Origin of the sequence: Pseudomonas sp. WS 5059, from assembly GCF_012985525.1 — a bacterium.
Classification (GTDB): domain Bacteria; phylum Pseudomonadota; class Gammaproteobacteria; order Pseudomonadales; family Pseudomonadaceae; genus Aquipseudomonas.
In genome coordinates, this window is sequence record NZ_JAAQWO010000010.1 from 1 (window position 1) to 112,636 (window position 112,636).

At 59.1% G+C, this 112,636-nt stretch carries 113 protein-coding genes, 3 tRNA genes, 1 other RNA gene and 1 pseudogene (1 of these 118 cut by a window edge); 30 read left to right on the top strand and 88 right to left on the bottom strand.

Features of this window, described 5'->3' with window-relative positions:
• Positions 1–259: pseudogene (locus HBO12_RS28255) on the top strand (hypothetical protein); the annotation flags it as partial.
• 114 nt (positions 260–373) lie between these two features.
• Here HBO12_RS28255 and msrQ read toward each other — a convergent pair.
• The 9 genes from msrQ to mrcB form a co-directional block, all read right to left on the bottom strand.
• Positions 374–994 (bottom strand): protein-methionine-sulfoxide reductase heme-binding subunit MsrQ, encoded by a 621-nt coding sequence (gene msrQ / locus HBO12_RS25155; RefSeq protein WP_170043552.1) that lies wholly within the window; start codon positions 992–994, stop codon positions 374–376.
• Complete coding sequence (gene msrP, locus HBO12_RS25160) at positions 994–2,007, bottom strand: protein-methionine-sulfoxide reductase catalytic subunit MsrP (RefSeq protein WP_170043553.1); 1,014 nt, start codon at positions 2,005–2,007, stop codon at positions 994–996. Before msrP ends, msrQ begins: the two co-directional genes overlap by 1 nt.
• A 63-nt stretch (positions 2,008–2,070) precedes the next feature.
• Positions 2,071–2,928 (bottom strand): CDP-diacylglycerol--serine O-phosphatidyltransferase, encoded by an 858-nt coding sequence (gene pssA / locus HBO12_RS25165; RefSeq protein WP_029298897.1) that lies wholly within the window; start codon positions 2,926–2,928, stop codon positions 2,071–2,073.
• Positions 2,929–3,070: 142 nt separating this feature from the next.
• Positions 3,071–4,087, bottom strand: coding sequence for a ketol-acid reductoisomerase (ilvC, locus tag HBO12_RS25170; protein WP_003176099.1), 1,017 nt, complete (start codon positions 4,085–4,087; stop codon positions 3,071–3,073).
• Between the two features lie 46 nt (positions 4,088–4,133).
• A complete protein-coding gene (ilvN, locus tag HBO12_RS25175) occupies positions 4,134–4,625 on the bottom strand; it encodes an acetolactate synthase small subunit (protein ID WP_003176102.1) in 492 nt (163 codons plus the stop codon).
• A 2-nt stretch (positions 4,626–4,627) separates the two neighbouring features.
• Complete coding sequence (locus HBO12_RS25180) at positions 4,628–6,352, bottom strand: acetolactate synthase 3 large subunit (protein WP_169955054.1); 1,725 nt, start codon at positions 6,350–6,352, stop codon at positions 4,628–4,630.
• Between the two features lie 431 nt (positions 6,353–6,783).
• Positions 6,784–7,113, bottom strand: coding sequence for a YqcC family protein (locus HBO12_RS25185; protein WP_170043554.1), 330 nt, complete (start codon positions 7,111–7,113; stop codon positions 6,784–6,786).
• Positions 7,113–7,844: a tetratricopeptide repeat protein gene (locus HBO12_RS25190; protein WP_057440150.1), complete on the bottom strand. Its 732-nt coding sequence runs from the start codon at positions 7,842–7,844 to the stop codon at positions 7,113–7,115. Before HBO12_RS25190 ends, HBO12_RS25185 begins: the two co-directional genes overlap by 1 nt.
• A gap of 16 nt (positions 7,845–7,860) precedes the next feature.
• Positions 7,861–10,185: a penicillin-binding protein 1B gene (gene mrcB, locus HBO12_RS25195; protein ID WP_170043555.1), complete on the bottom strand. Its 2,325-nt coding sequence runs from the start codon at positions 10,183–10,185 to the stop codon at positions 7,861–7,863.
• 117 nt (positions 10,186–10,302) lie between these two features.
• Here mrcB and HBO12_RS25200 point away from each other — a divergent pair, with 117 nt between their 5' ends.
• The 3 genes from HBO12_RS25200 (at position 10,303) to HBO12_RS25210 (ending at position 12,769) form a co-directional block, all read left to right on the top strand.
• Positions 10,303–11,859: an AAA family ATPase gene (locus tag HBO12_RS25200; protein WP_169955057.1), complete on the top strand. Its 1,557-nt coding sequence runs from the start codon at positions 10,303–10,305 to the stop codon at positions 11,857–11,859.
• Between the two features lie 91 nt (positions 11,860–11,950).
• A complete protein-coding gene (locus HBO12_RS25205) occupies positions 11,951–12,295 on the top strand; it encodes a pentapeptide repeat-containing protein (RefSeq protein WP_170043556.1) in 345 nt (114 codons plus the stop codon).
• Between the two features lie 201 nt (positions 12,296–12,496).
• Complete coding sequence (locus tag HBO12_RS25210; RefSeq protein ID WP_169955059.1) at positions 12,497–12,769, top strand: TfoX/Sxy family protein; 273 nt, start codon at positions 12,497–12,499, stop codon at positions 12,767–12,769.
• Between the two features lie 325 nt (positions 12,770–13,094).
• Here the strand turns inward: HBO12_RS25210 and HBO12_RS25215 are convergent, their stop codons facing one another.
• The 3 genes from HBO12_RS25215 to HBO12_RS25225 are packed head-to-tail and all read right to left on the bottom strand — an operon-like array spanning position 13,095 to position 15,774.
• Entirely contained in the window at positions 13,095–13,862 is a 768-nt protein-coding gene (locus HBO12_RS25215; protein ID WP_170043557.1) for a heme ABC transporter ATP-binding protein, read from the bottom strand.
• Positions 13,862–14,845, bottom strand: a complete 984-nt coding sequence (locus tag HBO12_RS25220; RefSeq protein WP_170043677.1) for an iron chelate uptake ABC transporter family permease subunit — start codon at positions 14,843–14,845, stop codon at positions 13,862–13,864. Before HBO12_RS25220 ends, HBO12_RS25215 begins: the two co-directional genes overlap by 1 nt.
• 50 nt (positions 14,846–14,895) lie before the next feature.
• Entirely contained in the window at positions 14,896–15,774 is an 879-nt protein-coding gene (locus HBO12_RS25225; protein ID WP_170043558.1) for a heme/hemin ABC transporter substrate-binding protein, read from the bottom strand.
• A 172-nt stretch (positions 15,775–15,946) separates the two neighbouring features.
• Here HBO12_RS25225 and HBO12_RS25230 point away from each other — a divergent pair, with 172 nt between their 5' ends.
• Positions 15,947–16,264, top strand: coding sequence for a Rieske (2Fe-2S) protein (locus tag HBO12_RS25230; RefSeq protein WP_169955062.1), 318 nt, complete (start codon positions 15,947–15,949; stop codon positions 16,262–16,264).
• Here HBO12_RS25230 and sfsA read toward each other — a convergent pair.
• A complete protein-coding gene (sfsA, locus tag HBO12_RS25235) occupies positions 16,261–16,974 on the bottom strand; it encodes a DNA/RNA nuclease SfsA (RefSeq protein WP_170043559.1) in 714 nt (237 codons plus the stop codon). The genes HBO12_RS25230 and sfsA overlap by 4 nt on opposite strands.
• Positions 16,974–18,146, bottom strand: a complete 1,173-nt coding sequence (locus HBO12_RS25240; protein WP_170043560.1) for a pyridoxal phosphate-dependent aminotransferase — start codon at positions 18,144–18,146, stop codon at positions 16,974–16,976. Before HBO12_RS25240 ends, sfsA begins: the two co-directional genes overlap by 1 nt.
• Before the next feature lie 319 nt (positions 18,147–18,465).
• Here HBO12_RS25240 and dksA point away from each other — a divergent pair, with 319 nt between their 5' ends.
• The 14 genes from dksA (at position 18,466) to HBO12_RS25310 (ending at position 38,238) form a co-directional block, all read left to right on the top strand.
• Positions 18,466–18,900, top strand: coding sequence for an RNA polymerase-binding protein DksA (dksA, locus tag HBO12_RS25245; protein ID WP_029298940.1), 435 nt, complete (start codon positions 18,466–18,468; stop codon positions 18,898–18,900).
• An 84-nt stretch (positions 18,901–18,984) separates the two neighbouring features.
• Positions 18,985–19,872: a tRNA glutamyl-Q(34) synthetase GluQRS gene (gene gluQRS / locus HBO12_RS25250; RefSeq protein ID WP_170043561.1), complete on the top strand. Its 888-nt coding sequence runs from the start codon at positions 18,985–18,987 to the stop codon at positions 19,870–19,872.
• 62 nt (positions 19,873–19,934) lie between these two features.
• Positions 19,935–20,111: a hypothetical protein gene (locus HBO12_RS25255; protein WP_003176118.1), complete on the top strand. Its 177-nt coding sequence runs from the start codon at positions 19,935–19,937 to the stop codon at positions 20,109–20,111.
• Positions 20,095–23,049 (top strand): sensor histidine kinase, encoded by a 2,955-nt coding sequence (locus tag HBO12_RS25260; RefSeq protein WP_170043562.1) that lies wholly within the window; start codon positions 20,095–20,097, stop codon positions 23,047–23,049. Before HBO12_RS25255 ends, HBO12_RS25260 begins: the two co-directional genes overlap by 17 nt.
• A gap of 22 nt (positions 23,050–23,071) precedes the next feature.
• A complete protein-coding gene (locus tag HBO12_RS25265; RefSeq protein ID WP_029298946.1) occupies positions 23,072–24,499 on the top strand; it encodes a sigma-54-dependent transcriptional regulator in 1,428 nt (475 codons plus the stop codon).
• Positions 24,500–25,211: 712 nt separating this feature from the next.
• On the top strand, positions 25,212–26,609 hold the full coding sequence (locus HBO12_RS25270; protein WP_170043563.1) for a polynucleotide adenylyltransferase PcnB: 1,398 nt from the start codon (positions 25,212–25,214) through the stop codon (positions 26,607–26,609).
• Between the two features lie 5 nt (positions 26,610–26,614).
• Positions 26,615–27,103 carry a 2-amino-4-hydroxy-6-hydroxymethyldihydropteridine diphosphokinase gene (gene folK / locus HBO12_RS25275; protein ID WP_170043564.1) on the top strand — a complete coding sequence of 163 codons (489 nt, stop codon included), beginning with the start codon at positions 26,615–26,617 and terminating at the stop codon, positions 27,101–27,103.
• Positions 27,104–27,453: 350 nt separating this feature from the next.
• Entirely contained in the window at positions 27,454–28,254 is an 801-nt protein-coding gene (panB, locus tag HBO12_RS25280; protein WP_170043565.1) for a 3-methyl-2-oxobutanoate hydroxymethyltransferase, read from the top strand.
• Positions 28,251–29,105: a pantoate--beta-alanine ligase gene (gene panC / locus HBO12_RS25285; RefSeq protein WP_169955071.1), complete on the top strand. Its 855-nt coding sequence runs from the start codon at positions 28,251–28,253 to the stop codon at positions 29,103–29,105. Before panB ends, panC begins: the two co-directional genes overlap by 4 nt.
• A 339-nt stretch (positions 29,106–29,444) precedes the next feature.
• A complete protein-coding gene (gene pgi, locus HBO12_RS25290) occupies positions 29,445–31,109 on the top strand; it encodes a glucose-6-phosphate isomerase (RefSeq protein ID WP_169955072.1) in 1,665 nt (554 codons plus the stop codon).
• A gap of 122 nt (positions 31,110–31,231) precedes the next feature.
• A complete protein-coding gene (gene acs / locus HBO12_RS25295; protein WP_170043566.1) occupies positions 31,232–33,169 on the top strand; it encodes an acetate--CoA ligase in 1,938 nt (645 codons plus the stop codon).
• Positions 33,170–33,184: 15 nt separating this feature from the next.
• A complete protein-coding gene (locus tag HBO12_RS25300) occupies positions 33,185–34,054 on the top strand; it encodes an oxygenase MpaB family protein (RefSeq protein WP_170043567.1) in 870 nt (289 codons plus the stop codon).
• Positions 34,055–34,180: 126 nt separating this feature from the next.
• Positions 34,181–35,197, top strand: coding sequence for a class I SAM-dependent rRNA methyltransferase (locus HBO12_RS25305; protein ID WP_170043568.1), 1,017 nt, complete (start codon positions 34,181–34,183; stop codon positions 35,195–35,197).
• Positions 35,198–35,304: 107 nt separating this feature from the next.
• Positions 35,305–38,238 carry a DUF748 domain-containing protein gene (locus HBO12_RS25310; RefSeq protein WP_169955076.1) on the top strand — a complete coding sequence of 978 codons (2,934 nt, stop codon included), beginning with the start codon at positions 35,305–35,307 and terminating at the stop codon, positions 38,236–38,238.
• Positions 38,239–38,527: 289 nt separating this feature from the next.
• Here HBO12_RS25310 and HBO12_RS25315 read toward each other — a convergent pair whose 3' ends face one another.
• The 16 genes from HBO12_RS25315 to rlmE form a co-directional block, all read right to left on the bottom strand.
• Positions 38,528–39,148 carry a BON domain-containing protein gene (locus HBO12_RS25315; protein WP_029298967.1) on the bottom strand — a complete coding sequence of 207 codons (621 nt, stop codon included), beginning with the start codon at positions 39,146–39,148 and terminating at the stop codon, positions 38,528–38,530.
• Between the two features lie 296 nt (positions 39,149–39,444).
• Positions 39,445–41,550: a polyribonucleotide nucleotidyltransferase gene (gene pnp / locus HBO12_RS25320; protein ID WP_169955077.1), complete on the bottom strand. Its 2,106-nt coding sequence runs from the start codon at positions 41,548–41,550 to the stop codon at positions 39,445–39,447.
• A 194-nt stretch (positions 41,551–41,744) separates the two neighbouring features.
• Positions 41,745–42,014, bottom strand: a complete 270-nt coding sequence (gene rpsO / locus HBO12_RS25325) for a 30S ribosomal protein S15 (RefSeq protein WP_003177875.1) — start codon at positions 42,012–42,014, stop codon at positions 41,745–41,747.
• A gap of 159 nt (positions 42,015–42,173) precedes the next feature.
• A complete protein-coding gene (gene truB / locus HBO12_RS25330; protein ID WP_169955078.1) occupies positions 42,174–43,091 on the bottom strand; it encodes a tRNA pseudouridine(55) synthase TruB in 918 nt (305 codons plus the stop codon).
• Between the two features lie 3 nt (positions 43,092–43,094).
• Positions 43,095–43,490 carry a 30S ribosome-binding factor RbfA gene (rbfA, locus tag HBO12_RS25335; RefSeq protein WP_029298974.1) on the bottom strand — a complete coding sequence of 132 codons (396 nt, stop codon included), beginning with the start codon at positions 43,488–43,490 and terminating at the stop codon, positions 43,095–43,097.
• 159 nt (positions 43,491–43,649) lie between these two features.
• Positions 43,650–46,169: a translation initiation factor IF-2 gene (gene infB / locus HBO12_RS25340; protein WP_169955079.1), complete on the bottom strand. Its 2,520-nt coding sequence runs from the start codon at positions 46,167–46,169 to the stop codon at positions 43,650–43,652.
• 27 nt (positions 46,170–46,196) lie between these two features.
• Positions 46,197–47,678, bottom strand: a complete 1,482-nt coding sequence (nusA, locus tag HBO12_RS25345) for a transcription termination factor NusA (protein WP_038445977.1) — start codon at positions 47,676–47,678, stop codon at positions 46,197–46,199.
• 59 nt (positions 47,679–47,737) lie between these two features.
• The gene (rimP, locus tag HBO12_RS25350) at positions 47,738–48,196 is read right to left on the bottom strand and encodes a ribosome maturation factor RimP (RefSeq protein WP_032867412.1); all 459 of its coding nucleotides are present in this window, start codon (positions 48,194–48,196) and stop codon (positions 47,738–47,740) included.
• A 140-nt stretch (positions 48,197–48,336) separates the two neighbouring features.
• Positions 48,337–48,413 (bottom strand) — tRNA-Met (locus HBO12_RS25355).
• Positions 48,414–48,509: 96 nt separating this feature from the next.
• Positions 48,510–48,595, bottom strand: a tRNA-Leu gene (locus HBO12_RS25360).
• A gap of 21 nt (positions 48,596–48,616) precedes the next feature.
• Positions 48,617–49,000: a preprotein translocase subunit SecG gene (secG, locus tag HBO12_RS25365; protein WP_029298979.1), complete on the bottom strand. Its 384-nt coding sequence runs from the start codon at positions 48,998–49,000 to the stop codon at positions 48,617–48,619.
• A 4-nt stretch (positions 49,001–49,004) separates the two neighbouring features.
• Positions 49,005–49,760: a triose-phosphate isomerase gene (gene tpiA / locus HBO12_RS25370; protein ID WP_070994377.1), complete on the bottom strand. Its 756-nt coding sequence runs from the start codon at positions 49,758–49,760 to the stop codon at positions 49,005–49,007.
• 66 nt (positions 49,761–49,826) lie between these two features.
• Positions 49,827–51,164, bottom strand: a complete 1,338-nt coding sequence (gene glmM, locus HBO12_RS25375; RefSeq protein WP_169955080.1) for a phosphoglucosamine mutase — start codon at positions 51,162–51,164, stop codon at positions 49,827–49,829.
• A 16-nt stretch (positions 51,165–51,180) separates the two neighbouring features.
• A complete protein-coding gene (gene folP, locus HBO12_RS25380) occupies positions 51,181–52,032 on the bottom strand; it encodes a dihydropteroate synthase (protein WP_170043569.1) in 852 nt (283 codons plus the stop codon).
• Positions 52,033–52,040: 8 nt separating this feature from the next.
• Positions 52,041–53,951, bottom strand: coding sequence for an ATP-dependent zinc metalloprotease FtsH (gene ftsH / locus HBO12_RS25385; RefSeq protein ID WP_029298988.1), 1,911 nt, complete (start codon positions 53,949–53,951; stop codon positions 52,041–52,043).
• Between the two features lie 200 nt (positions 53,952–54,151).
• Positions 54,152–54,802 carry a 23S rRNA (uridine(2552)-2'-O)-methyltransferase RlmE gene (gene rlmE / locus HBO12_RS25390; RefSeq protein ID WP_169955082.1) on the bottom strand — a complete coding sequence of 217 codons (651 nt, stop codon included), beginning with the start codon at positions 54,800–54,802 and terminating at the stop codon, positions 54,152–54,154.
• Between the two features lie 105 nt (positions 54,803–54,907).
• Between rlmE and HBO12_RS25395 the strand changes: the two genes are divergently transcribed.
• Entirely contained in the window at positions 54,908–55,216 is a 309-nt protein-coding gene (locus HBO12_RS25395) for a YhbY family RNA-binding protein (RefSeq protein WP_029298992.1), read from the top strand.
• A gap of 8 nt (positions 55,217–55,224) precedes the next feature.
• Here the strand turns inward: HBO12_RS25395 and HBO12_RS25400 are convergent, their stop codons facing one another.
• The 8 genes from HBO12_RS25400 to grpE form a co-directional block, all read right to left on the bottom strand.
• The gene (locus HBO12_RS25400) at positions 55,225–55,629 is read right to left on the bottom strand and encodes an MFS transporter (RefSeq protein WP_170043570.1); all 405 of its coding nucleotides are present in this window, start codon (positions 55,627–55,629) and stop codon (positions 55,225–55,227) included.
• A gap of 28 nt (positions 55,630–55,657) precedes the next feature.
• A complete protein-coding gene (gene greA, locus HBO12_RS25405; protein WP_032862903.1) occupies positions 55,658–56,134 on the bottom strand; it encodes a transcription elongation factor GreA in 477 nt (158 codons plus the stop codon).
• Positions 56,131–59,352, bottom strand: a complete 3,222-nt coding sequence (gene carB, locus HBO12_RS25410; protein WP_169955084.1) for a carbamoyl-phosphate synthase large subunit — start codon at positions 59,350–59,352, stop codon at positions 56,131–56,133. Before carB ends, greA begins: the two co-directional genes overlap by 4 nt.
• Positions 59,353–59,457: 105 nt before the next feature.
• Positions 59,458–60,594 (bottom strand): glutamine-hydrolyzing carbamoyl-phosphate synthase small subunit, encoded by a 1,137-nt coding sequence (gene carA / locus HBO12_RS25415; protein ID WP_169955085.1) that lies wholly within the window; start codon positions 60,592–60,594, stop codon positions 59,458–59,460.
• Between the two features lie 259 nt (positions 60,595–60,853).
• Positions 60,854–61,660 (bottom strand): 4-hydroxy-tetrahydrodipicolinate reductase, encoded by an 807-nt coding sequence (dapB, locus tag HBO12_RS25420; protein ID WP_170043571.1) that lies wholly within the window; start codon positions 61,658–61,660, stop codon positions 60,854–60,856.
• A gap of 10 nt (positions 61,661–61,670) precedes the next feature.
• The gene (gene dnaJ, locus HBO12_RS25425) at positions 61,671–62,795 is read right to left on the bottom strand and encodes a molecular chaperone DnaJ (protein WP_169955087.1); all 1,125 of its coding nucleotides are present in this window, start codon (positions 62,793–62,795) and stop codon (positions 61,671–61,673) included.
• A 316-nt stretch (positions 62,796–63,111) separates the two neighbouring features.
• On the bottom strand, positions 63,112–65,031 hold the full coding sequence (dnaK, locus tag HBO12_RS25430; protein WP_169955088.1) for a molecular chaperone DnaK: 1,920 nt from the start codon (positions 65,029–65,031) through the stop codon (positions 63,112–63,114).
• Positions 65,032–65,134: 103 nt separating this feature from the next.
• The gene (gene grpE / locus HBO12_RS25435; RefSeq protein WP_169955089.1) at positions 65,135–65,704 is read right to left on the bottom strand and encodes a nucleotide exchange factor GrpE; all 570 of its coding nucleotides are present in this window, start codon (positions 65,702–65,704) and stop codon (positions 65,135–65,137) included.
• Between the two features lie 232 nt (positions 65,705–65,936).
• On the opposite strand from grpE, the gene recN reads away from it, so the two are divergent.
• Positions 65,937–67,610, top strand: coding sequence for a DNA repair protein RecN (gene recN / locus HBO12_RS25440; RefSeq protein WP_170043572.1), 1,674 nt, complete (start codon positions 65,937–65,939; stop codon positions 67,608–67,610).
• A gap of 85 nt (positions 67,611–67,695) precedes the next feature.
• On the opposite strand, the gene fur is transcribed toward recN, so the two are convergent.
• A complete protein-coding gene (gene fur, locus HBO12_RS25445; RefSeq protein ID WP_038448157.1) occupies positions 67,696–68,100 on the bottom strand; it encodes a ferric iron uptake transcriptional regulator in 405 nt (134 codons plus the stop codon).
• Positions 68,101–68,198: 98 nt separating this feature from the next.
• Between fur and HBO12_RS25450 the strand changes: the two genes are divergently transcribed.
• On the top strand, positions 68,199–68,726 hold the full coding sequence (locus tag HBO12_RS25450; RefSeq protein WP_169955091.1) for an outer membrane protein assembly factor BamE: 528 nt from the start codon (positions 68,199–68,201) through the stop codon (positions 68,724–68,726).
• Between the two features lie 61 nt (positions 68,727–68,787).
• Here the strand turns inward: HBO12_RS25450 and HBO12_RS25455 are convergent, their stop codons facing one another.
• Both HBO12_RS25455 and HBO12_RS25460 read right to left on the bottom strand, forming a co-directional pair.
• Positions 68,788–69,102: an RnfH family protein gene (locus HBO12_RS25455; protein ID WP_170043573.1), complete on the bottom strand. Its 315-nt coding sequence runs from the start codon at positions 69,100–69,102 to the stop codon at positions 68,788–68,790.
• Complete coding sequence (locus HBO12_RS25460) at positions 69,095–69,529, bottom strand: type II toxin-antitoxin system RatA family toxin (protein WP_032862891.1); 435 nt, start codon at positions 69,527–69,529, stop codon at positions 69,095–69,097. The genes HBO12_RS25455 and HBO12_RS25460 overlap by 8 nt, the downstream gene beginning before the upstream one ends.
• A gap of 168 nt (positions 69,530–69,697) precedes the next feature.
• On the opposite strand from HBO12_RS25460, the gene smpB reads away from it, so the two are divergent.
• The gene (gene smpB / locus HBO12_RS25465; RefSeq protein ID WP_029299012.1) at positions 69,698–70,180 is read left to right on the top strand and encodes an SsrA-binding protein SmpB; all 483 of its coding nucleotides are present in this window, start codon (positions 69,698–69,700) and stop codon (positions 70,178–70,180) included.
• Between the two features lie 66 nt (positions 70,181–70,246).
• Here the strand turns inward: smpB and HBO12_RS25470 are convergent, their stop codons facing one another.
• Complete coding sequence (locus tag HBO12_RS25470; RefSeq protein WP_070994380.1) at positions 70,247–71,014, bottom strand: FCD domain-containing protein; 768 nt, start codon at positions 71,012–71,014, stop codon at positions 70,247–70,249.
• A 260-nt stretch (positions 71,015–71,274) separates the two neighbouring features.
• On the opposite strand from HBO12_RS25470, the gene HBO12_RS25475 reads away from it, so the two are divergent.
• The 5 genes from HBO12_RS25475 (at position 71,275) to HBO12_RS25495 (ending at position 78,053) form a co-directional block, all read left to right on the top strand.
• Positions 71,275–72,969: a lactate permease LctP family transporter gene (locus HBO12_RS25475; RefSeq protein WP_169955093.1), complete on the top strand. Its 1,695-nt coding sequence runs from the start codon at positions 71,275–71,277 to the stop codon at positions 72,967–72,969.
• 126 nt (positions 72,970–73,095) lie between these two features.
• Positions 73,096–75,930 carry an FAD-binding and (Fe-S)-binding domain-containing protein gene (locus HBO12_RS25480; protein ID WP_170043574.1) on the top strand — a complete coding sequence of 945 codons (2,835 nt, stop codon included), beginning with the start codon at positions 73,096–73,098 and terminating at the stop codon, positions 75,928–75,930.
• 101 nt (positions 75,931–76,031) lie between these two features.
• Positions 76,032–76,316, top strand: a complete 285-nt coding sequence (locus tag HBO12_RS25485; protein WP_169955095.1) for a hypothetical protein — start codon at positions 76,032–76,034, stop codon at positions 76,314–76,316.
• Between the two features lie 102 nt (positions 76,317–76,418).
• Positions 76,419–76,812: a transfer-messenger RNA gene (ssrA, locus tag HBO12_RS25490) on the top strand.
• A gap of 1,028 nt (positions 76,813–77,840) precedes the next feature.
• On the top strand, positions 77,841–78,053 hold the full coding sequence (locus tag HBO12_RS25495; protein WP_262377079.1) for a helix-turn-helix domain-containing protein: 213 nt from the start codon (positions 77,841–77,843) through the stop codon (positions 78,051–78,053).
• Between the two features lie 68 nt (positions 78,054–78,121).
• On the opposite strand, the gene HBO12_RS25500 is transcribed toward HBO12_RS25495, so the two are convergent.
• The 45 genes from HBO12_RS25500 to HBO12_RS25720 all read right to left on the bottom strand — a co-directional run bounded on the left by HBO12_RS25500 (position 78,122) and on the right by HBO12_RS25720 (position 110,027).
• Positions 78,122–78,619: a DUF2514 domain-containing protein gene (locus HBO12_RS25500; protein WP_170043575.1), complete on the bottom strand. Its 498-nt coding sequence runs from the start codon at positions 78,617–78,619 to the stop codon at positions 78,122–78,124.
• The gene (locus tag HBO12_RS25505; RefSeq protein WP_170043576.1) at positions 78,619–79,044 is read right to left on the bottom strand and encodes a cell wall hydrolase; all 426 of its coding nucleotides are present in this window, start codon (positions 79,042–79,044) and stop codon (positions 78,619–78,621) included. Before HBO12_RS25505 ends, HBO12_RS25500 begins: the two co-directional genes overlap by 1 nt.
• Before the next feature lie 59 nt (positions 79,045–79,103).
• The gene (locus HBO12_RS25510; RefSeq protein WP_170043577.1) at positions 79,104–79,358 is read right to left on the bottom strand and encodes a hypothetical protein; all 255 of its coding nucleotides are present in this window, start codon (positions 79,356–79,358) and stop codon (positions 79,104–79,106) included.
• Positions 79,355–79,654: a hypothetical protein gene (locus HBO12_RS25515; protein ID WP_170042754.1), complete on the bottom strand. Its 300-nt coding sequence runs from the start codon at positions 79,652–79,654 to the stop codon at positions 79,355–79,357. Before HBO12_RS25515 ends, HBO12_RS25510 begins: the two co-directional genes overlap by 4 nt.
• The gene (locus tag HBO12_RS25520) at positions 79,654–80,193 is read right to left on the bottom strand and encodes a hypothetical protein (protein ID WP_170043578.1); all 540 of its coding nucleotides are present in this window, start codon (positions 80,191–80,193) and stop codon (positions 79,654–79,656) included. The genes HBO12_RS25515 and HBO12_RS25520 overlap by 1 nt, the downstream gene beginning before the upstream one ends.
• Positions 80,194–80,215: 22 nt before the next feature.
• Complete coding sequence (locus HBO12_RS25525; RefSeq protein ID WP_170043579.1) at positions 80,216–80,869, bottom strand: hypothetical protein; 654 nt, start codon at positions 80,867–80,869, stop codon at positions 80,216–80,218.
• A 325-nt stretch (positions 80,870–81,194) separates the two neighbouring features.
• Positions 81,195–84,908, bottom strand: coding sequence for a TipJ family phage tail tip protein (locus tag HBO12_RS25530; protein WP_170043580.1), 3,714 nt, complete (start codon positions 84,906–84,908; stop codon positions 81,195–81,197).
• 9 nt (positions 84,909–84,917) lie between these two features.
• Positions 84,918–85,514, bottom strand: coding sequence for a tail assembly protein (locus HBO12_RS25535; RefSeq protein WP_238353741.1), 597 nt, complete (start codon positions 85,512–85,514; stop codon positions 84,918–84,920).
• On the bottom strand, positions 85,514–86,266 hold the full coding sequence (locus tag HBO12_RS25540) for a C40 family peptidase (protein ID WP_170043581.1): 753 nt from the start codon (positions 86,264–86,266) through the stop codon (positions 85,514–85,516). Before HBO12_RS25540 ends, HBO12_RS25535 begins: the two co-directional genes overlap by 1 nt.
• A gap of 6 nt (positions 86,267–86,272) precedes the next feature.
• Positions 86,273–86,959 (bottom strand): phage minor tail protein L, encoded by a 687-nt coding sequence (locus HBO12_RS25545; RefSeq protein ID WP_170043582.1) that lies wholly within the window; start codon positions 86,957–86,959, stop codon positions 86,273–86,275.
• Positions 86,956–87,294 (bottom strand): phage tail protein, encoded by a 339-nt coding sequence (locus HBO12_RS25550; RefSeq protein ID WP_170043583.1) that lies wholly within the window; start codon positions 87,292–87,294, stop codon positions 86,956–86,958. Before HBO12_RS25550 ends, HBO12_RS25545 begins: the two co-directional genes overlap by 4 nt.
• Positions 87,294–90,671: a tape measure protein gene (locus HBO12_RS25555; RefSeq protein WP_170043584.1), complete on the bottom strand. Its 3,378-nt coding sequence runs from the start codon at positions 90,669–90,671 to the stop codon at positions 87,294–87,296. The genes HBO12_RS25550 and HBO12_RS25555 overlap by 1 nt, the downstream gene beginning before the upstream one ends.
• 60 nt (positions 90,672–90,731) lie before the next feature.
• A complete protein-coding gene (locus HBO12_RS25560; protein WP_170043585.1) occupies positions 90,732–91,241 on the bottom strand; it encodes a hypothetical protein in 510 nt (169 codons plus the stop codon).
• A gap of 68 nt (positions 91,242–91,309) precedes the next feature.
• The gene (locus HBO12_RS25565; RefSeq protein WP_170043678.1) at positions 91,310–91,615 is read right to left on the bottom strand and encodes a phage tail assembly protein T; all 306 of its coding nucleotides are present in this window, start codon (positions 91,613–91,615) and stop codon (positions 91,310–91,312) included.
• A 23-nt stretch (positions 91,616–91,638) separates the two neighbouring features.
• A complete protein-coding gene (locus HBO12_RS25570) occupies positions 91,639–92,109 on the bottom strand; it encodes a phage tail assembly chaperone (protein ID WP_170043586.1) in 471 nt (156 codons plus the stop codon).
• Positions 92,109–92,576, bottom strand: a complete 468-nt coding sequence (locus HBO12_RS25575; protein ID WP_170043587.1) for a phage tail tube protein — start codon at positions 92,574–92,576, stop codon at positions 92,109–92,111. Before HBO12_RS25575 ends, HBO12_RS25570 begins: the two co-directional genes overlap by 1 nt.
• Before the next feature lie 8 nt (positions 92,577–92,584).
• Positions 92,585–92,932, bottom strand: a complete 348-nt coding sequence (gp17, locus tag HBO12_RS25580) for a tail completion protein gp17 (protein ID WP_170043588.1) — start codon at positions 92,930–92,932, stop codon at positions 92,585–92,587.
• A 5-nt stretch (positions 92,933–92,937) separates the two neighbouring features.
• Entirely contained in the window at positions 92,938–93,408 is a 471-nt protein-coding gene (locus tag HBO12_RS25585) for an HK97-gp10 family putative phage morphogenesis protein (RefSeq protein WP_170043589.1), read from the bottom strand.
• Positions 93,405–93,725, bottom strand: a complete 321-nt coding sequence (locus tag HBO12_RS25590) for a phage head closure protein (RefSeq protein ID WP_262377080.1) — start codon at positions 93,723–93,725, stop codon at positions 93,405–93,407. Before HBO12_RS25590 ends, HBO12_RS25585 begins: the two co-directional genes overlap by 4 nt.
• The gene (locus HBO12_RS25595; RefSeq protein ID WP_170043590.1) at positions 93,725–94,066 is read right to left on the bottom strand and encodes a head-tail connector protein; all 342 of its coding nucleotides are present in this window, start codon (positions 94,064–94,066) and stop codon (positions 93,725–93,727) included. Before HBO12_RS25595 ends, HBO12_RS25590 begins: the two co-directional genes overlap by 1 nt.
• A gap of 1 nt (position 94,067) precedes the next feature.
• Positions 94,068–94,301 carry a hypothetical protein gene (locus HBO12_RS25600; protein ID WP_170043591.1) on the bottom strand — a complete coding sequence of 78 codons (234 nt, stop codon included), beginning with the start codon at positions 94,299–94,301 and terminating at the stop codon, positions 94,068–94,070.
• A 40-nt stretch (positions 94,302–94,341) separates the two neighbouring features.
• Positions 94,342–95,562: a phage major capsid protein gene (locus HBO12_RS25605; protein ID WP_170043592.1), complete on the bottom strand. Its 1,221-nt coding sequence runs from the start codon at positions 95,560–95,562 to the stop codon at positions 94,342–94,344.
• The gene (locus HBO12_RS25610; protein WP_170043593.1) at positions 95,559–96,446 is read right to left on the bottom strand and encodes a head maturation protease, ClpP-related; all 888 of its coding nucleotides are present in this window, start codon (positions 96,444–96,446) and stop codon (positions 95,559–95,561) included. The genes HBO12_RS25605 and HBO12_RS25610 overlap by 4 nt, the downstream gene beginning before the upstream one ends.
• Before the next feature lie 14 nt (positions 96,447–96,460).
• Positions 96,461–97,861 carry a phage portal protein gene (locus HBO12_RS25615; RefSeq protein ID WP_170043594.1) on the bottom strand — a complete coding sequence of 467 codons (1,401 nt, stop codon included), beginning with the start codon at positions 97,859–97,861 and terminating at the stop codon, positions 96,461–96,463.
• Complete coding sequence (locus HBO12_RS25620; RefSeq protein ID WP_170043595.1) at positions 97,861–99,552, bottom strand: terminase large subunit; 1,692 nt, start codon at positions 99,550–99,552, stop codon at positions 97,861–97,863. The genes HBO12_RS25615 and HBO12_RS25620 overlap by 1 nt, the downstream gene beginning before the upstream one ends.
• Before the next feature lie 2 nt (positions 99,553–99,554).
• The gene (locus HBO12_RS25625; RefSeq protein WP_170043596.1) at positions 99,555–100,052 is read right to left on the bottom strand and encodes a terminase small subunit; all 498 of its coding nucleotides are present in this window, start codon (positions 100,050–100,052) and stop codon (positions 99,555–99,557) included.
• Positions 100,053–100,215: 163 nt separating this feature from the next.
• Positions 100,216–100,533: an HNH endonuclease gene (locus HBO12_RS25630; protein WP_170043597.1), complete on the bottom strand. Its 318-nt coding sequence runs from the start codon at positions 100,531–100,533 to the stop codon at positions 100,216–100,218.
• The gene (locus HBO12_RS25635) at positions 100,533–100,865 is read right to left on the bottom strand and encodes a phage holin, lambda family (RefSeq protein ID WP_170043598.1); all 333 of its coding nucleotides are present in this window, start codon (positions 100,863–100,865) and stop codon (positions 100,533–100,535) included. The genes HBO12_RS25630 and HBO12_RS25635 overlap by 1 nt, the downstream gene beginning before the upstream one ends.
• 36 nt (positions 100,866–100,901) lie before the next feature.
• Positions 100,902–101,411, bottom strand: a complete 510-nt coding sequence (locus HBO12_RS25640) for a hypothetical protein (protein WP_170043599.1) — start codon at positions 101,409–101,411, stop codon at positions 100,902–100,904.
• 369 nt (positions 101,412–101,780) lie between these two features.
• A tRNA-Ser gene (locus HBO12_RS25645) sits at positions 101,781–101,866 on the bottom strand.
• 106 nt (positions 101,867–101,972) lie between these two features.
• On the bottom strand, positions 101,973–102,347 hold the full coding sequence (locus HBO12_RS25650) for an antiterminator Q family protein (protein WP_170043600.1): 375 nt from the start codon (positions 102,345–102,347) through the stop codon (positions 101,973–101,975).
• Complete coding sequence (locus tag HBO12_RS25655) at positions 102,344–102,628, bottom strand: hypothetical protein (RefSeq protein ID WP_170043601.1); 285 nt, start codon at positions 102,626–102,628, stop codon at positions 102,344–102,346. The genes HBO12_RS25650 and HBO12_RS25655 overlap by 4 nt, the downstream gene beginning before the upstream one ends.
• A complete protein-coding gene (locus tag HBO12_RS25660) occupies positions 102,621–103,187 on the bottom strand; it encodes a hypothetical protein (RefSeq protein WP_170043602.1) in 567 nt (188 codons plus the stop codon). Before HBO12_RS25660 ends, HBO12_RS25655 begins: the two co-directional genes overlap by 8 nt.
• The gene (locus HBO12_RS25665) at positions 103,174–104,577 is read right to left on the bottom strand and encodes a replicative DNA helicase (RefSeq protein ID WP_170043603.1); all 1,404 of its coding nucleotides are present in this window, start codon (positions 104,575–104,577) and stop codon (positions 103,174–103,176) included. The genes HBO12_RS25660 and HBO12_RS25665 overlap by 14 nt, the downstream gene beginning before the upstream one ends.
• On the bottom strand, positions 104,574–105,353 hold the full coding sequence (locus HBO12_RS25670) for an ATP-binding protein (protein WP_170043604.1): 780 nt from the start codon (positions 105,351–105,353) through the stop codon (positions 104,574–104,576). The genes HBO12_RS25665 and HBO12_RS25670 overlap by 4 nt, the downstream gene beginning before the upstream one ends.
• Positions 105,350–106,264, bottom strand: a complete 915-nt coding sequence (locus tag HBO12_RS28510; RefSeq protein WP_262377081.1) for a hypothetical protein — start codon at positions 106,262–106,264, stop codon at positions 105,350–105,352. The genes HBO12_RS25670 and HBO12_RS28510 overlap by 4 nt, the downstream gene beginning before the upstream one ends.
• Positions 106,264–106,491, bottom strand: coding sequence for a hypothetical protein (locus HBO12_RS25680; RefSeq protein WP_170043605.1), 228 nt, complete (start codon positions 106,489–106,491; stop codon positions 106,264–106,266). The genes HBO12_RS28510 and HBO12_RS25680 overlap by 1 nt, the downstream gene beginning before the upstream one ends.
• Positions 106,488–106,916, bottom strand: a complete 429-nt coding sequence (locus tag HBO12_RS25685; RefSeq protein ID WP_170043606.1) for a hypothetical protein — start codon at positions 106,914–106,916, stop codon at positions 106,488–106,490. Before HBO12_RS25685 ends, HBO12_RS25680 begins: the two co-directional genes overlap by 4 nt.
• The gene (locus tag HBO12_RS25690; RefSeq protein ID WP_170043607.1) at positions 106,913–107,512 is read right to left on the bottom strand and encodes a hypothetical protein; all 600 of its coding nucleotides are present in this window, start codon (positions 107,510–107,512) and stop codon (positions 106,913–106,915) included. Before HBO12_RS25690 ends, HBO12_RS25685 begins: the two co-directional genes overlap by 4 nt.
• Positions 107,509–107,823 carry a hypothetical protein gene (locus HBO12_RS25695; RefSeq protein WP_170043608.1) on the bottom strand — a complete coding sequence of 105 codons (315 nt, stop codon included), beginning with the start codon at positions 107,821–107,823 and terminating at the stop codon, positions 107,509–107,511. The genes HBO12_RS25690 and HBO12_RS25695 overlap by 4 nt, the downstream gene beginning before the upstream one ends.
• Entirely contained in the window at positions 107,820–108,671 is an 852-nt protein-coding gene (locus HBO12_RS25700; RefSeq protein WP_170043609.1) for an ORF6N domain-containing protein, read from the bottom strand. The genes HBO12_RS25695 and HBO12_RS25700 overlap by 4 nt, the downstream gene beginning before the upstream one ends.
• A complete protein-coding gene (locus tag HBO12_RS25705; RefSeq protein WP_170043610.1) occupies positions 108,668–109,174 on the bottom strand; it encodes a hypothetical protein in 507 nt (168 codons plus the stop codon). The genes HBO12_RS25700 and HBO12_RS25705 overlap by 4 nt, the downstream gene beginning before the upstream one ends.
• Positions 109,167–109,418 carry a hypothetical protein gene (locus tag HBO12_RS25710; RefSeq protein ID WP_170043611.1) on the bottom strand — a complete coding sequence of 84 codons (252 nt, stop codon included), beginning with the start codon at positions 109,416–109,418 and terminating at the stop codon, positions 109,167–109,169. Before HBO12_RS25710 ends, HBO12_RS25705 begins: the two co-directional genes overlap by 8 nt.
• Positions 109,411–109,707, bottom strand: a complete 297-nt coding sequence (locus HBO12_RS25715; protein ID WP_170043612.1) for a hypothetical protein — start codon at positions 109,705–109,707, stop codon at positions 109,411–109,413. The genes HBO12_RS25710 and HBO12_RS25715 overlap by 8 nt, the downstream gene beginning before the upstream one ends.
• On the bottom strand, positions 109,704–110,027 hold the full coding sequence (locus HBO12_RS25720; RefSeq protein WP_170043613.1) for a hypothetical protein: 324 nt from the start codon (positions 110,025–110,027) through the stop codon (positions 109,704–109,706). The genes HBO12_RS25715 and HBO12_RS25720 overlap by 4 nt, the downstream gene beginning before the upstream one ends.
• A 610-nt stretch (positions 110,028–110,637) precedes the next feature.
• Between HBO12_RS25720 and HBO12_RS25725 the strand changes: the two genes are divergently transcribed.
• The gene (locus tag HBO12_RS25725) at positions 110,638–111,447 is read left to right on the top strand and encodes a S24 family peptidase (protein WP_170043614.1); all 810 of its coding nucleotides are present in this window, start codon (positions 110,638–110,640) and stop codon (positions 111,445–111,447) included.
• Positions 111,448–111,501: 54 nt separating this feature from the next.
• On the top strand, positions 111,502–112,212 hold the full coding sequence (locus HBO12_RS25730; RefSeq protein ID WP_170043615.1) for a DUF3800 domain-containing protein: 711 nt from the start codon (positions 111,502–111,504) through the stop codon (positions 112,210–112,212).
• Between the two features lie 184 nt (positions 112,213–112,396).
• Here HBO12_RS25730 and HBO12_RS25735 read toward each other — a convergent pair whose 3' ends face one another.
• Positions 112,397–112,636, bottom strand: the 3' portion of a protein-coding gene (locus HBO12_RS25735; RefSeq protein ID WP_170043616.1) for a DUF1654 domain-containing protein. 30 nt of this gene lie beyond the right edge of the window; the window shows 240 of its 270 coding nt (coding positions 31–270); its start codon lies beyond the right edge, outside the window — the gene reads right to left on this strand; its stop codon occupies positions 112,397–112,399.

Here is a 112,636-nt window from a genome sequence, read left to right on the forward strand (position 1 = left end):
CTCCACAAGCACCCACACGAATTGCTTGATTCAGTTGTTAAAGAGCGGTTGGTTAAGATCTTTCGTCTCAACCGAGGCGCGCATTCTACAGCAGCCTCATTTGCTGTCAAGTGATTATTTTCAGAAGTTTCGAGATTTTCCTCAACAACTTCAACCACTTGCGCTTTCGATCTCTCGTCAGCGGGAGGCGAATTCTACAGCGTTACACGCTGCTGTCAACACCTCTTTTTTCAACTTCCTTTTGGCTTCGATGAACTGAAGCAACCTGCTGCCGAAAACTACATAACTCTTTGTTTACCAAGGAGTTTTCCGTTTCGACTGCGCCGGAAGTGGGGCGAATTATAGACTTCCAAGATCTGCGGTCAAGCGTTAATTACGCTTTTGTTGCAGAAGGTGCTTTTTTGGCAATAAGGCGAGGGATTCGGCGCATCACAGGCGGAATCCGCAAGAGCAAAAGCAGCGCCCCTACAGAGGCATAGATAGCCCACTCCTTCAGATCGGCACGCACGATCCACAGCATATGCAGCAAACCAAGCCCCAAAATCACATACACCAGGCGATGCAGCTTCTTCCAACGGGCGCCCAGCCGACGCTGGCTATAGCGATTGGATGTCACCGCCAACACCAACAAGCACATAAAACCCAACGCCCCCCCAATAATATAGGGCCGCTTGCGCAGCTCAACGCCCAGTTGCGACCAGTCCAGCCCCAGGATAAATACGCAATAAGCGGCGAGGTGCAAAACCACATACGCAAAGCACCACAACCCCAACTGCCGGCGCACAGCGATCCACCCTGCCCAACCGCTCAATTTTTGCAGTGGCGTCATTCCCAACGTAACCAGCAACAGGATCAGCGTTCCCAGCCCCAACCGATCAACCAGCACTTTTCCGGGATCAGGCCCCAAGGTGAGACTCCACGCCTCATACAACCAGTACAACGGCCACACCGCCGCAGCTATAAAGACGCCAAGGCGCCAGATGGGGTAGCGCATCAGTAGTTCTTCCGCAGATCAAGGCCGGTATAAAGAGAAGCGACCTCATCCGAGTAGCCATTGAACATCTGCGTCTCGCGTACATTCGGGCTGAACAAGCCACTGGGCAGGCGCCGCTCCCGGGCCTGGGTCCAGCGCGGGTGATCGACGGTGGGGTTCACATTCGCATAAAACCCATACTCATCCGCCGCAATGCTCTGCCAGGTGGTTTTCGGTTGCTCGCTCACCAGGCTGATCCGCACGATAGATTTCACGCTCTTGAAGCCATACTTCCACGGCACCACCAAACGCAGCGGCGCGCCATTCTGGTTGGGCAATTCCCGCCCATACATGCCCACAGCCAGGATCGCCAAAGGATTCATCGCTTCATCCAGGCGCAGTCCTTCTATATAAGGCCAATCGATCAGGCCAAAACTTGAGCGCTGGCCCGGCATGCTCTTGGGATCCTGCAGGGTTTCAAAGCGGATGTATTTGGCCTTGGAAGTGGGCTCGACCTGTTTAAGCAAGGCCGATATGGGAAAGCCGATCCATGGAATGACCATCGACCACGCCTCGACACAGCGTAGACGGTAGATCCGCTCTTCCAACTGATAGGGCTTCATGAAGTCTTCCAGCGCATAACGCCCTGGTTTTGCGACTTCACCATCAATCACGACACTCCATGGCTCGGTCTTGAGCGAGCCGGCATTCGCCGCAGGATCGCCCTTGTCCGTACCGAACTCATAGAAGTTGTTGTAATGGGTCGCATCCTTGAACGGCGTGATGGCCTCGTCTTTGACCGTCACCGCCTGCCATTGGGTGCCAGGAAGTTTCTCGGCGAACCAGCCGGGAGCCTTGCCTGGCTCGACATCGGCATAACGCGCAGTGTCAGCTGCACTCACCCAACGCGGCAGGCTGCTGGCAGCAATACCGGCAAGCGCGCCACCGAGCAGACTGCGGCGGGAGAAATAGAGGGATTCTGGGGTGACGTCCGATTCGTGACAATCGGACGCTTTGGGCAACTTGATTAACATGGCAACTCCGCAGCATTGGAGAACTGATGCACCAATAGACTGCGGAGTATGGGGGAAATTACATTAAGGCAATGTTTTGTCCCGGCGCAGATGCAACAGGTACTGAACCGGACCCGAAGCCGCATATACCAGGAACGCCAGCAGCAAGATCCGCGGCGGATCACTGAAGACCACCGCGAACACCAGTACCACCACCAGAATCGCCACGAAAGGCACACGCCCCTTCAGGTCAAATTCCTTGAAGCTGTTGTACTTGATGTTGCTGACCATCAGCATACCGGCCGCCGCAACCATCAAGGCCACGAGGAACGACATCTTCGAACCCTGGATACCGTAGTCACTGAACGCCCAGACAATACCGGCCACCACACCCGCCGCCGCAGGACTGGCAAGACCGATGAAGTAACGCTTGTCGGCAGTGCCCACCTGGGTATTGAAGCGTGCCAGGCGCAACGCAGCGCCCGCGACATAGATGAAGGCCACCATCCAGCCAACCTTGCCCATGTCACCCAGGGCCCAGGCAAACGCCAGCAACGCAGGTGCGACACCAAAGGCCACCATGTCCGACAGCGAGTCGTACTCGGCACCGAAGGCGCTCTGGGTATTGGTCATGCGCGCCACGCGCCCATCAAGGCCATCGAGGACCATGGCCACGAAGATCGCGATGGCAGCAAAACCGAAGTACTTGCTGGCACTCGCCGCATCACCTGCTGCCAGCGCGCTCTGGGCACTCATGGAATTGATGATGGAGTAGAAACCGGCAAACAGGTTCGCCGTGGTGAACAGGTTGGGTAGAAGATAGATGCCACGATGCCGGACCTTGCGGCCTTCCGCGTCATGCCCTTCTTCGACATGCTCATCGATCGGTAGCAGGCTTTCGGCGTCAGAGGCCTGGTTTGGCTCTTCGGGACGTTCGCTCATGGACTTTACCTTGCAACGGTGTGAAAAAATTCGATAGACACTTGCGGCGAGTTTCGCCCGCAAACGATGCAGCTTTATACCAGAACCAGCCCTCAAACGAAAAAACGCGGCCTAGGCCGCGTTTTCCGTAGACACGTGCGACTTAGTTCTTGGCTTTGTCGACGATCTTGTTGGCACCGATCCACGGCATCATGGAGCGCAGTTGCTCGCCGATGACTTCGATACCGTGAGCGGCGTTGTTACGACGCTTGGCGGTCATCGAAGGGTAGCCGGTAGCACCTTCGCTGATGAACATTTTGGCGTATTCGCCGTCCTGAATACGTTTCAGGGCGTTGCGCATGGCCTGACGGGATTCGGCGTTGATGACTTCCGGGCCGGTCACGTACTCGCCGTACTCGGCGTTGTTGGAGATCGAGTAGTTCATGTTGGCGATACCGCCTTCGTACATGAGGTCAACGATCAGCTTCAGTTCGTGCAGGCACTCGAAGTAGGCCATTTCCGGCGCGTAGCCAGCTTCAACCAGGGTTTCGAAACCGGCTTTGACCAGTTCAACGGTACCGCCGCACAGAACGGCTTGTTCGCCGAACAGGTCGGTTTCGGTCTCGTCCTTGAAGGTGGTTTCGATGATGCCGGTACGACCACCACCGACGCCAGCAGCGTAGGACAGTGCAACGTTCTTGGCGTTGCCCGAGGCGTCCTGGTAGATCGCGATCAGGTCAGGAATACCGCCGCCTTTGACGAACTCGGAACGCACGGTGTGGCCCGGTGCTTTCGGCGCGATCATGATCACGTCCAGGTCAGCACGTGGCACAACTTGGTTGTAGTGAATCGCGAAGCCGTGGGAGAAGGCCAGGGTGGCGCCTTTCTTGATGTTCGGCTCGATTTCGTTCTTGTACAGCGCGGATTGGAACTCGTCCGGGGTCAGGATCATGACCAGGTCGGCAGCCGCAACAGCGGAAGCAACGTCAGTCACTTTCAGGCCATGGGCTTCTGCCTTGGCAACAGTGGCCGAGCCCTTGCGCAGGCCAACAGTCACGTCAACGCCGGAATCTTTCAGGTTGCAAGCTTGTGCGTGACCCTGGGAGCCGTAGCCGATGATGGCGACTTTCTTGCCCTGGATGATCGACAGGTCACAATCTTTATCGTAATAAACTTTCATGAGGTTCCTCTATATATCCAGGCCTTAAGGCCATTCGCTAATTGGGTTAGATGCTGAGTACTTTGTCGCCACGGGCAATCCCGGTGACACCACTGCGTACGGTTTCCAGAATCGAGGCCGTCCCGATCGACTGGATGAAGCTGTCCAGTTTGTCGCTGGTACCGGTCAGTTGAACGGTATAAACGCTGGCGCTCACATCGACGATCTGCCCACGATAAATATCGGTAGTACGCTTGATCTCGGCACGTTGGGCACCCGTGGCCTTGACCTTGACCAGCATCAGCTCACGCTCGATGTGGGCGCTTTCCGACAAATCGACCAGCTTGACCACTTCGATCAGCTTGTTGAGGTTCTTGGTGATCTGCTCGATCACCTCATCATGGCCTACGGTGGTCAACGTCAGGCGCGACAGGGTCGGGTCTTCGGTCGGGGCCACGGTCAGGCTTTCGATGTTGTAGTTGCGCTGCGAAAACAGGCCGACCACACGAGACAGAGCGCCCGGTTCGTTCTCCAGAAGCAGGGAGATAATGTGCCGCATGATTAGGTTCGCTCCGTCTTGTTCAGCCACATATCGCGCATTGAGCCGTCTTTGATCTGCATCGGGTAGACGTGCTCGCTGGTGTCGACCTGAATGTCGATGAACACCAGGCGATCCTTCATGGCGAACGCCTCTTCCATCTTCGGCTTGAGATCCTTCAGATCGGTGATGCGCATGCCGACATGGCCATAGGCTTCAACCAACTTGACGAAGTCAGGCAACGATTCCATGTAGGAATGGGAGTGACGACTGTTGTAGCTCATGTCCTGCCATTGGCGAACCATGCCCAACACACCGTTGTTCAGGCAGACGATCTTCACCGGCAGGCCATATTGCAGGCAGGTCGACAGCTCCTGGATGTTCATCTGGATGCTGCCTTCACCGGTAACACAAGCCACGTCGACATCCGGGAAGCTCAGCTTCACACCCATGGCCGCAGGGAAACCAAAGCCCATCGTGCCCAGGCCACCGGAGTTGATCCAGCGGTTAGGCTTGTCGAACTTGTAGTACTGCGCGGCGAACATCTGGTGCTGGCCCACGTCGGAGGTCACAAAGGCGTCGCCCTTGGTCACTTCGCACAGGGTTTCGATCACGGTTTGTGGCTTGATGATGCTGCCGTCGCCCTTGTCGTAAGGGAACAGACCGCGGTCACCGCGCCATTCGTCGATCTGCTTCCACCAACTGGCAACGGACTCCTTGTTCGGCGTCTCGCCAATGTCCTTGAGCGCAGCGACCATTTCGGTCAACACGCTCTCCACGGGACCTACAATCGGCACATCGGCCTTGATGGTCTTGGAGATGGACGCCGGGTCGATGTCGATGTGGATGATCTTGGCATTCGGGCAGAACTTGCTCGCGCCGTTGATCACCCGGTCATCGAACCGCGCGCCCACGGCCAGGATCACGTCGGCGTGGTGCATGGTCAGGTTGGCCGTGTAGCTGCCGTGCATGCCGAGCATGCCGACGAACTGACGGTCCGAACCCGGGAAGGCACCGAGGCCCATCAAGGTGTTGGTCACCGGCAGGTTGAGCATCTTGGCCAATTCGGTCAACGGTGCGGAACCGCCGCCCAGGATCACGCCGCCACCCGAGTAAAGCACTGGGCGCTTGGCCGCCAGGAGCATTTCTGCCGCCTTGCGGATTTGCCCCGAGTGCCCACGCACGGCCGGGCTGTAGGAACGCAGCTTGGCTTTCTTCGGGAAGATGTATTCGAACTTTTCCGCCGGGTTGGTCATGTCTTTCGGGATATCGACCACCACTGGACCCGGGCGACCGGATTGCGCGAGGTAGAACGCCTTCTTCATGACTTCCGGGATTTCCGAGGCATGCTTGATCATGAAGCTGTGTTTCACGATCGGCCGGGAGATACCGATCATGTCGGTTTCCTGGAATGCATCAGTGCCCACCATGGTGCTCGCCACCTGGCCGGAAATGATCACCATCGGAATAGAGTCCATATACGCAGTCGCGATGCCAGTAATGGCATTGGTTGCGCCAGGGCCGGACGTGACCAGCACCACGCCGGCTTTACCGGTGGCACGGGCATAACCGTCAGCCATATGGGTCGCGGCCTGTTCGTGGCGAACCAGGATGTGGTTGACAGCCGGTTCCTTGAACAGTGCGTCGTAGACATGCAGCAGAGCACCACCTGGGTACCCGTAGATATAGTCGACGCCTTCGTCACGCAAAAAGCGGACGAGCATCTCACCGCCAGATAAAAGCTCCACGTTGTTCACCTCTAAAACGCCAGAATACCGTCCGTTGAAAACCGACGGGTCTTAATAGGTTTACTTCTCAACAGAGCATGAGCGACGGTGGTCGCCGACTACGTCAGCACTGACTGAGCAAGTATTGGGATCGTCCCAAGTGTTGCGGGCTTTTCCCACCCAGCGCGAGGTAACGCGTTGCGGGTGTAACAGGTCGGCGCGGATGTGCGCCTCATGATCTGCTGAGCGGGCCTGCTTCTGGCAGTCCCGATACAGCGGACTTTGGATTCTTCTGTTTCAGCCCCTTCAAGTCAAGCAATAATTGCGCTTTTTTCCAACTAAGCGCATGAGAACGTAGAAGAAAGGGCTTTGAGGAGGGATAAAACTCGCCTGAATGTCGTCAAGCGGTAGAAATGTGCGCAAGACTGCCGGAAAACCCGGCAGTCAGGCAATTAACGAGCGCCGACGATCAGTTGGTCGAACTTTTTCAGCGCAGAGCGTAGGCCGAGGCTTTGTTGGGGACGGTCGGCGTAGACCATCTCGGCCATCTCCAGGATGCCCGACGCATTAGGTAGCGGCAGGTCCTGTTCGAGGATCTGTTTCATCCGCACCAGGAAGATCCACTGCAGCCACTGATGAAAATCCAGGGTATCCACGGAAAACGGCTCGACGCTGCTCAGCGCCTCTGCACCGGGAGACACCTCATCCCACCAGCCCGCCACGCGCAATTCGCGCTCAATCAGTAACAACTGTTCGGCAATCGCCGGAAAACGAGGATCCATCAGAGACTGACCTTGGCCTTCTGCCGGGCCTGGGCAGCACCGGCAGCATCACCTTGTGCAGCACGTGCATCACCAATCAAGGCCCACAGGCTGGCTTGCAGGTCAGGACGACCGTTGGCCATGGTCAAGCCACGACGGGCGAACTGCTCAGCTTGCGGCGCATCACCCTGGGCCATACGCACTTGCGCCAGGCGGTAGAGCACCTGCGGTTCACGCGGCGCGACCCGCTGGGCGCGCTCAAGGCTGGACGATGCGCCGTTCAAGTCGCCACCGGCCTGCTGTTGCTGCGCAGTGGTGAGCAAGGCCAGGACCGGGCCGTCCAACTGCTCGTCGGCAGACAGGCCGCCGGCATTGGCCGAGGGAATCCCGCTCGGGGTCGACGGCATGTTGTAGGTGCCCTGGTTGATCGGCGCGGTATCAATCGGCGCCGAGTTCGACGGGCCAGGGGTGATCGGCCCCGGCGTCCATGGTGCGGAGCTGATGGGTGCAGATGTGGTGGCGCCCCCACCCGGGACCATCACCACTACGCCGGAATCCTGCGGTACCGCCTGGGTCGTGGCAGGGTTTGGACGGGTAGTCACGGTCTGGCGAAAGCCGCCATTGGCCGAGATCCGGTCATTGTTGGATACGGCCGTGCCGGAATCCACCACCGGGATGGAGCCGCGCTGCACGCTGGAGCAACCGCTGAGCAAAGCTAACGTTGTAATAGCCGGAATCAACCACTTGTTCACTTGAAATCCTCTTTGCTTAATTCATCCAGCCCTTGACCCAATCCATCACCGAATCCGCATCCGTGGGCACACCTGTGCCACATGGAGCGCCGGCTGGCGGTTCACTGCCGCGAATATACGGCATCTGCACCGCGCCCGGACAGTTGGCATCGGAGCCCTGCCCGGTATGGGGGTCGATCCAGGCCTGAACGATATTGTCGGGTTGCGGCATGTTCAGTGGCAGCGGGTCGGCCTTGCGCATAAAGCTGGTCCAGACCTGCAAGGCGCCGGTCGCGCCGGTGAACGGTGTCTTGCCGTTGTCATCGCGCCCCAGCCACACCACCGCGAGCAGGTCCTGGCTGAAACCGGCGAACCAACTGTCACGGGAGTCGTTACTGGTACCGGTCTTGCCGGCCAGCGTCAGGTTACCCGGCAGCGAGCTGTACACCGAACGCCCGGTCCCTTCGCGCATGACCCGTTGCATGGCGTTCTGGATCAGGTAGATGGAGGCCGGATCAAAACGCTGCTCGATCTGGAACGGGTAGCGCTTGAGCGGCTCGCCTTCCGCCGTGAGGACACTGCGGATCCCGCGCATCGGCGTATTGAAACCACCGTTGGCCAGGGTCTGGTACATGGTCGCCACTTCCATCGGGCTCAAGCCACCTGCGCCCAGCAACATCGACGGGAACGCCGGGAACTCGCGGCTTACACCCAGTCGTGCAAGGGTCTTGAGCACATTCGGCACACCCAGCTCCAGGCCAAGCCGCGCCGTGGACAGGTTGTAGGAGTGCGCCAGGCCCTGGTACAGGAACACCGTGCCGTGGGAGCGACGATCATAGTTCTGCGGCTTCCACACCTGGCCATCGGCGCCCTTGACCGAAAACGCTTCGTCGGAGAGCCAGCTGGTCAGGGTGTACTTGCTCGGCTTTTCCAGTGCAGTGAGGTACACCGCCGGCTTGATCAGCGAGCCAATCGGCCGCACGGCATCCAGGGCACGGTTGAAGCCGGCGAAGCTGGCCTGGCGGCTGCCGATCATGGCCTGGACTTCACCGGTTTCCGGGTTGGTCACCACCATGGCCGCTTCGACTTCGTCCGAGCCCTTGCGCCCGGCCAGGCGCTTGAAGGTATCGCTGACCGAGGCTTCGGCCTTCATCTGCAGGATCGGGTCGAAACTGGTGAAGATCCGCAGGCCTTCTTCGGTCAAGTCCTCGTCGCGATAGTCTTCGCGCAACTGGCGCTTGACCAGGTCGATAAAGCCGGGGAAGGAACTGTCGGCCAACTTGCCACGAGTGGTGACGCCCAAAGGCATCTTCTTCGCGGCGGCGACCTGTTCTGCGGTGGCTACGCCCTGCTGCTCCAGCACGTCGAGGACCAGGTTGCGGCGCTCCAGGGCCCGCTCCGGGTTGCGGCGCGGGTTGTAATAGGACGGCCCCTTGACCATGCCTACCAGCAACGCCACCTGGTGCAACTTGAGCTCGGACAACGGCTGGCCGAAGAAGAACTGGCTGGCCAGGCCAAAGCCGTGCACCGCGCGCTGGCCATCCTGGCCGACGAACACCTCGTTGAGGTAGGCCTCAAGGATCTCCGGCTTGCTGTAGTGCAGCTCCAGCAACATCGCCATCATGGCTTCGGTGAGTTTGCGGGTCAGGCTGCGCTCACTGGTCAGGTAGAAATTCTTGACCAATTGTTGCGTCAGCGTACTGCCGCCCTGAGTCATGCGGCCACCCGAGGTGTTGACCCAGATGGCGCGAGCGATGGACTTGGGCGAGACGCCCCAGTGGCTGTAGAAATCCCGGTCTTCGACCGCAACCAGGGTTTCCAGCAGATACGGCGGCACCTGATCAATTTTGATCAGGATGCGATCTTCAAGGTTCTTGGGGTAAATCCCGCCGATCAGCAACGGCTCAAGACGCACCACTGGCAACTTGCCGCCATTGAGTGCAGAAAGCTCGGCCACGTAATCCCCGGAGAAGCGCACGCGCACCGGTTGCGCCTTTTCCAGGCCTTCATAGAACTGGAAGCCCCGGGTATTCAGGTCCACGGTATTGCCGCTGACCGCCGCCGCACCCGGGCCGTTGGCCACGGCTTCGCGCCGATAGCCCAGCGCATCGAGTTCGGTAAGGAAATCTTCCTTGCTCAGTTTCTGGCCGGTAAACAGCTCCAGCGGGCGAGCGTAGACCTTCGCCGGGATGGTCCAGCGCTTGCCAGAGAACTTCTCCTGGACCACGGCATCGAGGTATACCGCGATGCCTGCGATCACCACCAGGCCCACCAGGCCGAGCTTGAGCGCCCAGCCTAGCCAGGGGCGCAGGCTGCGGGGAGGAGGTTTTTTACGGGAACGGGGAGATCGGGTACGAGTCATGGCGGCGGATTATACGCATTTTATTGATGATCAACATGAACCGGACGGCGGTTTGCATGACCGACCTGAGCGGCCATAATGCGCTCCATTATTTTCCCAGACTCCGAAGGATCGCCTGTGAGCCAGCCCCTGATTGCCGCCCTGCAAAACCCGGCCCTGTTTCCTCATCCGGTCGAAGCGTTTCAAGTCATCGAAACCCATATTTCCTGGGTCCTGCTCACCGGTCCCTATGCCTATAAGATCAAGAAACCGGTGAACTTCGGCTTCCTCGACTTCACCCAACTGGACGCCCGCGCCCACTTCTGCAACGAGGAACTGCGCCTCAACCAACGCCTGACACAAGATTTGTATCTTGAAGTGTTGCCGATCACCGGCAGCGCTGAAGCACCGCAACTGGGCGGCGAAGGCCCGGCCATCGAATATGTGCTGAAAATGCGCCAGTTCCCGCAAAGCCAACTGCTGAGTACCTTGCAGGCCAATGGCGAGCTGACCAACGGCCACATCGATGAGATGGCCAGCCAGATTGCGCACTTCCACCTCAACGCCCCCAAGGTTCCCGAGGCCCATCCCGCCGGCACCCCCGACGAGGTGATGGCGCCGGTGCGGCAGAACTTCGAGCAGATCCGTCCGTTCCTTAGCGACAAAGCCGACCTGGCCCAACTGGACGCACTGCAAGCCTGGGCCGAGAGCAGCTTCGAACGCCTCAAGCCCCTGCTGGAGCAACGCAAGCTCAATGGCTTTACCCGCGAGTGCCACGGCGATATTCACCTGGGCAACGCAACCATGATCGACGATCACGTGGTGATCTTCGACTGCATCGAGTTCAACGAACCGTTCCGCTTCACCGACGTGTGCGCCGACACCGGCTTTCTGGCGATGGACCTGGAAGACCGTGGCCTCAAGACCCTGGCCAGGCGCTTTATCAGCCAATACCTGGAGCTGACCGGCGATTACCAGAGCCTGGAGCTGCTGAACTTCTATAAAGCCTACCGCGCGCTGGTGCGGGCCAAGATCGCACTGTTCAGCATGCCGCCCGAGGCAACACCGGTCGAGCGCGCAACCACCCTGCGCCAGTACCGCAACTACGCCAACCTGGCCGAAAGCTACAGCACCATCCCCTCGCGCTTCCTGGCGATTACCCATGGCGTATCGGCGACCGGCAAAAGCCATGTGGCGATGCGCCTGGTGGACGCGCTCGGCGCCATTCGCCTGCGCTCCGATGTAGAACGCAAGCGCCTGTTTGGCGAGCAACAGGTCGAGAACACCCTCCAAGCCGGGATCTATGCCTCGGACGCCAGCGCGGCAACCTACGCCCGCCTGCATACCCTCGCCGAAACCGTACTGCGCGCAGGCTTCCCGGTAGTCCTGGACGCGACCTACCTCAAGCGCGAGCAACGAGAAGCTGCCGCCAAAGTCGCAGAAGCCACCGGCGCGCCCTTCCTGATCCTCGATTGCAATGCACCGCAGGCCGTTATCGCCAGTTGGCTGGCGAAACGTCAGGCAGATAAAAACGATCCGTCTGACGCTACCCTGGCAGTCATTGAGCAGCAACAAGCCAGCCGCGATCCCCTGAGCGCCGAAGAACTGCTACTGAGCAAGCGGGTCGAGACCAATGAAAGCGGGACGCTGGACGCGCTGGTTGCCCACGTCCGCCAGCGCCTGCCAGGGCTGTAGGAAATATTTCACGGCCGTGATGCGGTTAACAGCTCACGGCCGCAAATAGTGGCACTATAATGGCATTATAAGTCCAACAGGAGTTGCCGCCATGGGCCAGCCGAAGCTGCTTGATACACCGCTCTACGCGCTGCTGCATAAAGATGACATCCGGGGTTTCAATCAGGAACGCCCCAAGGATGGCCCGATTGATATGCGCGGCGGCGACTTCCGTGGTCTGGACCTGCGCCACCTGGACGCCGAGGGCGTGGACTTTACCGACGCCTACTTCCGCTCGGCCGACTTGCGTGGCCTGGACCTGCGGGGCTGCCCGCTGGAAGGCGCCAGCCTGGCCCATGCGCAGATCTCGGGCACTTACTTCCCAGCCGAGCTGAGCGCTGACGAGATCCTTATGTCGATCAATTTCGGCACGCGCCTGCGCTATCGCACCCGCTGACCGAACACCTTTATCCCCAGCTGAGCGCAACGCGAGCTGGGGGCCTGCGCCTGTCACCGTCAAGATTCCAGCGCCAGCCTTAGAAGCTTTTACGTCGTTTCTGAGCAAAGAACTACGCTTTTCCTACTGAGCGCTACACTCCTTTCAGGCTTGCCTGGTCACGATACCCACCGAACCATTCGGCCGTCGCAAGGAGGCTTGATGAATGATGAGCTGCAACACCTGAAAAACCTTGGCAAGACCTCGGCGCAATGGCTGCATGCGGTGGGCATCCATAGCGCTTCGGACCTGCGTCGCCTGGGCGCGGTGGACGCCTACCGGGCGGTACGCACCCGTGGTTTCCGGGCATCCAAAGTCCTGCTGTATGCCATCGAAGGCGCATTGATGGATGTGCATTGGAACGATATTCCAACCGAGCGCAAGGAAGCCTTGAATCGCCAACTGGAAGCGCTGTCGATACGGAACAAGAACTGAAACAGGTGATAACCCAATGTTTGCGGGGTTCCAAACAAACGTTTGAGAAAAATCCCCAAGGGTGCAAAAACAAGTGTTGACTCTCAAATGAGAATCGTTATGATTATCACAACTGGTCGCGAGATCAGCCGATAACTGAAAGACCATTGGTTCGGACTCTCAGATTATCTCCTCATCAGGCTAATCACGGTTATTTGACCCGGCTCTTGCCGGGTCTTTTTTTGCCTGGGTTTTATATCACCCTGTAGGACCTGGCTTGCCGGCGAAGGTGCTGGGTCTTGATACACCGCTATCGCCGGCAAGCCGGCTCCTACATAGATAGGGTTCAGCGGGCGATGATCAAGGGATGACCCAGCTCAGGATGGGGCTGCACCAGTACATTCAGACCGAACACCGCCTTGAGCAACTCCGGTCGTAACACCTGCGCCGGTGTGTCCAGGGCATGGGGGCGACCGTTCTCCAGCAGCAGGATGCGATCGCAGTAGCGCGCCGCCAGATTGAGATCGTGAAGAATCACCAGCACGGCCGCGCCACGGTCGGCAAAGCTGCGGATGGCCTGCAAGGTGGTGTGCTGGTGCAATGGGTCGAGCATCGAGGTCGGCTCGTCCAGCAATAGGGTCTGCCCCGCCTCGCCCGGCCAGAGTTGCGCCAGCACCCGAGCCAGGTGCACGCGCTGGCGCTCGCCGCCGGATAACGCCAGGTAGCTGCGTCCGCTCAGGTGGCCCACGTCGGCGGCCTGCAAGGCGGCTTCGATGATTTCATCGTCGCGCACCCGCCCGGTCTGATGGGGCAAGCGCCCCATGCCCACCACTTCCTCGACGCGAAAAGCGAAATCCAGGGTCGACACCTGGGGCAGCACCGCCAGGCGCTGCGCCCGTTGCGCGCCCTGCCAATCCTTGAGCTCGCGGTCGTCCAGCCAAACCTGCCCTTCATCCGGATGCAATTGCGCACACAACGCGCCCAGCAACGTGCTTTTACCGGCGCCATTGGGGCCGAGCACACCCAGAACTTCACCGGGTTTCAAGTCCAGGGTCACGTCGGCCAACACGGTTTTGCGACCGCGGCGGATCTGCAGGTTGTCCACTCGCAGCATCAGGCGCGTCCTCGCAACAGCAGGTATAGAAAAAACGGAGCACCGATAAAGGCAGTAACAATACCAATGGGCAACTCCGCCGGCGCCAGGGCCAGGCGGGCCACCAGGTCGGCGAATAACAACAGGCTCGCGCCCGCCAGCACCGAGGCCGGCAGGAGCACACGATGATCCGGCCCCGCCAGCAGCCGCACCAGATGTGGCACCACCAGCCCGACAAAACCGATCAGCCCCGCAGCGGCGACCGCCGCGCCAACCCCGAGTGCCGTGCAAAGCACCAGCTCGCGCTTGAGCCCCTCGACATTGATCCCCAGGTGACTGGCTTCCGACTCTCCCAGGAGCAAGGCATTGAGCGCCTTGGCCCGGCGCGGCAGCCACAGCGCCACACCGGCACTGACCAGCAGCAATGGCCACAGTCGCGAGTAGCTGGCGCCGTTCAGGCTGCCAAGGTTCCAGAACGTCAGGGTGCGCAAGGTAGCGTCATCGGCCAGGTAGGTGAACAGGCCCACCGCCGAGGCCGCCAGCGCGGTCAGGGCGATACCGGCCAACAGCATGGTTGCGACATTGGTCTGCCCGTCGCGCCGCCCCAGGCGATAGACCAGCGCGGTCACGCCCAAGCCACCCAGAAATGCACACAGCGACAACAGATACGGCGCCACGGCGTCCGGCAGGCCACCAAAGGCCGCGCCGCCGACGATGGCCACCGCCGCCCCCAGCGCAGCGCCACTGGACACACCGACCAACCCGGGGTCGGCCAACGGGTTGCGAAACAGCCCCTGCATGGCCACCCCCGACAGCGCCAGCACCCCACCAACCGCCAGCCCCAGCAAAGTGCGCGGCAAACGGATCTGCCCCAGAATCAGCTCAGCCTGCTCCAGGCCCTGGGCCTCGATAGGCACGCCAAGCAGGCGCAAGGCAGCGCGCAGAGTGTCGAGCAACGGCAGGCTGACCGGCCCCAGGGCCAGGGACAGCCAGGTCGCCAACACACACAACAGGCTCAAGCCGATAAACAGGGTGCGCGGTTTAACCAGAGTGGTCATGGGGCGGCTTGGGCTTTAACGGGGTAGAACCCGGCGGACAGGATTTGCAGGCTGGCTGGCAAGCGTGGGCCCAGGCCTCCGACCAACAAGGTGGGATCCAACTCAAACACCCGGCCGGTCTTGGCCGCCGAGGTGTTCGCCAGAATCGGGTTTTCCTTGAAAAACGCCGCACGGGCCGCCTCACCACTCAGGGCGCGGTCAGAGAACACCAGCACTTCAGGGCTCAACCCCGCCAGCGACTCTACCGAAAACGGCTTATAGCCGCTGTGCGTCGCCAGGTTGTGCCCGCCGGCCTGTTGCAGCACCCAGTCGGCGGCCGTGTCCTTGCCGGCAATCAGCGGCTTGCCACCGGCATGCCCGAGCACCAGCAGCACGCCAGGGGCCTTTTGCCGGGCTTGCGCCTGGGTCACGGCCGCTTTTTGCAGGTTTAGTTGCTGTTGATAAGCATTGAACAGTGTTGCGGCCTTGTCTTCAGCTCCCAGCAGCTTGCCCAGGTGCTGCAGGTTGCGTTGCAGGGTCGGCAGGTCCGGCTGCGCGGAGAACAGCTCCACTTGCACCCCGGCATTGCGAATCTGCGCCAGCACCGGTGGTGGCCCCATTTCCTCGGTGCCCACCAGGATCTGCGGGCGCAGGCTCAAGATCCCTTCGGCGGACAGCTGGCGCTGGTAACCGATACTGGGCAGCGCCTTGAGCGACTGCGGATGCTGGCTGGTAGTATCGACGCCCACCAGCTTCGACTCCCCGCCCAGGGCCGTCACCCACTCCGACAACGCGCCCCCGGCGCTGACCCAGCGTTGAGGCAGCTCAGCAGCTTGCGCCACGTGGTTGACCAGCAGTCCGACAACAAGCGCAATAGCGCTGGCACTCAGGCGCATAAAAGGGTTTCCTTCCAAGGGTGAGGCCGTCTGGCATCGTACTGAGCACGCAGTCAGCTGACGGGCGAAGCCAGCATTTGATAATTGTTTGCATTTGAACGTCAAGCACCGGGCTCACCCGTAAACCCCGGATTGCGCCACAGCCCTTGACCCGCGCCACCTGAGAACACCTATGAAGTTTCTGTGCTCCTCCCACGAACTGGCCCCAGACAGCAGCCGCGGCTTCGATATCGATGGCCGCAAGTTATTGGCCGTGCGCCGCGAAGGCCGAGTGTATTTCTATATCAACCGCTGCCCCCATCGCGGCGTACCACTGGAATGGCAACCTGACCGGTTTCTCGACCCCAGCGCGAGCATGATCCAATGCGCCACCCACGGCGCGTTATTTCTGATCGAAAGCGGCGAATGCGTGGCCGGCCCCTGCGCAGGCCAAAGCCTGACGCCTCTGCCCGGCCGCGAAGACGCACAGGGGCTGTGGGTGCAACTCTAGTCGTTGAGCAGCACGGGCAAAGGGCGATCAATGCAGATTTGCTGTGCACTGACATTCACGCCATAGGCCAGGACCTGCACCCCAGCGGACTTGGCTTCACGCAGTGCAGCGGCATACCCGGGATCGATCTCCTCGGCCGGCCTTACGCCATCGATGCCGGACACATTCACACAGTACAACTGTACGGCTCGTACACCGTTACGGGCCAAGTGCGCCAACTCCCGTAAATGCTTGGCACCACGCTGGGTCACTGCATCGGGAAACGCCGCGATAGGCGTGCCGTCAAACCCCAGGGTGACACTTTTGACTTCGACATAGGCCGCGCCGTCGGGGTAGTCCAGGCGAAAGTCGATCCGGCTTTTCTCCTGGCCGTAGGGCACTTCACGCTTTAACGCGGTAAAGCCGTTGAGCTCAGTGATCACCCCAGCATTCAACGCCTCTTCAACCAACGGGTTGGCTCGCGCGGTGTTGACGCACGCCAGGCGGCCCTGTGGGGTCTGCGCGATCTCCCAGGTGCCCGGCAGCTTGCGCTTGGGGTCGTTGGAGCGGCTGAACCAGACCGGCCCGCCCTCGATCATGCAGTTGAACATTGAGCCGGTGTTGGGGCAGTGAATGGTCAGCAACTCGCCGGTAACGGTTTCGATATCGGCCAGAAAACGCTTGTAGCGGCGAATCAGCCGACCTTCTTCGAGGGGAGGATGAAAGCGCATCAGCCTTGCCAGCTCCGCAAGCCACGGGCAATGCGTTCCACTGCTTCCTGTAGGCGATCGAGGTTTTGTGTGTAGGCAAAACGCACATGATGACCCGCCTTGAAGCGACCGAAATCCAACCCTGGCGTGAATGCCACGTGCTCGGTTTCAAGAAAGTGCCGGCAAAACGCGAAGGCATCGCCACCAAAGGCGCTGATATCGGCATACAGGTAAAACGCCCCCTCAGGCTCGACTGCGATACCGAACCCCAGCTCACGCAGGGCCGGCAGCAAAAAGTCACGCCGGCGCCCGAACTCGGCCCGTCGTTCTTCAAGGATCTCCAGGGTCTGCGGGGTAAAACAGGCCAATGCCGCATGCTGGGCCATGCTCGGTGCGCTGATGTACAGGTTTTGCGCCAGCTTCTCCAGCTCACCCACCGCTGCGGGGGGCGCCACCAGCCAGCCGAGGCGCCAACCGGTCATGCCGAAATACTTTGAAAAACTGTTTAGGACAAACGCCTCGTCATCCACTTCCAGCACGCTGGCTGCGTCAGTGCCATAGGTCAGGCCGTGATAGATCTCATCCACCACCAGATGGCCATTGCGGGCCTTGATCGCCCTGGACAGGCCGGCCAGTTCATCACGGGTCAGAATGGTCCCGGTCGGGTTGGCCGGCGAGGCGACCAACGCCCCCACGCTGTCCTGGTCCCAATAGCGCTCCACCAGGTCGGCGGTCAGCTGGTAACGCACCTCGGGGCCGACCGGCACCAGTTGCGCCGCGCCCTCCACCAGTCGTAGGAAATGCCGGTTACAGGGGTAGCCTGGGTCCGCGAGCAACCAATGTTTGCCGGGATCCACCAGCAGGCTGCTGGCCAGGAGCAAGGCCCCGGAGCCGCCCGGTGTGATCAGGATGCGTTCGGGGTCGATGCTCAAACCATAACGCAGCTGGTAGAAACCACTGATGGCCTCGCGCAGTTCCGGCAGGCCACGGGCGGCGGTGTAGCGGGTCTTGCCGTTGGCCAGTGCGGCCTGGCCGGCCTGGATGATCGGCTCGGCGGTGGTGAAGTCCGGCTCGCCGATCTCCAGGTGAATCACATCATGGCCAGCGGCCTGCAGCTCATTGGCCCGCGCCAGCAACGCCATGACATGAAAAGGTTCGATAGCACGACTGCGAGCACTGTAGGGCTGAGCCATTAGCCTTCCTTAACAATGAGGACAAAATCGGGATTCTACCGAACCCGCGAGGTAAAACATGTTCTATTGCCTGCCCGGCTGGCGTGATGAGCCGGGCAAGCGCCTGCAAAAAGACTAAAATCATCATTCCAGACGGTGTATGCCCGGCCACGGCGGGTCGCAGCAGTTTGCAACCCCGGCGCGACGGGCCTCGACAACCGGGAGTGGCGCACCCCGAATCTATCTGGTAAGTTCGCCCGCTTGCAGCCGCAGGGCCGGCAGGTGTCGGTGATGTTGCAATCCTGCGCAATGGATTAGAAGAGTGAGAGGCGGTCTATTCATGTCCACCCAAGCAAAGCAACAGAGCATCAGCGGCTTCGAACCCTACATCGAGACGAAGGGTGAGGAGTACATGGGCGAGCCCATGCGCAAGCACTTCACCAAGATCCTGCAAAAATGGAAACAGGACTTGATGCAGGAGGTCGACCGTACCGTTGACCATATGAAGGACGAAGCAGCCAACTTCCCTGACCCGGCCGACCGTGCCAGCCAGGAAGAAGAGTTCAGCCTTGAACTGCGCGCCCGTGATCGCGAGCGCAAGCTGATCAAGAAAATCGACAAGACGTTGCAACTGATCGAAGACGAAGAATATGGCTGGTGCGAATCCTGCGGCGTCGAGATTGGTATTCGTCGCCTGGAAGCCCGTCCTACTGCAGACATGTGCGTAGACTGCAAGACCTTGGCCGAAATCAAGGAAAAACAGGTCGGCAAGTAATCCCTGCCCGGCTGGACGAATGGGGCGTGCAAACGCCCCATTTTTGTTTCTGGAGTTTGGCGGTTTTCCAGTAATATCCTGGCCATGACAGCCTCTCCCTATATCGGGCGTTTCGCCCCCACGCCCAGCGGCCATTTGCACTTCGGCTCCCTGGTTGCAGCCCTCGCTTCCTATCTCGACGCCCGCGCCAATCAAGGCCGCTGGCTGATGCGCATGGAAGACCTCGACCCACCCCGTGAAGAGCCGGGCGCCCAGGCGGCGATCCTGCATGCCCTGGAAAGCTATGGTTTTGAATGGGACGGCGAACTGGTCCGACAAAGCGAGCGGCATGATGCCTACGCCAAAGTCCTGAACGATATGTTCAATCATGGCCTGGCCTACGCCTGCACCTGTTCACGCAAGCAACTGGAACCGTATAACGGCATTTACCCTGGCCTCTGCCGCAACGCCGGCCACGACCAGCAGGATGCCGCCATTCGCCTACGGGTTCCCGAGTTGGAATACCATTTTACTGACCGTGTACAGGGCGAGTTCCGACAACACCTGGGCCGCGATGTCGGCGACTTCATCATCCGCCGTCGCGACGGCCTGTATGCCTACCAACTGGCCGTGGTGCTCGACGATGCCTGGCAAGGTGTCACCGATATCGTGCGCGGCGCCGACCTGCTGGACTCCACGCCACGCCAGCTGTACCTGCAAGAGCTGCTGGGCCTGCGCCAGCCGCGCTACCTGCATGTGCCGCTGATCATCCAGCCGGACGGCAACAAGCTGGGCAAATCCTACCGCTCCCCACCGCTAATGCCCGACCAGGCCACACCTTTGCTCTTAAGGGCCCTGCGCGCCCTCGGCCAGATGCCGGGGGATGAACTGCTCTACGCCAGCCCACGGGAACTGCTCGATTGGGGCATCCAGTACTGGGATGCCAGCCGGATCCCGCGCACACTGACCCTGGCCGAAGCGCAATTGCGCTGAAGGCGCTTGCAGCCTGCCAGCCATCCGTTAACATCGCCGCAGTTTTTCAATCAGAGGCCAACATGTACATCTATCGATTGGTCCTGCTGCTGGTCGTCGGGATCTACCTGTTTTCTCCCGCCATCATGGACTGGTGGATCGACGCCACGGGCGCCTGGTATCGCCCCTATCTGCTGTGGCTGATCCTGATCGTCGTGACCTTCATCCTGCAGAGCCAAAAAGATGCCGATGAGCTTTAGCCTGACCCAGATGCTGCTGATCAGCGCCGCCTACCTGGCCGCGCTGTTCGGGGTGGCCTGGATCAGTGAGCGCGGGATGATCCCGCGGGCGATCATTCGCCACCCGTTGACCTACACCTTATCCCTGGGCGTCTATGCCAGCGCCTGGGCGTTCTATGGCACGGTGGGCCTGGCCTACCAATACGGTTATGGGTTTCTTTCCAGCTACCTCGGGGTGTCCGGGGCCTTCCTGCTGGCGCCGGTGCTGCTGTACCCGATCCTGAAAATCACCCGCACCTACCAACTGTCGTCGCTGGCCGACCTGTTTGCCTTCCGCTTTCGCAGCACCTGGGCCGGCGCGCTGACCACGATTTTCATGCTGATCGGCGTGCTGCCGCTACTGGCCCTGCAAATCCAGGCCGTGGCCGATTCCATCGGCATTCTCACCCATGAGCCGGTACAGCATCGGGTGGCCCTGAGCTTTTGTGCGCTGATCACTTTGTTCACGATTTTTTTCGGCTCGCGGCATATCGCCACCCGGGAAAAGCACGAAGGCCTGGTGTTTGCGATTGCCTTCGAGTCGGTGATCAAGCTGATCGCCATCGGTGGCGTCGGCCTGTATGCGCTGTACGGCGTGTTCGACGGTCCGCAACAACTGGAGCTGTGGCTGCTGCAAAACCAGACAGCCCTCGCCGCACTGCACACTCCGCTGCAAGAAGGCCCATGGCGCACGCTGTTGCTGGTGTTCTTTGCCTCCGCCATCGTCATGCCGCACATGTACCACATGACCTTTACCGAGAACCTCAACCCGCGCTCGCTGGTCAGCGCCAGTTGGGGCCTGCCGTTGTTCCTGTTGTTGATGAGCCTGGCAGTGCCGCTGATCCTCTGGGCCGGCCTGAAACTGGGGGCCACCACCAACCCGGAATACTTCACCCTGGGTATCGGCATCGCCGCCAACAGTAAATCCCTGGCCTTGCTGGCCTATGTCGGCGGTTTGTCGGCGGCCAGCGGCTTGATCATTGTCACCACCCTGGCGCTGTCGGGCATGGCCCTCAACCACCTGGTGCTGCCGCTGTACCAGCCGCCCGCCGAGGGCAATATCTACCGCTGGCTGAAATGGACACGCCGGGCGCTGATCGTGGCGATCATCATGGCCGGCTATGGTTTCTACCTGTTGATGGCGGCCGAGCAAGACCTGGCCAACCTGGGCATTGTGGCCTTCGTCGCCACCTTGCAGTTCTTGCCGGGGGTTTTGTCGGTGCTGTACTGGCCGACTGCCAATCGGCGTGGGTTTATCGCCGGGTTGCTGGCGGGGATCCTGGTATGGCTGGTGACCATGCTGCTGCCGCTGGTCGGTAATCTGCAGGGTTTCTATATCCCGCTGCTGAACATGATCTACGTGCTCGACGACACCAGTTGGCACATGGCAGCGATCGCGTCGCTGGCGGCCAACGTGCTGATGTTCACCCTGATTTCCCTGTTCACCAACGCCAGCCCCGAAGAAACCAGCGCCGCCGAGGCGTGCGCGGTGGATAACGTGCGCCGTCCGCAACGCCGCGAACTGCATGCCGCCTCGCCCCAGGAGTTTGCCACGCAACTGGCCAAGCCCCTGGGTGCCAAGGCCGCGCAAAAGGAAGTGGAGCAGGCGCTGCGCGATCTTTACCTGCCGTTCGACGAGCGCCGTCCCTACGCCCTGCGCCGCCTGCGTGACCGCATCGAGGCCAACCTTTCCGGGTTGATGGGCCCCAGCGTGTCCCAGGACATGGTCGAGACCTTCCTGCCGTACAAGGCCGGCGGCGAGAACTATGTCACCGAAGACATCCACTTTATCGAGAGCCGGCTGGAGGACTACCACTCGCGCCTCACCGGCCTTGCCGCCGAACTCGACGCCCTACGCCGCTACCACCGCCAGACCTTGCAGGAACTGCCCATGGGCGTGTGCTCCCTGGCCAAGGACCAGGAGATCCTGATGTGGAACAAGGCCATGGAGGAGCTGACCGGCATCGCCGCCCAGCGCGTGGTGGGCTCGCGCCTGACCACCATCGCCGATCCGTGGAAAGAATTGTTGCAAGGGTTTATCAACCTGCCAGACGAGCACGTGCACAAACAGCACCTGGCCCTCGACGGCCAGACCCGCTGGCTGAACCTGCACAAGGCAGCGATCGACGAGCCCCTGGCCCCCGGTAACAGCGGCCTGGTGTTGCTGGTCGAAGACCTGACCGAAACCCAGATGCTCGAAGACAAGCTGGTGCACTCCGAGCGCCTGGCCAGTATCGGCCGCCTGGCGGCCGGCGTGGCCCACGAGATCGGCAATCCGATCACCGGTATCGCGTGCCTGGCGCAGAACCTGCGCGAGGAGCGCGAGGAAGACGACGAAATCACCGAGATCAGCGGGCAGATCCTCGAGCAGACCAAACGTGTCTCACGCATCGTGCAATCGCTGATGAGCTTTGCCCACGCCGGCGGCCACCAGAATCATGACGAAGCGGTGTGCCTGGCTGAAGTCGCCCAGGATGCCATTGGGCTGCTGGCCTTGAACCGGCGCAATTTCGAAGTACAGTTCTATAACTTGTGCGACCCGGAACACTGGGTGGTGGGCGACTCACAACGCCTGGCCCAGGTGCTGATCAACCTGCTGTCCAACGCCCGCGACGCGACCCCCGCCGGCAGTGCGGTAAGGGTCAAGAGCGAGGCTTTCGAGCACACGGTCGATCTGATCGTCGAAGACGAAGGCAGCGGTATTCCACAGAACATCATGGACCGATTGTTCGAACCCTTCTTCACCACCAAGGATCCGGGTGAAGGTACCGGTCTGGGCCTTGCACTGGTCTATTCCATCGTTGAAGAGCATTATGGACAAATCACCATCGACAGCCCGGCTGACACCGAAAGCCAACGCGGCACCCGTATTCGGGTGACCTTGCCGCGTCATGTCGAAGCGACGTCCGCTGTGAACTGAGACCGTCGAGAGAATTGAATCAATGCCGCACATTTTGATCGTCGAAGACGAAACCATTATCCGCTCTGCCTTGCGTCGCCTGCTTGAACGTAATCAGTACCAGGTCAGCGAAGCCGGCTCGGTGCAGGAAGCCCAGGAGCGTTTCAGCATTCCCACATTCGACCTGATCGTCAGTGACCTGCGCCTGCCCGGTGCACCGGGCACCGAACTGATCAAGCTGGGCCAGGGCACGCCGGTGCTGATCATGACCAGCTATGCCAGCCTGCGCTCGGCCGTCGACTCGATGAAGATGGGCGCGGTGGACTACATCGCCAAGCCTTTCGACCACGACGAGATGCTCCAAGCGGTGGCGCGTATCCTGCGTGACCGCCAGTCGGCCAGCAGCGCCCCGGCGGAACGGCCGGCCGGCAAGGCCGCCAGCGACAAACCCGGCGTCGACAACAGCAATGGCGAAATTGGCATCATCGGCTCCTGCCCACCCATGCAGGACCTGTACGTCAAGATCCGCAAGGTGGCGCCCACTGACTCCAATGTCCTGATCCAGGGCGAGTCCGGTACCGGCAAGGAACTGGTGGCCCGCGCCCTGCACAACCTGTCCAAGCGCGCCAAGGCCCCGATGATCTCGGTGAACTGTGCAGCGATCCCCGAATCCTTGATCGAATCCGAACTGTTCGGCCACGAAAAAGGGGCCTTTACCGGCGCCAGCGCCGGACGCGCAGGCTTGGTAGAAGCGGCGGACGGCGGCACGCTGTTCCTCGACGAAATCGGCGAACTGCCCCTGGAAGCCCAGGCCCGCCTGCTGCGTGTGCTGCAGGAAGGCGAGATTCGCCGGGTTGGCTCGGTACAGTCGCAAAAAGTCGACGTGCGCCTGATCGCCGCGACTCACCGTGACCTGAAAAGCCTGGCGAAAATCGGCCAGTTCCGTGAAGACCTCTATTACCGCCTGCACGTGATTGCCCTCAAGTTGCCGGCCCTGCGTGAACGCGGCGCCGACGTCAACGAGATCGCCAATGCGTTCCTGCTGCGCCAGAGCGCGCGGGTCAACCGTACCGACCTGACGTTTGCGGCCGACGCCGAACAGGCCATCCGCCACTATTCGTGGCCAGGTAACGTGCGCGAGCTGGAAAACGCCGTGGAACGCGCAGTGATTCTCTCGGAGAGCCCGCAGATCTCCGCTGAGCTGCTGGGCATCGATATCGAACTGAGCGACCTGGACGATGACGACTTCATTGGCCTGGCACCACAACAGGGCGGCAGTAACACCAGCCACGAGCCCACAGAAGACTTGTCCCTGGAGGACTACTTCCAGCACTTCGTCCTGGAGCACCAGGACCATATGACCGAGACCGAGCTGGCGCGCAAACTGGGCGTCAGCCGCAAGTGCCTGTGGGAGCGGCGCCAGCGCCTGGGCATTCCGCGGCGCAAGACCGGGGTTGCCAGCGAAAGCTGAGATCAACTCACATTGGGTAACACCCCAAACGTGAAAAAACTGTTACCTCAGATATTCACGTAACAAAAAGCCGGGGCTTACGGTAACGAAGCCCCGGCTTTTTTTCGCCCGCCAAACACCCATGAACCGGTTAAACCCCTGATTTTGCTGGAGCTCGCAAAAGTTGGCACGCACCCTGCTATATGCTTAGTACAAGAACAATAAAAAGCACCGTACACACACAATAAAAATAAGACGAATCGACTCACGCACAATAAAAACAACACGGCGGAGGCGCAGCTAACTGATTCTTTTGGAGAGGCGTTGCATTTGGGGCTTGCCCCGCAACCAGGCCGAGAACAACAAAAACTGCCCTAAGGCAGAGCCTGAACTGGTTGGATCATTGATCATAGCAACACAGCGACCAAAGCAATCCGTTTGCTCTTGACTCCCGATTGGGAGTGTCATGAAGGTGAAAATTCATGGCGAGGGCGATCAACAAAAACAAGAAGCCCGAAATCAATAATAAAAATAGAGCACGCAACTACTTTCTGGGGGAGCTTCGGCTCCCCTTGTAGTTTCTGCGATTTGAGCGCCACACCGGCTTTTTTAAGCATCTGGCTCAACGCTTGCAGCTAGTTCCTACACCATCCCCTGACTAAATGCTAGAATCCCGGCCCATCATGCGGTCATTCTTCGTTATGGCCGAACATTCCTTCAAACAGTGCATCCCATGCTGAAGAAGTTGTTCCAGTCATTCCGTTCCCCCTTGCGTCGTACGCAACACATTCGCAGCACGCCTGAAGTGCTCAACAGCAATCAACATTCGCTGCAGCGCGCCCAGTTCAGCCGTTATGCGGTGAACATCGTCGAACGCCTGCAGAACGCCGGCTACCAGGCCTACCTGGTCGGCGGTTGCGTGCGCGACATGTTGCTCAACATCACCCCCAAGGATTTCGACGTCGCCACCAGCGCCACGCCTGAACAAGTGCGTGCCGAGTTTCGCAACGCGCGGATCATCGGCCGGCGCTTCAAATTGGTGCATATCCACTTTGGTCGCGAAATCATCGAGGTCGCGACATTCCGCGCGGGCCACCCGCAAAACGATGAAGAGGAAGACAGCAACCAGTCTTCCCGCAACGAAAGCGGACGCATCCTACGGGACAATGTGTACGGCACCCTGGAAGAAGACGCGCAGCGCCGCGACTTCACCATCAATGCCCTCTATTACGATCCAGTCAGCGAGCGCATCCTCGATTACGCCAACGGCGTGCACGATATTCGCAATCACCTGATTCGCCTGATCGGCGACCCCACGCAGCGCTATCAGGAAGACCCGGTGCGCATGCTGCGGGCCGTGCGTTTTGCCGCCAAGCTGAACTTCGGCATTGAGAAACACACAGCCGCGCCGATTCGCGAACTGGCACCGATGCTGCGGGAAATTCCCTCGGCGCGCCTGTTCGAGGAAGTGCTCAAGCTGTTCCTTTCCGGGCATGCCGCCGACACGTTCGAAATGCTGGTGGACCTGCAGTTGTTCGACCCATTGTTCCCGGCCAGCGCCGATGCACTGGAGCACAACCCGACGTACACCCACACGCTGATCAGTGAAGCGTTGATCAACACCGACCTGCGGATCAAACAGAACAAACCGGTGACCCCGGCGTTCCTGTTTGCCGCCCTGCTCTGGCCGGCGCTACCCGCCCGGGTACTGCGCCTGCAGAACCGTGGCATGCCGCCGATTCCGGCAATGCAGGAAGCTGCGCACGAATTGATCGCCGAACAGTGCCAGCGCATCGCGATCCCCAAGCGTTTCACCATGCCGATCCGCGAGATCTGGGACATGCAGGAACGCCTGCCACGTCGCAGTGGCAAACGCGCCGACCTGCTGCTGGACAACCCGCGCTTCCGTGCCGGCTACGACTTCCTGCTGCTGCGCGAAAGCGCCGGCGAACAGACCGATGGCCTGGGCGAATGGTGGACCGACTATCAGGACGCCAATGACAGCGAACGTCGCGAGATGATTCGTGAACTCAGCAGTAAAGGCGAAGCCACGGGCGAGGGGCCGAAAAAGCGCCGCCGCAGCAGTGGCAGCAAGCGCAAGCGCAGTGCCGCCGATACCTCGGGCGAATAAGCACGGTGGAACGGATCTACATCGGCATGGGCAGCAACCTCGCTGCCCCGCAGCAGCAATTGCACAACGCCATCGAGGCGTTGGCGCAGTTGCCGAACACCACACTCGTCGGTGTTTCTGCCTTCTATCAAAGCGATTCCCTGCTTCCTGGCCAGCCGCGCTACACCAACGCGGTGGCGGCGCTGGACAGCACCCTCACGCCACTGGATCTGCTGGATGCGCTGCAAGCCATCGAGAACGACCAGGGCCGCGAACGCCTTGAACGCTGGGGCCCACGCACGCTGGACCTGGATATCCTGCTGTTTGGCGATCGCCTGATTGATGAGCCGCGCCTCAAGGTGCCGCACTATCAAATGCATCTGCGCGCGTTTGTGCTGTATCCACTTGCCGAACTGGCGCCTGCCACTTTGCAACTGCCTGACGGCCGTCTACTCAGTGATCTGCTCGCCGGATGCCCGTTCGTCGGCCTGGAACGCCTGCCTCAATCCCTGTAGGAGCTGGCTTGCCTGCGATGGCATCACCGCAGTCTGCCTGACACTCCGCGGTGATGCCATCGCAGGCAAGCCAGCTCCTACATTGATCCTCAGCGCCAGCCAAAAAGCATTACAGCCTGCTGAATCGCATCAGTAACAGCGGTAACACCTACCTCGTAACAATGCGGTAACACATCCAATTGACTTCCAGAGTCCTCCTCACGACTATAGGCGTCCCGCTGCCGCCAACCCGGCGCTGAAGGGCGCAATCCAGGCCTTATAAGCACTGCTCTGAAGAAAGTGCGCCTGTATAAACGAAGACTCACGCGCGTTACTCGCTGTTTCCAAGCGCCTGAACGAGGACCCTTTTCATGCCAGACATTACCCTGACCACCTTGCAGAGCCTCAAACTCAAGGGTGAAAAAATCGCCATGCTGACCTGCTATGACGCCACCTTCGCCCAGGCCTGCTGCCAGGCCGGCGTCGAGGTGTTACTGGTGGGCGACTCCCTGGGCATGGTTCTTCAAGGGAATGACAGCACCCTCCCGGTCACCACCGATGAGCTCGCCTACCACACCGCCAGCGTCAAGCGCGGCAACGAGGGCGCGTTCATCATCGCCGACCTGCCGTTCATGGCGTACGCAACGCTTGAGCAGACCTTCCAGAATGCCGGCAAGCTGATGCAGGCCGGGGCACATATGATCAAGGTGGAAGGTGCCGTATGGCTCGCCGAGTCGATCCGCCTGCTGGCCGAACGCGGCGTGCCGGTGTGTGCGCACATGGGCCTGACACCGCAGTCGGTGAATATCCTCGGTGGCTACAAGGTCCAGGGTCGCAATGAAGCCCAGGCGCGGCAGATGCGCGCCGATGCCATCGCCCTTGAGCAGGCCGGCGCGGCAATGATCCTGCTCGAATGCGTGCCAAGCGAACTGGCCGCAGAAATCACCCAGGCGGTGAAAATCCCGGTCATCGGTATTGGCGCCGGCAGCGCTACCGACGGCCAGGTCCTGGTGTTGCACGATATGCTCGGCCTGAACCTCACCGGCCGCGCACCTAAGTTCGTGAAGAACTTCATGGCGGGCCAGGACAGCATCCACGCCGCGCTGGGTGCCTATGTCGCCGAAGTCAAAGCCATCACCTTCCCAGGCACCGAACACGGATTCTCTGCATGAACACCGTAAAAACCCTGCGCGAACTGCGGGCCGCGGTCACTCACGCGCGCAGCGCCGGTAAGCGCATCGGCTTCGTGCCAACCATGGGCAACCTGCATGCGGGCCACGCCACGTTGGTGACCCGCGCCGCCGAGCAAGCCGACTTCGTGGTGGCGAGCATTTTCGTCAACCCGCTGCAGTTTGGCGCCGGCGAAGACCTGGACAAGTACCCGCGCACCCTCGCCGCCGACCAGGAAAAGCTGCTGGTGGCGGGCTGCAACCTGCTGTTCGCACCCACGGTCGACGAAATGTACCCAGGCGGCATGACCGTGCAGACCCGGGTCAGCGTGCCGCAACTGTCTGAAGGCCTGTGCGGCGCTAGCCGTCCGGGGCACTTCGAGGGTGTGGCGACGGTGGTGAGCAAGTTGTTCAACATGGTCCAGCCTGACCTGGCGGTGTTCGGGCAAAAGGACTACCAGCAACTGGCGGTGATCCGCGCCATGGTGCGCGACCTGAACATGCCGATCCAGATCATTGGCGAACCCACCGTGCGCGCAGAGGACGGCCTGGCGCTGTCCTCGCGCAACGGTTACCTGACGGAAGAACAGCGCGCCATCGCCCCGGTGCTGTTCCGCAGCCTTAGTCATATCGCCACTGCCATTGAGAATGGCGACCGCGACTTCGCCAAGCTGCGTGCCGAGCAGGTCCAACACATCGAGGCCGCCGGCCTGCGCATGGATTACCTGGAAGTTCGCCAGGGCCAGCATCTGCGCCCGGCAACCGCCGAGGATCGTGATGTGGTGATCCTGGTCGCCGCGTACCTAGGCGCGACCCGGTTGATCGACAACCTGCACCTCAACCTCAGCGTTTAAGCCTGGCAATATCCTCATGTGGGAGCGGGCTTGCTCGCGATGGCGGACTGTCAGTCGATGTAGTTGTCGCTGACCCACCACCATCGCGAGCAAGCCCGCTCCCACATTCGGTTTGTAGCGCCTCCCAGGCCCCAGTATAAAAAAGTACCGGCCTGTACGCAGACAAAGCCAAGACATATCGACACGCTAGGTTTAATGTAATCGCCCGACGCTAGTGTTGGCGTTGACGCATTCGACCGGAACCCGCCGTTTCTCAGTGCCTGCTTGATAAAAGTCGGACGTTCCGGACATTCAAGTGTCCCAAAAGTAGTCCCAGTAATAAAAAGGAAACCCGCAGCGATGGCGTATTACCGCACTCCTCATGACGTTACCGCTCTGCCCGCCTGGCAAGCGCTCAATCAACACCGCCAAGCCATGCAGGATTTCAGCATGCGCGAAGCGTTCAATGCCGATCCCCAGCGCTTTGGCCAGTTCACCTTGAGCAGCTGCGGACTGTTCCTCGACTACTCGAAAAACCTGATTACGTCTGAAACCCGCGACCTGCTGGTGGGCCTGGCCAACGAAGTCGACCTCAAGGGCGCAATCAAGGCGCTGTTCGACGGCGAGCCGGTCAACTCTTCGGAAGGGCGCCCGGCGCTGCATACCGCATTGCGCCGTCCGGTGGGCGACAAGCTGTCGGTCAACGGCACCAATATCATGCCCGACGTGCACAAGGTGCTGAACCAGATCACCGACCTGGTAGGCCGCATCCACGACGGCCTGTGGCGCGGCTACACCGAGAAGCCGATCACTGACGTGGTCAACATCGGCATCGGTGGTTCGTTCCTCGGCCCGGAGCTGGTCTCTGAAGCGCTGTTGTCCTACGCCCATAAAGGCGTGCGCTGCCACTACCTGGCGAATATCGACGGCAGTGAGTTCCACGAACTGACCCAGAAGCTGCGCGCCGAGACCACGCTGTTTATTGTCTCGTCGAAGTCCTTCAACACCCTGGAAACCCTGAAAAACGCCCAGGCCGCCCGCGCCTGGTACCTGGCCCAGGGTGGCTCCGAAGCTGAGCTGTATCGCCACTTCATCGCCGTGTCGAGCAACAACGCGGCAGCCGTTGCCTTCGGTATCCGTGAAGAGAACATCTTCCCGATGTGGGACTGGGTCGGCGGCCGTTACTCGCTGTGGTCGGCCATCGGCTTGCCGATCGCCCTGGCCATTGGCATGTCCAACTTCAAGGAATTGCTGTCGGGTGCCTACACCATGGACCAGCACTTCCAGACCGCGCCGTTCGAGGCAAACATGCCGGTGCTGCTGGGCCTGCTGGGTGTGTGGTACGGCAACTTCTGGGGCGCACAGAGCCACGCGATCCTGCCGTACGACCACTACCTGCGTAACATCACCAAGCACTTGCAACAGTTGGACATGGAATCCAACGGCAAGAGCGTACGCCAGGACGGCACGCCGGTTTCCACCGATACCGGCCCGGTTATCTGGGGCGGCGTGGGCTGCAACGGCCAGCACGCGTACCACCAGTTGCTGCACCAGGGCACCCAGTTGATCCCGGCCGACTTCATTGTGCCGATCGTCAGCTTCAACCCGGTCTCCGACCATCACCAGTGGCTGTATGCCAACTGCCTGTCCCAGAGCCAAGCTTTGATGCTCGGCAAGACCCGCAGCGAAGCCGAAGCCGAGCTGCGTGACAAAGGCATGGCCGAAGACGAAGTGCAAAAACTGGCCCCACACAAAGTGATCCCGGGCAACCGCCCGAGCAACACCCTGGTGGTCGAGCGGATCAGCCCGCGTCGCCTGGGCGCACTGGTGGCAATGTATGAACACAAGGTGTTCGTGCAGAGCGTTATCTGGGGCATCAACGCCTTTGACCAATGGGGCGTGGAGCTGGGCAAGGAACTGGGCAAGGGCGTCTACAACCGCCTGACGGGCGCCGAGGAAACCTTGGCCGACGATGCCTCGACCCAGGGCTTGATCAACTACTTCCGTGGTCGTCACCGCGGTTGATGTGATCGGCACTACAATCAGGGATTGAACCTGCACAAGCGCCCCCTGTGGGAGCTGGCTTGCCAGCCCCCACAGGGACCAGCCTTGAACTCTTGTATCTATAACAAGAAGAGGGATCCCTAATGTTCGATATCAGCCAGTTTCCCCATGCCGATGCCGTGCGCCGGGCTGCGCAACTCAGTCAAGAGGACTACCAGCGCCTCTATCGGCAATCCATCGAACACCCCGATACTTTCTGGGCCGAACAGGCCAAGGCGCTGCTCGACTGGATCACGCCCTGGCAAACCGTCCAACACTGCGATATCCACACCGGCGCCGCACAGTGGTTTGCCGGCGGCCAGTTGAACGTCAGCTACAACTGCATTGACCGGCACCTGGCGCAGCGCGCCGACCAGCCGGCCTTTATCTGGGAAGGCGACGATCCTGCAAAATCGTCCAAAATCACCTACCGCCAACTTCATCAAAACGTCAGCCGCCTGGCCAATGTGCTGAAAAGCCGTGGCGTGAAGAAAGGCGACCGGGTGTGTATCTACATGCCGATGATTCCGCAGGCCGCCTACGCAATGCTGGCCTGCACGCGAATTGGCGCGGTGCACTCGGTGGTGTTTGGCGGGTTCTCACCGGATGCCCTGCGCGATCGCATTCTGGATGCCGACTGCCGCACGGTGATCACTGCCGACGAAGGTGTACGCGGCGGCAAGCCGGTGGCACTGAAACAGAATGTCGATAAAGCCCTGGCCAGTTGTCCGAATGTCACGACGGTGCTGGTGGTAGCGCGTACCGGCGCCGCAGTGGCCTGGACCGAGGGGCGCGACCTCAAGTATCAACAGGCGGTGGACGCGGCCAGCGGCGAATGCCCGCCCGAGCCGATGGGCGCCGAAGACCCGCTGTTTATTCTTTATACCTCCGGCAGTACCGGCAAGCCCAAGGGCGTGCTGCACACCACCGGCGGCTATCTGCTGCAAGCGGCAATGACCTTCAAGTACGTGCTCGACTACCGCGAGGGCGAAGTGTTCTGGTGCACCGCCGACGTCGGCTGGGTCACGGGCCATAGCTATATCGTGTACGGGCCACTGGCCAACGGTGCCACCTCCCTGATGTTCGAGGGCGTGCCGAGTTACCCGGACAGCTCGCGCTTCTGGCAAGTGATCGACAAACATCAGGTGAATATTTTCTACACCGCGCCCACCGCCCTGCGGGCCTTGATGCGTGAGGGCCATGGCCCGCTGGAGAATACGTCCAGGGCCAGCCTGAGATTGCTCGGCAGTGTCGGCGAGCCGATCAACCCGGAAGCCTGGGAATGGTATTTCAATGCCGTCGGCGAGCAGCGCTGCCCGATTATCGATACGTGGTGGCAGACCGAGACCGGCGCCATCATGCTCAGCCCGCTGGTCAGCGCCCAGCGCATCAAGCCTGGCTGCGCGACTCAGCCGATGTTTGGGGTGCAGCCGGTCTTGCTCGACGAGCAGGGCAAGGAAATCAGCGGCGCCGGCAGTGGCGTCCTGGCGATCAAAGCCAGCTGGCCGGGGCAGATCCGTAGTGTGTATGGCGACCCGCAGCGGATGATCGACACCTATTTCAAGCCTTACCCCGGCTACTACTTTACCGGCGACGGCGCGCGGCGCGATGAGGATGGCGACTACTGGATCACCGGGCGCATCGATGACGTGATCAACGTCTCCGGCCATCGCATCGGCACCGCCGAGGTGGAAAGCGCGCTGGTGCTGCACGACAAAGTGGCCGAAGCCGCCGTCGTCGGCTATCCCCATGACCTCAAGGGCCAGGGCATCTATGCGTTTGTCACGCCGATGAATGGCGTCGAGCCCAGCGACGAACTGAAAAAACACCTGTTGGACCTGGTCAGCAAGGAAATCGGGAGTTTCGCCAAGCCCGAGCTGATCCAATGGGCGCCAGCCTTGCCCAAAACCCGCTCAGGCAAGATCATGCGGCGTATCCTGCGCAAGATCGCCTGCAACGAGCTCGACAGCCTGGGCGATACCTCGACCCTGGCCGATCCGAGCGTGGTCGACGGCTTGATCGACAAGCGCCTGAACCGATAGGAACCCTCAAGCCACATGGAATTTCTGCGCAACCGTATCGAATCCCAGTTGATGAGCCTCACGGGCCTGTCCCTGGGCAACCTGGACCTGGAAAGCCCCAAGGGCGATCCGGGGCTGTTCGGGCCGGACTCGGTGAGCTGGAAGGTCCATGGTGACTTCAGCAGCATGCTGATCGGCGGCATCAGCGCCTTGATGTTGCAAGCGCTGCATCCCTTGGCGCTGGCCGGCGTGTGGGACCATTCCAACTTTCGCCAGGACATGCTCGGGCGCTTGCGCCGTACGTCGCAGTTTATTTCCGGCACCACCTTTGGCTCGCGCCGCGATGCCGAGTGGCTGATCGAAAAAGTGCGCACCATCCACCTGCAGGTGGTCGGGCACGCGCCGGATGGGCGTCCCTATGCCGCCAGTGATCCGCAATTGCTGACCTGGGTCCACGTCGCCGAAGTCAGCAGCTTTCTGGCGGCGCACCTGCGCTACAAAAACCCGGGGTTGTCACCCCGGGACCAGGACCGCTACTACAGCGAGATAGCCCTGGTCGCCGAACAACTGGGGGCTCGGCATGTGCCGCGTTCAAGGCAGGAAATATCTGATTATCTGCAACGTATTCGCCCACAACTGTTGTGTGACGAACGCAGCCGCGAAGTACTGCGCCTGTTGCTCGATGCCCCGGCTCCCAGCGCGTTGGCCAAGCCGTTCGGGGCGCTGATGATGCAAGCCGGCATCGACCTGCTGCCGGACTGGGCGGGTGACATGCTGGGGCAGCAGCAAAGCACGCTGCAACGCCAGTTGATCCGCGCCGGGGTCAGGCGTAGCGCGCCGCTGCTACGCTGGGCGATGCGCAATGGCTCGGTGCAACGCGCCCACAGGCGGATGGGCCTGCTGTAACGACACACCCTGTGGGAGCTGGCTTGCCAGCGATAGCGATTCCTGCTCCACCGTCATCGCTGGCAAGCCGGCGCCCACAGGAGCTGTTAAACTTGCGCGCTTCAATTCCCCAGCAAGGCGCGCTCCATGTCGTCCCTGAATCAGGCGCTGCGCGCCGCCCTCGATCACCGCCAAGACCTGCTCGCCGAGCTGCATGCCCAAGGCAGCGATTGCTATCGGTTGTTCCATGGCAGCCAGGAAGGTGCCGGTGGCTTGACCATCGACCGCTACGGCCCGCAATTGATGGTGCAGAGCTTTCACCAATCGCTAGATAGCGATGCGCTGCTGCAGTTGCACCTGATGATCAACCAGTACCTGGGGCTGGAACTGCTGCTGGTCTATAACGACCGCTCCCGAGGCAACTCGCGTATCGACCGCGAAGACACGGTGTACCGCGCCGAACCCGCAGCCCTGGAAGACCTGGTCGGCCATGAATGGGGCCTGAACTATCGCGTGCGCGGTCGCCACTCCGGGCAGGATCCGCTGCTGTTCCTGGACCTGCGCAACACCCGCGGCTGGGTCAAGGCGCACAGTGCCGGCAAAAGCGTGCTGAACCTATTTGCCTACACCTGCGGCGTCGGCCTCAGCGCAGCGGCCGGTGGGGCCCGCGAGGTGTGCAACCTGGACTTTGCCGAGGGCAACCTGGCGGTCGGTCGCGAAAACGGCGAGTTGAACCCGCAACTGCCAGCCATGACGTTTGTACAGTCCGATTACTTCCCGGCAATCCGCCAGTTGGCCGGGCTGCCGATCACCCAGCGTCGCGGGCAAAAACTGCCAAGCTACCCACGCCTGGAGCAACGGCAATATGACCTGGTGCTGCTCGACCCACCGGCGTGGGCCAAGAGCGCCTTTGGCACCGTGGACCTGCTGCGCGACTACCAAAGCCTGCTCAAGCCCGCACTGCTGGCCACCGCAGACAATGGCGTGCTGATCTGCTGCAACAACCTGGCAAAAGTCAGCATGGATGATTGGCGCGAGCAGGTCTTGCGTTGCGCTGAAAAGGCCGGCAGGCCGGTACGCGACTGGAAAGTGATGACGCCCGGCGCTGACTTTCCCTCACAAGACCAGCAGCCTCCTCTGAAGACCCTGATCCTGCAGCTGTAGGATTGCCCTGAAAGGCCTGGACTGGCGTAATAAAGGCTCGGTTCTTCGGAACCGTAAACCCGTGCCATACTCCAAGGCACTCTTGATCGACATAGATGGCGTCACCCATGCCCAAAGGATTGATTCGCGCCGCAGGCGCCTTGCTGACCGCCCTTGCACTCTACAGCTTGCTGGGCTTTTTGATTTTGCCCGGTATTGCGCTTCGCGTGGCCAACCAACAGTTGGCCAACTACGCCACCGTGCCGGCCCGTATCGAGCGTATCGAACTCAACCCGTTCAGCCTGGAGCTAACCCTCTGGGGCCTGAAAATCGGTGAGCCGGGCAAGGAACAGGTGGGCTTTGATCGCCTCTACGCCAACCTGCAGATCGACAGCCTCTGGACTCGCGCCCTGCACTTGGCCGATGTGCAGTTGGACAAGCCGAAGACCGAAATCCTCTTCGACAAAGCCGGCACGCTCAACCTGGCGCAACTGTTCAAGTTGCCGCCGAGCGAACCGACGCCCGATGACCCCGAGAGCAAACCGTTCCCGCTGCGCATCGAGCGCATCAAGCTGGCGGGCGGCTACGTGCACTTCGAAGATGTGCGCCCCAGCGAACCTATCGAGTTTCTCTACGACAAACTCGACTTCGAACTGAAAAACCTCAGCACCCTGCCCGAAGACAACGCCGACATGACCCTGGTCGCCGCCGGCCCCGAGGGTGGGCAGATCGACTGGACCGGTAATTTCAGCCTGGTGCCGATCGCCTCCGAGGGTAAGCTCAAGGTCACGGATGGCAAGATGAAAGTCTGGTGGCCCTATGTACGGGACGCCGTGCCCCTGGTCCTGGAAGACGGCATCCTCAACTTCAGCACCGACTACAAGCTGAACCTGGCCAAAGAAACCGAACTGAACCTGACCAACGTCTCCGCGAGCATCGCTCCCTTTGCGATCAAGGCCCCGGATGGCCGGCCACTGGCGCGCCTGGAGCGCCTGGATGTCAGCGAAACCTCGATCGACCTGGCCAAGCAGCAAGTGATCGTGGGCAAGATCCGCAGTAACAAGCTCGAAACCTGGGCCGCCCGCGAAGCCGACGGCCAACTGGACTGGCAGAAACTGTTCGCCAGCCAGCCGAGCAAGCCGGCCACCCAGCCTGAGCCAGCAAGCGCTCCCGCCACGGCCGACTCGCCAAAACCCGAACCGACAGCACCGAGCAAGCCTTGGCAAGTGCTGCTCAAGGATGTGCAACTGCGCAACTACCAGGTGCATCTGGCTGATCGCCAGGTAAAACCTGCGGTAGCACTGGAGCTGGGCCCGCTGAATGTCGATGTACAAGATTTCGACAGCCTCAATCAAAGCCCCTTCACGCTGAAGATCGACAGTGGCCTGGGCAAGCAGGGCAAGATCCAGGCGAGCGGCCAGGTCAACCTCAACCCGGTCAGCGCCAAGCTGAAGGTCGACACCAAGGATATCGACCTGCGGGTTGCCCAGTCCTATATCAGCCCCTTTATCCGCCTGGAACTGCGTAGCGGCATGCTCGGCAGCAACCTGGACGTGAACCTCAAGAGTACCGAGCCCCTTGCGCTGCAGATCACCGGCCGCGCGCAAGTGGACCAACTGCACACCCTCGATACTCTCAAGACCCGTGACTTCCTCAAGTGGCAGCGCCTGGTGGTCGAGGGCTTGAACTACCAGCACGGCAATAGCCTGTCGATCGACAAGATCAACCTGCTGCAACCCTATGCGCGCTTTATGATCAACGATGACCGCACCACCAACGTCGATGACCTGCTGATCCCACAGCCGGCCGACAGCGGTGCCAAATCGACGGCCAAATCCAGCGCGAGCAACGAGAAGCCCCTGGGCATCCGTATCGGCCAGATCGCGATCAATGATGGCTCGGCCAACTTTGCCGACTTCAGCCTGACACCGAACTTCGCCACGGCGATCCAGCAACTCAATGGCCAGATCGGCACCATCGACAGCCGCCAGGCCAAGCCGGCCAGCGTCGATATCAAGGGCAAGGTCGATCGCTATGCGCCGGTAACCATCAAGGGCAGCGTGAACCCGTTTGACCCGATGGCCGCACTGGATATCGCCACCAGCTTCAAACGCGTCGAACTGACCACCCTGACACCTTACTCGGGCAAGTTTGCCGGGTTCCGTATCCGCAAGGGCCGGCTCAACCTGGACCTGCACTACGTGATCACCAAAGGCCAGCTGAAGGCCGAGAACAAGGTAGTGGTGGAGCAACTGCAACTGGGCGAGAAAGTCGACAGTGCGGACGCGGTGGACCTGCCGATTCGCCTGGCGATTGCCCTGCTCAAGGACACCGACGGCAAGATTTCCATCGAATTGCCGGTGACCGGCGACTTGAACAACCCGCAATTCAGCGTGATGCCGATTGTCTGGCAAACCCTGCGCAACCTGGTGGTACGCGCGGCGACGGCGCCGTTCAAGTTCATTGGCGGGCTGGTGACGGGTGGCGGTTCGCAAGACCTGGGCAATGTGTCGTTCGCCGCAGGCTCCAGCGCCCTGAACAAGGACGCCGAGTCGGCCCTAGACAGCCTCGCCAAGGCCCTCAAGGAGCGCCCTGCCCTGCGCCTGGAGATCGAAGGCACCGCGGCAGCCAGCAGCGACGGCCCGTTCTTGGCTGCCGAGCGGCTTGAGCGCGAGTATCAGTACAACTACTACAAGATACTCCAGCGCCGTGGCGATAAAGTCCCGGCCCAGGCGTCGTTGCTCGAAGTACCGGAAAAGGAAAAAGCCCCGCTGCTCGAAGGCATCTACCGCACTCGCTTGAAGCAACAGCCACCGGCCGAGTGGAAAAACCTGGGTAGCGATGAGCGCTCGTCGAAGCTGCGTGACGGCGTGATCAAGTTCTGGAGCGCCAGTGACGTGCTGCTACGCCAACTGGGCCAGGACCGCGCCAGCACGATCAAAGACTATCTGGTCGACAAGGGCCAGCTGGAAGATGACCGGGTGTACTTCATTGATGCCAACCTTGGGCAGGCAGAGAAAGATGGCCGGGTTGTTACGCCAATGCACCTGGATGCCGAGTAACTACCGGGCACCATAAGTGCAAAGTGTGGGGGCTGGCTTGCCTGCGATGGCGGTGGGTCAGCCAGCCTGCTTACTACTGATACGCCGTCATCGCAGGCAAGCCAGCTCCCACATTTGATCTCCAAAATCGGCAAATATGTATTCCCCGCCACAATAAAACGGGCCCCGACACAAGTGCCGGGGCCCGTAGTGACCACATCCCTGTGGTCGGTCGCATGAACCTGTAAGGTGCATTGAGCGGATATCTGCCTCGCTCGTGGCCGCCTGGGTCCAGTCGAATGGTTACACGTTACTCTGCTTTCAGGCCGTCGGCCGATACAGCTTTAACGCCTTTGATTTTCTTGGTGATATTCACCGCAGTAGTTTTCTGCGCTTCAGTCACAGCGACCGAAGAGGACAGGGAAACCACGCCCTTGTTGGTTTCGACTTTAATGTCGGTACCTGGAATGCCTTTCTCGGTTACCAGGTCAGCTTTCACTTTGGTAGTGATCCAGGTATCCGAAGTGGACTCTTTGGCGCCTGCTGCTGCGCTTTTGGTTTTGTCGATGTTGTCTGCCTTGGTGGCGCCGCCAGCCAGCAGGCCGTCAGCAGATACCGCGGTTACACCTTTGATTTTCTTGGTGATCGCTACAGCGGTTGCTTTCTGCGAATCCGAAATGGCTACAGTCGACGACAGGGAAACCACACCTTTGTTGGTTTCAACCTTGATGTCCGAACCAGGAATACCTTTTTCAGTCAGCAGATCAGATTTAACTTTGGTGGTGATCCAAGTATCCGAAACGCTTTCTTTCGCTTTGGTGGCTTCACCAGCCGCCAGAGTCATTGGAGCTTGGGAAGTTTGGGCAAAGGCCACGTTAGCACCCATGGCCAGGGTCAGAGCGGTAGCAGTAGCGAGAGCGAACTTCTTCATACGAGTAACTCCTGTTTTATTGAAAGTCTGCAGCGTGTGAACCTTCATACTGCAGCGTTAACAGGAATAGTGCAGACAGTGTGCCAAGTCCAAAAATTTAAATAAACCCTTATAAATCAATAGCTTATATAAATGCTGTTTTTTCGAAATCGTGCAACTTGCATGAAGCCCGTCGTGCCTGCATGCAAGTTGCGGCTTTTGTCCTGGGCTAAACGGCTGATTTACCTTCACTTTCCCGCAGTCCAAAAAAAAGGACTCCGAAGAGTCCTCTTTTTCAGCGTGAAGCCTGGGAGTGATTAAACGCCCGAAGCCTTGGCTGCTGCTACGTCCTTGATGGACAGTTTGATACGGCCGCGGTTGTCCACGTCCAGTACCAGCACTTCCACTTCCTGGCCTTCTTTGAGGATGTCGGTCACTTTCTCAACGCGAGCATCGCTCAGCATGGAGATGTGAACCAGACCGTCCTTGCCAGGCAGGATGTTGACGAATGCGCCGAAGTCGACGATGCGCTCAACCTTACCGACGTAGATCTTGCCGATCTCGGCTTCTGCGGTGATACCCAGGACGCGCTGACGTGCAGCTTCAGCCGCTTCCTTGGTTTCGCCGAAGATCTTGATCGAACCGTCGTCTTCGATATCGATCGAGGCCTTGGTTTCTTCACAGATCGCACGGATGGTCGCGCCGCCTTTACCGATGACATCACGGATTTTGTCGGTGTCGATTTTCATCGCGATCATGGTCGGAGCATTTTCCGACAGTTCGGTGCGGGACTGACCAATGATCTGGTTCATCTGGCCGAGGATGTTCAGGCGCGCTTCCAGGGCTTGGCCCAGAGCGATTTCCATGATCTCTTCGGTGATGCCCTTGATCTTGATGTCCATCTGCAGCGCGGTCACACCTTTGGCGGTACCGGCTACTTTGAAGTCCATGTCGCCCAGGTGGTCTTCGTCGCCCAGGATGTCGGTCAGGATGGCGAACTTCTCGCCTTCTTTAACCAGGCCCATGGCGATACCGGCAACCGGTGCCTTCATCGGAACGCCGGCGTCCATCAGAGCCAGGGAAGCACCGCAGACCGAAGCCATGGAGCTGGAACCGTTGGACTCGGTGATTTCCGACACAACACGAATGGTGTACGGGAACACGTCGGCGGCAGGCAGCATGGCTGCAATCGAACGACGGGCCAGGCGGCCGTGACCGATTTCGCGGCGACCAGCACCACCCATGCGACCACACTCACCTACCGAGAACGGAGGGAAGTTGTAGTGCAGCATGAACGGGTCTTTTTTCTCGCCTTCCAGGGTGTCCAGCAGCTGTGCGTCACGGGCAGTACCCAGAGTCGCGACTACCAGGGCCTGGGTTTCACCACGGGTGAACAGGGCCGAACCGTGGGTCTTCGGCAGAACGCCGACTTCGATGTTCAGCGGACGTACGGTGCGGGTGTCGCGACCGTCAATACGTGGCTTGCCGTTAACGATATTTTCGCGAACGGTGCGGTATTCGATTTCGCCGAAGGCTGCTTTGACTTCGCTGGAAGAAGGCTGGCCTTCTTCACCGGACAGCTTGGCAACAACCTGGTCCTTCAGTTCACCCAGGCGAGCGTAACGGTCGGCCTTGATGGTGATGGTGTAGGCGTCGGAGATCGCAGCACCGAACTCGGAGCGAATAGTGCCCAGCAGTGCGGTGGCTTCAGGCGCAGGAGCCCAGGTCCAGGTTGGCTTGGCAGCTTCAGCAGCCAGTTCTTTAACAGCGTTGATCACAACCTGGAACTCGTCGTGAGCAAACAGTACAGCGCCCAGCATCTGGTCTTCGGTCAGCTCTTTGGCTTCCGATTCAACCATCAACACGGCTTCCGAAGTACCGGCAACGACCATGTCCAGGCTCGAAGCTTTCTGTTGTTCGTAAGTCGGGTTCAGCAGGTAGCCGGTGCTTTCGTGGAACGCAACACGGGCTGCGCCGATCGGGCCATCGAAAGGAATACCGGAGATGGCCAGGGCAGCCGAGGTGCCGATCATCGCAGCGATGTCCGGATCGGTCTTCTTGCTGGTGGAAACGACGGTGCAGACAACCTGCACTTCGTTCATGAAGCCTTCTGGGAACAGCGGACGGATCGGACGGTCGATCAGTCGGGAAGTCAGGGTTTCTTTCTCGGAAGGACGGCCTTCACGCTTGAAGAAACCACCAGGGATCTTACCGGCAGCGTAAGTCTTTTCCTGGTAGTGAACGGAAAGAGGGAAGAAGCCTTTGCTTGGGTCAGCGGTCTTTGCGCCTACAACGGTCACCAGTACGGTAACGTCGTCGTCAACGGTGACCAGCACTGCGCCGGAGGCTTGACGGGCAATACGGCCTGTCTCGAGGGTAACGGTCGACTGACCGAACTGGAATTTTTTGATAACCGGGTTCACGGTGTCCTACCTTCTTTGTGGCTCTTGGGGAACTTGTCTTCTTGCGAAATTCTTGGGCAATGTCGGGAGTCGGCCCAACGCCTGTCCAGGGTAAAACGTGTATCCAGATAAAACTTGAGGCTGGAAGCCTGCCATGGGCCAGCGGGAAACCCACTGACACACGACAGCCAACCAACCTCTAGCGCAATCGCTGATTAGCGACGCAGACCCAGGCGACCGATCAGAGTCTGATAACGACCCAGATCCTTGCCTTTCAGGTAGTCCAGCAGCTTACGACGCTGGTTTACCATGCGGATCAGACCACGACGGGAGTGGTGATCTTTACCGTTGGCCTTGAAGTGACCTTGCAGCTTGTTGATGTTGTGGGTCAGCAGCGCAACTTGCACTTCTGGCGAACCAGTGTCACCAACAGCTTGCTGATAGTCAGCTACGATTTGTGCTTTTTCTTGAACGTCGAGAGCCATGAGGCAATCCTTTTTTCAGGAAACCACCCAAAGGGCAGTTTCAACAGGCCAGGGACAAATCCCTGTATCTAAAAATGAGTAGTGACCGTGCCTGTTAACAGCCACCCTCGTTCCAGCTTGCGTAAAAACTACTGCGCTTTTACCACAAACTGGTTCCGGTCATTCTGACCGAATCAGTCGACGCGGCGCGATGCGCCCGTCTTCGCTCACTTCACCGATACCGATAAAGCGACCGTTGTGATCTTGTACCCGCACCATGCCGAACTTCGGGGCATCCGGTGCACGTACTGGCTGGCCGTTGAGCCAGTAGAACGCGCTGTGCTCCGAAAAGTGCAGCAATGGCCAATCCAGCAAACCGCTGTCCGATGGCATCAGGAAGCGATCAACTGCTTCATTGCCGCCTTCGGCATGCACGGCTTCCAACTCTTCCAGCGTGACCGTCTGGGCCAGGGTAAAAGGGCCAGCCTGGGTGCGTCGCAGTTCTGCAACATACGCGCCGCAACCGAGCTTTTCACCGATATCTTCCACCAGGGTACGGATATAGGTGCCTTTGCTGCAGTCCACGGCCAAGCGGGCAGTCTCGCCTTCACAGGCAAGCAATTCCAAGCGCGCAATAGTAACAGAACGCGGTTCGCGCTCCACTACTTCGCCCGCACGTGCCAGCTTGTAAAGAGGCTGGCCATCACGCTTGAGAGCCGAGTACATCGGCGGTATCTGACTGATTTGCCCACGAAAAGCGGGTAAAGCGGCCTCGATATCTGCACGACCAACGGTCACGTCACGAACCTGCAGAACATCACCTTCGGCGTCAGCCGTGGTGGTGGTCTTGCCCAGTTGCATCAGGGTTTCGTAACCCTTGTCTGAATCGAGCAGGTATTGCGAGAACTTGGTGGCCTCGCCAAAGCACAATGGCAATACGCCAGTAGCCAAGGGGTCGAGGCTGCCGGTGTGCCCGGCCTTCTCGGCATTGAGCAGCCAGCGGACCTTCTGCAAAGCGGCATTGGAGGTAAAGCCAATGGGCTTGTCGAGCAGGATGATGCCACTGACGTTACGACGGATACGCTTGACCTGAGCCACCGCTTACTCCTTGGCGTCTTCAGGTGTGGACGGATGCTGATTGTCTTCAGCCACGGCACGCTCGATCAGGGCCGACAGGTGCGCACCACGCACGACACTTTCGTCGTAGTGGAAGTGCAACTGGGGCACGCTGCGCAGCTTCATCTCACGGGCCAACTGCATGCGCAGGAAGCCTGCGGCAGAGTTGAGCACCTTGATGCTTTGCGCGATCTCTTCGCTGTTGTCCTGGCCCATCACGGTGATGAAGATCTTCGCGTGACCAACGTCACGGCTCACTTCAACAGCGGTAATGGTGACCAGGCCAACGCGCGGGTCTTTGACTTCGCGACGGATCAGTTGGGCCAGCTCGCGCTGCATCTGATCGCCGATACGTTGGGTACGGCTGTATTCTTTTGCCATGTCTTGTTACCTGTTACTGCCACACGGTGAAACCCGTGGGGTCTGAAAGCGGCAAACGCCCGGCCTGACAAAAGCCAGACCGGGCGTTGCGTTTAGAGTCCGGACACTGCGCGGGACATTTGCATGCCCACACGCGGCGTGGCTCCTGAAGTGCGCGAGTTAGAGGCTGCGAGCAACCTGGACCTTCTCGTAGACTTCGATCTTGTCGCCAGGCTTGACGTCGTTGTAGCTCTTGACGCCGATACCGCATTCCATGCCCGCACGTACTTCGGAAGCGTCATCCTTGAAGCGGCGCAGGGATTCCAGCTCGCCTTCGAAGATAACGATGTCTTCACGCAGTACACGGATTGGACGGTTACGGTGCACAGTACCTTCGATAACCATGCAACCGGCGATCGCGCCGAACTTCGGCGAACGGAACACGTCACGCACTTCGGCAACACCCAGGATATTTTCCCGCACGTCACTGCCAAGCATGCCGGTAAGGGCTTTCTTGACGTCTTCGATGATGTCGTAGATGACGTTGTAGTAACGCATGTCCAGGCCTTCCTGCTCGACGATCTTCCGTGCGCCAGCATCGGCACGCACGTTGAAGCCGAACAGTACAGCGTTGGAGGCCAGTGCCAGGTTGGCATCGGATTCGGTGATACCACCGACACCGCCACCGACAACACGCACTTGCACTTCGTCGTTACCCAGGCCGTTCAAGGCGCCGTTCAACGCTTCGAGGGAACCACGGACGTCAGATTTGAGGACGATGTTAAGCGTCTTCTTCTCTTCCTGGCCCATGTTCTCGAAGATGTTTTCCAGCTTGCCGGCGTGAGCACGGGCCAGCTTGACTTCGCGGAACTTGCCTTGACGGAACAGAGCCACTTCACGGGCTTTCTTCTCGTCGGCAACTACGCTCATCTCGTCGCCAGCGTCCGGGGTACCGTCCAGGCCGAGAATCTCGACCGGGATAGCAGGACCTGCTTCCTTGATTGGCTTGCCGTTCTCGTCGAGCATGGCACGTACACGGCCGTAGTTCGAACCGACCAGGACCATGTCGCCTTGGCGCAGGGTACCGTCTTGAACCAGCACGGTCGCAACCGGGCCACGACCCTTGTCGAGGCGCGATTCAACCACGACACCACGGCCAGGAGCCGATGGCGTAGCGGTCAGTTCCAGGACTTCGGCTTGCAACAGGACTGCTTCGAGCAGTTCGTCAACGCCGGTACCCATCTTCGCCGAGACCGGTACGAATGGAGTGTCGCCACCCCACTCTTCGGACGTCACGCCGTGAACCGACAGTTCGCTACGGATGCGATCGAGATCGGCGCCCGGCTTGTCGATTTTGTTCACTGCAACCACCAGCGGCACACCAGCAGCCTTGGCATGCTGAACGGCTTCGATGGTTTGTGGCATTACGCCGTCGTCCGCTGCAACCACCAGGATCACGATGTCGGTCGCCTTGGCACCACGGGCACGCATTGCGGTAAACGCGGCGTGACCTGGGGTATCGAGGAACGTCACCATGCCACGGTCGGTTTCAACGTGGTAGGCACCGATGTGCTGGGTGATGCCGCCGGCTTCGCCCGCTGCAACCTTGGCACGACGGATGTAGTCGAGCAGGGAAGTCTTACCATGGTCAACGTGGCCCATTACGGTCACGACTGGCGCACGGGAAACTGCCTCACCTTCAAACTTCAGGGACTCGGCCAGGGAATCTTCCAGGGCGGTGTCGCTGACCAGGGTCACTTTGTGGCCCAGCTCCTCAGCAACCAGTTGGGCAGTTTCCTGGTCCAGTACCTGGTTGATGGTGGCCGGAGTACCCAGCTTGAACATGAACTTGATGATTTCAGCAGCCTTGACCGACATCTGCTGGGCCAGATCGCCCACAGTGATGGTCTCGCCGATCTTCACTTCACGCACGACAGGGCCGGTTGGGCTCTGGAAACCGTGGGCGTTGCGTTTCTTCAGCTTGGCCTTGCCGCGACCACCACGACGGAAGCCATCGCTTTCTTCGTCGGTAGTACGTGGCGCAACGCGTGGAGCAGGCGCTTTCTCTTTGACCGAAGCACGATGTGGAGCGTTTTTGCGCTCACCATCACCACTGCCGCGACGATTGTTATCGTCTGCGCGTGGCTTGTCCGGACGACGAGGTTCGTCGCGCTTGCGAGCGTCGGCTGCAGGAGCAGGTGCGGCGGCAACAGGAGCGGCCTCACGCACAGCTTCAACAGGCGCGGCAGGAGCGGCGACTGCATCAGTAGCGGATTGCGCAGCAGCAGGCTGGCGACGCGCTTCTTCTTCGGCGCGACGCTTGGCTTCTTCTTCAGCCTTCTGACGTGCAGCATTTTCTACTGCGCGACGTTCGTCCATCTCGCGTTTGCGCTCGGCTTCGATTTCTTCCGGGCTGCGCTGCACGAAGACTTTCTTCTTACGCACTTCAACGCTGATGCTTTTGCTACCAGCCACCCGCAGGGTGCTGGTTGTTTTGCGCTGCAATGTAATCTTGCGCGGTTCTTCCACTTTCGCCTTGTGGCTGCTTTTCAAGTGAGTCAGCAACGATTGCTTCTCACTGTCGCTCACATGTTCCTCGGCGGCGGTGTGCGGCAGACCTGCCTCACGCATCTGCTGCAACAGGCGCTCTACCGGTGTTTTGACCTCATCGGCCAGTTGTTTCACCGTGACTTGCGTCATGCACTTCTCTCCTCAGGCCGCGCCTAATTACTCGAACCAATGGGCTCGGGCGGCCATGATCAACTTGCCGGCACGATCATCGTCAATGCCGTCGATGTCGAGCAGGTCGTCAATAGACTGCTCGGCCAGGTCTTCGCGGGTAATTACGCCGCGCACCGCCAGTTCCATCGCCAAATCCTTGTCCATACCCTCAAGCGAGAGCAGGTCTTCGGCCGGATGGGCGTCTGCCAGCTTTTCCTCAGTAGCGATGGCTTTAGTCAACAAGCGATCCTTGGCCCGAGCGCGAAGCTCGTTGACGGTGTCTTCGTCAAAGCCGTCGATGTTGAGCATTTCCTCCACCGGTACGTAGGCAATCTCTTCCAGGCTGGTAAAGCCTTCATCTACCAGCACCTGTGCCAGGTCTTCGTCGACTTCCAGCTCGTCGATGAAGTTGCGCAGGATGTCGCCGGTTTCTGCTTGCTGCTTAGCCTGGATGTCCGATTCGGTCATGACGTTCAGGGTCCAGCCAGTCAACTGGCTGGCCAGACGCACGTTCTGACCACCGCGACCGATGGCCTGGGCCAGATTGTCTGCGCCAACGGCGATGTCCATTGCATGGGCATCTTCGTCAACAATAATTGCCGCGACTTCGGCCGGGGACATGGCGTTGATCACGAACTGCGCCGGGTTATCGTCCCACAGCACGATATCCACACGCTCACCGCCCAATTCGCCCGACACCGCCTGGACGCGCGAACCGCGCATACCAATGCAAGCACCCTGCGGGTCGATGCGTTTGTCCTTGGAGCGGACCGCGATCTTGGCGCGCGAACCCGGGTCGCGGGACGCAGCCATCACTTCGATCAGGCCTTCGGCAATTTCCGGCACTTCGATACGGAACAGCTCGATCAACATTTCCGGCGCAGTACGCGACAGGATCAGTTGAGGGCCACGGTTCTCGGTGCGGATTTCCTTGAGCAGCGCACGCAAGCGCACGCCAACACGGAAGGTTTCGCGAGAAATGATGTCTTCACGGGCCAGCAACGCTTCAGCGTTGTTACCCAGGTCGACGATCACGTTGTCGCGGGTCACTTTCTTCACGGTGCCGGAGATGATTTCCCCCAGGCGCTCGCGATAGGCGTCAACGACTTGAGCGCGCTCGGCTTCGCGGACCTTTTGCACGATGACTTGCTTGGCAGTCTGTGCAGCGATGCGGCCGAACTCGATGGACTCGATCTTTTCCTCGACGACGTCACCCACCTGGGCACCAGGATGCGTTTGCGCAACCTTGCTTGGCCAGGTTTCGATGGCCGGATCATCAAGATCGGCTTCTTCGACGACTGTCCAGCGACGGAAAGTCTCATAGGCTCCGGTGTGGCGGTTGATTTCCACACGCAGATCAACTTCGTCTTCAAAACGCTTTTTGGTAGCAGTGGCCAGGGCCAACTCCAGCGCTTCAAAAATCACGTTAGCCGGTACGCCCTTTTCATTGGATACCGACTCAACAACCAGCAGTACTTCTTTGCTCATCGTACGCCTCGCCTTTCGCAAGCCATTGGATCCGCGGGATCCGCAGTTTCTGGCACGTCTCAGTCAAAACTGGGAATAATGTTGGCCTTGTCGATCATATCGATCGGCAACAGGAACTCGTGGTCTTCTACCTGCACCACTACATCCTGTTCTTCTACACCGCGCAGAAGGCCCTGAAAGTTGCGTCGCCCTTCAAAAGGAGATCGCAGCTTGATCTTCACTTGTTCACCGGCATATTTAGCAAACTGCTCAATAGTGAACAGTGGGCGTTCCATGCCTGGCGAGGAAACTTCGAGGGTGTATTCAACGGCGATCGGATCTTCAACATCCAGGACACCGCTGATCTGACGGCTGACGATGGCACAATCGTCCACCAGCACGCCGCCCTCTTTATCGATATAAACGCGCAACATTGAGTGGCGACCTTGAGCCGAAAACTCAATACCCCAGCATTCATAGCCTAGGGCCACGACCACCGGGGCCAGCAAGGCCTGCAACTCTTCTAGCTTGCTCGACACCTGAACCCCCTCGTGCATGTATGTGCATGCTGTGCAAAATAAAAAAATGGGCGAAACGCCCATCCTTGAAACGCCGTCGAACAGCGGCGTTGAAAGTGTCCAGCTAACAAAAAGCCCCTTAAAAGGGGCTCCGCTAAAACTGGTTGCGGGGGCCGGATTTGAACCGACGACCTTCGGGTTATGAGCCCGACGAGCTACCAGACTGCTCCACCCCGCGACAAAGCTGGGGCGGAAGTATACGACCGATCCCTTACAGGGTCAATGTAACCTTCCACCTACAAGAAAGCCCGCAACAGCGGGCTCTCCTGATAATTGGTACCGAGAAGGGGACTCGAACCCCTACACCCTATGGGCACAACCACCTCAAGGTTGCGTGTCTACCAATTCCACCACCTCGGCAATACAGCGCTTACAACCTTCTTACTTCTGCTCTTGAGCTGGAGGCACGTCAGTCGCTGGAGTAGCCGACTTTTGCTCTTGAAGCACCGGGACATCATCAGAAGCCGGTTTTGCTTTTGGTACTTCCAACACTGCTGGATCTGGCAAACCTGCTTGAGTCAGCACATGAGCTTTCTCTTTAGCAAAGTAACCTAACCCCAGGCTGGTTATGAAGAAACCGGCGGCAAGTATAGCAGTAAACTTACTAAGAAAGGTAGAGGAACCTTGGCTTCCGAACACAGTATTTGAAGCACCTGCCCCGAAAGACGCACCAGCGTCCGCACCTTTACCCTGTTGCAGCAATACCAGGGCAACAACGCCCAGCGCACCCAACAGATGAAAAACGACTACGACTGTTTCCAGCATTTTCTCAGTTTCCCGCGGCGCGACAAATCGCACCGAACTCATCTGCATTCAGGGAAGCTCCACCAATGAGCCCCCCATCGATATCCGGCATGCCGAACAGTTCGACCGCATTGGCCGCCTTCACGCTGCCGCCGTATAGAAGCCGCACACCTTGTGCGACCTCAGAATTCTCTGCCGCCAACTGCGCGCGGATGGCTGCATGCACATCCTGCGCCTGTTGCGGTGTAGCAGTCAGCCCGGTGCCAATGGCCCAGACCGGCTCGTAAGCAATCACTGCCTTTGCAAATGCACCAACACCCAGCTCCTCGATGATGCTGCCCAGCTGACGCGAGACAACTTCAAGAGTCTTGCCCGATTCACGCTGCTCCAGGGTTTCCCCTATGCACAACACTGGAATCAAGCCACAAGCCTGTGCCGCTGCGAACTTGCGGTTGAGCGTCCCATCCCGCTCGCCCATCATCTGACGGCGCTCGGAGTGCCCAACAAGCACATAGGAACAACCCGCATCAACCAACTGACTCGGTGCAATCTCACCGGTCAACGCACCCTGCATGGCTTCTACTGCGGAATTCTGCGCACCGACCTGGATCGACTTGCCTTTCAAGCCATCAACCACTTGGTTGATATGCAAGCAAGGCGGGAATACCGCAATATCGACACCGCTTGGCAAAGCCAGGTGACGAAGGCCATTGACCAGCTCAGCGACACTGGCGCGGGTACCGTGCATCTTCCAGTTACCAGCTACCATAGTGCGACGCATGCTGTACCTCGTCGGTCAAAGTGGGCGCAGATGTTACCCAACCACATCATCACTGGCAAGCCGAATTCAGGCGCAAACTTCAGTTACCAGTTTTGCCAGCTCTTCGGCGTAGCCACGAACCTGTGTTTCGTCATCGCCTTCAACCATCACACGCACCAAAGGCTCGGTCCCCGACTTGCGCAACAAGACCCGGCCACGCCCCGCCATGGCGACGGTAACGCGCTCACAGGCTTCCTTGATCGCCGAGTGCTCGATAGGGTTTTCACCACCCGAGAAACGCACATTGAGCAATACTTGAGGGCACTTGCGTAGCGCCTGGCGCGCCTGGGCCAGGCTTTCTTCGCGGCGACGCAGGGCCAATAGTACCTGCAGCGCCGCGATAATCGCATCACCGGTGGTGGTGTGCTGGAAGCACACGACATGGCCCGAATTCTCGCCACCCACCACCCAGTTGCGCTCCAGCAGCTCGGCAATCACGTAGCGGTCGCCAACATTGGCGCGCACGAACGGGATCCCCAGGTCGGCCAGGGCCAACTCCAGCCCCAGGTTACTCATCAAGGTACCGACGACGCCGCCTTGGAGCTTGTTACGCTCATGCAGGTCGCGGGCAATGATGAACAGCAGGTCGTCACCGTCGACGATGGCACCGGTATGATCGACCATCAGCACGCGATCACCGTCACCATCAAAGGCGATACCCAGATCCGCATGCTCGGCCAATACCGCTGCCTGCAATTGCCCCATGTGGGTCGAACCGCAGTTGTCGTTGATGTTCAGGCCGTTAGGCTGAGCCGACAGCACGGTGACCTCGGCGCCCAATTCCTTGAATACGCTGGGAGCGACCTTGTAGGTGGCACCGTGGGCACAGTCGATGACCACCTTGAGTCCGGCAAAATTGGTGCTGGTAGGCACGCTGCTTTTGCAAAATTCGATATAACGACCCGACGCGTCGTTGATCCGCGATACCTTGCCCAGCTTGCTCGACTCGACGACGGTCATCGGCGCATCCAGCAGTTCTTCAATCATGTGTTCGATCTCGTCCGGCAGCTTGGTGCCCTGGCCCGAGAAAAACTTGATGCCATTGTCGTCATGGGGATTGTGCGAAGCACTGATCACAATCCCGGCTTCAGCGTGAAAGGTACGCGTCAGATAAGCGATCGCCGGCGTAGGCATCGGCCCCAGCAACATCACATCAGCCCCGGCAGCGGACAGGCCCGCCTCCAGCGCAGACTCGAACATGTAACCGGAGATCCGCGTGTCCTTGCCGACCAGGATGCGGCATGCGCCCATGCTGCGAAAGGCCATCCCGGCCGCCCAGCCCAGCTTGAGCATGAAATCCGGAGTGATCGGGAATTCGCCGACCCGACCACGAATACCGTCGGTGCCAAAATATTTCTTTGTCATAAGTGCTCCATCATTCTTATTCGGCTGATTCTACCGCTTCGATCATCCGCACTACGTCAACTGTCTCGGCCACATCATGCACCCGCAGAATGCGCGCCCCCTTGGCCACGGCCAGCGCCGCGAGGGCCAGGCCGCCATACAGGCGCTCGCCCACGGGACGATTCAAGGCCATGCCTATCATGCTCTTGCGTGACACCCCAACCAACAGGGGGCGACCAAGGGCATGCAGCGACTCCACATGTTTGAACAGGCTCAAGTTGTGCTGCAGGGTTTTGGCAAAACCAAACCCCGGGTCGAGAATGATCCGCTCAGGTGCAATTCCTGCAACGGCGCATTGGGCAATGCGACTCACCAGAAATTCCGTCACTTCTTCAACCAGGTTGTCGTAGTGCGGGGCGTCCTGCATCGTCCCGGGCTCGCCAAGCATATGCATCAGGCACACAGGCAACCCGGTGGCAGCAGCAGCATCCAGCGCACCATCGCGCTGCAATGAGCGCACATCGTTGATCAGCCCCGCGCCGAGTCGCGCGGTCTCACGCATGACGGCGGGCGTCGAGGTATCTACCGAGATGATGACATCCAGCTCACGATGGATTCGCTCGACAATCGGCGCAACACGCTCCATCTCCTCCAGCGGGGAAACAGCACGTGCTCCAGGCCGGGTCGATTCACCACCGACATCGATAATGGTCGCACCCGCAGCCACCATTGCTTCTGCATGACGCAAAGCCGCGTCCAACTGGCTGAAGCGACCACCGTCGGAAAAGGAATCAGGGGTTACGTTGAGAATGCCCATAACGTGGGTACGGGCCAAATCAAGAACCCGGTTGCCGCAAGGCAACCGGGTGGAGGACAACACAGAAGTCATTTCAAGCCTTAAAGGTCGGCAGCCGGGCCGCCGATTGGGTTTTCCGGGCGCTCATTCTGTACCACTGGCGGTGTGCCAGAAGTACCCGAACCACCTTCCCAATCACGAGGCTCACGAGGTGTACGGCCAGCCATGATGTCGTCGATCTGCTCGGCATCAATGGTCTCGTACTTCATCAGGGCATCAGCCATGGCGTCGAGCTTGTCACGGTTATCGGTAAGGATCTGCTTGGCCGTGCCGTAGCACTGATCAATGATGCTGCGCACTTCAGAGTCGATCAGCTTGGCAGTCTCGCCGGAGAAGCTGGCACTTTGACCACCGCCACCACGACCCAGGAATACTTCGCCTTCTTCCTCGGCATACATCAGCGGGCCGAGTTTTTCCGAAAGCCCCCACTTGGTGACCATGTTCCGCGCAATCTGGCTGGCACGCATGATGTCGTTGGACGCGCCGGTGGTTACACCGTCGAAGCCCAGAGTCATCTCTTCAGCGATACGGCCGCCGTACAGCGAGCAGATCTGGCTGATCAGGGCACGCTTGGAGAGGCTGTAACGATCCTCTTCCGGCAGGAACATGGTGACACCCAACGCCCGACCACGAGGAATGATCGACACCTTGTAGACCGGGTCATGCTCAGGCACAACGCGACCGACAATGGCATGACCGGCTTCGTGATAAGCGGTGTTCTGTTTCTCTTTTTCGGACATGACCATGGATTTGCGCTCAGCGCCCATCATGATCTTGTCCTTGGCCAGCTCGAACTCTTTCATCTCGACGATGCGCTTGCCGGTACGGGCAGCGAACAGCGAGGCCTCGTTCACCAGGTTGGCCAGGTCGGCACCGGAGAAACCAGGAGTACCACGGGCAATCACGCCCGGCGCCACGTCATCGCCCATTGGCACTTTGCGCATATGGACCTTGAGAATCTGCTCGCGGCCACGGATATCCGGCAAGCCAACCACAACCTGGCGGTCGAAACGGCCCGGACGCAGCAGCGCTGGGTCAAGTACGTCAGGACGGTTGGTGGCGGCAATCACGATGATGCCGTCGTTCATTTCAAAGCCGTCCATCTCCACCAGCAACTGGTTGAGGGTCTGCTCACGCTCATCATGACCACCCCCCATGCCAGCACCACGATGGCGACCGACAGCGTCGATTTCATCGATGAAGATAATGCATGGCGCGTGCTTCTTGGCCTGCTCGAACATGTCACGCACACGGCTGGCGCCTACACCGACGAACATCTCGACGAAGTCGGAACCGGAAATGGTGAAGAACGGCACCTTGGCTTCGCCGGCAATCGCCTTGGCGAGCAGGGTTTTACCGGTACCCGGAGGACCAACCATCAGTACGCCGCGAGGAATACGGCCACCCAAGCGCTGGAACTTGCCTGGGTCGCGCAGGAACTCGACCAACTCGCCGACTTCTTCCTTGGCTTCGTCGCAACCGGCAACGTCAGCCAGGGTGGTTTTTACCTGGTCTTCGGAAAGCAGGCGTGCCTTGCTCTTGCCGAAGCTCATCGGCCCGCCCTTGCCCCCTGCACCACCTTGCATCTGGCGCATGAAGAACATGAACACGGCAATAATCACCAGGATCGGGAAGCTGGCTACCAGCAACTGGGTCCAGATGCTCTGCTGCTCAGGCTGCTTGCCCTCGACGACCACCTTGTTGTCCACCAGGTCGCCGATCAGGCCATTGTCCTGGATCGCCGGACGGATGGTCTTGAAGCTGTCGCCATCGTTGCGCTTGCCGGTGATCACGTAGCCATCAACCGCTACGCGCTCGACCTTGCCATCCTTAACTTGCTGGATGAAGTCGGAATAGTTGAGGGTCTGCGGCTCGTTAGGGCTGGAGAAGTTGTTCATCACCGTCACCAGGACAGCCGCGATGATCAACCACAGGATCAGATTCTTTGCCATATCGTTCAATTAACTACCCTCTGAAGCAAGCTCCGCTACTGGCGCGCGCTTCGCATGATATTCACCGGCCTAACTTACTACATTACCTACAACTCTGGCAGGCGCCGTCTGTAACCCTTTGTGAAACTTTGACTACACAATATTCGTAAAGCTTCGTGACGAAAGCGATATAAAAAAACCTATCGACTCCCTTAAAACCTTTAAAGACGCTCATCACTGACAGCGCCTTCGACACCGCGGTAACCGCGGCCCAGCAAATACTGCTCGCGAGACCTGTCCCTCGATGAGTCAGGCTTGCGGGTCTGCACCTTGTCGAACAGCTTGCGCATGTTCTTGTGGTACTCGTCAAAACCTTCCCCAAGGAAGACCTTGACCAGAAAATCACCACCCGGACGCAGAACCCTTCCTGCCAGATCCAGTGCCAATTCGCACAGGAACATGGCGCGTGGCATATCCACGGCTGGTAATCCACTCATATTGGGGGCCATATCCGAAATCACAAGGTCTACCTGCGAATTTCCGACAGCCTCGAGGATCTGTGCCAACACGTCATCGCGGGTAAAGTCGCCATGGACGAAGGTCACATCAGGGATGCTGTCCATCTCCAGGATATCGGAAGCGATCAACCGGCCTTGCCCACCAATCAGACGACTGGTCACCTGGGACCAGCCACCTGGGGCTGCGCCAAGATCGATTACGCTCATGCCTGGACGGATCAACCGGTCCTTTTCCTGGATCTCCAGCAGCTTGTAGCTGGCCCGGGAACGGTAGCCATCCTTTTGCGCCTTTTTGACGTAAGGATCGTTGAAATGCTCTTTAAGCCAGTTAAGGCTAGTTTTGGAACGGGCCACGGGCCACCTCGAAAATAAAACGGGTCGTGATTAACTGGGCGGTCCCGGACTCGCTCGGGTAAACTGGCCGCCGCTTTTTACAAGATCAGACGCAGGGGTCAGATTATGCCGCTCACTCAAGAGCAGAAGAAACAGTACAAATCCATTGGCCACCATCTGAAACCAGTTTTGATCGTGGCTGACAACGGTTTGACTGAAGGTGTGTTAGCCGAACTTGAACGCGCATTAGGCGATCACGAGCTGATCAAGATCAAGGTCAATATCCTCGATCGCGAAGCGCGCCTGGCCGCCATTGCAGAACTGTGCAAGGTGGGCAAAGCGGACCTGGTTCAGGTCATCGGCAAGATGGCGCTGCTGTATCGCAAGAATTTCAGCGCCAACAAGCAATTGTCGAACGTTCACCGCTTCAAATGATACAAGGGTCACGGGCGTGCTTCGCGCGCCCTGCTACTCCATCCCGGCGCAGGTTGTGCCACCAGCACCAAGCCAGAAAACCCTAGCACAAGATAGCTGAACAGCTGCCAGCGCAACGCTTCCGGCAGCAATATGCGCACCACGCAATACATTGCGCACGCATACAGCGCCATCAACAGCAGTTGCCCGCGCATATCCCGCCACAAACTCCCCAAGCCCTCGGCCTTGACCAGCACCAATGCCTGGAGAGTCACGCACGCCGCCGCAAATCCCACCAGCAGCGCACTCAATAATCCGCCGATCTCATCGATCAGCAACGGCGCCAGGCCAATCATGCCCAGTACCGGCAATACACCCAGGTGTAACAGCCACAGGCCGCCAACCCAGAGCATCTGGGCCAGCTGCCAAAGCATGGCGCCCGCGGGAAGCGGGCGCCGTCCTTCAGATGTGACGAACTTCGACAATCTCGTACTCGATCACGCCACCAGGCGTCTTGACGGCGACCACGTCACCCTCTTCCTTGGCGATCAAGGCACGGGCCAGCGGCGAACCGACGGAGATCTTGCCGAGTTTGAAGTCAGCCTCGTCCTCACCCACGATATGGTAAGTCACGCTTTCATCCGTCTCGACGTTGGCGATTTCCACAGTCGTGCCAAAAATCACCTTGCCGGTCTTCGGAATGGTCGTGACATCGATGATGACCGCATTCTGCATGCGCCCCTCGATATCACGGATCCGCGCCTCGACCATACCTTGCTGCTCACGGGCAGCGTGGTATTCGGCGTTTTCCTTCAAGTCACCCAACTCACGGGCCGTACCGATGTCCTGGCTCAGCTTTGGACGTACGACCTTGGTCAGGTGGGCGTGCTCCTCTTCCAGGGCCTTGGCGCCCTGGACAGTCATAGGGTATTTGATCATGCCTTCAATCCTGCGTGTAGATCCTGCAAGCGACGCACGGTCTTTTCCGGACCGAACTTGAGCGCTTCACAGATGGCTTCGCCAGCAGCAATGGTGGTGGTGCAGTAGATCTTGTGCTGCAAGGCATTACGACGAATGGAGTAGGAGTCCGCGATCGACTGGCGACCTTCGGTGGTGTTGATGATCAGGGTGACTTCGTCATTCTTGATCATGTCGACCACGTGCGGACGGCCTTCCGTTACCTTGTTCACGCGACGCACTTTCAGGCCAGCGGCTTCAATCAGCTTGGCGGTCCCGGCAGTGGCCACGACTTCGAAGCCCAAGTTGATCAGATCACGGGCCACGCCTGCAACCAGTGGTTTGTCATCATCACGCACGCTGATAAACGCAGTACCGCCGGTCGGCAGCACTTCGCTGGCGCCCATCTGGGCCTTGGCGAATGCTTCGCCGAAGGTATCGCCCACGCCCATCACTTCACCGGTGGACTTCATCTCTGGGCCCAGGATCGGGTCCACGCCAGGGAATTTGGCGAATGGGAATACCGCCTCTTTCACGCTGTAGAAGTTCGGAATGATTTCCTTGGTGAAGCCGATTTCCTTCAAGGTCTTACCGGCCATCACACGGGCGGCAATCATTGCCAGGGATACGCCGATGCACTTGGAAACAAACGGTACGGTACGCGAGGCACGTGGATTGACTTCGATGACATAGATGTCTTCGCCCTGCAGCGCCAACTGTACGTTCATCAGGCCGACCACACCCAGCTCCAAGGCCATTTTCTTGACCTGTTCGCGCATCTCGTCCTGGATGTGCAGCGGCAGCGAGTACGGCGGCAGGGAGCATGCGGAGTCACCGGAGTGAACGCCCGCCTGCTCGATGTGCTGCATGATCGCGCCGATCACTACGTCGGTGCCATCGCAGACCGCATCCACGTCCATCTCGATGGCGCAGTTGAGGAAGTGGTCCAGCAGCACCGGGCTGTCATTGGACACTTTCACCGCATCACGCAGGTAGCGCTTGAGTTCGTCTTCTTCGTAGACGATTTCCATCGCCCGGCCGCCCAGCACGTACGACGGACGCACCACCAGCGGGTAGCCGATCTTGCTGGCGGCGCGGATGGCTTCGTCTTCGCTGCGCACAGTAGCGTTTGGCGGCTGACGCAGGTTCAGGCGCTCGACCATTTGCTGGAAGCGCTCACGGTCTTCGGCACGGTCGATGGCGTCTGGGCTGGTACCGATGATCGGCACGCCGGCCGCTTCCAGGGCCCGCGCCAGTTTCAGCGGGGTTTGCCCGCCGTACTGCACGATCACGCCTTTTGGTTTCTCGACGCGACAGATTTCCAGCACGTCTTCCAGCGTTACCGGCTCGAAGTACAGGCGATCAGAAGTGTCGTAGTCAGTGGAAACAGTTTCCGGGTTGCAGTTGACCATGATGGTCTCGTACCCGTCTTCGCGCAGGGCGAGGGCGGCGTGTACGCAGCAGTAGTCGAACTCGATGCCCTGGCCGATACGGTTTGGACCGCCGCCCAGGATGATGATCTTGTCGCGACCCGACGGCGCGGCTTCGCACTCTTCCTCGTAGGTGGAGTACAGGTACGCGGTGTCGGTGGCGAACTCTGCGGCGCAGGTGTCAACACGCTTGTAGACCGGGAAGATATCCAGCTTGTGGCGGTGGGTGCGCAGGTTTTTCTCGGTCACACCCAGCAGCTTGGCCAGACGCTGGTCGGAGAAGCCTTTGCGCTTGAGGCGGAACATCAGGTCGCGGTCGATAGAGGAAAGACCCAGGGTCTTGACCTTCTCTTCTTCCTTGATCAGATCTTCGATCTGCACCAGGAACCACGGGTCAATCATGTTCATGCCGAAGATGTCTTCGACGGTCATGCCCGCGCGGAAGGCGTCAGCCACGTACCAGATACGCTCGGCGCCCGGGACGGTCAGCTCGCGCTTGAGGATGCTCATGCTTTCCGGGTTGCTCAGGTCGAGCTTCTCGTCCAGACCGCAAACGCCCACTTCCAGGCCACGCAGGGCTTTCTGCAGGGACTCCTGGAATGTCCGGCCAATGGCCATGACTTCACCGACCGACTTCATCTGAGTGGTCAGGCGGGCGTCGGCTTTCGGGAACTTCTCGAAAGCGAAGCGCGGCAGCTTAGTGACGACGTAGTCGATCGACGGCTCGAAGGACGCCGGCGTAGCACCGCCCGTGATTTCGTTTTGCAGCTCGTCCAAGGTGTAACCGATCGCCAGCTTGGCAGCGATGCGTGCAATCGGGAAGCCAGTAGCTTTTGATGCCAGCGCCGAAGAACGCGAAACACGCGGATTCATCTCGATCACGACCATGCGGCCTGTGTCCGGGCAGATACCGAACTGAACGTTGGAACCGCCGGTTTCAACGCCGATCTCACGCAGTACCGCCAACGAGGCGTTACGCATGATCTGGTATTCCTTGTCCGTCAGGGTTTGCGCAGGTGCAACGGTGATCGAGTCACCGGTGTGCACGCCCATCGGGTCGAAGTTTTCGATCGAGCAGACGATGATGCAGTTGTCCTTTTTATCGCGGACAACTTCCATCTCGTACTCTTTCCAGCCGATCAGGGATTCGTCGATCAACAGCTCTTTGGTCGGCGACAGATCCAGGCCGCGGGCGCAGATTTCTTCGAACTCTTCACGGTTGTAAGCGATACCGCCGCCGGTGCCGCCCATAGTGAAGGACGGACGAATAATGCACGGGAAGCCCAGCTTTTCGAGAACCGCGTTGGCCTCTTCCATACTGTGGGCGATACCCGAGCGCGGGCAATCAAGACCGATAGACTTCATGGCCTTGTCGAAACGCGAACGGTCTTCAGCCTTGTCGATGGTGTCGGCATTGGCGCCGATCATTTCTACGCCGAACTTTTCCAGGACGCCTTCGCGCTCCAGGTCCAGGGCACAGTTCAGTGCAGTCTGGCCACCCATGGTCGGCAGCAGTGCGTCCGGACGCTCTTTCTCGATGATCTTGGCAACGGTCTGCCATTTGATCGGTTCGATGTAGGTGGCGTCGGCCATGTCCGGGTCGGTCATGATGGTGGCCGGGTTGGAGTTCACCAGGATGACGCGGTAACCCTCTTCGCGCAGGGCCTTGCAGGCCTGGGCGCCGGAGTAGTCGAATTCACAGGCCTGGCCGATAACGATCGGGCCAGCGCCGAGAATCAGGATGCTTTTTATGTCTGTACGTTTTGGCATGGGTTTGTCACTCAAATCCGCAGGTCAGTCGGCAAGCCGTCTTGAACAATCTTTGAAGAGCCTGCGGGGGCCACCGAAATTCGGGGCCGCCCGCAAGCCACTCAGTCAGCGTCGCTTGGCCATCTCATTGATGAAACGGTCGAACAGCGGCGCTACGTCGTTCGGGCCCGGGCTCGCTTCAGGGTGGCCCTGGAAGCTGAACGCGCTCTTGTCGGTGCGCTCGATACCCTGCAGGGAGCCGTCGAACAGCGACTTGTGAATGGCACGCACGTTGGCCGGCAAGGTGGCTTCATCCACCGCAAAACCGTGGTTCTGGCTGGTGATCATCACCACGCCCGTATCCAGGTCTTGTACCGGATGGTTGGCACCGTGATGGCCATGGCCCATTTTCAGGGTCTTGGCGCCGGAGGCCAGGGCCAGCAGTTGGTGACCGAGGCAGATACCGAATACCGGGATCTCGGTGTCCAGCACTTGCTTGATGGCCTTGATGGCGTAGTCGCATGGCTCCGGGTCACCCGGGCCGTTGGACAGGAACACGCCATCCGGTTGCAGGGCCAGTACGTCGGCGGCCGGGGTTTGCGCCGGCACCACGGTTACGCGGCAACCGCGCTCGACCAGCATGCGCAGGATGTTGTACTTGATGCCGTAGTCGTAGGCCACGACGTGGTACGGCAGCTCGCTGGCTTCGATAGTCGCGTGGCTGTCGGTCTTCAAGTCCCAGACAGTGGAGCGCCACTCGTACTTCTCTTTGGTGCTGACAACTTTCGCCAGGTCCATGCCTTTCAGGCCAGGGAAGCCCTGCGCTGCAGCAATCGCAGCTTCTTCGGAAATATTGTCACCGGCCATGATGCAGCCGTTTTGCGAGCCTTTTTCACGCAGGATGCGCGTGAGGCGGCGCGTGTCGATACCAGCGATTGCCACCACGTTGTTGGCTTTCAGGTAATCGGACAGAGACATCGTGTTACGCCAGTTGCTCGCAACCAGTGGCAGATCACGAATCACCAGACCGGCCGACCAGACACGATCAGACTCGACGTCTTCCGGTGTGGTACCGGTGTTGCCGATGTGCGGATAGGTCAGGGTAACGATCTGTTGGGCGTAGGAAGGATCGGTAAGGATTTCCTGATAGCCGGTCATGGCGGTGTTGAACACCACCTCTCCAACGGTCTGACCGTCGGCTCCAATGGCTTCGCCGCGAAAAATGCTGCCATCAGCAAGGGCGAGTATGGCTGGCTTAGTCAAGAAGACCTCCCGTAAATAAAGCCTGAAAGGGCGATCGCAGGTTGTAAAAAAGCGGAGTGACGTATGGACACGTCACCCCGCTTCTTCACCGAATTATTCTGCGCGCTTTTAGTGGACACACTAAAGCTGTAGCTTACAGAAAAAGGCTTTTTTGGTCCACCGCTAATGAGCCGAAAAGGCAGGAGAATGCGACAGGACGTCGCTTAGCGGGTAAAAACGGGGCCCTAGAGTAATACCCGGGGCCCGTTTTTGCTACTGATTAACGCAGATCCAGCACATCTTGCATGTCATAGAGGCCCGCTTCGCGCCCCTCCAGCCACAATGCCGCACGCACTGCGCCCTTGGCGAAAGTCATGCGGCTGGAGGCCTTGTGGGTGATTTCCAGGCGCTCACCTTCGGCAGCAAACAGCACCGTGTGATCACCGACCACGTCACCGCCGCGCACAGTGGCAAAGCCAATGGTCTCGCGCTCGCGAACACCGGTATGCCCCTCGCGACCATACACCGCGACTTTCGACAGATCGCGCCCCAACGCATCGGCAATCACTTCACCCATGCGCATGGCGGTCCCCGATGGCGCATCGACCTTGTGCCGGTGATGGGCCTCGATGATCTCGATATCCGCATCATCACCCAGCACCCGTGCAGCCATGTCGAGCAACTTCAGCGACAGGTTGACGCCCACACTGAAGTTGGCGGCAAACACGATAGGAATGTCCTTGCCCGCCGCGACGAGCAACAGCTTCTGCTCGGCATTCAGGCCGGTGGTGCCAATGACCATGGCCTTGCCCGCCTTGCGACAGAACGCCAGGTTTTTCAGCATCACTTCGGGCAGGGTGAAATCGATCAACACATCGAATTCATCAGCCACTTGCTCTAGGCTGCCGGACAGCGCCACACCGATCCGCCCCAGCGCAGCCAACTCGCCAGCATCGGCGCCAATCAGCGTACTGCCGGGGCGTACGATTGCCGCAGTCAACCCCGACAGAGGCGAGCGCTGCTGCACCGCCTCCACCAGGTTCTTGCCCATGCGCCCGGCGGCGCCCATCACTGCTATACGTCGCATATCCACGTCCTTACAGGTCGCCGAAGAAGCGCTTCACGCCTTCGAACCAGCCAGCAGTCTTGGGCGAATGGGAGCCATCACCGGCCAGCGAACCGCGCAGCTCTTCGAGCAACTCACGCTGGCGACGATCCAGGTTGACCGGCGTCTCGACGGCCACACGGCACATCAAGTCGCCCGCACCACCGCCGCGCACCGGCGCCACACCCTTGCCACGGATCCGGAACTGCTTGCCGGTCTGTGTCCCCTCGGGGATCTTCAGCTTGACCCGACCTTCGAGGGTCGGAATCTCCAGCTCGCCACCCAGGGCCGCATCGACAAAGCTGATCGGCACTTCGCAGAACAGGTGCTTGCCGTCACGCTGGAAGATCGCGTGCTCGCGCACATTGATCACCACGTACAGGTCGCCCGTCGGACCACCCTGCGTACCCGCCTCGCCTTCACCGGACAAACGGATGCGGTCACCGGTATCAACACCCGCAGGCACTTTCACCGACAGGGTCTTGTACTCTTCGACACGCCCTTCGCCGTGGCAGGAATCGCACGGATCGGAAATGATTTTGCCCTGACCATGGCAGCGCGGACAGGTTTGCTGCACAGAGAAGAAGCCCTGCTGCATGCGCACCTGACCAATACCACCACAGGTTGGGCAAGTGATCGGCGAAGAGCCCTTCTTGGCGCCCGAACCATCGCACGGCTTGCAGTTGACCAGCGTCGGTACACGGATGTTGACGCTGGTGCCGCGCACGGCTTCTTCCAGGTTCAGCTCCAGGGTGTAGCGCAAGTCGCTGCCGCGCTGAGCACCGCCACGCTGACCGCCGCGACCGCCACCAAAGAAGTCGCTGAAAACATCTCCGAAGATGTCGGAGAAGTTCTGCCCGCCAAAACCGGCACCGCCGCCACCCATGCTTGGATCGACACCGGCATGGCCGTACTGGTCGTAGGCGGCACGCTTGTTCGGATCACACAGGCATTCGTAGGCCTCATTGGCCTCTTTGAACATTTCTTCGGATTCTTTGCTATCCGGATTACGGTCCGGGTGATGCTTCATCGCCAGGCGACGATAGGCCTTCTTCAGGTCCGCCTCGCTGGAGCCGCGCTCCACACCCAACACTTCGTAATAGTCACGCTTTGCCATAAGTCTTTGCACTCTTAAGGACGTTCGGCAAAACCCTCCTGAGCCTGCCAAACTCGTTGAGCCCCAATACAGGCCCGGACCCAACTCACGTCAAATTCAACGATCCTGGTCTTTACTGCTCTCAGCCGAGACCCAGCTAAAAACGCGGTGACTGTTGATCGCAAAGCAGGAGCATTCCCGATCACACCGCCAGCATCCGAACCTTGTCGCATGCTGTAAAAATTCCCGTACCCCAGACACGCCAACGCGGGAGCAAGCTCCCGCGCGGCGACATCCTACCAGTCACCGCTTGATAGCGGTCAACCGGGCGACCAAGTTACTTCTTCTGGTCGTCAACTTCTTCGAAGTCAGCATCGACAATGTCGTCGTGCTTGGCTTCAGGCTCTGCCTGTTGCGCCGCAGCGTCACCTTGCGGGTCCTGCTCGGCGTACATCTTCTGAGCGACCGGCGCGGAGACTTTCGACAGTTCCTCAACCTTGGCGTCGATGGTGGCCTTGTCGTCGCCTTTAACAGCGGCTTCCAGGGCAACCACGGCGGCTTCGATTGCGGTCTTCTCTTCAGCAGTCACTTTTTCGCCAGCATCAGCGATCATTTTGCGAGTCGAGTGAACCAGCGCATCACCCTGGTTACGGGCAGCGGCCAGCTCTTCGAACTTGCGATCTTCCTCGGCGTTCTTTTCAGCATCGTTGATCATCTGCTGAATTTCTTCCTCGGACAGGCCAGAGTTGGCCTTGATCACGATCGACTGAGTCTTGCCAGTAGCCTTGTCCTTGGCGCCTACGTGCAGAATGCCGTTGGCGTCGATGTCGAAGGTCACTTCAATCTGTGGCACGCCACGTGGAGCTGGTGGAATCTCGGCCAGGTCGAACTTGCCCAGGGACTTGTTCTGCGCGGCCTGCTTACGCTCACCTTGCAGCACGTGAATGGTCACTGCGCCCTGGTTGTCATCGGCAGTCGAGAACACTTGCGATTTCTTGGTAGGAATCGTGGTGTTTTTCTCGATCAGCGCGGTCATCACGCCGCCCATGGTTTCGATACCCAGGGTCAGCGGGCTGACGTCCAGCAGCAGCACGTCCTTCACGTCACCGGCCAGTACCGCACCTTGGATGGCAGCACCCATGGCAACTGCTTCGTCCGGGTTGACGTCTTTACGCGCTTCTTTACCGAAGAACTCGGTGACCTTCTGCTGCACCAGCGGCATACGGGTCTGACCACCGACCAGGATCACGTCGTTGATCGAGCCTACATCGATACCCGAATCTTTCAGGGCGATGCGGCAAGGCTCGATGGTGCGTTGAACCAGGTCTTCAACCAGCGATTCGAGCTTGGCGCGCGAAATCTTCACGTTCAGGTGCTTAGGACCGGTGGCGTCTGCAGTAATGTACGGCAGGTTCACATCGGTCGAATTGCTCGAAGACAGTTCGATCTTGGCTTTTTCAGCGGCTTCTTTCAGACGCTGCATCGCCAGCGGGTCACCCTTGAGGTTCATACCGCTTTCTTTCTTGAATTCGTCAACGAGGTAGTCGATCAGACGAATGTCAAAGTCTTCACCGCCGAGGAACGTGTCACCGTTGGTCGCCAACACTTCGAACTGGTGCTCGCCATCAACTTCAGCGATTTCGATCACGGAAACGTCGAAAGTACCGCCACCCAGGTCATAAACGATCACAGTGTGGTCGCCCTTGGCCTTGTCCATGCCGTAGGCCAGAGCGGCCGCGGTAGGTTCGTTGATGATACGTTTTACGTCCAGGCCCGCGATGCGGCCGGCGTCTTTGGTCGCCTGGCGCTGGCTGTCGTTGAAATAGGCCGGAACGGTGATCACCGCCTCAGTCACTGCTTCACCCAGGTAGTCTTCGGCAGTCTTTTTCATCTTTTTCAAGATTTCAGCCGAGATTTGCGGTGGCGACATTTTCTGGCCGTTCACTTCAACCCAGGCGTCACCGTTGTCGGCCTTGGCGATTTTGTACGGCACCATCTTGATGTCTTTCTGTACGACTTCTTCGTCGAACTTACGACCGATCAAACGCTTTACCGCGTACAGGGTGTTATGCGGATTGGTCACAGCCTGACGCTTGGCGGACTGGCCTACCAGGATCTCGCCGTCGTTGGCATAAGCCACGATGGACGGAGTGGTACGCGCGCCTTCTGCGTTCTCAATAACCTTGGATACGCCGTTTTCCAGCACGGAGACGCAGGAGTTGGTAGTCCCCAGGTCGATACCGATAATTTTGCCCATGATTCACTCTCCCGAAACTTTGGATTTGGTTGCCGCAGCAGTGGTGGCTAACTGCGGTAGCACTTAAACGCTTGACTTATAAATGGGGTCGTTACGAACGATTTCAAGCCTGCTCGTCAATCGATGGCGAAACCGGTGCGGGAGCCTTGCTCACCACCACCATCGCCGGACGCAACAGGCGACCGTTGAGCTGGTAGCCCTTCTGGAACACCTTCAACACGCTATTGGGCTCAAGGTCAGCATTTTCCTGCATGGCCATGGCCTGGTGATGCTCCGCGTTGAACGGCTCGCCGCCTTGTGGATCGATGGCTTCCAACTGATAACGCTTCAGGGTGTCCTGGAACATTTTCAGGGTCAGTTCGATCCCTTCGCGCATGGCTCGGATGTTTTCGTCGTCCGGGCTGGACAGCTCCAGGCCGCGCTCCAGGCTGTCGATGATCGGCAACAGATCACCGGCAAACTTTTCCAGCGCGAACTTGTGGGCTTTCTCTACATCCTGCTCGGCGCGGCGGCGGACGTTCTGCAGATCGGCAGCAACACGCAAAGCCTGATCCTGAGCGCCTGCCAGTTGCTCTTCGAGCACCTGCACACGAGCCACCAGGTCTTCACCCGCTGCCTGCGAGGCCTGGTTGGCGTCTGGGTTTTGCGTATCCAGCGTCTGTTCGTCAGCCATAGTTTTCTCCTTTCAAAATCCTGCGCGAACTCAACTCGCGCTTCTGTTCCGGTATATGGGGCCACAATTTCCAGGTTCAAGGGCCGACATGTCCTGACCGACACTTTCCCGCACATTCCACATCGCGCTAAAAAACATCGCCATCCAAGCAAATTGAGCTAAGCCGCAGGATTGTCAGCGCCAAACAAAACACTGTATAAATAACCAGACCTAAAGCCTGGGAGCAGCCATTATGCTGGTTCACCTGTCCGTACATAACTACGCCATCGTTGAGCATCTGGATCTTGAACTGGATCGCGGGATGAGCGTAATCACAGGCGAAACCGGCGCCGGCAAGTCGATCATGCTCGACGCCCTGGGCCTGACCCTAGGCGATCGCGCCGACAGTGGCGTGGTTCGCCCGGGTGCAGACAAGGCCGATATCCTGGCGACCTTTGACCTGGCAGATATCCCGGAAGCCAGCGCCTGGCTCGCCGAACGTGACCTGGACAACGACGGCCCATGCATCCTGCGCCGCGTGATCACCGCCGAAGGCCGCTCCCGAGGCTACATCAATGGCACGCCCTGCCCCCTCGGCGACCTGAAGGCCCTCGGCGAGTTGTTGATCGACATCCACAGCCAGCACGAGCATCAATCCCTGCTGAAAACCGACACCCACCGCCGCCTGCTGGATGAGTACGCCGGCGCCACCGACCTGGCTCGCCAAGTGCAGTTGGCCGCGCAGCGCTGGCGCCAGACCCGCCTGGAACTGGAGCGCCTGTCCAATTCCGGCGACGAACAACGGGCCCGCCACCAACTCCTCAGCTATCAACTGGAAGAGCTGGAAAGTCTGGGCCTGGGCGAAACCGAACTGGAACAGTTGGAACAGGAACACAAGAACCTGACCAATGCCGAAACCCTGCTGGGCATCTGCCGCCAGGTTGTCGAGCAATGCAGCGAAAGTGACTCCGGCAATGTGCTGAACGCACTGACGGCAAGCCTTAACCGCCTGTCGAGCGTAAACAGCGGCTCCGGCTCACTAAATGAAGCCACCACACTGCTGACCAGTGCGCAGATCCAGGTAGAAGAGGCGGTTGGCGAGTTGAACCGCTTCCTTGACCACTTCGATGCCGACCCGGCTCGCCTGCAAGAGATCGAAGAACGCCTCGACACTATTTATACCTTGGCGCGCAAACACCGGATCCAACCAACAGAAGTCGCAGCCATGCAGCAAAAACTGCTGGACGAGATCGAAACCCTGAACGCCAACGATGAATCCATTGAGCGCCTGGCTGATGAACTGGCCTCTTTCGCCCGCCACTACCAGGAAAAAGCGCGGGAGTTGAGCGACCTGCGACACCAGGCCGCAACCGCACTGGCCTGCGCGGTGGAACAGGAAATCCAGCGCTTGGGCATGCCCGGCGGGCGCTTCACCATCGAGCTACACGCCAATAGCGGCAATGAACTGCAGCCCAACGGCCTTGAGCAAGTCGAACTGCTGGTCAGCGCCAACCCGGGCCAACCCCTCAAGGCACTGGCCAAGGTGGCGTCTGGTGGCGAGCTGTCACGGATCAGCCTGGCGATCCAAGTCATCACCGCCCAGACCTCTCGCGTACCGACCCTAGTCTTCGACGAAGTGGACGTGGGGATCGGCGGGCCAACCGCAGAAATCGTCGGCCAACTGCTGCGTCGCCTCGGTGAGCGCGGGCAGGTATTGACCGTTACCCACTTGCCCCAGGTGGCAGCCCAGGGGCATCAGCATCTGTTTGTGCATAAGGTGCGGGGCAGTGATGCAACACACACTGCGGTGTCCAAGTTGAACAAGACCGAACGGGTGGAAGAAGTTGCGCGCATGCTCGGCGGCATCGACCTGACCAAGGAGTCCCTGGCCCATGCGAAGAAAATGGTGGTGACGGCGAAGGTCTGATCGCGAGTTTCCCCTCGCTAGAAAGCACGAAGGCGACCCTAAGGTCGCCTTCGATCGTTTCGCAGAGCGAATCTGCGTAGCTTTCTTACTTTTTCTTACGTATGTACAGGACCAGATTATGGTCCACCAAATCGAATCCGTGCTGCTCAGCGATCTCATGCTGGAGCTTCTCGATTGCAGGACTGGTGAACTCGATTACCTCATTGGTATCCAGGTCAACCATATGGTCGTGATGACCACCGTCAGCCAGTTCAAACACTGCATGACCGCCGTCGAAATTATGACGAACCACCAGCCCTGCGGCTTCAAACTGGGTCAGTACACGGTAAACCGTGGCCAGGCCGACGTCCTCGTTAGACTCCATCAGTGCCTTGTAGACATCCTCGGCACTCATGTGGCGCTGCTCGGCGGAATCGAGCATTTGTAGAATCTTGACTCGTGGCAGAGTCACTTTAAGACCGGCTTTGCGTAGTTCGCTATTTTCAACCATGGTTAGCTTTCTCGCGGATGCTGCTTCGCAGCTTCTCTTAATACGGGTATGATCGGCGTTTACGTTGTCCCAGCCAAGATAGTGGAAGTCGCCCACCGATGCAAAACACCAAGCTCTTGCTAACCAGTTTCACCCTTGTGGGACTGCTCGCACTCGCCGGTTGTTCATTCCCCGGGGTTTACAAAATCGACATCCAGCAGGGCAATGTCGTCACGCAGGACATGATAGACCAGTTACGCCCGGGAATGACCCGACGGCAAGTACGGTTTATCATGGGCAATCCCCTGCTGACCGACACATTCCATGCCGATCGCTGGGATTATCTCTATAGCCTGCAGCCTGGAGGCGGGGAACGCCAACAGGAGCGCGTCAGTGTCATCTTTAATGGCAATGACCAACTCGTCAGCCTTTCCGGTGACTTCATGCCTGGCGTAAGCCGCGATGAAGCCCTGCTGGGCAAGGACAGCGGGACCAGCGTCACTGCGCCAGCGCAGAATGCTGAAAAGCCCAAGTCCGAGGTGCCGGCCAAGCCTGGCTCCTTGCTGGATACCATCCAGAAAGATATCGACAGCGTCGAAACCGTACCGGTGCCAACGCCAGAGCCTCTGGATACAGGCCCGCAATAATTTGCATCGCTCAACAAAAAGCCCGGCATGCCGGGCTTTTTGTTGCCTGCTGTTTCGCAGGTTATGGATTTTGCCGCCGAGCTTCGGCTGCTTTAGCCGCTCGCAAGCGCCTTACCTCTTTGGGATCCGCCAGCAAAGGGCGATAAATCTCGATGCGATCGCCGAGCTGCACGCTACGCGTTTCAGCATCCGCCACAACCTTGCCGAAAATCCCCAAGGGGCAACTGGCAACATCCAGCTCGGGAAACTGCGCCGCAATACCTGAAGCCAGCACCGCCGCCCGCAGGCTCGTCCCCGGCGCAACCGCCAGACTCAACAACAATTGGCGATCCACTGCCGCGCAGACCACTTCAATCTCAATCATGGACTCAGCCATGCAGTTGCTTGGCGCGCTGGCAAAACGCATCCACCAGGGTGTTCGCCGCCTGATTGAACAGCGGCCCCAAGGTCGCCCGCACAATGGAGCCTGCGTAATCAAACGTCAGGTCCAGGCTGATCTTGCACGCCTTCTCCCCCAGTGGCTTGAATACCCAGACACCATGCAGTTGAGTGAACGGCCCCTCTTCCAGATTCATCTCGATGGATCGACCAGGCACCAGGACATTGCTCGTCACAAACTTCTGACCAAGCCCGCCCTTGGACACCTCCAGACTCGCACGCATATGCTCATCGCTGCTCTCCAATACCGTGGATGAGGAGCACCAGGGCAGGAAATCCGGGTAGCTCGCCACGTCGTTGACCAGGTCATAGAGCGCTTGCGCCGGATAAGGCAGCAGGGCCGAGCGTTGAATATGCGTCGTCATGGGAACGTTATTTCCGAAGCTGAGCGGCAAACATCGCGAAAAGACTGCCCGATTCGCGAGAGAAAAAAACCAGAAACCTGGCGGTATTGTCCGGGATTCGTCCAACACGCTCAAGCACGCAGGTTGACCGTAGCCGACACGCTCGCAACTCCCTATAATGCCGCCCCTATGGCTAAACAAAAGAAACACCCAACAGGGACCATCGCGCAGAACAAAAAGGCGCGACACGATTACTTCATCGAACATCGGTTCGAGGCTGGTCTGGTCCTGGCCGGCTGGGAAGTAAAAAGTCTGCGCGCCAGCAAGTTGCAGCTGGTCGACAGTTACGTGCTGCTCAAGGATGGCGAGGCCTGGCTGCTCGGCAGTCATATCACGCCGTTGATGACCGCCAGCACCCACGTCATTGCCGACCCAGTGCGTACGCGCAAGCTGCTGCTCAATGCGCGCGAACTGGAAAAGCTCGCCGCTGCCGTACAACAGAAGGGCTACGCCTGCGTCTGCCTGTCGTGGTACTGGAGCAAGCACCTGGTCAAGTGCGAGATCGCACTGGGCAAGGGCAAGAAGGAATACGACAAGCGTGATACCGAGCGCGAGCGCGACTCCAACCGGGAATTGCAGCGCGCCGTACGCAACAAGGGCAAGGAAGACTGATCTTCCCCGGCCCTTGATGCGAGCCCGCGTGGCCAGGGAGCCTGCTCCCTGCGCCGCAACTGCCGGTCACATCCCCTTGCGCCGCTCCGCCCGCGCCATGCGCTGAACTTCCTGACGCACTTCTTCCAATACTTCCTGCACGTACAGCAGGTGACGTGTTGAAACTTCCCGCGCCTGTTCCGCCCGCCCTTCGATAATCGCCAGGTACAAGTCGCGATGCTGATTGATCAGCATGTCGCGGGTTTCGCTGCGTTGCTGGTACATGCCACCGATATTGGTCACCACGTTACGCTTGAGCAGATCAAACAAACCGCGAATAGTGTGCAGCAATACCGCATTGTGGCTCGCTTCGGCGATAGCCAAGTGAAACCTGGCATCGGCCGCGCCCTCTTCAATACGGCTCACCTCATCGTCACGCGTGTAGCAATCCTGCAAGGCATCAAAGGCTGCCGTCAGCCGCTCGCGGTCCACTTCCGTGGCGCGCAACGCCGCGTAATAGGCGCAAGACGCCTCGAGCGTCTGACGAAACTCCAACAAATCACGCTGGGCTTCGGGGTTGTTTTCCAGCAGATGCAGCAATGGGTCGCTGAAGGTTGAACCTAGCGTCTCCACCACATAGTTGCCGCCGCCCTGGCGACTGACCAGCAACCCCTTGGCCGCCAGCTTCTGGATCGCCTCGCGCAACGACGGGCGCGACACACCAAACTGTTCAGCCAGTGCGCGCTCGGCTGGCAATCGCTCGCCCGACTTCAACGTGCCCTCAAGGATCATGCCCTCAAGCTGCTCGACAATATCGTCGGACAAACGGCGCTGACGCACCTGATCAAACGCCATAACTGACTCTCCACGATCCCGGCCACTCGCCGGGCCCTCTATTCTGGCCTATTGCCGCGCTGTCGGCACCTATCAGAGCCCCTTTGATTACACCGATCAGACCCCGCGCCCGCCGACATGCGACCAAAGTTTCTCAGGCGGCAAATTGACACATCACCCCGAAGGCTCTTAACCTAGCCATCAGCGATTGTAAATTGGTCTTACCAATTACCCAAATCAGCTGAGCATGCATGACCAACAACAATTAGGGGCCACCCCATATGCAAACCTGGCAACAGCTTTACAGCCCACTCGGCAGCCTTGGCCTGTCCGCACTGGCCGCCGTTATTCCCATCGTATTTTTCTTCCTGGCCCTGGCGGTGTTTCGCCTTAAAGGCCATGTTGCCGGGAGCATCACCCTGGCGCTGTCGATCCTGGTGGCGATCTTCGCCTTCCAGATGCCGGTCGACATGGCATTCGCCGCTGCCGGCTACGGCTTTGCCTACGGCCTGTGGCCAATCGCCTGGATCATCGTCGCCGCAGTGTTCCTCTACAAACTGACGGTCAAGAGCGGCCAGTTCGAAGTGATCCGCAGCTCCGTGCTGTCGATTACCGATGACCAGCGCCTACAAGTGCTGCTGATCGGCTTCTGCTTCGGTGCATTCCTCGAAGGCGCCGCCGGTTTCGGCGCACCCGTGGCGATTACTGCCGCACTGCTGGTAGGACTGGGCTTCAACCCACTGTACGCCGCCGGCCTGTGCCTGATTGCCAACACCGCGCCAGTGGCGTTCGGCGCCCTGGGGATCCCGATCATCGTGGCTGGCCAGGTCACCGGCATCGACGCCTTCAAGATCGGCGCCATGACCGGCCGCCAACTGCCACTGCTGTCGCTGTTCGTACCGTTCTGGCTGGTGTTCATGATGGACGGTGTGCGCGGCGTCAAGGAAACCTGGCCTGCGGCACTGGTGGCCGGCTTGAGCTTTGCCATTACCCAGTACTTCACCTCCAACTTCATCGGCCCGGAACTGCCGGACATCACCTCGGCCCTGGCCAGCCTGATTTCCCTGACCCTGTTCCTGAAAGTCTGGCAGCCCAAGCGCACTGCGGGCGCACAGATTGCTGGCGCCACCTCCAGCGTTTCGATCACCGGCAGCGTCGGCGGTTTCGGCCAGCCGCGCACTTCCGTGGCATCGCCCTACAGCCTGATGGAAATTTTCAAGGCCTGGTCGCCGTTCCTGATCCTGACCGTGCTGGTCACCATCTGGACCCTAAAGCCGTTCAAGGCCATGTTCGCCGCCGGCGGCTCGATGTACAGCTGGGTGTTCAACTTTGCGATTCCGCACCTGGACCAGATGGTGATCAAGGTTGCGCCGATCGTCACCAACCCGACCGCCATCCCAGCAGTGTTCAAGCTGGATCCGATTTCCGCCACCGGCACGGCGATTTTCTTCTCCGCACTGATCTCCATGTTGGTGCTGAAGATCAATTTCAAAACTGGTCTGACCACTTTGAAAGAGACCTTCTACGAGCTGCGCTGGCCGATCCTGTCCATCGGCATGGTGTTGGCGTTCGCGTTCGTGACCAACTACTCCGGCATGTCTTCGACCATGGCCCTGGTACTGGCCGGCACCGGTGCGGCATTCCCGTTCTTCTCGCCGTTCCTTGGCTGGCTGGGCGTGTTCCTCACCGGTTCCGATACCTCGTCCAACGCCCTGTTCAGCTCCCTGCAAGCCACCACCGCCCACCAGATCGGCGTCAACGACACCCTACTGGTAGCGGCGAATACCAGTGGCGGCGTGACCGGCAAGATGATTTCCCCGCAATCGATCGCCGTGGCCTGCGCCGCGACCGGCCTTGTGGGCAAGGAGTCCGACCTGTTCCGCTTCACCCTCAAGCACAGTCTGTTTTTCGCCACGATTGTCGGCCTGATTACCTACGCCCAGGCGTACTGGTTCACCGGCATGCTGGTGCATTAAGACCACAGGCAATACCGTAAGAACCGACGCCGCAGCCGCCTTGCGGCGTCAGCTATTCACAACCCAGTCTGCTGGACCGTGGCGTCCAGGCTCCCCAGACTGGGTGCTGCTGATCCTGGAGGACCCATGAGTCTGCCCATCGCGTTCCTTGATGCTGTCGCACGACTGATCCCGAAAGATCGGCGCTTCGACGATCCTCTTTCCACCCTGGCTTTCGGCACCGACGCCAGTTTTTACCGACTGATCCCACAGCTGGTGATCCGCGTCGAATCGGAAGATGAGGTGGTCGAACTCCTGCAACTGGCGCAACGCGACCGCGTGCCAGTGACCTTTCGTGCAGCCGGCACCAGCCTCTCCGGCCAGGCCATCAGCGATTCGGTGCTGATCGTACTCGGCGATAACTGGAACGGCCGCGAGATTCGGGGCCAAGGTACGCAAATCCGCCTGCAACCGGGAGTGATCGGGGCCCAGGCCAACGCCTGGCTTGCGCCGTTCGGGCGTAAGATCGGCCCGGATCCGGCGTCGATCAATGCCTGCAAGATCGGCGGAATTGTCGCCAACAATGCCAGCGGCATGTGCTGCGGCACTGCCCAGAACACCTACCACACCCTGGCCGGGATTCGCCTGGTGCTGGCCGACGGCAGCCGTCTCGACACCGAGGATGCCGCCAGCGTCGCGGCCTTCCGCGAGCAACACAGCCAGTTGCTTGAGCGCCTGGCCACCCTGGGCCGCGAGACCCGGGCCAATTCTGAATTGGCGGCGAAAATCCGCCATAAATACCGTCTGAAAAATACCACCGGCCTGTCACTCAATGCCCTGGTGGATTTCGACGAGCCGCTGGATATCCTCAGCCATTTGCTGGTGGGCTCCGAAGGCACCCTAGGCTTTATCAGCGCAGTGACCTACGACACGGTGATCGATCACCCCCACAAGGCATCGGTCCTGATCGTGTTCCCCGATGTAGAAACCTGCTGCAACGCCGTGACCGTGCTGAAAACCCAGCCCGTGTCGGCGGTCGAGTTGCTGGACCGACGCAGCATGCGCTCGGTGCAGGACAAACCCGGCATGCCCGCTTTCGTACAACAGCTATCGGAAGGTGCCTGCGCGCTATTGATCGAATCCCGTGCAGCCTCGTCCACATTGCTGCATGAGCAACTGGCGCTGATCATGGCCTCGCTGGCCGACTTCCCGGTCGAGAAGCAAGTCGACTTCACCGAAGACCCGCTGGAAAACGCACGCCTGTGGGCAATCCGCAAGGACACCTTCCCTGCCGTCGGCGCCGTACGCAAGACGGGCACCACGGTGATCATCGAAGACGTGACCTTCCCGGTGGAGCAACTGGCCATTGGCGTGAATCGCTTGATCGAGTTGTTCGACAAGCATCACTACGATGAAGCCATCCTTTTCGGACACGCCCTGGAAGGCAATCTGCACTTTGTGTTCACCCAAGGCTTCAACAGCGCGGAAGAAGTCACACGCTACCAGGCGTTCATGGATGACGTGGCGCAACTGGTGGCCGTGGAGTTCGGCGGTTCGCTGAAAGCCGAGCACGGCACCGGGCGCAATATGGCGCCCTTCGTCGAACTGGAATGGGGCAGCGATGCCTATCAATTGATGTGGCAGCTCAAGCGCCTGCTCGACCCCAACGGCATTCTCAACCCGGACGTGGTGCTCAGCGAAGACCCGCAAATCCACCTCAAAAACCTCAAGCCCCTGCCGGCTGCCGATGAGATTGTGGATAAGTGCATCGAGTGCGGTTTCTGCGAGCCGGTATGCCCCTCCAAGGGCCTGACCCTGAGCCCGCGCCAGCGCATTGTGATCTGGCGCGATATCCAGGCACGCAAACGCGCGGGCATCGACACCACCGAACTGGAAGCGGCGTATCACTATCAAGGCATCGACACGTGTGCCGCCACCGGCTTGTGCGCCCAGCGCTGCCCGGTAGGCATCAATACCGGCGACCTGGTGAAAAAACTGCGCAGCCGTGAAGCAGGCAGTACGAAAACCGCCGAGTGGCTGGCCAGCCATTTCTCCACCGCGCTGCAAGGTGCACGCTTCACCCTGCATGTGGCCAACGGCGCACGCATGCTGCTCGGCGCACCCCGCCTGGCGAAACTCTCAGCCTCCGTGACCAAGCTGTCCAAGGGACAAATCCCGCAGTGGACCAGCGCTATGCCGCAGCCAGAAAAAGCCATCCGCTTCAGCCCTGCCGTCACCGATGAACGCCCACGGGTGGTCTACCTCGCAGCCTGTGTATCGCGGGCAATGGGCCCGGCAGCCGGGGATAAAGAGCAAATGTCGCTGTACGACAAAACCCGCGGCCTGCTGGAAAAAGCCGGCTACCAGGTAGTCATTCCGGACAATCCCGACAGCCTATGCTGCGGCCAGCCCTTTGCCTCCAAAGGCTACGCCGAACAGGCCGAGCACAAGCGCCAGGAACTGATCGGCGCCCTACTCCACGCCAGCCGTGGCGGCCTCGACCCGATCTACTGCGACACCAGCCCCTGCACCCTGCGCCTGGTCCAGGACCTGGGGCAAACACGCCTGGACCTCTACGACCCGGTCCGTTTTATCCGCACCCACCTGATGGACCGCCTGGACTTCACACCCCAGGACGCGCCGATTGCCGTGCATGTCACCTGCAGCACCCAGCACCTGGGCGAAAGCCAGGCCCTGATCGACCTCGCCCGGCGTTGCAGCAACAACGTGGTAATCCCCGAAGGCATCCACTGCTGCGGGTTCGCCGGCGATAAAGGCTTCACCACGCCGGAACTCAATGCCCACTCCTTGCGCTCCCTAAAAGACGCGGTGCAGTACTGCAGCGAAGGCATCTCCACCAGCCGCACCTGTGAGATCGGTCTGACCCAGCACGGTGGGATCGATTACCACGGCCTGGTCTACCTGGTCGACCGGGTGACCCAGGCCCGCGCAATAAAAACGAACCCCTGCGCACTGGCGTAGTCACTTGCTTAAGCCCCGGGCAACCGGGGCCGACCCATGACCTCGCCGGCTGCCCGCACGTACCGCGCAGCATCGAGACCTCTTTGCACAAGGAGATACCCATGAAGCGTTCCGTACTGGCTGGTGTATTCGTTACCGCTGCGATGCTGGCCTCACCCGTGTTTGCCGCAAGTAACGAGGCAGATCTGTGCCAGATCAACCTGGATAAAATCAACAACAGCAAGGCCTTGCTCGCCACTGACAGCACAGGCAAAAGCGGCGAGATCGACACTGCCGTCTCCCAAGCCAAGGCAGCCCACACGGCCGGTGATGAGAAGAAGTGTATCGAGATCACCTCCAAGGCCCTGCAAGACCTGCAGAACCTGGATAAAGGCGGCAACCCATAACCCGCCAACCGCTCAAGGCCAACCTTTCGGGTTGGCCTTCTGTGACCGTTTGACGTACACTGCGTAGGCTTGTCGCTCACGATCACATCGAGCAACAAGCACGGGGCCGTTTAGGATTCGACGCCGGTTGCGAACCTTTAGGTGCATGCCGAGTTGGTAACAGAACTCGTAAATCCACTGTTGCAACTTTCTATAGTTGCCAATGACGAAACCTACGGGGAATACGCTCTCGCTGCGTAAGCAGCCTTAGCCCTTCCCTCCTGGTACCTTCGGGTCCAGCAATCATCAGGGGATGTCTGTAAACCCAAAGTGATTGTCATATAGAACAGAATCGCCGTGCAGTACGTTGTGGACGAAGCGGCTAAAACTTACACAACTCGCCCAAAGCACCCTGCCCTTCGGGTCGCTGAGGGTTAACTTAATAGAAACGGCTACGCATGTAGTACCGACAGCAGAGTACTGGCGGACGGGGGTTCAAATCCCCCCGGCTCCACCAAACAAGCTATATAAATCAGGCACTTAGCGTTTATCGCAAGTGCCTTTTTTGTGCCTGAATGGGTGGTTTTGGCTCGGTTATGCCAGCTTAATGACAGCTTTTGTAGTGGGATGTAGTGCTGGAGCAAAGCCCCGCCCCGCGCGTCCTGCCGATCCGACACAATCTCCGATAGTCGTAGTGAATTATTCAAAGGCCGCTGGTAATCTCTGGGCCACGCTCGTCATGCATTAAAGGGATGAAGGCGAGAATAGAAGCCCTGGAGCCGCGAACCTCCAGGGCTTTGCTTTTTAGACAAGGCCGACCCGCCCTTGGCATTCGCTGAGCTCATTTACTAACGTGCCGCCACGCCCGCTTTCATTGAGGGATGGGGTGGGATTAGAAGCTCCGAAGGTCAGGAGAATTCTGGGCTTTGCTTTGTCTATTTGGCAGCCATGTAAATGATCAGTGCAACGGCAGCCACCCATGCGACGACCAGCAACGCTCCATTTGCAGCAAGATAATGATCCATCGCCCGTCCCTGTCCTCAACCCATTCCATTCACCCAGCTTACCGCGCAATTGCCCTGACATACGCCGGGGTTCTTGTATATGCCCCCCCCGGGCGGGTCATCATCGGGCCACCATTTACAGCGGCAGGCCAGCGACTAAGCTTAATGTCCACCCTCCGGCTTTCAGGTCACTGAATGGACATCCTCAGCAAGCTCGAGCTCGAAGAACTTCTTTCTAGCCGGCTCCCGCAATGCACCATCACATGCTCAATTAACGGAGACGGGTGCTTGTCGATTCATGTGGCTGGACCAGGCACAAACCAGTTCACCATCTCCCAGATAGAGCGCAACCATTATCCTGGTGACGCCGGGATCAATAAGCTTGTCCGCGAGATCTTGGAAGAGATGGTGATGTCACGACAAGCTACTCATCTGCTCGAGCAGCGATCCCGGCCCTGTGCCTGAATCGTCGTACCTGCCCTCCCTCCAAAATGGCTGAAAATTGGTGATAAGGTGTCAGCTCAATTGCGAGGTAGGCCCAATGAAAGAGATCACTGATCGACTTAGGGAAGAAAGAGTTCGCCTTGGCCTCACACAGCAAGCCCTTGCAACGGTCGGCGGGATTTTGGTCAACGCTCAGGGCACCTATGAGAGAGGCGCTCGGGTGCCGAATGCCAACTACCTAGCCAATGTCGCAAAGGCTGGTATTGACGTGCTCTACGTGGTGACTGGCAGCCGAACTCCAAAGGCGTAGCGGTATGCCGATATCGAGCTAGCACTTCTCCTCGATAACCGACTTCATTGCACCACGTGCAGGCCTTTTCATTCACCTCGAACCTTCAGGCCTTCGTAACTCCGCTCGCAAGCCAGTCCAGCTATTCGAGCTTGGTCATACGCCGCTGCCAGCTCTCCCGCTCTCTTGTCAGCCCGCTGGAACAATTCGGAGAGCACCATCGCGGCGCGGGTGGCTGACGCGCCTCGTTGGGCAACTCCGGGATCGCTGCAGGCAGCGGCGGCAAACTTACCGGCCTCGACATGCAGCCGGCCACTAACAGCATCAGCGGTACCAGCATCCACAGCTGCAGCCTTGTTCTGTTCTCGTGCATCACTCGCTTCCTTATTTACTGCCGATTGCCGGCGCTGTTCTTCGTGGCGGGCTGTATTGCCAGCCTCGGTTAGGGCGATCGCTTGGGTTTTGTCGATCTCTGCCAGTTGTTTTCCGTAGCGCCAGTCCTGTACCTGCCAGGTGAAGCCGGCGGCGCTGGTCATCAGCACCAGGATCAGCACCACCAGTCCGGCCAGCTTCTGGACGGGAGTCATCACGGCACGTCCTTGAAGAAAACGTGCTGCCCCAGACGCAGCGTCTGCTTGGCCTTCGCCGCCCAGGCCGGGGCCTTGGGCATCGTGGTGGCGTAGTAGTGCGTGGCCCCGCCGGTTGGATCCGGTACCGCGCCGGCCATCACCTGGTCAGCTGCGCGCTGGGCCTGGGCGAGCTGCACGGCCGGGATCGGCTTCGCACCGCTGAGGTAGGCGTAGTTCGGGTCGTTCTGGTTCCAGCAGCTGAACTGCCATGGCTTCAGGCACACGCCGGCGTAGCCCTCCCCCCACCAGGACTTGGCCTTACCGTCGAACACGCGGTTGCGGATGGTCCAGGCCACGGCGATCTGGCCGGCCAGCCCCTCGCCACGGGCTTCAGCCCAGAGCGTGCGCGCCAGGATGTCCCGGTCTTTTTCGGAAGTGGTCATGCTTTTCTCCAGGCAAAAATAAACCCGCTCGATGGCGGGTGGCGGTGTACAGCTAAAACTCAGTCGCTCACGGTCTCGGCGGCGGCTGGCAGCGGGAAGCGTTGCTTGATCGCCGCTACGGATGCCAGCCACTCGGCGTAGTCGGGCTCCAGCCCCTGGCTTAAGGCGTCGTAATCAGCTTCCAGGCGCAGCGGATCCGACTCGGAGAGGTACGCCGCCCGCCGCGAAGCCAGGGCAGCCTCCAGCGCCTCACGCTCACGCTCTTGCTGCAGCTGCTCGGCCGTCTTCATCATGCTGTAATCGATATTGCTCACTGGGGAAGCCTCACATTGCCATCAGGTGGATTGATGATGTCGGCCGGGTACAGCGCCGCTGCCGTTGCCTCGGGCCCAACCGGAAAACGAATGGTGATAATCAGCTCACCATCTACGCGGCGAACAGGTTGAGAGATCCACGTCCCGGAGATAGCCTCCATCGGAAGCGTAGCCCCTTCCGGAAGGGGCCTGAAGTCGTAACGCTCACCGTTGATTGTGAGTACGTCGCTGCGCTTTTTGATTTCAAGCGTTGCAGATGGATCAATCGGAGAGTATGGAGACAGTTTAATAATCATTACTTCCACCTTCCCATTGCGATGTACCCGACCATGTAAGTGTTGTTTTCTCCGGAAGTAATCTGCAATAAGGCTTGAGTACCGCCTATGGCCGTCCCGGTGAACCGCTTAACAGTAGTGCCATTACCGTCAGAAACAGATGGATACTCAAGCGTCGGCACAAGCGTCGGAGTCTGGATAAAATCAGCCGGAAAGGTTGGGTAAAAATCCGCCCTGACATTTGCAACAACAGAAACAGACATCCTTGTCCCAGTACAAAACATCGTGCCATCGGGAAACTTGACGAACGTACCGTTGGCATTAGTACCCCACACAATGGGATCAGAAATACCAAGTGCAGCTTTGGCCCCTGCAAGACTGTTAGCACCCGTGCCGCCCTTCGATAATGGAAGAGCCCCAGGGAGCGCGCCGCTTCCGTCAGCACCAAGCGCTATATAAAGCTCTTGCGTCATATCGTTAATTTTTATGTTCGCAGAACGCGTAGTATCGCCCCCTGCACCGTTCGGCAATACGCCGAGGTTAATTGCCTGTCGGGCCATGAGTGGGTTCTCTTGATCTAATTTAAGAAGTTGGCTTCGCAAAGACTACCGATATGTACTGCGCGGTCGGCAGGTCTACTCCAGTAGCTTGAATCACTATCCTGTTCCCGCCGTAATCCCAGACCGCTTGGACTACGCCCTGTCTTGATACAGTGCCCGCCATGTCCATGGCGATATTGTTTAAAAGCATGTAGTCGCCAGTGTTTATCGGTGAAAAAGCGGACCAGCTATATCTGTAAACTCCTGGCTGTGTTTGCTCTGCCCCGAGGTAGTTCCAAGCGGATATGGTGCGCGTGAATTGCGCGCACGGCGTCCCGCTATCAAAAATAATCTTCGAGTTTGCATCCCATAGCCTTAGACCGTAATCAGCAATTGGCGAGGACTTGAATGCAGCGATAAACCACTTCCCGCTGGAATGACTTCCCTTCAGGGTGTTGAACCTAAAAGCGTGCCAGTTCCCTGGCTCGCCTTGCACCAGGCAGAATGCAAAGTAGTCATCTTGATCTGGCCTGACAAAAACTAAAGGGGGCTCATCGGTTGTAATTACACTTGAAAATGCAATCCCTATCCCGCCGCTTCCGCCCCATGTGCCGCTATCAAGAATTACAAGTCTTGCGAATTCAGAGTCAAGCGTTACTACGTTGTCGTTGTTTGTGAATGTAAGGCCGTACGTCATTACCTATACCTCGTGACTATAAGTCTCTGGGTAGTTGTTCCGGTCGGCCCCGTAGTTGCTGCTGGGCTTCCGAAAAAAACCCTTACATATCCCTCGTAGACGTACGGCGTGAAAGCTATTGCGCTTACCTGCTGCCCAGTAGTTAGGTAGGGGACCACAGGGATGCACACGCAAGAATCCTTGCTTGGCGTAACCCCGGGTATGGGTATATCAACAAAGCGCCCAGCCGTTTTTGGTACGAGCGCCGAATAAATAACCCTGACAGTAAAGGATGTTTCATCCAGCTGGAGGGCTCCGTCAGCCCCCCATATCCTTATTCCATAACTCATGCGGAAAGGTCTCCCCACTGGTATCGTTTAACACCATTTTCGTCATAGACCTTGCCACCTCGGTTATTAATCACCTGCCTGGCCTGCCCACCGAATGCGCCATTAATCTCAAACGTCCCATCGAAGAACAGCTTCCAGCCACTGGTACCAGCGACATAGTTGTTCGATTGGATGTAGTTGCCGATCTTGGCATTGGTGATGGTGCCATCTTGGATAAACGCGGCTTTAATGAACGTCTGACCGTCCGTTACAGCAAACGGAATTGTGCCGCCCTGCCCAATGGCGAACATGTCCGCGTCGATAATGAACTTGGACTGTAAGCCGCCAGGGCCGTTTTCTAGGCCGAGCCCCACACCGGCATATTTGTATTCACCTGTAGCCGAGGTGTACTGCAGGCGCACCGACCAACCTAACGAGACTTTGCCGTCGATTGTTTGGATGGCCTGAGTGTTTTGCGCAATCGAAGCATTGGCCCCGTTGAGATTGGTTTCTACGGTCGTAATTTGCTGGCCAAGCACCCCATCTGCCGCTACCCGAGCCGCCGTTTCCGTTTGTATAGCGGTAGAGTTGCCCCCAACTTGCGCGCCAAGAGTAGTGATTTGCTGAGCCAGGGCAGTGTCAGCAGAGACTCGCGCCGTGGTTTCGGTTGATATCGCGGCGGTGTTGGCGTTTACCGAGGCTTCAACCAAGTCAGTGCGCTTGCTTTGAGCGTAATCACCCTCGGCAATCGCAGACCATACGGACCACACGCCCGCGCTGACAGTGTTGTCACCTGCATTGGTCGCCGTGTCGCCTGCATAGGTTGGATTGACCTGAGCGTAAACCCCATCAACCTTTTCAGATGTTGCAACCAGCTTGCCGTCGACCTCGGCGATATCCAGGGTGTTCTGGTGAACCTCGCCCGCAAGCGCATTGGCCTCTTCGAGAGTTGAACCGATGTCCTTCCAAGGGGCTGCTGGAGGAGCGATCCCCACAGCTACCGGCCCTTCTGCCTGATAAATCCGCTGTCCTTGGCGGACCATATCGCCTTTAACGTAGGGTTTCTCAGGGTCGTATGCCAGAGCATCGGCGAAGTCTTGAACAGCCTGATCGATCCTCGCGTTGACGGATCCGGGGCCACTACCGTCGATCAAGTCGATTCGGTCGTTGAGCTCTTTGCTGATAGCGCTCTCGTCAACTTTCCCTTTGATCTGCTCAAGAATCGGCCCGGCATCAGAACTGGCCTGGCCCATCACGCCATTACCGATCGGATAGAACGGCCCCACGTTGCCGGTGCGATCCACCAGGCGCGCCCAGAAGAACAGGGTTGCACCAGCCAGCAGCGATTGCATGCGGTAGTCAGCCTGCGGGTATGCCAGGTCGGCCAGCTTGGTCGACGCGCCCAGGTCGTTCGCAGGGCCATACCAGACCTCGGTACGCTGGGTGTCTTCTGCACCTGGTGGGAAACCCCACTTGATGCTGATCCCGAACAGCTCGCTGGTTGTGGTCAGGAACGCCACTGCCGGCGGCAGGCCTACCTTACCGGTCAACTCGACCTCTGGACTGCTACCCCAGATCGAAGTCACGTCCATGGCGTTGACCGAGCTCACGCGGGCGATGTATCGACCGCTGTAGATGCCCTCCACCTCCGCGCCGAGGTTACCGGTGCGAGGCAAGCGGACCCAATTGCCACTGTCCTTGCGCCACTCCACGTTGTAGGCAGTGGCACCTGGCACAGAATCCCAGGTGATGCGCAGGCCGGTGACCGCAATGCCCTGCGACACGACGCTACGAGCCTCCAGGTTGATGTTCGCCGGCGGCGACATGACACCCGGCGGTAGAACGCTGGTGGGCTGCGGGTCAATTCGGGCGCCAGTGTCGATGGCCGGAAACTTCAGCGGTTCGTGCTGAGTCGCGGCGATCTTGAACTGGTGCAGGCCTTGAGGCTCGATGGTCTGCACTCGAAAGCGCATCACCGCCAGGTCAGCGCTTTCCACGGACCAGCTGCACTCAGGCTCAGGCAGCTCCGAATAGTCAGCCATCACGGTGACCAGGCGGCCAGAGACCGATTTGACGATCCGACCCTCTGACTTGCCGCTTGGCAGGTTCAGGATCAACCGGTCCTCTTCATGCACCTCGGCATCAATATCCAAGGTGATGACGCGCCTGGTGGCCGCACTGATGCGCCCGCCGTTCGGCCGCCCCGAGAACATCTCATCAGCCACGCAGATGATCTGCCCAGGCTCAACGTTCTGGCCTTCCATGCCTGTGGTGAAGCTGACAGACCACTCTTCGTACTGCTCGGATTTCAGCGCCCAGACCCCGTGGCGGATAGCCTCGCCCTCGACGGTGCAACCGAAGCGGGAGATATCGAGCATCCGGTGGCCAAGTGAACCGATCAGTTCGTCATTGGTAACAGGGGCCGGCTGGGTCTTGAACTCGTTCTCCGGGTTGTCCCAGGCCACCTTGGCCCGGGTGTGCCGGTCAGGGTAAGCAGCAGCAACGTATTCAAATTCACCGATGATGTTCGAACGGGTGAAGACGTAGCCGTCTTCATTGCCCGGGATGTCAGCCACCATGGTGACCTTGGATCCGTTCCAGCAGCTGCTGCCACGAAACACGCTGGCCAAGTCCGACAGCAGCGCATAGCCCTCTATCGAATCCTGGATGTAAACGTTGGTCGTCATACGGGGCTGCAAGCCGCCCTTGCCATCGGACACCATCACATCGCAGTAACGACCGATCTCGTAGAGCGTCCAGTGATCGACCATGTCGGCGGTGATGCGACGGCCCAGGCCATAACGGCGGTGCAACAGAAGGTCACGCCAAATCCAAACAGGGTTATTGGTGTAAGCCAGCTTGAACGTGCCGTTCCAATCCCCGGTGTAGGTGCGGCTTTGCGGGTCATAGTTGGTAGGAACTTGGACGATCCGGCCGCGCATCAGGAAGCTGGCCTTCGGCGTGTCCTGGAATTGCTTGGCGTCAAACTGCAGGCCGCCCAGGGCCAGGTTTGGATAACGTAGCTTTTTGTCGATGACCTCGGTCAGGCCCTTGACCCGCATGAGATCGGCGAAGTTTGAGTCATTGCGGTTCGGCGTGAGCCGGCGAACACGCACAAGCGCGCTGGTGAAACCTTCCGGCAAGTCAATCCGGTGGGTACGCTCGTACTCCGTGGTGCCCTTATCGTCCAGCGTGGCCGACACAACGGTCTGGTAACTACCCCCATCGACGGATAGGTCGATGGCGTAATCAATGCGATAACCGATCTGGTCCCCGTTGGTCTTTACCTGCCAGATCTGCGGCCAGGACAGACGGATACGAACCGCCGACAACTGCTGATCGGTAATGGCGCGCGTCCAGGCGTTGTCCGACTTCAGCTCAACCGGCAGGCCTTGTGAGGCCTCGTTTTCGATAGCCGGGAAGCCAGCGATATGCTCTTGGTCCACGGTGCCCGGGCGAAAATCCCAGATAGTGCCCGGGAAGTTCTCGCTCCCGTCCGGCGAAATCAGGGGTGTACCGTTGAGCTTAATCGACCGCTTGTCGTCCACCGGCCCAACAATCGGCCCCTCGCTCAAGGCATAAAGCAGCTTGACCGTGGCTACCGACAGCGCGCTATCTGGCGCCTTGTATGGGGTGTATGGCTTCTTCTCGCCACCCTTGCCGCCCATAATGCGGGCAGCAGCAGGCCGGCGCCGGCGCTTGGTAGCGGGCGCTGTTGCGGTCTTGGACATAGTTTTTCCTTACTGCTGGTCTTCCGAGAAGATGCCGGCCGAGATGAGGGAGCCGCCGATATCGCGCTCACCGTAGAGCAGTGGCTTGCAACGGCCTTGAGCCATCGTGGTAACCGCGCCGCCGAATGCATAGGAGGGCCTGTTGCCATCGCCCTCCTTATCCAGCACGCCCATCGGCGAAGGCGACATGCTCATGGCGATACCACCAATCATCAGGCCAGCGCCCGCTGCCACCAGGTAGTACTGCTGGGTAATCGCCCCAATTACCACAAGGGCCAGGCCGGCAATGGTGGCGAACAGGCCGCCGCCCTTGCTGCCGATCACGATTGGCGCAATGCGGATAGGCTCAACGGTGTCCTGGCGCATCTCGATCTCGTTTTCACCGAGGTTCTGCTTGCCACGAAATACCGCATAGGTCAGGCCGCGCTCTTCGGAGAACCTCAGAAAGCGCTTGAAGCCCGGGATTTTCACGCACAAGGCGTGGACGGCCTCAGCACAAGAGGCGACGGCCAGGTGATGCACGCGCCCGAACCGGGCACCCAGCACGCCGTAGAGCATCACCAGCACCACCAGAGGCTGCGGGCGAACCGTTGTTCTCATGGCCATCAGTCAACCTCCGGCACTCGTTGGTGCCGAAGAATCAGCACGGTGTAGTCGGCCCACATGCCGCCGTAAACGTCGCGGGTGGATTTCTTGTTGTAGCGGTGATGCAGGAAGGTGCCCGGGGCCGGGTGCAGGTCAGGGGCGCTGGCCAGCAGGCCGTCGCCCAGATAGATGCCGGCGTGGTTCGGTGCAGCAGCGTTGATCTGCATGACAATCATGTCGCCCTTGCGCGGCATCGAGACCGGATAGAACCCGGCATCCTCGTAGTACTTTTCGTAGAGGCTTTCACCGTCGTTCCACCAGCCATCCCGGCGCGGGTAGTTCGGCAGTTCAATCCCATGCTCGCGCTCGTAGTAGTCGCGGCACAGGGCGTAGCAGTCCAGCAGACCATGGCCGAACTCTCGACCGACCAAGGGCGCCTGGTACCCGCTGGGTTTGAACTCGAAGTACTCCCCAGACGGCCAGCTCACAATGCCCCAGGGCTTTTCGTGCAACTCACAACTCACGCGGTCGGCCATGCTCGGCACGGGCGGCACGTCGGGGTGGCTGTGAATGATCATTGTCACTTCGCCGCGATCCTCTGCATCGCACTTGTCGCCAGGGTTGATGATGAAGTGCTCGCTCGGGGTCTTGGCATCATTGCGGCACGGGACGTACTTGAGGCGCCCCGCCTCGCGGATCACCACACCACAGCTCTCCTTGGGAAACTCAGCAGCGGCGTGGGCCTGGATCTGTTTCAGCATCGTTTTATTCATGGTTGCCTATCCAATAAGCGAAGCGCCCGGCGCGCCACCAAATGGCAGAGGGTTGCCCCGGCCATGGCGTATTTCACAATCGCTCACGCGCCCGCCGCAGCGGTCCAGCGCCGGATCGTCAACGGGGTTGCCGTCGAGGTCGAACATCTTGATGCCGGTGTAGTTGCAGTCGGGGCCGCGATACTCGCCCCACAGGCACCACTCGCAGCGGTTCATGATCAAGCCGCCTGGAAGCATCTGCCCTTTCACCGCCGTCGGCGGCGCGAGGGAAAACACAACCTCCTCTCGCAACAAACTGGTCACCTGGTTGATGTAGGAGATATCCAGCTTTTCCATGGCGCTGGCCGTGGGATTGCCTTCGGGGAAGTTCGCGGCGTCCAGGTACTTGGCATAGGTCTGCCGCACCGTCAGCTTGACCCCGCTCATCCCCTGGAACTGGCGACACAGCGCAGTGATGGTGCCGTCGATGTTGCTGATCTTCAGCATCGGCGTTGAGTTGTTGCCCTCAACGCTGCGCCCAAAGCCGCCCGTTTCGTAAGGCCTGGGCAGGTAGACCTCGCCCTTCCAGATGATCGGGGTCGACTGCTGGTGAGCGTGGTAGCGCAAGATGCCCATGCCCCGCGCCTCACCATCCAGCTCGATCAGTTGGATAATCGCGCCTGGCTCGAGCTTCTGGTTGTCCAAGGTGATCATGGGTTGAATACCTGCTGGAAGGTGGTGCTCAGGGTGTATTTCTTCTTGCCATGGGTTTGCAGCTGCCAGCCTCCAGTGGTGATGTAGGCGCCCTGCACCTCCATGGGTGGCGTCCACAGAAAGTGATTTGCACCCTTGTGCCGCTTGAAAAATTCCCGAATCGGCTTGATGTAGGCCTCACCACCAGTGAAAGACACCGCATAGGCTCCGGCGACATTGTTGATGCCGACCGACAGGCGCTGGCTGTAGCCGTTGCCAAACTTCGATTCGAGGTTGTCGGTCTGCTCATCACCAGACGCACCTACCCGTGGCGACCAGGTGAATACCTCTGCCATCAGCTGTTTCTCCGATTGTTTGGATCGAGCAGGCCGTTCTGGCCCTTCTCCTGCTGTATCACCTGCCGGGCGATTTTCGGCATCTCTGATCGGGCAGTGGCCAACAGCGCCAGCCCCATCTGCTCATAGCCCTCCGGCGCGTTGACGGCCCCGCCAGAGCCATCGCCATTGATATGCAGGTGGATCTCCGGTGCAGCACCAGAGCCTGCACCGGCAGTAACAGAAGGCGCGGTGAACGCAGGCGAGATGCCCGGGCTACCAACGAACCCACCGCTGGCATAGCCAGGCTTACCGCTGCGGTTCAGGCCTATCAGGTAGTCCTTCATTCCGGGCTGGTCGACCACTTCCTTGCGGATCACCACTTCGCCACCGTGGACGACCCCCTTGGGCTCGAACTTGCCGCCCGGCCCCGTGTAGCCGCCCTCCGAGAAACCGGCCAAGGCCATGCCGGCAACCATGCCCGCGTTGGCATAGCCGGCCGCAAGCAGTGCCGCACCGACAGGGATGCCGCCCAGAATGGTCAGTTCCGCCGGCGCCTTCGCTGCAGCGATCTGGGCGTTCATGATGATCGACGCAACCGCAAACGCCTTTTGCGCCACGAACAGAGCCTTGTAGGCGCCGGACTGTTCGCCAGCGATCTTGCCAACCATGTCAGCGGCCTGGCCCGAAAGCTCGCTGAAGGTGCCGATTACCGCTACCTTGTACGCCCCCTGGATATCAGACAGGCGTGACTGGTTGGACTGATTGATCTCAACAACGCGATCCAGATACTGCTGCTCGGCGGCCAGCTTCTGCTCGTTGGTGCTTTGCTGATCCGCCAAGATCTGGTCGCGCAGATCGGCTTGCATCGTCAACTGCTTGTCGTGCCACTTCTTGAGTGCCGCCTCAGCTTCAGCGATTTTGACCAGCTCGCCGGAAGGCCCGCCCACCGAGGAGTCGATGCCGCCGAACTCCGGCGCCTCGGTAACAGTGGCTTTCGAGATTGCATCAGCACCGGCGCGGTAGTCGTCCGAGCTGAGCTTCCCTGCTCGGTTGGCTGTTTCCAGCACCTGCATCCGTTCTTTCGTGGTGGCCAGCAGCGCCTGCTCTTTTGTTTGCAGGCCAGCCATCAAACCGTCATAGGCTTTTCGGGCATTAAGCGCGTCCAACTCAATAGCCTTGCCTTCAAGCATGACCTTGTTTTTGTCGGTCAGCTTGGAAAGCTCACCAGTAGTAAGGTCGTACCGAAGGCGCCCCAGCTCCGTGGTCTCACCGTACAGGGCAACCTGCTGGGTGAGATTTGCCAGGGTTTGCTTGTATGCGTTGTTGAGTTGCTCCGCTTGGCGCTGGATATCCTCAGATGCCTTTTTCGCCTTCTGCTGCGCCTCCTCGGATGCCTTGGCTGCCGCTTCAGAGCCCTTGATCGCGCCGGCAAGAATTCGCCAGCCCTCCGCTGTAGCAGGATCGACACCTTCCCGCTCAATGCGACGATTCACTTCGCCAACCAGATCGCCGCCATCTCGAACGGAATTCAGCCGCTCGACCAGCGTTTTGGAATAGCTAGTCCAGCCATCAATGGTTTTTTGATCCGGGCCTTCAATTTTCTTGAGACCTGCGCCGGCCTGTCCAGCGGCAACTGCAACATCGTTCAGGCGCGCCGTGAGCATATTGGCAACGTCGCCATAGTCACCAGAGGCTTTTATTGCTTCGCCATATGCGGAAGCCGACTCGTTGATGGCCTTCGTCATTTCCTTGTTGGGGCCAATAGCCGTGACCAGCTGCTGGCTTGCCGAGTCAATGTCCTGGCCACCAGCTATCCGACGATTGAAGTCGGTCACTGCCCGATCCCGCTGAACTGGAGTGGCTGTGTAAGTGTCGCCCCACTTGTCATTGCCCTGGGCGGCGGCGCGAATCTCTCGCAGCGCTTTCTGTGCCGCCACCTGAGCGTCGGCCTGCTGCTGGATAACGCCGTCCAGCTTGTACCGGGCCTGTTCTTTTCCCAGCTCTGCAAACTCCTTGCGCAACTCCTCGACCGGACGTTTCAAGTCGACCGTGGCCTTTCTGGCCTTTTCGCTGTTATCACTGAACAGAAGGTAGCTGGCAGCCGCCGCGCCGACCGTCAGTGCAAGTCCGGCAGGGCCGCCCATAACACCAAGAAGAGCCGCCCCAGCACGCCCAGCCAGCGATGTCGCTGCTGATTGTGCGGACTGAGCTGCAGTTTGTGCAGCAGCAGCCTGCGCATCGGCAAGTCTGGCGATACGCAACCGGCTAAGAGCGGCTGCATGCCCATCAGTAAATCTTGTCGCAGCAACCTGAGCATTCGCAGCCAGAGTCTCCGCTGCAGCCCGCCTAACCGCCATATTGGCGGAGTCAAGCTGCGCCCTGCTACGCCCGATTTCTGCTGAGTTTGCTTCCCGAATAGCACTGACCTGAGCCCATAGACTCTTGATCAAATCTCCCGCTTTCAGACCACCATATGCAGCTCCAACGGTGAGCGCCGAGGCCGCAAGTACGTCCATGTTTTCAGCAACAAACGTAACCGCGCGCGCCAGTATTTTGGTGCTGCCAGTCGCCCCATCCATTCCGCCAACCCAGGCCTGGAATGAGTTACTGACGGTTGTAGTGGCTCGACTTACCGAACCGGGCAAATCTTTAAACTCTCCCTGCAATGCCCCTAGCTGGCTGATTAGCGCAGGTACCACCTTGTCGATGGTCAGTAATCCCTGGTCCGCCATGGCCTTGAGATCTTTCCGAGCAACGCCCATACCAGTTGCAAGCGCTCGAATCACTCGATCGCCATTTTCGTTGACGGCGTTGAACTCCTCGCCGCGCAATACCCCTTGGCCGAGTGCCTGGGAGAACTGAGTAATTACCGAGGAAGACTCGGCGGCGCCCGCCCCCGAAAGCTGTAGCCCCAAGGCCAGGGCCTCGGTCACACCAAGAACATCGCTCGACGAATAGCCAAACTCCCTCATCGACGCAGAAGATCTGCTGAACAAGTTTGCGTTGTCGGCAAAGGCTGTACCTGTGCGCTGACTTACCTCAAACAACGACTTCTGACTGACAGCAAAGTCATCAGTGCTTGTTGACGCTTGTTTTAGCCGGGCGTTGACCTGATTCCAGCTATCAGCTTGGTGAATTATGTTCCCGACAGCCAGTGCTCCGGCCATGGCGGCGGCATAACTCCCAACTGTTGAGGTGAGAGATTGCATGGCAGTGCCTTGGGCACGCACGGCCGCCTCCTGAGATCGCCAGGAGCTAGTTGCATCTCTGTTGCCAGAAGTGATGGTCCGGAGATAGTTCTGGCCCATGCGGCCAGCTCTGGCCATTTCACGCTGATATGCGCTGGTCTCAGCGGAAACGCTGACCACCAGGGAGCGTAGGGTTTGCCCTGCCATGCTTTTCTCCAGACATTAAAAAGCCCGGCACTTGGCCGGGCACTAATACGCTGATGCGTTTTAGAAGGACAACTTCAAATCTTCGACCGATGCGTCCAAAGCAATCTCTCTGACATCGCCGCTGGGCGACCTAACTACAAGCTTATGACCAGCAGATTTATTCTCTAGTGCCATTAGCCCCTGCTTAACACTAAGAGGCCCGCCGGCAGCATGTCCGTTTACCGACACAATGTAGTAGCCAGCTCCAATGTAAGGAGCAAGAGCGGAATCCTCAGACACATCTTTTACCAACGCGCCCGGGCCTTCTGCGCCAGAAGGGGCGTACCGAGCTGCAGCCATTTTATAAACATCCCGAAGCATCGCAATCACAACCCCCATCACTACTGTGAAAGCCAGGCTCAGTAGCCCACCCAAAATAAGTGGCCAGTTAAATTCAGTTTTGTAGAGTCCATACCCAGTGGCAGCCTGGAAGGTGCCAAATTTAAAAACAAAAATAACTGACAGCGCCATTGCCACAAAAAGAGTAATCCAGCAGAAAAAAATCCAGCCGTCCCATTTATCCTTTTTCACTTGCTTTATCCTTTAAGGTAAAAATGAACCTTAACATCAGAATGACGCTGCCTTCCATGGCGCCATCTTCAAGCATCGCCGGCTTTCAGCATTAGGTAAGCCCTGAACATCTCGGCACCTTCCTCAGCCTGGGCTGCCTCATCCATTACTTGCTCTGGCTCTTCCTTCCACTTCGGCAAGAGGTCAACAGCCGAAACCTTGGCGCCTTGGGCCTGGAACACCGACGCAGCGATGATTGAGGCCTGAATATCACCGCGGGCATCGCTCAACGGTGACTCCAGGTTGTAGGACATCCAGAGGAATAGCTCTTCAGCACTCATCCGCTCACGCAGATCCTGAAGCGTCATGCCCAGCCGGAGGGCCAGAGTCAGCATAAACGCCAACTCTGGCTCCTCCCTCAGCCGTTTCCCGCTGCGTCCACCGGATCCTCTGCACCGGCACCAGCAGCAACGCCGCTCAACTCGAACACCTTACCGACAAGGCGGTCATGCACCGGGCTGAAGGCCTCAGCGACCGCTGGCACGTCGTCATCCGTGAAGACTCGCGCACTGCTCTCATCGAGCAACGCACGCACCAGGACAAACGCGTACAGCGGCGAAGAGTGGATTTCTACTCGAGGCTCAATCGGTGCGCCTTCTGCATCCTCGGCTCCTGAGTTCTGGACAGGCAGGCCAGCATCCTGCCGCGCCTCTGCAACCGCCAACGACGCGCGGCGACGGTACTCAACCCAGTCACCTGCACTCAACGCCCGAACGACCACTTGCGCGCCGTCCCATTCTTCGATGGTCAGGCGCTCATGCTTGAAGTTGCGCATCGGGTCCAGCGCCATGGAGCGAAGATCCACGCCGCCGGCTTTAGCCCGGGCCATTACGGAGCCCCCGGCAGGTCGAAGGATACGGCGCCGGTGATGCGCACGTTGAACGTGCCGTTCACGGTACCGTTAGGTGCGGCGTCCCAGGTGAACTGGGTGACCAGACCCAGGAAGCTCGAGCCCGAGCCATCCTTGAACAGCGTCTTGAACGCTCGCGGCTCACCATCACCGCGCGCGGTGCGCAGCACTGTCTGGGCCGCATCGTCCGCCTTCCAGTTGCCGGACATACTGAACGTACCGTTGTCAGCCAGGCCTACGGTGAACTCTTTCGCTTCACTGGCCAGAACAGTTACATCGATCTCATCAGACTGACCGCCCTGGAATTGCGGCTGCTTGATCGTGACGGAAAGGTCAGCCCAAGTCAGGTCGGCGGCCTTCGGATCAAGGGTAGTGATTGTGGAAACGCTGAGAGCCGTGCCCTGCGTTTTGACGAACTTCGCTTTCGTTGGAGTTTGAACGGCCATGTGGCCTCCTATGGTTGCAGGGTGTATTCCCAGCTCACGCTGAAAAGTTTGGTGTCGCTTTCAAATGCGTCCGGCAGGCGGTCAGCGCTGCCGGTAGTGAAGTCCGCGCCATCCGTGGTCATCGCGGTGAAGGCCTCGCCTGCCAGGGTCAGCGCCTGGAGAAAACTCTCGCCCCATGCGTCGAGCTGGATTGACAGATCGCTGGAGCCGTCCCAGCCCGCAAGCGTAAAACCGGTGGTGCTGCTTACCGTTTGAATCACCAAGCGGGGCTGGGCTGCGTCCTCAGGCGCAACGCCGAAGTACACGCGCCCGTCGACCAGAGGCGCGAGCCTGTCGATGAGTGATTTCTCGATCATTGGGTTTACCGGGTGATGGCGTTGTCGATGCCTTCGGCCAGCTTGTCAGCGACGGCCTTCTCGATTTGAGGAAGGCTGCCGTCCCAGGCCGGCCGGATGAAGGGGTGGGCCTGCATCTTCGAAGTGCCAAGCTCCAGGAATTTCCAGTAGAACGGGGCGTCCCACTCGGTTTTGCTGGTGCGGCCTTTCTTACCAGGGCGCTTGAGCGCCTTGGATTGTTTGCCGGCTGGCTTCTTTACACGGATGCCGGCGGTCGCGCCGCCCGGCGTATCGGCCTGCTTGAGACGTACCGCCGCGATGTTCTTCTTCAGTTTGCCGGTGCGAACTGGAGCGGTGTTACGAACCTTGTCCCGGGCAACTCGGGCGCCGGCCATGACAGCATCCCGGACGACCTTGTTACCGACAGACTTGGCCAGCCGTTCGAAGTCGACCTGCAGCTCGCCAAGCCCCAGAACTGTCAGCGATCCATTGCTCATTTGGGCTTCACCGTTTTGCACATTAGTTTCAGCATGTCCCGCTGGTTGGTGGCCAGAGGTGCGATGATTTCGTAGGTGATGCCGTCATGCACCAGGTGCTGGCCCGCCACCACGTCCTTGCGGTAGCGGATGTTGATCTCGGCGGTGACCGTGACCTGCATCTGTGACGCGGCTTCGTACATGCGCCCGGAGGGAATGTTGATCTCCGCCCAGAGCTTGCCCAGGTTGCCCCAGACCTTCTCGGGCTGGCCTAGGGCATCCTTGCTTTCGATGTAGCCGCGGCGCATGCAGTTGTGGCGAAGTGGACCGGCTCTCATTACACACCCAGCCCAATGCGGTACGGCATCAATAGAGACCTAGAACCCATCGGCAGCTCAGATGAGATGGTTCCCACAACAACATCCTCACGGTTGCCGTACAGGTTTCCAACGATCAGGAGGCACGCAGCCCGAATGGACGGATTAATCAGGATAGGCTCAGCGCCGGCGTCACCGGCCAATACACCAGCAGCAAGCGCATCGGGGTCTGCATAGAAGCGACGATTGAGAAACTGGACCGCACTGTCCTCGGCTGCTTCCAGCACAAGCGCAACGTAATTCTGATCCTCGCCATCAGCCCGCAAGTGCTGCATTGCTACCTCAATCGGGATAACTGTCATGTCAGGCGCCTTTCTTCTTGCCGCCCGGCTTGCCTGCTGCCTTGTCGCTGGTCAGCGGATCGGGTGAGCTGTCCTGTTCAGTCAGATCTACCAGCGCTTCGCCGTCGTCATCGCACTCCTCGGCGTAGCCCATTTGGATCAACTGTCGGGCGTGCTGCTCATCGGTGATGAACGACGAGCCCTCTGCCAGCGTCTTGCCGCCCAGGTAAAGCGGCTTGCGGGTAATCATTTTCATAGTTGCCTCCAAAGGCCGTCCGAGAACGGCCTATCCAGGGTTAGCCGCCCGAAGCAGCGGGCGCGGTGAACGAGCCGTAGATAAAGGCTTCGGGGCGCTTAACGGCCAATGCCACACGCTCTTCGCAACGGATCGAAATCATGTTGTTCTCGAAGTCGTCGGCGTTCTCGGTCGAGATCACCACGTTGGCATCTTCCCGGTCGAACAACTGCGCACCCGTCTGGAATGCGCCGGTCAAGAACTTACCTTGGAAAGCTGCGATCTCGGTCGCAACAACGGGCAGGCCCCACAGCAGCGGACCGCTCAGGCCAAGTGGATTGGCGAGGATGTAGCGGCCAAGGCTGTCCTTGGTCAGCTCAATCTTGGCCCAGTCAATGAAGTGGAGGACGTGACCCGAGGCCGGGAGACGAGCCAACTGCGCCTGCAGCATCGCCAGGCGCAGATCATCGATACCAGACTGCTTGTCCACGTCAAATGCAGCGTCGAAAGCAGTGGCCTGAGGAACGATACCGTGCAAATGAACACCTGTACCGTCGCCGAAAAGGATCTCTGCCTCCTCTACGTATTTCAGTCCGTAGCGCATTTCGACATCGATGGTCGATTGCAACTGAGCGAAGTCATCGAGGATTTGCTTCGACGCCTTGAACATGTGCGCCAGCGTGCTCACGGCGGTCATCTTGGTGGCGAACTGGATATCGCTATACGGCTTCTTGGTGCCCTCAGCCACGACGCGCGCAGCATTGGTGAAGCCAGTTTGTTGCACCCAGAAAATCGTGGGCTGGGTGGTGCGACCAGGTGCAATCAAGTCGCGAATGAACAAGCGCTGCTTGGGCGCGACATCAATGCCCGGAAGGCGCTGCGGCTCAACCACGCCGGCGGGCACGCTGGTGCTGAGCAACGCCGCATGAACAGGGATGCTGACACGACGGTTACCTTCGACGTGGGCAGAAAACTGCTTCAGCGCTTCGCTTTTGATGACGACGCCGCCGACAGTGTCGCGGGAGGCAGCGGCCGTGTTGGCTGGAGTGCGTGCAAACTCTTGCTCAAGCTCGCCGAGCTGCGCCTTCAACTGCTTCTCGGCTTCGGTCAGGCTGTTAAATTTGGTCGCCAGCTCGTCGACTGCGCTTTTGGTTTCTGCCGACAAGGAGCCGGCCTTCTTGGCCTCAGCCAAAGCATTTTCGGCCTGCTTGCTGAATTCGTCGGTGGCCTTCTTGAGCTCGTTGGAGACGTTCTTCAACAGCTCGGCAGTAGTGTCGCTCATGGTTTTTCTCCGGTTTGGGTAGCTGCTGCCGAAAACCGCGAAAGTGCGGCCTGTAGTTCGGCAATGGGGTCGGCCAGGTCGGCCGTGGTTGCGGCAGCGTTCTGCTTGCCGGAGGTGGTAGCGCCAGGCGTACCAGCCTTGAGTTCTTGAATAAGGGCGCGGCGCTCGGAGCGCGGCATGCCCTGTTTTGCCAAGATCAGATCCATACGCCGGGCAGCAACCTGATGCGGCGCCGATGCGCTGGCGTCCTCAACGGCGGCGTCAGATGCCAGAAGGCTGTCTGCAAACCCCGCGTCGATTGCCGCAGCGCCGCCCATCCAGGTCTCGACATCCATCAGTTTGCGCATGGCTTCGATAGGGTCGCCGGTACGCACTGCATAAATGTCCGCCAGCGTGCCGTCGATCTGCTCGAGGAAGTCAGCAACCTCTCGAATGTCGTTGCGGTCGCCGGCGGCCATGGTCCAGCTGTTGTGGATCATCAGGAAGCCCGCGCGAGCGATCTGGATTTCATCGGCCGCCATTGCGATGAACGAAGCGGCCGAGGCAGCTAGCCCAAGGACCTGTACCGTTACCTTGCCCTTGTGCTCGCGTAGCAAGTTGTAAATGGCCAGGCCTTCAAATACGTCGCCACCGGGGCTGTTGATCTTCACAGTCACATCGCTGTCGCCAATAGACCGCAGTGCAGAGCTGATCCGCTTTGCGGTCACCCCTTCTCCCGTCCACCAATCAAAACCGATTGGGTCGTAAATAGTGATCGTATTGTCATCGGTGCTGGCTGCCTTGATCGATGGATTCCACCGCTCCAAGGCCTTCGGCGTCAGGTCGCAGTGAACCTGCGCGCGCGGCCGAGCCTCCGGCGCCGCCGGAATGGTCTTTAGGGTCATTGGTTACTCCAGGATCAAGCGGCCAGAAGCCGTGGTAGCGATATCAGCGCATGGGCCATCATTGGCCCGTCAGGATTTCCAGTGTCAAGCGCCTTGGATGCCAACTCGAAGGCTTCCTTGATCGCCTCTTTGTCGCCGCTCTGATTTGCGGCCGTGATGCGCAACATGAAGGCGGTAGCCGCCGGCGACATACCAGCCGACTGTTTGCCGAGCTGGTCAAGCGGCACAAGCGCCGACTGAACAGTGAACGTATCGCCACCTGGGATGGGAGCCATGTTTTCCAGACGACGCACTTCGTTGCGGCACATCCAGCCGTTCTGCAGGGCAGTGTTGTACCAGGCACCGCGACCTGCACTGTCAGCGCGCAGCAGGCCTTCTACCGCGAATTCAGCGAAGAACTCCTCAGCATCAGCCTCGCCGATCAAGCATCGGGTGATTTCCTGTTCGATGTTCACCAGTAGCGGGCGCAGACTGTTGGTAAGGAAGTGCAGGTTTTGCGCTTCGACTGAGCTGGCCCAGCTGGACTGTTTATCCATGTGACCGACCATGAAGGGTGGCACCCGGAACCACCGGCACATTTCTTCAATGCTGAACGAGCGTGACTCCAGCATTTGCGAGGCTTCGGGGTTCATGGTGATCCCCTGGTACTTGAGACCCGCCTCAGCAACCATGATCTTGCCGGCGTTCTTGGAGCCCATGAACGAGCCGAGGCTGCTCCGGAGCTGCTCGCGCTGCGCCGGGGTGAGCACCTTGTCGCTGGTCAGAATGCCCGAAGCTTGCATGCCCTGGGCGAAGACCTTGGCCGCTGCCTCTTCCACCGCCATGGCCGATCCGAAGATTTCCTTGCCGGTTGTTACTGGAAGCATTCCGCAGACGCCATCCAGGCCAAAGCCGCGGATGTGCATCAAAGTCTTTTCAGGTATATCGCGCTCGACTCCGTTTTCGGTGTAGGTGTACTTGAGTCGGCCATTGTCCTGTCGCTTGACCCGCATGCACTGGGGCAGAAGCGGTACCAGCGCAACGATCCGATTGCCTATCATCTTCTTTTCGACGAAGGCGTTGCCGCGAAGGCAGATGCTGGCCACCACCAGCAGCATGAAGCGCTGGGGGGTCATTTCCGAGTTCGGCACCCGACATAGCAGCCGGTACAGAGGGTGGTCAGTGGCCGGAGCCCTTGAGCCATCCGGCAGGCGCCGATAAAGCTTCAGCGGCAAAGTCGACACCGATTCCGAAAGCAAACGAACGCAAGCCCAGACAGTTGACAGCTGCATGGCCTTGTCGACCGTTACGTGCTGACCACTGACCGAACTCCCAAACCATTCCTTCCAGAACGAACCATCCTTCAAGCCGATGGGTACACCAAGCCAATCTTGAAGAGCGGCTTTGATTCGCCCGGGTTTCTTTTCGCGCGCCATCAAAGCCCCACCATAATTGGATTATCGAAAAAGCCCTGGATATCGCCACACCCCACAGGGTTAAGCGCTATGAGCGTCGTTGCGTCGAAGGTCGCCATCAGCGGGTCAATCTTTGCTGACCCACTTACCTGCTTGTTGATTGCGATTGCGTTACCTACCGCGACCGTTCTGGCGTTGCCGACACACCAGGCCATAAGCCGTGTGCCGCCGTGAATGAACTCGCCGCCGGCCACCTTGCGCTCGGTGGTCTTGATTGCGCCATTGAGCCGCCAGCCCTGGGAGATCGAAACGATCTGCTCCATGGTGATGCCGCGCTCTTCGGTGGTCAGCTCGTCAACTATGTCGCCGATGCCAGCTGAGTCGACGCCTATTGCCTGTTTGTCGGGCAGAAGGCCTGCGTCACGAACTTCACAGATGATGTCAGCCACCTGCAGCACATCGTCGCCAGGCCGTTCAACAATGGTCAGGTCCCCATCTGCTTCGAAGTCACGCAGGTTAGAAACGATGTCCTTGCGGCGCTCCAGCGCGATCTTGTGAGCCCAGGCATGCGCCCAGTGCAGCCAGCGCCGCGTTTCACGCTCACGACCAATTAAGCTGAGCCCTAACAGGTCGTCCAGCCCACCACCATCAATACCCACCACGATCACTTCGGAACGCAGCAGCAGTTCGCCAAAGGTCAGAGAGTTGTCGCCGGCAGCCTCCCAGTGATCAGCGCCCGCCCAGCGATCCGTGCGTAGGTTAAGGCCGATTTCGATGTTCAGGTGTTTGGCCAGGAACTTCTGCAGAGACCCGTCCGAGGTGCCCAGCCGTTTCTTGAGTTGGTCCTCTAGCCACTCCGCGCTCACCGACCGACCGATGTTTGGGTTGGTGATATAGAAGTTGTCCGGGTTCAGATACTCCTTGCTCGCAACCATCCGCGCAGGGAATTCATAGAGCACACCCAGTGTCTTGCGGTCGACGACCTTGCCATCGCGCACGTCGCGCCAATACTTCAAGCGCTCCTTGAATACGCCTGCCGGGGGTTCGTCGCTCTGGGTGGTCAAGTAGATCACCCAGCCCTCTTCTCGAGAGATCTGTCCGCCAAGTGCCTCCATAAACATGGACTCGGCATTGGCGCGCTTGCCGAACACCCAAAGTTCATCGACCAGTACCTTCCCCGACTTTTTACCGGAAACGGTGTCAGTGTCGGCCGCAACAACTTTCAAAGAGTTTCGCGTGGTGCGATCTGTGATCGTCCTGATGTGATCCTGGATGTGGAACATCGCTGACAGTTCTTCGTCAGCGCGGACCATTGCCGCGGCTGGCTTGAACGCGTTGTCCGCAACCTCGCGCGTTGGGGCCAGGATCAGGTGCTCTTCTTCCTCGCGCCAGCACAAGATCAATGCAGTGAGCATGATGCCGGCGGCGATGGTGCTTTTCGTGTTCTTCTTGCTGATCAGCAAGCCAAACTCGCGGATCAGTTGCTTGCCGCTCTCGGCGTCGTAAGCACCAAAGATGCATCGGACGTAGTCGAACACCCACTCATCGCAGCAGTCGGCCATCCGTGGCTTGCCTGGCAGATCCGGAACGCGGAGTTCCTTGAATATCTGAAGCGCGCGCTCGGCTTCGTCTACAAAAATCGGCGGCGGAATAATCGACTCATGGTCGATCAGGCGCTGCTCCCAGTCAGGGCATGCGGTCGACCATTCCATAGTTAGACCTGCTTACCGTTCGCCGCGACCAATTTGGGCGGGGCCTGCCTGGAGAACTTTCCAGCGGCCTTTTCCGCCGCTTCCTTCGCTGCATCCTTCTTTCCGCCCTCGCCTTTACGGGAGTGAACGAATGGCATCAGCGCCTTGGCGGCGTCGACGCGTAGTTTCGCCTCGCTTTCGAGGTCGTTCATGACCGCCAGAAGGAAATCCTTCGGGTCGGAATGTCTCAGGGCTCGGGCCAAATCGAATCCGCCCATAAGCTGCTCTTCAGGTAGCTGCTCGGCGCCGACTGGTGACACTGTCTTGCCGGATGGAGCGTTAGCATTTTTGTTAACGCCGGCCTTGGCGAGTGCAGCTATAACGCTCGGGTGTTTAGCCAGTCTCGAACCGGCAACCGAAGCGCTTGGGGCCGCGTAACCAGCGGCTATTGCTGCGTCCTTATTCGAGGCGCCACCTTGCACGGCGACGACAAAGGCGCGCTGTTTGGGTGTTAACGCCATTAACAAAAACCTCAAAAGGGGAAATAATCTGCGCGTGAGAGGGGGAGTGGTGTCCGAGACAAAAGGGTGTGAACTATTACCCCACCCCTCCCCCTCGGCCAGAGCCGTCTCCGTCGAATTTTTCTTAAAAAAATAAGATTCTTATAGATCTATAAGAACCGCGTCAGCCTCGGTGCGCCGCCGATTCGCGAGCAGTCTTGGCCTTGTGGCATGGGATGCAGATTGCCTGGAGGTTGCCGTCATCGTCCGTACCGCCTTGGGCAACGTTGACGATGTGGTCCACCTCAAGGTCTTTGGTGGTCAGTCCGCACACCCGGCAGGTGTAGTTGTCGCGGATCAGGATCGACTCGCGCTTACGGCGCCATGGGCGACCGCCACGACCAGAGCCCCACGACTCACCGCCCGATGACTCCACGAGTGTTGAAACCTTGCGACTGTCTACAGGGGTCAACCTGGACTTGAGGCTGGGTATCTTGGCCATCAATCAGGACTCCTGCCAGGTAGCTTGAAACCAGTGACCCGATCAGCAAAGGCGCGGACCTTATCCACACCCAGCAAGCCGATCATGCCGCCGATCAGGCTGGCTGCTGACTGTGGGATGCCGATCAGCTCGAGGCCCGACAGCATCGACAGCGTGATGCAGCCACACAGCAGGCTCTCGAAGAACGCAGCCTTGCGTGTGCCGCCGCCGTAGATGATCCGCAGCGCAGAGATCGATATCGCAAAGCCTGCGGCGTAAAAGGCCGGGGCGTGCTGACTCAGCCAGGCGAGCACTAGAACCCAGGTGTCTGGCTTATCGGGCATGTTAGGCATCTCGATATCCTCCCGATGAGGGAGTGAAGGAATGGATTAGCGGCCGACTGGATTCAGCGCCGCAACCAGCAGTGCGTGCCCCTTGAACAGGTCCGCGTGAGCCATGCTGGTCAGCTTGCAGTCGGCGAAAGAGTGGCCGTTCAGCAGACGATCCAGCTCTTCAAGTGACTCTTTGAGTTGCATCGCCTTCTTCAGCACCGTTTCGTCGTACTCGGCACGCACCTCAAGTACAAGCTTCCTGACCTCCTCGTAAGCCATGCCAACACCCACTGGGCCAGCCTGGCGAATAAGCAGGAAGGTGTCGGTATACACCGCACCAAAGACCTTGCCTTCAGCGTGATAGAAGTCGCTGATGGCGCTGAGGCCGAAGCATACGGCGCTTACGCTTTCACACTGCTTGGTACTCAACAACTGACCAGTAACACGGATAAATACCTCGGGCAGCGCCTTGGCAAGTCCACGCAGCGCGCGGAGCAGGCGCTGGGCGTCACCGACGACGACAGCATCAATCACTGGTTGAGCATCACTCTTCGCTTGATCGGTCATTACCGTGCTCCAGAAACAGAAAGGCCCGCCGATATAGCGAGCCTTAGAATGGGTGCAGGTGGCTGGTGCAACTCTCCAGCTCTAGTGGGGCGGATCGCCGGGTCACGTACCCCGCCCTCTCATCGCGTAGCCGCCCATTGTCCGCACGGGATTAGACGACGCCTCTACCGACTTAGCCCAGCTGCCTGGGCGATAACCTGCATAACGTGCGTGTCTTCCCACGCTGCCCGCTTGAGCCAGCCCCAATAGCAACAGGTTCGGGCTGCTCATGCTGCCGGTGTTCTTCCGTAACGCGTGACTACCGGCTATACCGCGTCCAGGCCCGCCCTAAGGCCCATCCTGGCTATGGCTTCACGCTCAAATCAAAACTGGCAGCAGGTGAAGGAATCGAACCCTTACCGTTTCCAGTAGCACGGCTTTCAAGGCCGCTTGCCGTCCCGGTGGCGCCACCTGCTGAAACGAAAAAGCCCAGCAACTGGGCTGGGCTTTCTATGTGGTGTCGCGCTTGAAAAGCTGAACACGTTGCCATGAAAACAGGTGTTTATCCGGCATGAAAGAACTTTATGCGGCGGTTCTGATTTCCTCCAGGACGCCATCGATCCAGCCCACGCCTATCTTGATCGCCTCCCGGGCTGAACGCTCAGATATCCGGGCCGACTCAGCGACCCTCACCATCGTCCACTTCGCTCCGAAGTAAAGCCATACGAAGTCACCCATGCGCTGGTCGCGACGGGTCAGCTTGGCTACAGCGCTGTCGACGACTAGCGCCATGTCGTCGGTAAGGACGTACTCCTTGCCTCCGCCGCATGGGGCTGCTCCATAGGTGGGCGAGACGTACCGAGGCACGCCCATGCCATCCATCCGCCAACTACCCCACTGCTCCAACAGGTACTCGGTATCGCCCAGAGGCTTGTCGATATACGTTCGCTTCTTCATGCCGCTTTCCTCGGGGTAGGTTCGTCCATGCCAAACAGCTCACGGAGCAGCTTGTCAGCGATCTTGTTCTTGGCGCCGCCCTGGGCGATCCAGGCTGGCCCGAATTGCAGAAGCCCGGTTGTCGCCCGAGAGCACACCCAGTCGGTTACAAGGTCCATCAGGGCAGCGGCACCGATCCTCCCGTTGGGCTTGTCCAGCAACAGACGATTACCTTGTCGAAGAAGTTCTCGTTCGACCTGCGTCAAACTCTTGCGCGGCAATGCCGCCGTTACGTCACTCATTTGCGGCACTCCATACGGTCAACACTACGTTCTTTGGGATTCTCTCTCGGTACTGGGCAGACACAGCAGCAAGCCAGGACTGGTAGGCTTCATCGGCGGTATGCCCAAAACCACGCCATGGATGCTCCGACGATTCGCAAAAGTAGCGCGCCCGAAAATAGCGGATTCGCGGCTTAACTGGACGCCCGGTGAACCCGACCTTGTGCCGCGCCAGCCAGCCCTCGACCGCCGGCCAGATGATCTCTTGCTCAGGCTTAGAGAAGTCGCCCTTCCCTCCGTTGCTGTAGACCTCGGCCAGGCCGTAGTCTTTATTCGCCACCCACAGAACAAAACCGCTTGGGGTGTGGATCAGCTTGTAGCCCTTCATCGTCCAAGCCCAATCCTCGGGATAGTCACGGATCGACGCGGCGATGCGTTCTGCTTCGGGATGCCGAGGAACTTCGATAATCTTCATGCCGGGCTCTAGCGTGAAAGCCTCACCACGCAGCGCTGCTGCATAGGCCTTCTCGATCTCTGGCTTCCGCCCCAGCAAACGATCAATCAGATTAAAACTTCTCATCGTTCCTCCTCCCCTTATACTTGCTGGCGAGTGGGCGGTTTGCCTCGACCTCCTCCTGCGTTGGCTCTCGACCGGCGAAATTGACAAATCGCGCAAACTGCCCCTGACGCTGAACCAAGCACGACCCCGGCGGGGCCTGACGCCCCTTGTCCAGAATCAACTCGGTAACGCCCTGCTGGCCCATCTCCGATTCAGGATCGTGATGCACCAGAATCACCGCGTCGGCGTCCTGCTCGATCTGGCCGGAATCACGCAGGTCGCTGGCCTGGGGTTTCTTTCCGGGGCGACTCGCAGGGTTCCGGTTGAGTTGCGCCAGCACCAGCACCGGGATACCCAGCTCCTTACTCAGGTTCTTCATGGCGATAGATATCTTGCCCACGGCCTCGGCGCGGTTCATGGTCCTGCCGTCCGCCCCCACAAGACCCAGGTAATCCACCATCAGGATATCGAGCCCAACCTCGCGTTTAAGCTTCAACGCCTCAGATCGAATCGCGGGCATCGTCAGACCGGGTGTGTCGTTCAGGTACAGTTGGGCGCCTTCGATCTTCGTTCCGGCGATACCGATCCGGTTCCACTCTTCCTCCCCCAGGCACTTGACCTCCTCCATCCGGCGAAGATCGATCCCGCCCTGGGAGGCGATGGTGCGTACGGTCAACTCCTCCTCGCCCATCTCCAAGGAGATGATCAGGCCAACCCCATTGCCGCGAATGGCGATGTGGTTAACGATCTGCAATCCCAGCATGGTCTTGCCGCTACCTGGCCGGCCGGCGATCACCACCATGGACTTGGGGCGAAGGAAGCCAATCAGCTTGTCCAGGTCCACAAGACCTGTGGAAAGCTTCGGCGGTGCACGATCATCCAGCACCTCCTGCATACCGTCGAAAACCTTCGGCAGTACTTCGGCCATCCGCTTGTATCCGGCCTTCCCGCCGCTCTGCAGGTCGCGCAGATCCGCCTGCGCCAGAAGGCACGCATCCAGGATGTCGTCCGCAGGCAATTCATCGTCAACACCACCATCAACAATCCGCCCGAAGTCACGGAACTGACGAATAAGCGCCCATTGCTTGACCTGGCGAGCGTACGTTTTCCAGTTGGCCGCCGAGGGGACGTTGCGGCACAGATCAATCGTGTATTCCAGCGTGGTCTTGCCGCTCGGCAAATAGCGCTGGATACCTCCCAGCGTCACGGCGTCCACTGGGGTGTCGCGATCAAGACAGTCGTGGATCACGTCAAACAGCGCCGCGTTGTCCTGGTGCCAAAAGTCTCCTGACTTCATCTGCGAAACGATTTCCGCCACCATCCCAGCGTCCTCCTTGAGCGAGGCAATCATGATCGCGCCCAAGACGCCGTGCTCCGACTCAAGGCGGTAGTATTTTTCGTCCTGATTCATGCAGCACCCCGTGCCGAAGCCCAGTTGAACAAGACCGTAGGCCCGTCAGCATCCGAGAGACGATCCACGGCACGATCCCCCAGACACTGGCGTAGCCCCTGAATGCTCAAATTCGAAATCACGATGGTTGGATCGAGGTTCTTGTAGCGGTCGTTGATCACCTCGAACAGCACCTGGCGCTCGAAGTCGCTACCGTGCTGGACCCCCACCTCGTCGATCACCAGCAAATCTGGCGCCCGTAGAGCGGCGTATATCTCACGTTCCGACAGCTCTGAATCCTTGCTGAAAGTCGATTTGATATCCCGGATGATGTCCAGCGCCGACGTGTACAGGGCAGGCGCTCCGAAACTGCGGATAACACTCTGCGCCACCGCACAGCCCAGGTGCGTTTTGCCCGTACCCACAGCCCCCAGCAGCATCATCGAGCGACCAACCCGCCAGTGATCCTCAAAGCCCGCCGCATAGTCCTGGCATTGGCGCAGGGCAATCGCCTGCTGTTCGGGATTGGTGGTGGTCAGGTAGCTCTCCAGAGTCGCCTCACGGAAGCGAGGAGGAATACCCGAGGCCAGGAGTGTCAGATTTAGCTGTCGCTCTCTACGCAAGCTCGCAGCCGCCTTGCCGGCCTCTTCGTCGGTCGAGTGGTATGCGTCAAACTGGCAACGAGTGCAGCCTTGCCAGAAGTGGCCACCAGAGAACGACTCGATCAGGTGGTTTTTGTATTCGCCGTGTTCACGGCACTGCGCGGTTTCGGTTCTCAAGATGTTCGATGGGGTCATGGCTTGGCTACTCGGTACGTCCCGTCAGGCTGGCGAACAAGCCCTTCGGTGTGGTCAATTTTGTCGAGGTCGGTGTAGTTCGATTGGGCGGTGCCTGGGCTGGCCCGCTGGTTGCCGATGCGCTGATTGCGCACCCAGTTGCGCCAGGTGGCCTCCCAGTCCCGCTTCGTGGCATTTGCACCCGACTTGCTGACCCAGTAATCCCTGAACGAATCCGCCATATCCTTGAGCATCCGGTCGTCAAGCTCGGTTCGCTCGCTTTTTGCCCATGCTAACCAGTCACCGGGGATAGCCCAGTCTTCGGGCAGTCGTGTACCGCGCTTGGATTTCTTATCCGCTGTCGATTCACCCTGGGCAGGGGATGGAGCGTTAGCGACGACCTGCTCTTCTCCTCTCCTCTCTGTATCTACATCTACATCTACATCCTCTCCGGGGGTGAAGGCTCGGCTACCGCTCGACGAGCCCTCGACGACTTCTACGCCGCTGCTCTCCGACTGGTTGTCAACGGCATCACCCGAAGCCCCCGGTTTTACTGGGGCTGATTTGCGACCCTGTGATTTTTCGGGAGACTCAGGATTCTCCGCACCCGGGAACCGAGGAAACTTGAATGTCTTCTTGTCGATCTTCTGGTGGTGCCATCCGTTAACGTGAAGATAGGTGCGCCCGGAGTCGTCGTAGAACGACAACAGACCATTCTTCGATAGCTCCTCGAGGAGTAGTCGAATAGTCGTCGAATCTATGTCGTCACCCGGAAAGACCTGGGCCTTGATGGTTTTCTCAGATGCTGGATGGTTGCCACCGTCATCGCAGAAGTTCCAGATCCCAATGAACAGCAGGCGCGCCAAAGGCTGGCACTCCATTACCTGCTCACTGGTCCAGAACTCCGGCTTGATAGAGCGAATACGGGCCATCAGATATTCAGCTCCTCTGTCACGCGGGCAATGAACTGGTCGTAGGGCTCATCCATGACGATGCCCCTGTCTTCCAGCGCTGCACGGCCAGCCTTGGCAAGGCCATAAACCTCCCAGCGGTCGCGCTCCGGCAGATGGCGGCAATTGGAATAGTTGGGCCAGGGGCCGGCTATCACCGGCGCTGTACGGAGCTCCTGGGGGGGGGCATTAGGGTTGATTGTGGTCATGGGCGCACCTCCGAGGCTTTGCCAGTGGCATTGCAGCGCGGGCACGGCTTAAACCGGTTACCAGCGTCAGCGCTCCAGCCGGACAGCCACAGACCGGAGCCCGCACAGGCATTGCACTTCCCGGTTTCAAGCTCGTAGTCGGCCTTTGCTTGCTCATACTCGGCCTTGGTGACAACGCACTTGATCAGATCGCAATCACGCCAAGTCGGCTGCCCCTTGCGCTTGCCACTCTGTAGCAGTCGAGGAATACCGCCCTCGAGCACACAGTCGTCGGTGTCGCCGATCATCTCGAATTTGCACCAGCGCCATTCCGGTGGCTGGCCAAGCTTCTTGTGAGCGACTACGTTCAACCAGTTCGGCGGCAGCTCTGGCTCGGGTTTCACGTCGACCAGTTCCAGCAGGTCAGATGGGTTGAGGTTGGTCATTGCAAAGTCTCCCCGCTGGCTGTGGTGCGTATCACCGCTGCCGAGGCATCACCTGGCGCGTAACCGGCAAGGCGCTGCTTCAAGACGTGCATGGCGGTGGTGGCGTCGATGGCGAAAACCCGAGCGGTAGCCATATCGAGCGCGCCAGGGGAAACCTTCAGCAGCGTCTCCTGAACCTTGGTCGCGTAGTTGAGACCAGAACGAACAAGCTCCAAATCCGAACGGTACTCGAACGCTTCCGGGGGTAGCGGATCAAAACCCGCGCTCGCAACAGGAATGGACATCTGTGGCAAATCCACGCCATCAAACAAATGGCGTCTCATTGCCTCCAGGTGGTCTTCGGAGACCTTGATCGCATCAGCGCCCGTCTCACGATGAAACAGCACCTTCAGAGCCCAGAACGCCTCAATGAAGTTGACGTGGGTATCGTCCTGCATGTGGATATGGAAAACGCCATCTTCGTTGATGAACTCGATAGCGTCCTTCACGACCTCGAAGCACTTAAGGATCAGGGCTGCGTCGGTGTATTTTTCGAAGTAGGCCTGGTCGATAGTTTCCATTGGTTGCACTGGCGGAAAATCGATAACGTTGGTCATTGGGCACGCTCCAGGCGCTGGATCAGCGTCCGCATTTTGCGTTTGGTGCTGGTGGTCAGATAGCGAGCCGCGAGCCAGCGCTGAAACGCTGCATCGGTAAATCGCAGCACGCCACCGAACCGTTCATCCTCGGGGTCGATACGCTTGCGCGGCTCATTGGGGTATGGGTGCCCGTAGGCAGTGAAGTAGGTCTTGTAGAGGGCATTCAGCTCGCGGCGCAGGCTGTTGCGCTGGGTCTCGGCCTGCTGGTAACTCACCGCAGCATCGGCGATCTGCCCCATGAGTTCTTCGTAGGTGATTTTCTTGCTCATAGGGGTGACTCCGAAGTGAATTTGCTAACTGTGAATTTGCCGTCCCAGGTCTGTTTCATGGGCAGCTTCTCGGCGAGGTACATGTCGTGCAGCCGGCGGGCGCCCTCCTCCAGCATCACCGGCGTGTATTTGATAAACGGCAAAATCCCTTCGCCGCGGATCGTGATTGGCTTCTCTGTCAGCCAGAGCTTGTCGCGCGGAACGGCGTAAACCCGGTACTTTGGCGAGCTGTCGGGGTCGCGTTCGGCGTTGAACACCCACTTGATTTCGATGAGATACGCCAGCATCTGCTGGGAGTTGACGCCGTTGAGGCGCTTAGCGAACTGCGGGACCGTCTCGCCGGGCATGAACAGGTTTTCCAGCGCCTCGATCTTCTTGGCCTGCTGCTGGTTTTCGAGGGCCAGCACAGCTTTTTCCTCTGCCAGGTCAGCGGCCAGGCGAAGTGCGGCGGGCAAATCCTGTGGCAGTGCCGGTGCCTTAGCTGGCGAGAAGTAATCGTCGACGAGACGTGACTGAACCTCCCAGGCCAAGTCATCATTGAATGGCTTGGTCAGCAGCATGTAACCGCGCTCAGTGAGCAGAATCCCCTTAGGGGTGCGTGGAGGAAAAACCTCACCCATCGACTGACGACGAATTTCGTCGGCAGTGAGCTCGAAATAATCTCGTCCCAAAACGAAGCGCTCACGATGCTCGCGGAGATTCCGGCCGGCCGTTCCTTCTGGACGCTCATGCACCTGGTCGATCATCGCGAGCGTGACAACACGCTGGCCGAGATACTCGACGATGGCCAGTCGGGTGTTGTGGATGGTGATGACGGCATCGCCGCCTGGGAATTTGGCGATGGTCATGGATTCACCTTCGAATTGATGGCGGCATGGAAAGCCTCGTCCGTACACTCCAGGCTCTCATTTGCCATCTGGACAAAGGAGCGCACAGGAATCTCGTCGAAGCTCGATCCGAGCCTCTCAGCGGCGGACTCAAGCCAATAGGCAATCTCGCTGATGAAGCCCGTACGCTGGCCTTGCAGGGATCGCATCTCCTCTTCGGTGGTAGGGTTCTTGTTATCCATGGAGGCGAAAACGCTTTGCAGACTGCTGCTGCCCAACCTGCAAGGGTTTTGGCGCTCGTCGCGCAGGTACTTCATGAGCATGCGGGCAGCGACTCGCCCAACCTCGATGCCGCCGAAGAAGCCGCCGGTGAGCGGAACATCCCAATTCGAATGAAACTTGCTGTGATCGCTACCGACGAAAGGGAGACGATTCCAAGCGTCCTTAACTTCCAGCTTCGCCCGGAGGCCGACCTGCTTGCTTTTGGGGAGCGGGCGCTTTGATTTCGGGATTGGCTTACTCATAAGGAATGTCCAAGTCAGTCGACAGCTCGCACATATCGCGATGAGCCATCTCGGCGATGAGCTTGATGGCGTTTTGAATTCCGTCCTCACCGATCAAGTCGAGCTGAGGCGGGTTATCTGCACCAGAAGCCTCGTTCTTGTAAGTGCCGTTATGGATTAGGATTTTGGAAAGAGCGCAGATAGCCAGCAGCGACTCATCCAGTCGGTTAGCGAGCGTGGCTGCGAACCTGGATGGCTTACTCATGACCCACCTCCGAGACCGGACTGGCCGCGAGCAAAGCGCCTGGAGCGCCTTCTGCCAGATCGCCAAGCTCGTCGACCATGCACTCCGCCCACTGCAAAACCGTCATCGACCTATCGTTGGTCTCGGCAATTCCAAGTTGAGCAAAGGCGTGGGCGGTACTATCTTCAGGAAAGGTTTTAAGCATTAAGACGAAGATGGCGTGGATGTTGTTGAGGTAGTCCAGCGCTGTGTACAGATCATCTGCACCTGTACTGGCGATTTCGAGCGCGGAGCGAGTTGAGGTCGTCATTGGGTACCGCCTTGGATATCGCCGAATTCAATACCTTGAGCGGATGCATCAACCAAGGCGGCAGACGATTCGATCAGGAAGCGAACACCAAAGACTTCATTCGTACCCATTCCGCCATCTGTCAGACGATTCATGATTTCGAGCGCCGACCCCATAAGGGTCGAGGCTAGGAAAAGCGCCTCGCTTGTGGGTTTGCCGCTGCATACCTGAAGAAGCCCGGATTTCGGGCTATCAGCGTCTAGCAGGTGAATCGGCATAGCTTCAGTCAGTGACTGGGGTTGCACTGCGGTTGGGGTGGTGCTATTTTTCGGGTGTGACATTTTCTCGCTCCTTCAAGCGATGAGATACAAGCCACTCCCGGCAAGGAGTGGATTAAGAGAACCCGCCGGCAAGCGGGTTTTTTGTTGCCTGGAGAAAACTCAGCCAGACAGCAAAAACTGGGAGGTTTGGCAGGGTTTCATGGGGTGTCCTCCGCGGTACTGGTTGGATTCACATAGGTTTCAACCGAGTTACCGGCCGGCAAGAAAGGGCGCATCATTTGATCCAAGGTCGAGGCAAGGCCTGGCCGACTGGCTAGGTTTTGCTGATTGGATGGGTTCATATGGATCCTTCCTCTCGGGCCGACAAAAACATCAGGCGGCCGTAGTTTTATTGGCGTGGAAAGGGTCATCTTCACGACTGGCAATTACCGCTCCGCTAGACTCTTTTTCTAGGACGCACTGCATCGGATATGAGAATCCTCCGGCTGCTCGGCACTGAGAAACGCGACTACCCGTAACTCCGAGAACGTCTCCGATAGCGCGGCCGGTGCCGAAATAATTCAGCGCTTGTTCATAAGTCATGGTTTCGCTCCGGTATCTGAGCCGAGTTTAGATACCTTAACACGACATGGCAAGTTATCTAAACTACCAATTGTTTAGAATCCTAAATATGGAATTCAAAGATCGCGTAACCGCGCGCATGAGGGCGCTGAACCTCAGCGCAACTGACATCAGCAAGCTGACTGGCGTATCTAAAGCCACGGTCAGCTTTTGGGTGAGTGGAACCAATGGCGCCAAGGGGAAAAATCTGCTTTCCCTAGCGCGAGTGCTTGATTGCTCGCCTGATTGGCTGTCGGAAGGAACGGGATCTCCCGACACCCAATCGCCTGCCGAGAGCCATAGCTCCCCGACAACTGCTGCGGACATAGTCGCTCAGATGCTTTCCTCAAAAGCGGGTAAGGGGCTGCCCGATGAGGCTCGATCACGTCTTCTCGCTGCGGTCGAAGAGAAGAGCAACGTCATCGCCGCTGACTTCTCTCGTCCTGGCCAGGTCGGCGACGAGGTGTGGATTGCCCACTACGACGTGCGTGCCGCCATGGGCGGGGGACAAATACCGCATGATTATCCGGAAATGCTTCAAGACGTTCGAGTCAGTCCAAAGCATCTGCGTGATCTGGGCATCACGTTCAAAGAACACTTCCACCTGAAGATGATCACCGGGTGGGGCCAGTCTATGGCGCCGACGATCAAAGACCGCGACCCGCTGCTCGTAGATATTACGATCCGGGAGTTCACGGGCGACGGTATCTACCTCTTCTCCCATGACGAGATGCTGTACGTGAAGCGCTTGCAAAAGAAAGGCAGGGACCGCTTCAAGATGATCTCGGACAACAAGCACCACGATCCCGAGGATATTCGTGTCGACGACACGCACATCCTGGCCCGGGTACTGCTTGTATGGAATGCCCACCTGGTCTAACGCCAAATTAAAACTAATTTACAAGCTGCATTTCGCGCCGGGGAGGCGCAAAGGATGGCTCGAAGTGACTGGGTGGTATTTGTTGACGAAAGCGGTGACCACAGTCTTGAGTCGATCGATGAGAACTATCCGATCTTCGCCCTGACCTTCTGCTTGATTCATAAAGACGAGTACATAGACGCGCTCTCGCCAAAAGTAAATCGACTGAAGTTCGACCTTTTTGGCCACGACCATGTGGTTTTTCATGAGTCCGAAATCGTCCGGAAAAAAGGGCGATTTTCAAAAATGGGTAAGGAAGATAGGGAGGACCTCCTTGATCGCCTTTCGCAAATCATGGACGAGAGCGAGTTCGACATCTTCGCCGTTGTTATAGAGAAGAAGCGCCATAAAGCCCGCTACGCTGAACCAGAGCACCCTTATCACCTGGCCATGCAGTTTGGGCTGGAGCGCATTTACAAGCATCTCCTTGGTCTTGGCGATCACCAAAAAGAAACTCATTTTGTGTTTGAAGCTCGCGGAGGCAAAGAAGATGCCGACCTTGAGCTAGCCTTCAGGCGCGTGTGCGACGGCGCCAACTGGGGATCGAAGAAATATCCGTTCGAAATTTGCATCGCGGACAAAAAAACGAATTCTGTAGGGCTCCAGCTTGCGGACCTGACAGCTAGACCTATAGGGCTGTCGGTCCTTCGACCAGACCAGCCCAATCGGGCTTATGAGATCCTGAAGAAGAAGATTGGTCGATACGGGAAGAAGGTTTTCCCCTGACCCAGAAAAGCGAAAGGCCCCTGAGTCAAAGTCTCAGGGGCCTAGCGCCGGCCGCGTAGTCGCAACCCATTTAGAGTGAAGCTGGGGGATGGAATCCACGAAGTGAATTTTCCCTTTGCTAATGAGACGATTAAAGCACTGCTAAAGTCACGCGTACAGAAAAATTTAGCCGGACCAACATTCATCAGAAAGGCGCGGGCTCCTCTTGCTGTTCGTCGGCGTACTCTGCTGGTCGATCCTCAAGCAGGATAGGTTCCCACCTCACCGTTACGCTACCGTCATCGTTGAGCGTCAGCTCAAGCTCCTCCGTATCTGCGATCACGCCCAGCACTTCTTCCCACTCCCGATCCCCGTCAGTATCCAGGCGATGGATCACCACCCAGCGCTGCGCCTGGGCGACTGGGTGATTGATCATCGATGAGAC

What these genes read in the sequence shown, in the direction of transcription:
- msrQ (WP_170043552.1), bottom strand. Translation starts at nt 994, where the DNA reads ATGCGCTACCCCATCTGGCGCCTTGGCGTCTTTATAGCTGCGGCGGTG.
- msrP (WP_170043553.1), bottom strand. Translation starts at nt 2,007, where the DNA reads ATGTTAATCAAGTTGCCCAAAGCGTCCGATTGTCACGAATCGGACGTC.
- pssA (WP_029298897.1), bottom strand. Translation starts at nt 2,928, where the DNA reads ATGAGCGAACGTCCCGAAGAGCCAAACCAGGCCTCTGACGCCGAAAGC.
- ilvC (WP_003176099.1), bottom strand. Translation starts at nt 4,087, where the DNA reads ATGAAAGTTTATTACGATAAAGATTGTGACCTGTCGATCATCCAGGGC.
- ilvN (WP_003176102.1), bottom strand. Translation starts at nt 4,625, where the DNA reads ATGCGGCACATTATCTCCCTGCTTCTGGAGAACGAACCGGGCGCTCTG.
- HBO12_RS25185 (WP_170043554.1), bottom strand. Translation starts at nt 7,113, where the DNA reads ATGGATCCTCGTTTTCCGGCGATTGCCGAACAGTTGTTACTGATTGAG.
- mrcB (WP_170043555.1), bottom strand. Translation starts at nt 10,185, where the DNA reads ATGACTCGTACCCGATCTCCCCGTTCCCGTAAAAAACCTCCTCCCCGC.
- HBO12_RS25205 (WP_170043556.1), top strand. Translation starts at nt 11,951, where the DNA reads ATGGGCCAGCCGAAGCTGCTTGATACACCGCTCTACGCGCTGCTGCAT.
- HBO12_RS25210 (WP_169955059.1), top strand. Translation starts at nt 12,497, where the DNA reads ATGAATGATGAGCTGCAACACCTGAAAAACCTTGGCAAGACCTCGGCG.
- HBO12_RS25215 (WP_170043557.1), bottom strand. Translation starts at nt 13,862, where the DNA reads ATGCTGCGAGTGGACAACCTGCAGATCCGCCGCGGTCGCAAAACCGTG.
- HBO12_RS25225 (WP_170043558.1), bottom strand. Translation starts at nt 15,774, where the DNA reads ATGCGCCTGAGTGCCAGCGCTATTGCGCTTGTTGTCGGACTGCTGGTC.
- HBO12_RS25230 (WP_169955062.1), top strand. Translation starts at nt 15,947, where the DNA reads ATGAAGTTTCTGTGCTCCTCCCACGAACTGGCCCCAGACAGCAGCCGC.
- sfsA (WP_170043559.1), bottom strand. Translation starts at nt 16,974, where the DNA reads ATGCGCTTTCATCCTCCCCTCGAAGAAGGTCGGCTGATTCGCCGCTAC.
- HBO12_RS25240 (WP_170043560.1), bottom strand. Translation starts at nt 18,146, where the DNA reads ATGGCTCAGCCCTACAGTGCTCGCAGTCGTGCTATCGAACCTTTTCAT.
- dksA (WP_029298940.1), top strand. Translation starts at nt 18,466, where the DNA reads ATGTCCACCCAAGCAAAGCAACAGAGCATCAGCGGCTTCGAACCCTAC.
- gluQRS (WP_170043561.1), top strand. Translation starts at nt 18,985, where the DNA reads ATGACAGCCTCTCCCTATATCGGGCGTTTCGCCCCCACGCCCAGCGGC.
- HBO12_RS25255 (WP_003176118.1), top strand. Translation starts at nt 19,935, where the DNA reads ATGTACATCTATCGATTGGTCCTGCTGCTGGTCGTCGGGATCTACCTG.
- HBO12_RS25260 (WP_170043562.1), top strand. Translation starts at nt 20,095, where the DNA reads ATGCCGATGAGCTTTAGCCTGACCCAGATGCTGCTGATCAGCGCCGCC.
- HBO12_RS25265 (WP_029298946.1), top strand. Translation starts at nt 23,072, where the DNA reads ATGCCGCACATTTTGATCGTCGAAGACGAAACCATTATCCGCTCTGCC.
- HBO12_RS25270 (WP_170043563.1), top strand. Translation starts at nt 25,212, where the DNA reads ATGCTGAAGAAGTTGTTCCAGTCATTCCGTTCCCCCTTGCGTCGTACG.
- panB (WP_170043565.1), top strand. Translation starts at nt 27,454, where the DNA reads ATGCCAGACATTACCCTGACCACCTTGCAGAGCCTCAAACTCAAGGGT.
- panC (WP_169955071.1), top strand. Translation starts at nt 28,251, where the DNA reads ATGAACACCGTAAAAACCCTGCGCGAACTGCGGGCCGCGGTCACTCAC.
- pgi (WP_169955072.1), top strand. Translation starts at nt 29,445, where the DNA reads ATGGCGTATTACCGCACTCCTCATGACGTTACCGCTCTGCCCGCCTGG.
- acs (WP_170043566.1), top strand. Translation starts at nt 31,232, where the DNA reads ATGTTCGATATCAGCCAGTTTCCCCATGCCGATGCCGTGCGCCGGGCT.
- HBO12_RS25300 (WP_170043567.1), top strand. Translation starts at nt 33,185, where the DNA reads ATGGAATTTCTGCGCAACCGTATCGAATCCCAGTTGATGAGCCTCACG.
- HBO12_RS25305 (WP_170043568.1), top strand. Translation starts at nt 34,181, where the DNA reads ATGTCGTCCCTGAATCAGGCGCTGCGCGCCGCCCTCGATCACCGCCAA.
- HBO12_RS25310 (WP_169955076.1), top strand. Translation starts at nt 35,305, where the DNA reads ATGCCCAAAGGATTGATTCGCGCCGCAGGCGCCTTGCTGACCGCCCTT.
- HBO12_RS25315 (WP_029298967.1), bottom strand. Translation starts at nt 39,148, where the DNA reads ATGAAGAAGTTCGCTCTCGCTACTGCTACCGCTCTGACCCTGGCCATG.
- rpsO (WP_003177875.1), bottom strand. Translation starts at nt 42,014, where the DNA reads ATGGCTCTCGACGTTCAAGAAAAAGCACAAATCGTAGCTGACTATCAG.
- rbfA (WP_029298974.1), bottom strand. Translation starts at nt 43,490, where the DNA reads ATGGCAAAAGAATACAGCCGTACCCAACGTATCGGCGATCAGATGCAG.
- infB (WP_169955079.1), bottom strand. Translation starts at nt 46,169, where the DNA reads ATGACGCAAGTCACGGTGAAACAACTGGCCGATGAGGTCAAAACACCG.
- nusA (WP_038445977.1), bottom strand. Translation starts at nt 47,678, where the DNA reads ATGAGCAAAGAAGTACTGCTGGTTGTTGAGTCGGTATCCAATGAAAAG.
- secG (WP_029298979.1), bottom strand. Translation starts at nt 49,000, where the DNA reads ATGCTGGAAACAGTCGTAGTCGTTTTTCATCTGTTGGGTGCGCTGGGC.
- tpiA (WP_070994377.1), bottom strand. Translation starts at nt 49,760, where the DNA reads ATGCGTCGCACTATGGTAGCTGGTAACTGGAAGATGCACGGTACCCGC.
- glmM (WP_169955080.1), bottom strand. Translation starts at nt 51,164, where the DNA reads ATGACAAAGAAATATTTTGGCACCGACGGTATTCGTGGTCGGGTCGGC.
- folP (WP_170043569.1), bottom strand. Translation starts at nt 52,032, where the DNA reads ATGACTTCTGTGTTGTCCTCCACCCGGTTGCCTTGCGGCAACCGGGTT.
- ftsH (WP_029298988.1), bottom strand. Translation starts at nt 53,951, where the DNA reads ATGGCAAAGAATCTGATCCTGTGGTTGATCATCGCGGCTGTCCTGGTG.
- HBO12_RS25395 (WP_029298992.1), top strand. Translation starts at nt 54,908, where the DNA reads ATGCCGCTCACTCAAGAGCAGAAGAAACAGTACAAATCCATTGGCCAC.
- HBO12_RS25400 (WP_170043570.1), bottom strand. Translation starts at nt 55,629, where the DNA reads ATGCTTTGGCAGCTGGCCCAGATGCTCTGGGTTGGCGGCCTGTGGCTG.
- greA (WP_032862903.1), bottom strand. Translation starts at nt 56,134, where the DNA reads ATGATCAAATACCCTATGACTGTCCAGGGCGCCAAGGCCCTGGAAGAG.
- carB (WP_169955084.1), bottom strand. Translation starts at nt 59,352, where the DNA reads ATGCCAAAACGTACAGACATAAAAAGCATCCTGATTCTCGGCGCTGGC.
- dapB (WP_170043571.1), bottom strand. Translation starts at nt 61,660, where the DNA reads ATGCGACGTATAGCAGTGATGGGCGCCGCCGGGCGCATGGGCAAGAAC.
- dnaJ (WP_169955087.1), bottom strand. Translation starts at nt 62,795, where the DNA reads ATGGCAAAGCGTGACTATTACGAAGTGTTGGGTGTGGAGCGCGGCTCC.
- dnaK (WP_169955088.1), bottom strand. Translation starts at nt 65,031, where the DNA reads ATGGGCAAAATTATCGGTATCGACCTGGGGACTACCAACTCCTGCGTC.
- grpE (WP_169955089.1), bottom strand. Translation starts at nt 65,704, where the DNA reads ATGGCTGACGAACAGACGCTGGATACGCAAAACCCAGACGCCAACCAG.
- recN (WP_170043572.1), top strand. Translation starts at nt 65,937, where the DNA reads ATGCTGGTTCACCTGTCCGTACATAACTACGCCATCGTTGAGCATCTG.
- fur (WP_038448157.1), bottom strand. Translation starts at nt 68,100, where the DNA reads ATGGTTGAAAATAGCGAACTACGCAAAGCCGGTCTTAAAGTGACTCTG.
- HBO12_RS25450 (WP_169955091.1), top strand. Translation starts at nt 68,199, where the DNA reads ATGCAAAACACCAAGCTCTTGCTAACCAGTTTCACCCTTGTGGGACTG.
- HBO12_RS25455 (WP_170043573.1), bottom strand. Translation starts at nt 69,102, where the DNA reads ATGGCTGAGTCCATGATTGAGATTGAAGTGGTCTGCGCGGCAGTGGAT.
- HBO12_RS25460 (WP_032862891.1), bottom strand. Translation starts at nt 69,529, where the DNA reads ATGACGACGCATATTCAACGCTCGGCCCTGCTGCCTTATCCGGCGCAA.
- smpB (WP_029299012.1), top strand. Translation starts at nt 69,698, where the DNA reads ATGGCTAAACAAAAGAAACACCCAACAGGGACCATCGCGCAGAACAAA.
- HBO12_RS25470 (WP_070994380.1), bottom strand. Translation starts at nt 71,014, where the DNA reads ATGGCGTTTGATCAGGTGCGTCAGCGCCGTTTGTCCGACGATATTGTC.
- HBO12_RS25475 (WP_169955093.1), top strand. Translation starts at nt 71,275, where the DNA reads ATGCAAACCTGGCAACAGCTTTACAGCCCACTCGGCAGCCTTGGCCTG.
- HBO12_RS25480 (WP_170043574.1), top strand. Translation starts at nt 73,096, where the DNA reads ATGAGTCTGCCCATCGCGTTCCTTGATGCTGTCGCACGACTGATCCCG.
- HBO12_RS25485 (WP_169955095.1), top strand. Translation starts at nt 76,032, where the DNA reads ATGAAGCGTTCCGTACTGGCTGGTGTATTCGTTACCGCTGCGATGCTG.
- HBO12_RS25495 (WP_262377079.1), top strand. Translation starts at nt 77,841, where the DNA reads ATGAAAGAGATCACTGATCGACTTAGGGAAGAAAGAGTTCGCCTTGGC.
- HBO12_RS25500 (WP_170043575.1), bottom strand. Translation starts at nt 78,619, where the DNA reads ATGACTCCCGTCCAGAAGCTGGCCGGACTGGTGGTGCTGATCCTGGTG.
- HBO12_RS25505 (WP_170043576.1), bottom strand. Translation starts at nt 79,044, where the DNA reads ATGACCACTTCCGAAAAAGACCGGGACATCCTGGCGCGCACGCTCTGG.
- HBO12_RS25515 (WP_170042754.1), bottom strand. Translation starts at nt 79,654, where the DNA reads ATGATTATTAAACTGTCTCCATACTCTCCGATTGATCCATCTGCAACG.
- HBO12_RS25520 (WP_170043578.1), bottom strand. Translation starts at nt 80,193, where the DNA reads ATGGCCCGACAGGCAATTAACCTCGGCGTATTGCCGAACGGTGCAGGG.
- HBO12_RS25525 (WP_170043579.1), bottom strand. Translation starts at nt 80,869, where the DNA reads ATGACGTACGGCCTTACATTCACAAACAACGACAACGTAGTAACGCTT.
- HBO12_RS25530 (WP_170043580.1), bottom strand. Translation starts at nt 84,908, where the DNA reads ATGTCCAAGACCGCAACAGCGCCCGCTACCAAGCGCCGGCGCCGGCCT.
- HBO12_RS25535 (WP_238353741.1), bottom strand. Translation starts at nt 85,514, where the DNA reads ATGGCCATGAGAACAACGGTTCGCCCGCAGCCTCTGGTGGTGCTGGTG.
- HBO12_RS25540 (WP_170043581.1), bottom strand. Translation starts at nt 86,266, where the DNA reads ATGAATAAAACGATGCTGAAACAGATCCAGGCCCACGCCGCTGCTGAG.
- HBO12_RS25545 (WP_170043582.1), bottom strand. Translation starts at nt 86,959, where the DNA reads ATGATCACCTTGGACAACCAGAAGCTCGAGCCAGGCGCGATTATCCAA.
- HBO12_RS25550 (WP_170043583.1), bottom strand. Translation starts at nt 87,294, where the DNA reads ATGGCAGAGGTATTCACCTGGTCGCCACGGGTAGGTGCGTCTGGTGAT.
- HBO12_RS25555 (WP_170043584.1), bottom strand. Translation starts at nt 90,671, where the DNA reads ATGGCAGGGCAAACCCTACGCTCCCTGGTGGTCAGCGTTTCCGCTGAG.
- HBO12_RS25565 (WP_170043678.1), bottom strand. Translation starts at nt 91,615, where the DNA reads ATGCTGACTCTGGCCCTCCGGCTGGGCATGACGCTTCAGGATCTGCGT.
- HBO12_RS25570 (WP_170043586.1), bottom strand. Translation starts at nt 92,109, where the DNA reads ATGGCCCGGGCTAAAGCCGGCGGCGTGGATCTTCGCTCCATGGCGCTG.
- HBO12_RS25575 (WP_170043587.1), bottom strand. Translation starts at nt 92,576, where the DNA reads ATGGCCGTTCAAACTCCAACGAAAGCGAAGTTCGTCAAAACGCAGGGC.
- gp17 (WP_170043588.1), bottom strand. Translation starts at nt 92,932, where the DNA reads ATGATCGAGAAATCACTCATCGACAGGCTCGCGCCTCTGGTCGACGGG.
- HBO12_RS25585 (WP_170043589.1), bottom strand. Translation starts at nt 93,408, where the DNA reads ATGAGCAATGGATCGCTGACAGTTCTGGGGCTTGGCGAGCTGCAGGTC.
- HBO12_RS25590 (WP_262377080.1), bottom strand. Translation starts at nt 93,725, where the DNA reads ATGAGAGCCGGTCCACTTCGCCACAACTGCATGCGCCGCGGCTACATC.
- HBO12_RS25595 (WP_170043590.1), bottom strand. Translation starts at nt 94,066, where the DNA reads ATGACAGTTATCCCGATTGAGGTAGCAATGCAGCACTTGCGGGCTGAT.
- HBO12_RS25600 (WP_170043591.1), bottom strand. Translation starts at nt 94,301, where the DNA reads ATGAAAATGATTACCCGCAAGCCGCTTTACCTGGGCGGCAAGACGCTG.
- HBO12_RS25605 (WP_170043592.1), bottom strand. Translation starts at nt 95,562, where the DNA reads ATGAGCGACACTACTGCCGAGCTGTTGAAGAACGTCTCCAACGAGCTC.
- HBO12_RS25610 (WP_170043593.1), bottom strand. Translation starts at nt 96,446, where the DNA reads ATGACCCTAAAGACCATTCCGGCGGCGCCGGAGGCTCGGCCGCGCGCG.
- HBO12_RS25615 (WP_170043594.1), bottom strand. Translation starts at nt 97,861, where the DNA reads ATGGCGCGCGAAAAGAAACCCGGGCGAATCAAAGCCGCTCTTCAAGAT.
- HBO12_RS25620 (WP_170043595.1), bottom strand. Translation starts at nt 99,552, where the DNA reads ATGGAATGGTCGACCGCATGCCCTGACTGGGAGCAGCGCCTGATCGAC.
- HBO12_RS25625 (WP_170043596.1), bottom strand. Translation starts at nt 100,052, where the DNA reads ATGGCGTTAACACCCAAACAGCGCGCCTTTGTCGTCGCCGTGCAAGGT.
- HBO12_RS25630 (WP_170043597.1), bottom strand. Translation starts at nt 100,533, where the DNA reads ATGGCCAAGATACCCAGCCTCAAGTCCAGGTTGACCCCTGTAGACAGT.
- HBO12_RS25635 (WP_170043598.1), bottom strand. Translation starts at nt 100,865, where the DNA reads ATGCCTAACATGCCCGATAAGCCAGACACCTGGGTTCTAGTGCTCGCC.
- HBO12_RS25640 (WP_170043599.1), bottom strand. Translation starts at nt 101,411, where the DNA reads ATGACCGATCAAGCGAAGAGTGATGCTCAACCAGTGATTGATGCTGTC.
- HBO12_RS25650 (WP_170043600.1), bottom strand. Translation starts at nt 102,347, where the DNA reads ATGAAGAAGCGAACGTATATCGACAAGCCTCTGGGCGATACCGAGTAC.
- HBO12_RS25655 (WP_170043601.1), bottom strand. Translation starts at nt 102,628, where the DNA reads ATGAGTGACGTAACGGCGGCATTGCCGCGCAAGAGTTTGACGCAGGTC.
- HBO12_RS25660 (WP_170043602.1), bottom strand. Translation starts at nt 103,187, where the DNA reads ATGAGAAGTTTTAATCTGATTGATCGTTTGCTGGGGCGGAAGCCAGAG.
- HBO12_RS25665 (WP_170043603.1), bottom strand. Translation starts at nt 104,577, where the DNA reads ATGAATCAGGACGAAAAATACTACCGCCTTGAGTCGGAGCACGGCGTC.
- HBO12_RS25670 (WP_170043604.1), bottom strand. Translation starts at nt 105,353, where the DNA reads ATGACCCCATCGAACATCTTGAGAACCGAAACCGCGCAGTGCCGTGAA.
- HBO12_RS28510 (WP_262377081.1), bottom strand. Translation starts at nt 106,264, where the DNA reads ATGGCCCGTATTCGCTCTATCAAGCCGGAGTTCTGGACCAGTGAGCAG.
- HBO12_RS25680 (WP_170043605.1), bottom strand. Translation starts at nt 106,491, where the DNA reads ATGACCACAATCAACCCTAATGCCCCCCCCCAGGAGCTCCGTACAGCG.
- HBO12_RS25685 (WP_170043606.1), bottom strand. Translation starts at nt 106,916, where the DNA reads ATGACCAACCTCAACCCATCTGACCTGCTGGAACTGGTCGACGTGAAA.
- HBO12_RS25690 (WP_170043607.1), bottom strand. Translation starts at nt 107,512, where the DNA reads ATGACCAACGTTATCGATTTTCCGCCAGTGCAACCAATGGAAACTATC.
- HBO12_RS25695 (WP_170043608.1), bottom strand. Translation starts at nt 107,823, where the DNA reads ATGAGCAAGAAAATCACCTACGAAGAACTCATGGGGCAGATCGCCGAT.
- HBO12_RS25700 (WP_170043609.1), bottom strand. Translation starts at nt 108,671, where the DNA reads ATGACCATCGCCAAATTCCCAGGCGGCGATGCCGTCATCACCATCCAC.
- HBO12_RS25705 (WP_170043610.1), bottom strand. Translation starts at nt 109,174, where the DNA reads ATGAGTAAGCCAATCCCGAAATCAAAGCGCCCGCTCCCCAAAAGCAAG.
- HBO12_RS25710 (WP_170043611.1), bottom strand. Translation starts at nt 109,418, where the DNA reads ATGAGTAAGCCATCCAGGTTCGCAGCCACGCTCGCTAACCGACTGGAT.
- HBO12_RS25715 (WP_170043612.1), bottom strand. Translation starts at nt 109,707, where the DNA reads ATGACGACCTCAACTCGCTCCGCGCTCGAAATCGCCAGTACAGGTGCA.
- HBO12_RS25720 (WP_170043613.1), bottom strand. Translation starts at nt 110,027, where the DNA reads ATGTCACACCCGAAAAATAGCACCACCCCAACCGCAGTGCAACCCCAG.
- HBO12_RS25725 (WP_170043614.1), top strand. Translation starts at nt 110,638, where the DNA reads ATGGAATTCAAAGATCGCGTAACCGCGCGCATGAGGGCGCTGAACCTC.
- HBO12_RS25730 (WP_170043615.1), top strand. Translation starts at nt 111,502, where the DNA reads ATGGCTCGAAGTGACTGGGTGGTATTTGTTGACGAAAGCGGTGACCAC.